The 107,514-nt window shown below is 40.6% G+C and carries 82 protein-coding genes, 1 tRNA gene, 1 other RNA gene and 1 pseudogene; 62 read left to right on the top strand and 23 right to left on the bottom strand.

The features are described from left to right. Positions 1 to 587: 587 nt before the first annotated feature. Positions 588 to 1,577 (bottom strand): biotin synthase BioB, encoded by a 990-nt coding sequence (gene bioB / locus NFR29_RS04780; protein ID WP_251424053.1) that lies wholly within the window; start codon positions 1,575 to 1,577, stop codon positions 588 to 590. Between the two features lie 272 nt (positions 1,578 to 1,849). Between bioB and NFR29_RS04775 the strand changes: the two genes are divergently transcribed. From NFR29_RS04775 to vapC, 18 genes are all read left to right on the top strand, one after another. Next, positions 1,850 to 3,124, top strand: coding sequence for a metallophosphoesterase family protein (locus NFR29_RS04775; protein ID WP_251424046.1), 1,275 nt, complete (start codon positions 1,850 to 1,852; stop codon positions 3,122 to 3,124). After that, positions 3,105 to 6,044 (top strand): ATP-binding protein, encoded by a 2,940-nt coding sequence (locus tag NFR29_RS04770; RefSeq protein ID WP_251424044.1) that lies wholly within the window; start codon positions 3,105 to 3,107, stop codon positions 6,042 to 6,044. The genes NFR29_RS04775 and NFR29_RS04770 overlap by 20 nt, the downstream gene beginning before the upstream one ends. 34 nt (positions 6,045 to 6,078) lie before the next feature. After that, positions 6,079 to 7,119 (top strand): uroporphyrinogen decarboxylase, encoded by a 1,041-nt coding sequence (gene hemE / locus NFR29_RS04765; RefSeq protein WP_251424042.1) that lies wholly within the window; start codon positions 6,079 to 6,081, stop codon positions 7,117 to 7,119. Between the two features lie 6 nt (positions 7,120 to 7,125). Further along, positions 7,126 to 8,094, top strand: coding sequence for a ferrochelatase (gene hemH / locus NFR29_RS04760; protein ID WP_251424040.1), 969 nt, complete (start codon positions 7,126 to 7,128; stop codon positions 8,092 to 8,094). Further along, the gene (gene hemG / locus NFR29_RS04755; protein ID WP_251424038.1) at positions 8,091 to 9,647 is read left to right on the top strand and encodes a protoporphyrinogen oxidase; all 1,557 of its coding nucleotides are present in this window, start codon (positions 8,091 to 8,093) and stop codon (positions 9,645 to 9,647) included. The genes hemH and hemG overlap by 4 nt, the downstream gene beginning before the upstream one ends. Before the next feature lie 73 nt (positions 9,648 to 9,720). After that, positions 9,721 to 10,452, top strand: coding sequence for a hydrogen peroxide-dependent heme synthase (hemQ, locus tag NFR29_RS04750; RefSeq protein WP_251424037.1), 732 nt, complete (start codon positions 9,721 to 9,723; stop codon positions 10,450 to 10,452). A 284-nt stretch (positions 10,453 to 10,736) separates the two neighbouring features. Then, positions 10,737 to 11,186 carry a hypothetical protein gene (locus NFR29_RS04745; protein ID WP_251424035.1) on the top strand — a complete coding sequence of 150 codons (450 nt, stop codon included), beginning with the start codon at positions 10,737 to 10,739 and terminating at the stop codon, positions 11,184 to 11,186. A 399-nt stretch (positions 11,187 to 11,585) separates the two neighbouring features. Then, on the top strand, positions 11,586 to 16,169 hold the full coding sequence (gltB, locus tag NFR29_RS04740; protein WP_251424032.1) for a glutamate synthase large subunit: 4,584 nt from the start codon (positions 11,586 to 11,588) through the stop codon (positions 16,167 to 16,169). A gap of 102 nt (positions 16,170 to 16,271) precedes the next feature. Further along, an RNA gene (gene ffs / locus NFR29_RS04735) (signal recognition particle sRNA small type) lies at positions 16,272 to 16,371 on the top strand. A 379-nt stretch (positions 16,372 to 16,750) separates the two neighbouring features. Continuing rightward, a complete protein-coding gene (dnaX, locus tag NFR29_RS04730) occupies positions 16,751 to 19,342 on the top strand; it encodes a DNA polymerase III subunit gamma/tau (RefSeq protein ID WP_251424031.1) in 2,592 nt (863 codons plus the stop codon). Positions 19,343 to 19,442: 100 nt separating this feature from the next. After that, entirely contained in the window at positions 19,443 to 19,772 is a 330-nt protein-coding gene (locus NFR29_RS04725) for a YbaB/EbfC family nucleoid-associated protein (RefSeq protein ID WP_251424029.1), read from the top strand. Next, a complete protein-coding gene (recR, locus tag NFR29_RS04720) occupies positions 19,773 to 20,369 on the top strand; it encodes a recombination mediator RecR (RefSeq protein WP_251424026.1) in 597 nt (198 codons plus the stop codon). A 1-nt stretch (position 20,370) separates the two neighbouring features. Then, complete coding sequence (locus NFR29_RS04715; protein ID WP_251424021.1) at positions 20,371 to 20,619, top strand: hypothetical protein; 249 nt, start codon at positions 20,371 to 20,373, stop codon at positions 20,617 to 20,619. Between the two features lie 17 nt (positions 20,620 to 20,636). After that, entirely contained in the window at positions 20,637 to 23,222 is a 2,586-nt protein-coding gene (locus NFR29_RS04710) for a 3'-5' exonuclease (protein ID WP_251424018.1), read from the top strand. Positions 23,223 to 23,290: 68 nt separating this feature from the next. Further along, positions 23,291 to 24,415: an RluA family pseudouridine synthase gene (locus NFR29_RS04705; RefSeq protein ID WP_251423987.1), complete on the top strand. Its 1,125-nt coding sequence runs from the start codon at positions 23,291 to 23,293 to the stop codon at positions 24,413 to 24,415. Positions 24,416 to 24,539: 124 nt separating this feature from the next. Next, positions 24,540 to 25,664, top strand: a complete 1,125-nt coding sequence (locus tag NFR29_RS04700; RefSeq protein WP_251423984.1) for a cation diffusion facilitator family transporter — start codon at positions 24,540 to 24,542, stop codon at positions 25,662 to 25,664. 160 nt (positions 25,665 to 25,824) lie between these two features. Then, positions 25,825 to 26,055, top strand: coding sequence for a type II toxin-antitoxin system antitoxin VapB (vapB, locus tag NFR29_RS04695; RefSeq protein ID WP_251423981.1), 231 nt, complete (start codon positions 25,825 to 25,827; stop codon positions 26,053 to 26,055). 5 nt (positions 26,056 to 26,060) lie between these two features. After that, positions 26,061 to 26,456, top strand: a complete 396-nt coding sequence (gene vapC, locus NFR29_RS04690; protein ID WP_277612505.1) for a type II toxin-antitoxin system tRNA(fMet)-specific endonuclease VapC — start codon at positions 26,061 to 26,063, stop codon at positions 26,454 to 26,456. A gap of 55 nt (positions 26,457 to 26,511) precedes the next feature. Here the strand turns inward: vapC and NFR29_RS04685 are convergent, their stop codons facing one another. Together NFR29_RS04685 and NFR29_RS04680 are read right to left on the bottom strand one after the other, a co-directional pair. After that, entirely contained in the window at positions 26,512 to 27,954 is a 1,443-nt protein-coding gene (locus NFR29_RS04685) for an amino acid permease (protein WP_251423976.1), read from the bottom strand. A 298-nt stretch (positions 27,955 to 28,252) separates the two neighbouring features. Then, the gene (locus tag NFR29_RS04680; protein ID WP_251423973.1) at positions 28,253 to 29,620 is read right to left on the bottom strand and encodes an NCS2 family permease; all 1,368 of its coding nucleotides are present in this window, start codon (positions 29,618 to 29,620) and stop codon (positions 28,253 to 28,255) included. Positions 29,621 to 29,756: 136 nt separating this feature from the next. On the opposite strand from NFR29_RS04680, the gene NFR29_RS04675 reads away from it, so the two are divergent. The 4 genes from NFR29_RS04675 to pta all read left to right on the top strand — a co-directional run bounded on the left by NFR29_RS04675 (position 29,757) and on the right by pta (position 33,244). After that, positions 29,757 to 30,167 (top strand): RrF2 family transcriptional regulator, encoded by a 411-nt coding sequence (locus tag NFR29_RS04675; protein WP_251424051.1) that lies wholly within the window; start codon positions 29,757 to 29,759, stop codon positions 30,165 to 30,167. Then, entirely contained in the window at positions 30,164 to 31,525 is a 1,362-nt protein-coding gene (locus NFR29_RS04670; RefSeq protein WP_251423970.1) for an MFS transporter, read from the top strand. The genes NFR29_RS04675 and NFR29_RS04670 overlap by 4 nt, the downstream gene beginning before the upstream one ends. A 348-nt stretch (positions 31,526 to 31,873) precedes the next feature. Further along, positions 31,874 to 32,173 carry a helix-turn-helix domain-containing protein gene (locus tag NFR29_RS04665; protein ID WP_251423967.1) on the top strand — a complete coding sequence of 100 codons (300 nt, stop codon included), beginning with the start codon at positions 31,874 to 31,876 and terminating at the stop codon, positions 32,171 to 32,173. A gap of 72 nt (positions 32,174 to 32,245) precedes the next feature. After that, positions 32,246 to 33,244: a phosphate acetyltransferase gene (pta, locus tag NFR29_RS04660; protein WP_251423965.1), complete on the top strand. Its 999-nt coding sequence runs from the start codon at positions 32,246 to 32,248 to the stop codon at positions 33,242 to 33,244. 74 nt (positions 33,245 to 33,318) lie between these two features. On the opposite strand, the gene NFR29_RS04655 is transcribed toward pta, so the two are convergent. After that, on the bottom strand, positions 33,319 to 33,951 hold the full coding sequence (locus NFR29_RS04655; protein ID WP_251423962.1) for an NAD(P)-dependent oxidoreductase: 633 nt from the start codon (positions 33,949 to 33,951) through the stop codon (positions 33,319 to 33,321). Between the two features lie 357 nt (positions 33,952 to 34,308). Here NFR29_RS04655 and NFR29_RS04650 point away from each other — a divergent pair, with 357 nt between their 5' ends. Further along, the gene (locus NFR29_RS04650) at positions 34,309 to 34,665 is read left to right on the top strand and encodes a winged helix-turn-helix transcriptional regulator (protein ID WP_251423959.1); all 357 of its coding nucleotides are present in this window, start codon (positions 34,309 to 34,311) and stop codon (positions 34,663 to 34,665) included. Positions 34,666 to 34,784: 119 nt separating this feature from the next. Here the strand turns inward: NFR29_RS04650 and NFR29_RS04645 are convergent, their stop codons facing one another. Further along, positions 34,785 to 35,273 carry a DUF308 domain-containing protein gene (locus tag NFR29_RS04645; protein ID WP_251423956.1) on the bottom strand — a complete coding sequence of 163 codons (489 nt, stop codon included), beginning with the start codon at positions 35,271 to 35,273 and terminating at the stop codon, positions 34,785 to 34,787. A gap of 181 nt (positions 35,274 to 35,454) precedes the next feature. On the opposite strand from NFR29_RS04645, the pseudogene NFR29_RS04640 reads away from it, so the two are divergent. The 3 genes and pseudogenes from NFR29_RS04640 (at position 35,455) to NFR29_RS04630 (ending at position 38,835) form a co-directional block, all read left to right on the top strand. After that, positions 35,455 to 36,158 (top strand): annotated as a pseudogene (locus NFR29_RS04640) (MBL fold metallo-hydrolase). A gap of 110 nt (positions 36,159 to 36,268) precedes the next feature. Further along, on the top strand, positions 36,269 to 37,504 hold the full coding sequence (locus NFR29_RS04635; RefSeq protein ID WP_251423953.1) for a DUF445 family protein: 1,236 nt from the start codon (positions 36,269 to 36,271) through the stop codon (positions 37,502 to 37,504). Then, positions 37,501 to 38,835 (top strand): DUF445 domain-containing protein, encoded by a 1,335-nt coding sequence (locus NFR29_RS04630; RefSeq protein ID WP_251423951.1) that lies wholly within the window; start codon positions 37,501 to 37,503, stop codon positions 38,833 to 38,835. The genes NFR29_RS04635 and NFR29_RS04630 overlap by 4 nt, the downstream gene beginning before the upstream one ends. 89 nt (positions 38,836 to 38,924) lie before the next feature. Here the strand turns inward: NFR29_RS04630 and NFR29_RS04625 are convergent, their stop codons facing one another. Next, a complete protein-coding gene (locus tag NFR29_RS04625) occupies positions 38,925 to 40,346 on the bottom strand; it encodes a sensor histidine kinase (protein WP_251423948.1) in 1,422 nt (473 codons plus the stop codon). Beyond that, on the bottom strand, positions 40,324 to 40,998 hold the full coding sequence (locus NFR29_RS04620) for a response regulator transcription factor (protein WP_251423945.1): 675 nt from the start codon (positions 40,996 to 40,998) through the stop codon (positions 40,324 to 40,326). The genes NFR29_RS04625 and NFR29_RS04620 overlap by 23 nt, the downstream gene beginning before the upstream one ends. A gap of 874 nt (positions 40,999 to 41,872) precedes the next feature. Between NFR29_RS04620 and NFR29_RS04615 the strand changes: the two genes are divergently transcribed. The 8 genes from NFR29_RS04615 (at position 41,873) to aroD (ending at position 50,364) form a co-directional block, all read left to right on the top strand. Next, positions 41,873 to 43,591, top strand: a complete 1,719-nt coding sequence (locus NFR29_RS04615) for an FAD-binding protein (protein WP_251423942.1) — start codon at positions 41,873 to 41,875, stop codon at positions 43,589 to 43,591. A 1-nt stretch (position 43,592) separates the two neighbouring features. Continuing rightward, positions 43,593 to 44,555: a succinate dehydrogenase/fumarate reductase iron-sulfur subunit gene (locus NFR29_RS04610; protein WP_251423939.1), complete on the top strand. Its 963-nt coding sequence runs from the start codon at positions 43,593 to 43,595 to the stop codon at positions 44,553 to 44,555. Continuing rightward, a complete protein-coding gene (locus NFR29_RS04605; protein ID WP_251423937.1) occupies positions 44,555 to 45,430 on the top strand; it encodes a CoB--CoM heterodisulfide reductase iron-sulfur subunit B family protein in 876 nt (291 codons plus the stop codon). Before NFR29_RS04610 ends, NFR29_RS04605 begins: the two co-directional genes overlap by 1 nt. 244 nt (positions 45,431 to 45,674) lie before the next feature. After that, positions 45,675 to 46,268: a DedA family protein gene (locus NFR29_RS04600; RefSeq protein ID WP_251423934.1), complete on the top strand. Its 594-nt coding sequence runs from the start codon at positions 45,675 to 45,677 to the stop codon at positions 46,266 to 46,268. Positions 46,269 to 46,277: 9 nt separating this feature from the next. Next, entirely contained in the window at positions 46,278 to 47,882 is a 1,605-nt protein-coding gene (locus NFR29_RS04595) for an ArnT family glycosyltransferase (protein WP_251423932.1), read from the top strand. A 191-nt stretch (positions 47,883 to 48,073) separates the two neighbouring features. Beyond that, positions 48,074 to 48,162, top strand: a tRNA-Ser gene (locus NFR29_RS04590). Positions 48,163 to 48,285: 123 nt separating this feature from the next. Then, entirely contained in the window at positions 48,286 to 49,509 is a 1,224-nt protein-coding gene (locus NFR29_RS04585) for an MFS transporter (RefSeq protein ID WP_251423929.1), read from the top strand. A 60-nt stretch (positions 49,510 to 49,569) separates the two neighbouring features. Further along, positions 49,570 to 50,364 carry a type I 3-dehydroquinate dehydratase gene (gene aroD, locus NFR29_RS04580; RefSeq protein WP_251423926.1) on the top strand — a complete coding sequence of 265 codons (795 nt, stop codon included), beginning with the start codon at positions 49,570 to 49,572 and terminating at the stop codon, positions 50,362 to 50,364. 122 nt (positions 50,365 to 50,486) lie between these two features. Here the strand turns inward: aroD and NFR29_RS04575 are convergent, their stop codons facing one another. The 6 genes from NFR29_RS04575 to aroF all read right to left on the bottom strand — a co-directional run bounded on the left by NFR29_RS04575 (position 50,487) and on the right by aroF (position 57,448). Next, the gene (locus tag NFR29_RS04575) at positions 50,487 to 51,722 is read right to left on the bottom strand and encodes a shikimate kinase (protein ID WP_251423923.1); all 1,236 of its coding nucleotides are present in this window, start codon (positions 51,720 to 51,722) and stop codon (positions 50,487 to 50,489) included. 9 nt (positions 51,723 to 51,731) lie between these two features. Continuing rightward, a complete protein-coding gene (locus tag NFR29_RS04570; RefSeq protein WP_251423920.1) occupies positions 51,732 to 52,871 on the bottom strand; it encodes a bifunctional chorismate mutase/prephenate dehydratase in 1,140 nt (379 codons plus the stop codon). Then, positions 52,858 to 53,952 (bottom strand): chorismate synthase, encoded by a 1,095-nt coding sequence (gene aroC, locus NFR29_RS04565; protein WP_251423917.1) that lies wholly within the window; start codon positions 53,950 to 53,952, stop codon positions 52,858 to 52,860. Before aroC ends, NFR29_RS04570 begins: the two co-directional genes overlap by 14 nt. Further along, positions 53,942 to 55,267 carry a 3-phosphoshikimate 1-carboxyvinyltransferase gene (locus NFR29_RS04560; RefSeq protein WP_251423914.1) on the bottom strand — a complete coding sequence of 442 codons (1,326 nt, stop codon included), beginning with the start codon at positions 55,265 to 55,267 and terminating at the stop codon, positions 53,942 to 53,944. The genes aroC and NFR29_RS04560 overlap by 11 nt, the downstream gene beginning before the upstream one ends. A 44-nt stretch (positions 55,268 to 55,311) precedes the next feature. Continuing rightward, entirely contained in the window at positions 55,312 to 56,364 is a 1,053-nt protein-coding gene (aroB, locus tag NFR29_RS04555; protein WP_251423911.1) for a 3-dehydroquinate synthase, read from the bottom strand. A gap of 70 nt (positions 56,365 to 56,434) precedes the next feature. Further along, positions 56,435 to 57,448: a 3-deoxy-7-phosphoheptulonate synthase gene (gene aroF / locus NFR29_RS04550; protein ID WP_251423908.1), complete on the bottom strand. Its 1,014-nt coding sequence runs from the start codon at positions 57,446 to 57,448 to the stop codon at positions 56,435 to 56,437. 449 nt (positions 57,449 to 57,897) lie between these two features. Between aroF and NFR29_RS04545 the strand changes: the two genes are divergently transcribed. Continuing rightward, positions 57,898 to 58,314: a GNAT family N-acetyltransferase gene (locus NFR29_RS04545; protein ID WP_251423905.1), complete on the top strand. Its 417-nt coding sequence runs from the start codon at positions 57,898 to 57,900 to the stop codon at positions 58,312 to 58,314. A 200-nt stretch (positions 58,315 to 58,514) separates the two neighbouring features. Beyond that, positions 58,515 to 59,156, top strand: coding sequence for a rubredoxin-like domain-containing protein (locus NFR29_RS04540; RefSeq protein ID WP_251423902.1), 642 nt, complete (start codon positions 58,515 to 58,517; stop codon positions 59,154 to 59,156). 500 nt (positions 59,157 to 59,656) lie between these two features. Here NFR29_RS04540 and NFR29_RS04535 read toward each other — a convergent pair whose 3' ends face one another. Both NFR29_RS04535 and NFR29_RS04530 read right to left on the bottom strand, forming a co-directional pair. After that, positions 59,657 to 60,685, bottom strand: coding sequence for a ribonucleotide-diphosphate reductase subunit beta (locus NFR29_RS04535; RefSeq protein ID WP_251423899.1), 1,029 nt, complete (start codon positions 60,683 to 60,685; stop codon positions 59,657 to 59,659). A 72-nt stretch (positions 60,686 to 60,757) separates the two neighbouring features. After that, positions 60,758 to 63,040: a ribonucleoside-diphosphate reductase subunit alpha gene (locus NFR29_RS04530; RefSeq protein ID WP_251423896.1), complete on the bottom strand. Its 2,283-nt coding sequence runs from the start codon at positions 63,038 to 63,040 to the stop codon at positions 60,758 to 60,760. A gap of 357 nt (positions 63,041 to 63,397) precedes the next feature. On the opposite strand from NFR29_RS04530, the gene NFR29_RS04525 reads away from it, so the two are divergent. The 3 genes from NFR29_RS04525 (at position 63,398) to NFR29_RS04515 (ending at position 70,527) form a co-directional block, all read left to right on the top strand. Further along, a complete protein-coding gene (locus NFR29_RS04525) occupies positions 63,398 to 64,711 on the top strand; it encodes a dicarboxylate/amino acid:cation symporter (protein ID WP_251423894.1) in 1,314 nt (437 codons plus the stop codon). Positions 64,712 to 64,850: 139 nt separating this feature from the next. Then, complete coding sequence (locus tag NFR29_RS04520; protein WP_251423891.1) at positions 64,851 to 65,879, top strand: nicotinate-nucleotide--dimethylbenzimidazole phosphoribosyltransferase; 1,029 nt, start codon at positions 64,851 to 64,853, stop codon at positions 65,877 to 65,879. A 394-nt stretch (positions 65,880 to 66,273) separates the two neighbouring features. Beyond that, on the top strand, positions 66,274 to 70,527 hold the full coding sequence (locus NFR29_RS04515; protein ID WP_251423889.1) for a 2-hydroxyacyl-CoA dehydratase: 4,254 nt from the start codon (positions 66,274 to 66,276) through the stop codon (positions 70,525 to 70,527). A gap of 175 nt (positions 70,528 to 70,702) precedes the next feature. On the opposite strand, the gene NFR29_RS04510 is transcribed toward NFR29_RS04515, so the two are convergent. Then, positions 70,703 to 71,887 (bottom strand): multidrug effflux MFS transporter, encoded by a 1,185-nt coding sequence (locus NFR29_RS04510; protein WP_251423886.1) that lies wholly within the window; start codon positions 71,885 to 71,887, stop codon positions 70,703 to 70,705. Positions 71,888 to 72,134: 247 nt separating this feature from the next. Between NFR29_RS04510 and NFR29_RS04505 the strand changes: the two genes are divergently transcribed. Together NFR29_RS04505 and NFR29_RS04500 are read left to right on the top strand one after the other, a co-directional pair. Further along, entirely contained in the window at positions 72,135 to 72,416 is a 282-nt protein-coding gene (locus NFR29_RS04505) for a PepSY domain-containing protein (protein WP_251423883.1), read from the top strand. A gap of 158 nt (positions 72,417 to 72,574) precedes the next feature. Continuing rightward, positions 72,575 to 73,414: an SDR family oxidoreductase gene (locus NFR29_RS04500; RefSeq protein WP_251423880.1), complete on the top strand. Its 840-nt coding sequence runs from the start codon at positions 72,575 to 72,577 to the stop codon at positions 73,412 to 73,414. 62 nt (positions 73,415 to 73,476) lie between these two features. On the opposite strand, the gene NFR29_RS04495 is transcribed toward NFR29_RS04500, so the two are convergent. Next, entirely contained in the window at positions 73,477 to 75,111 is a 1,635-nt protein-coding gene (locus NFR29_RS04495) for an L-lactate permease (RefSeq protein ID WP_251423877.1), read from the bottom strand. A gap of 286 nt (positions 75,112 to 75,397) precedes the next feature. After that, positions 75,398 to 76,537 carry an Ldh family oxidoreductase gene (locus tag NFR29_RS04490; protein ID WP_251423874.1) on the bottom strand — a complete coding sequence of 380 codons (1,140 nt, stop codon included), beginning with the start codon at positions 76,535 to 76,537 and terminating at the stop codon, positions 75,398 to 75,400. Between the two features lie 561 nt (positions 76,538 to 77,098). On the opposite strand from NFR29_RS04490, the gene NFR29_RS04485 reads away from it, so the two are divergent. From NFR29_RS04485 to NFR29_RS04415, 15 genes are all read left to right on the top strand, one after another. Beyond that, positions 77,099 to 79,135 carry a molybdopterin-containing oxidoreductase family protein gene (locus NFR29_RS04485; RefSeq protein ID WP_251423873.1) on the top strand — a complete coding sequence of 679 codons (2,037 nt, stop codon included), beginning with the start codon at positions 77,099 to 77,101 and terminating at the stop codon, positions 79,133 to 79,135. A gap of 167 nt (positions 79,136 to 79,302) precedes the next feature. After that, positions 79,303 to 80,637 carry a branched-chain amino acid transport system II carrier protein gene (gene brnQ, locus NFR29_RS04480; protein WP_251423870.1) on the top strand — a complete coding sequence of 445 codons (1,335 nt, stop codon included), beginning with the start codon at positions 79,303 to 79,305 and terminating at the stop codon, positions 80,635 to 80,637. A 159-nt stretch (positions 80,638 to 80,796) separates the two neighbouring features. Further along, positions 80,797 to 81,069, top strand: coding sequence for a DUF1653 domain-containing protein (locus tag NFR29_RS04475; protein ID WP_251423867.1), 273 nt, complete (start codon positions 80,797 to 80,799; stop codon positions 81,067 to 81,069). 106 nt (positions 81,070 to 81,175) lie between these two features. Then, positions 81,176 to 81,946, top strand: coding sequence for an HAD-IIB family hydrolase (locus tag NFR29_RS04470; protein WP_251423864.1), 771 nt, complete (start codon positions 81,176 to 81,178; stop codon positions 81,944 to 81,946). Between the two features lie 218 nt (positions 81,947 to 82,164). Further along, positions 82,165 to 82,797, top strand: a complete 633-nt coding sequence (locus NFR29_RS04465) for a hypothetical protein (protein ID WP_251423861.1) — start codon at positions 82,165 to 82,167, stop codon at positions 82,795 to 82,797. Between the two features lie 29 nt (positions 82,798 to 82,826). Beyond that, a complete protein-coding gene (locus NFR29_RS04460) occupies positions 82,827 to 83,540 on the top strand; it encodes a hypothetical protein (RefSeq protein ID WP_251423858.1) in 714 nt (237 codons plus the stop codon). Positions 83,541 to 83,720: 180 nt separating this feature from the next. Further along, positions 83,721 to 84,365 (top strand): peptidylprolyl isomerase, encoded by a 645-nt coding sequence (locus NFR29_RS04455; RefSeq protein ID WP_277612504.1) that lies wholly within the window; start codon positions 83,721 to 83,723, stop codon positions 84,363 to 84,365. 22 nt (positions 84,366 to 84,387) lie between these two features. Beyond that, the gene (locus tag NFR29_RS04450) at positions 84,388 to 84,681 is read left to right on the top strand and encodes a GIY-YIG nuclease family protein (RefSeq protein ID WP_251423855.1); all 294 of its coding nucleotides are present in this window, start codon (positions 84,388 to 84,390) and stop codon (positions 84,679 to 84,681) included. A 76-nt stretch (positions 84,682 to 84,757) separates the two neighbouring features. Further along, positions 84,758 to 85,216, top strand: a complete 459-nt coding sequence (locus NFR29_RS04445) for a YwiB family protein (RefSeq protein WP_251423852.1) — start codon at positions 84,758 to 84,760, stop codon at positions 85,214 to 85,216. Then, positions 85,182 to 86,915, top strand: coding sequence for an arginine--tRNA ligase (gene argS / locus NFR29_RS04440; protein ID WP_251423849.1), 1,734 nt, complete (start codon positions 85,182 to 85,184; stop codon positions 86,913 to 86,915). Before NFR29_RS04445 ends, argS begins: the two co-directional genes overlap by 35 nt. A gap of 15 nt (positions 86,916 to 86,930) precedes the next feature. Beyond that, positions 86,931 to 88,541, top strand: coding sequence for a CTP synthase (locus NFR29_RS04435; protein ID WP_251423846.1), 1,611 nt, complete (start codon positions 86,931 to 86,933; stop codon positions 88,539 to 88,541). A gap of 222 nt (positions 88,542 to 88,763) precedes the next feature. Continuing rightward, a complete protein-coding gene (ahpC, locus tag NFR29_RS04430) occupies positions 88,764 to 89,327 on the top strand; it encodes an alkyl hydroperoxide reductase subunit C (RefSeq protein ID WP_251423843.1) in 564 nt (187 codons plus the stop codon). Between the two features lie 253 nt (positions 89,328 to 89,580). After that, positions 89,581 to 90,030, top strand: coding sequence for an RrF2 family transcriptional regulator (locus NFR29_RS04425; RefSeq protein ID WP_251423841.1), 450 nt, complete (start codon positions 89,581 to 89,583; stop codon positions 90,028 to 90,030). A gap of 39 nt (positions 90,031 to 90,069) precedes the next feature. Next, on the top strand, positions 90,070 to 91,005 hold the full coding sequence (gene cysK, locus NFR29_RS04420; RefSeq protein ID WP_251423838.1) for a cysteine synthase A: 936 nt from the start codon (positions 90,070 to 90,072) through the stop codon (positions 91,003 to 91,005). 261 nt (positions 91,006 to 91,266) lie between these two features. Then, a complete protein-coding gene (locus NFR29_RS04415; protein WP_277612503.1) occupies positions 91,267 to 93,426 on the top strand; it encodes an ATP-dependent Clp protease ATP-binding subunit in 2,160 nt (719 codons plus the stop codon). 187 nt (positions 93,427 to 93,613) lie between these two features. Here the strand turns inward: NFR29_RS04415 and NFR29_RS04410 are convergent, their stop codons facing one another. The 4 genes from NFR29_RS04410 to dapF all read right to left on the bottom strand — a co-directional run bounded on the left by NFR29_RS04410 (position 93,614) and on the right by dapF (position 98,929). Beyond that, positions 93,614 to 95,617, bottom strand: coding sequence for a PTS fructose transporter subunit IIABC (locus NFR29_RS04410; RefSeq protein WP_251423836.1), 2,004 nt, complete (start codon positions 95,615 to 95,617; stop codon positions 93,614 to 93,616). Positions 95,618 to 95,742: 125 nt separating this feature from the next. After that, on the bottom strand, positions 95,743 to 96,651 hold the full coding sequence (gene pfkB, locus NFR29_RS04405) for a 1-phosphofructokinase (RefSeq protein WP_251423833.1): 909 nt from the start codon (positions 96,649 to 96,651) through the stop codon (positions 95,743 to 95,745). After that, complete coding sequence (locus NFR29_RS04400) at positions 96,648 to 98,036, bottom strand: Na+/H+ antiporter NhaC family protein (protein WP_251423831.1); 1,389 nt, start codon at positions 98,034 to 98,036, stop codon at positions 96,648 to 96,650. Before NFR29_RS04400 ends, pfkB begins: the two co-directional genes overlap by 4 nt. 59 nt (positions 98,037 to 98,095) lie before the next feature. Next, positions 98,096 to 98,929, bottom strand: coding sequence for a diaminopimelate epimerase (gene dapF / locus NFR29_RS04395; protein ID WP_251423828.1), 834 nt, complete (start codon positions 98,927 to 98,929; stop codon positions 98,096 to 98,098). Positions 98,930 to 99,139: 210 nt separating this feature from the next. Between dapF and ptsP the strand changes: the two genes are divergently transcribed. Together ptsP and NFR29_RS04385 are read left to right on the top strand one after the other, a co-directional pair. Continuing rightward, on the top strand, positions 99,140 to 100,867 hold the full coding sequence (gene ptsP, locus NFR29_RS04390; RefSeq protein ID WP_251423825.1) for a phosphoenolpyruvate--protein phosphotransferase: 1,728 nt from the start codon (positions 99,140 to 99,142) through the stop codon (positions 100,865 to 100,867). Positions 100,868 to 101,011: 144 nt separating this feature from the next. After that, positions 101,012 to 101,272, top strand: coding sequence for an HPr family phosphocarrier protein (locus NFR29_RS04385; protein WP_251423822.1), 261 nt, complete (start codon positions 101,012 to 101,014; stop codon positions 101,270 to 101,272). Between the two features lie 158 nt (positions 101,273 to 101,430). Here NFR29_RS04385 and NFR29_RS04380 read toward each other — a convergent pair whose 3' ends face one another. Continuing rightward, entirely contained in the window at positions 101,431 to 101,709 is a 279-nt protein-coding gene (locus NFR29_RS04380) for a metal-sensing transcriptional repressor (RefSeq protein WP_251423820.1), read from the bottom strand. 196 nt (positions 101,710 to 101,905) lie between these two features. Here NFR29_RS04380 and NFR29_RS04375 point away from each other — a divergent pair, with 196 nt between their 5' ends. The 4 genes from NFR29_RS04375 (at position 101,906) to potE (ending at position 107,389) form a co-directional block, all read left to right on the top strand. Then, entirely contained in the window at positions 101,906 to 102,712 is an 807-nt protein-coding gene (locus tag NFR29_RS04375; protein WP_338146903.1) for a transglycosylase domain-containing protein, read from the top strand. A 219-nt stretch (positions 102,713 to 102,931) separates the two neighbouring features. Next, positions 102,932 to 104,143, top strand: a complete 1,212-nt coding sequence (locus NFR29_RS04370) for an argininosuccinate synthase (RefSeq protein ID WP_251423814.1) — start codon at positions 102,932 to 102,934, stop codon at positions 104,141 to 104,143. Further along, on the top strand, positions 104,143 to 105,570 hold the full coding sequence (gene argH, locus NFR29_RS04365; RefSeq protein WP_251423812.1) for an argininosuccinate lyase: 1,428 nt from the start codon (positions 104,143 to 104,145) through the stop codon (positions 105,568 to 105,570). Before NFR29_RS04370 ends, argH begins: the two co-directional genes overlap by 1 nt. 487 nt (positions 105,571 to 106,057) lie before the next feature. After that, positions 106,058 to 107,389, top strand: coding sequence for a putrescine-ornithine antiporter (potE, locus tag NFR29_RS04360; RefSeq protein WP_251423809.1), 1,332 nt, complete (start codon positions 106,058 to 106,060; stop codon positions 107,387 to 107,389). Positions 107,390 to 107,514 lie beyond the last annotated feature (125 nt).

Below are 107,514 nucleotides of genomic sequence, written 5' to 3'. Positions count from 1 at the left end.
AAATGGCACCAACCACATAAGTGATTGGTGCCAAACAAATGATTAGGGATAAGCACCCCAACATTTGACAGAGAGCCCGAAAAAAGGACTCCATAGGAGTCCTTTTTTCATGTAAGGGGAGTGTTAGTATTAACATCAAATGAGCAATGCATTTAAACAAGCTATACATTTTGGGGTTGATACAACTTGTCGGGAGATAAATGCATTTGGTAATCAGGGAATGTTACCAATACTCATCATTTGATGAACTTATTATATGCATAAAATGTGAAATTAAAGTGAAAATATTCGATAAATAATATCCATTTATCTGAATAAATAATGAAAATGAGATTTTTATGTAAGAAAATGTAAAAATCTATCAACAAAGATATATTCTGATAAATGGTGTTTATTAATAATTATTATCCAGAGGTAGTTGATTTTCATTATCTTTTCATCGAAGGTAACCAGAGCGTTATAAATATACGCAGTTTTATGATGATTTATTCCGTTTGAACAAGACGCGACCTATCTAGGAGGATCTAGATAGGTCGTTTCTTATTTATATGTGTAAATTATATGTAAACCTAAATAGGCTACAGCCGTTATAAAGCAGCCCGTTTGAGGGCTAAGTCGTCAATCATTTGCAAGTCGTCTAGTGGAGAGCGACCTCCTGTGGTGAGGTAGCCACCTACCATGATGCCGTTCAAGCCACCAGATAAGGCGTAAGCTTGTAAATCTCGCAAGTTCACTTCTCGGCCGCCAGCAGTACGAATGAGCGCTGTAGGGAGAATAAATCGGAAGACTGCAAAAGTTCGCAAAATATCTAATGGATGTAAGGCTTCGTTGTTTTCAAAAGGCGTGCCAGGAATGGGATTTAAAATATTGAGCGGTACAGAGTCAACATGGAGGCGTTTTAATTCAAAGGCCATTTCCACTCGTTGTTCTAACGTTTCGTTGAGGCCCAATATGCCGCCAGAGCAAACGCGAATACCTGCCTTTTGGGCATTTTCGATGGTGCTCATTTTATCTTCGTAAGAATGGGTGGAACAAATGGATGGGAAGTGGCTTGGAGCCGTTTCAATATTTGAATGGTACCGCGTTACTCCTACTTCTTTCAGGCGGAGCGCTTGTTCGTAAGTGAGAAGTCCCAAGGAACAGCAAATTTCAACGCCTACTTCTTCGCGAATCCGCGTTAGAACCTGTAAGATCTGTTCGAATTCATTAGGATTTGACGTGTTTCGGCCACTTGTTACGATGGAAAAGCGAATAGCGCCCGCCTCTTTTGCTTTTCGTGCTGCCGCCACGATAGAGTCCTCATCCATAAAAGGATATTCTTCGACACCTGTATCGTGATGTGCCGATTGGGCACAGAACTTACAGTTTTCTGGACATTTTCCAGAACGAGCATTGATGATAGCGCACAGGTCGACTTCATTTTCACTAAAGCGCTGTTTAATCTTATCCGCCATGGCTAACAAAAACATGGTGTCTTCGTCAGGAGTGTGAATTAACTGAATAGCTTCTTCTTTTGTAATTTCATGACCATCTAAGACGCGTTGTCCTATGGCTAAGATCGTTTCATAAGCGCTCATCATCGGTTCCTCGTAGTTTTCATAGATTGTAAACTGATACAAATAGTTCTAGTAGATTGTAAAGGAATACAAGCAATTTCCATCAATTGTAATTAGTACAAGTGATTTTTGCGGATTGTAAACTAGTAGAAAATATATAATTGACAATTTTATTATAGACTTTGTGTTTGCAGAATGTCAACCTAAATGGTAATCAGGTTAACAAATGGAATATATATATCGATTTATAGTATAATTAAGTATTGGAATTTTATGGTACGAAAGGAGACATAATGCAGCCTTTTCGTTTTATACATTGTGGAGACCTTCATTTAGGGGCTCCTTTCAAATATGCTCGGACTATGAGTTCCGCTGTGGAACGGACCGTAGCAGACGCTACATATGTAGCTTTTGAGCGAATCATCGATACTGCCATCAATGAATCAGTGCAAGCTTTCATCATTAGTGGCGATATTTATAATAGTGAGGATCATAATTTAGAGGCTCAAGTTCGTTTTGTAGGGGCTATGCAGCGATTGGCGGAGGCGCACATTCCAGTGTACATGGTGCAAGGGAATCACGACCCTGCTGAAAGCTGGCGCGCCCAGCTCACTATGCCTAACAATGTGCATATATTTTCGGACACCCAAGTACAGCGATTTCCCTTGATGGTGAACAATGTAGAAATTGGCGGAATTTACGGCATTAGCTGTGGTCATGGCAATGAATATATGAATTTTGCCACCCAATATAAAGCACTTGAGAGAGATGAGTTTTCTATTGCCGTCATGCATGGCACTGTAGGATCTAGTAAGAATAGCGAGGCGCACGATGTCGTAGGTCCTTGTAGTCTCTCCGATTTAGTGCAAGGTGCTATGGATTATTGGGCTTTAGGGCATATTCATAAATCGCAAATTCTCCATAGCGACCCGATGGTGGTCTATCCCGGCAATCCGCAAGGCTTGCACCGTAAAGAGACGGGGCCAAAAGGATGTTACTTAGTGAAAGTATCTCATAATGGTCACTGTGATTTGGCGTTTATCGATACCGCAGCTCTTCGCTTTGAAGAGATTAAACTAGATATTTCCGGCGTGCAACAAGAGTCGGAATTGATGGAATTATTGCGCATCAAAAAGGCGTCTTTACATAAGCAATATAAAAAGCCCATCCTCTTATCCGTCCAACTCGTAGGGGCCGGCCCGATGCACACATTAGCAATGGATGAAGGGGTTCGCCAACATTGGCTCAAAGACAGTCAACGAGAAGAAGTGAGTAAAACTGGTTTCGTCATGCCTTATAAATTGATGGATCGTACGAGACCGTCTGTGAACCTAGGGGAACGGCGCATGCTGAATGATATGGTAGGGGACTATTTGCGCGCCTACGATAGAACAATTACAGATGTGGCTAGTGTGAAACAAATTCTGTTAGATCGGCCAGAAGCGAAGCGCTTAGGGGCGTATGCAGAATTGCTTTCACCAGAACTATTGCAGCGCGTCATGGAACGCAGCGAAATTGAAGGCGTTACGATGTTGATGGGGGCGAACAATGAAGATACAGAACATTAAAATCGATTCATTTGGGCCTTACCGTAACTGGCAATTTTCTGCCGCTCCTAGTGGAGTGCAACTTATTTATGGACCTAATGAAAGCGGTAAAACATCTTTGTTAGAAGGCTTGCGGACGCTCCTATTTGGGGGTAAACATAAAAAGTACGGTTATTTTGAAGGCTCTGCAGATCTTGAAAAAGATGGCAAAGTCTACTATTTAGGGCGCCACCAAAAGCAACTCGATTTCTATACTTATGGCGAGCCGTCTATGCAAGAAGAACCAAGCCAAGTGTGGTGGCATGGGCTCGATAAAAAGACCTATAATCGCATCTTTGCCGTAACCTTAGAGGATTTGCAAGGCCTTGATATCCTTCAAGAAGTAGATGTACGAGCTCGATTCTTCGGTGCCGAAGGGGGAGAGCAATTAGGAAGCGCCGTGAAAGGCGTAGAAAAGAACATTACAGATTTGCTAGTGGCTTCTACGTCCGGCAAGAAACGGATCAATGTTCTCTTAGAACAGTTGGCAGAAAATAAACAGCGCCTAGCAGATCTATCGAAACAGGAAGCACAATACGTGGAATTGCAGCAGGCTTATCGCAATTCGGAACAAACAGAAGCAGAAATTCAGCATCAAATCCGAGAGTGGCAAGACTACCGAGAAGGCATCGACATGGTATTGCGCGCTTGGGATACGTATGGGCGGAGCGAAGAAGCGAAGCAACATATGCACCGTTTTATGCCTGATGAATCGATTGACAAAGAAGCTTTCATGCGCATCGACGAAGGTTTGAAAGAAGCACAGCATCATATGCAGTTGTGGACCGATAAAGAAGATGCTTTGAAGCCTGGCAATTTTGATCCACAAGGGCCTTTTGCTTTGTATGGTCAAGATGTAGAAGACTTAGTGCAACAAAGTGCTAAGTGGGAACAATTGCGCCGCGAATGCGATGAAGGGGCATCGTATATCAACAAAGTGAAAGACCAATTGGCTTTTTCGCGTTCTTTGCATTCGGCGTGGCACACAGAAGGCGAACTCGAGGATGATATCAACTGGTTCGAAGGGGAACGCTTGTCGAAACGATTGAGATCTGCTAAAGAACAGTTGTACTATTGGGAGGAACGAAATCCAGAACAATCTGTTCATGCTGATAGAGCTCCATGGACTGAGCTAGGAGTTTCTAACATAGCTGCTAGTGAATCAGATGTTTTAGCAGTCGTTACAGGAGAAAATGGAACAACTGAGGAGTCTATAACAGGGGCTACAACAACTGCAGAGGGTACAACCTTCCGAGCATGGCTAGAAGAGGAAATCAATACTGTTGTAACCGATATGGAAGCGCTCCGTCTTTCCCTCCATGATCGAGGTGCGACGTCGAGTCTCCCTGTGTGGTTGCAACGCATCGGCGGTTTAGGTGCCGTTGTAGGGGCTGTTATGGCATTAGTGGGGATCGTCGTGTTCGAAGCACCTCAGTACACCCTTATTGGCACTGTGTTGCTCGTATTGGGCGTTATTTTGTTCTGGTACGCTTGGCGCTTGCGCCATCAGGCCAGTGTCGACGATAGCAAATTGCGCGAATTAGAACGCTTGGAAAAACGCCATGAACAATTACTTTCACAGTTGGAACGAGAAGCCCAATCGGGTGATAGCGCATCCCTCGATTTCGAGGCCTCTGCTAGGGCCCAGTCATACCGCGAAGAAGGTAAGATTTTGCAAGCCAATTATGATATGGCCTTAGCAGAATGGCAAGCGTGGTTGCCACAAGGGGCTGTAAAAAGCTTGAGTGACGATGATTTCTTTAGCATGAAGCAAGAGTATGACCAATACCATGAGCAATTGCGCGTTATTGAAGGCTATGAAAAGCGCTTAACAGAACATGAAGAGGCCCTGAATTTAATTGAGGAACAAGCATCTACTTTATGGTATAATCTAGGAATAGACACATCGGTGACACCGACAGAGTTGAAACGCATATACAACCAGTATAAGAATTTTCAGCAGCAAATGATTCGGTGGGAACAGAAAGAATCGCAGCGCAAAGCCTACCGCTTGGAATATGACAATTGGCATCGCAAAGAAAAAGCTCTTCTCTTAGAACAAAAAGCATTGCTCGAAAAGACGGGAATTGAAGGTGCGAATGAGTACCGTCAACGCCTCATTGATGAAAATCAGTATAAGCAATGGAAAATGATTTATAAACAAAGCCAAGTACAGCTCGATTTGTTGACGCCAGCAGGGGAAAATAAAGACTTATTTTATCGACGTCTGCGGGAAGGTAATAAAGAGCATTGGTTAGAAGAAGAGGCTCATAGCGATGGCGAAATTGCGAAACTACAAGAGTCCTTAGCCAACGTATATGAAAAACGCGGACAAATTGTGGAAGCTATGCGCGCCCTTGGTTCTGATGGGGCTCAACGAGAAGCCTTGCAGGAGCGAAGTGAATTAGAACGAGAATTAGAATCTGCTTTAGAAGATTGGGCAACACAAGTTGTCATCGCCCATTGCATGGATGGAGCACAACAATCTTATGAAGAAGAGTCGCAACCTAAAATGTTGACTCTTGCATCAAACTATATCGAACGCCTCACTAATGGTACTTACACGCTGGATATGTGGGGATTGGAAGCAGGCTTAGCGTTGTTAGATAAGAACGGAAAACGATTAGAGGTATCCTATTGGTCTAGTGGGTTAGGGGACCAAGTATATCTTGCACTACGATTAGCATTAGCTAAGGTCTTTTCCTATCAAGTTGATGCATTGCCTATCATTTTAGACGATATTCTCGTACGTTTTGATGAAGATCGTCAGCAAAGCGCATTACAGCTCTTAGCTGAGCTCGGTGAAGAACAACAAATATGGATATTTACATGTCAGCAACAAGTGTACAACATGGCAGGCGCCATCGATGGCATTGAGCGACATAAGTTAGAACGATTATAACGATACATATATAAGTCTGTAGAAAGGGGGAACAATGAATACAGCTTATTTAGATATGATTCAGGGTAAGAATCCTGGCGTAACGCCTGTGTGGTATATGCGGCAAGCTGGCCGCAGTCAGGCGGCGTATCGCAAAATTAAGGAGAAATACACATTATTTGAAATTACGAAAATTCCAGAGCTTTGTGCGCAAGTTACAGAGCTACCGGTCAAAGAATATGGTGTTGATGCGGCGATTCTCTATAAAGATATTATGAGTCCTATGGTTGCTATCGGCATCAATGTAGATATTAAGCCTGGCATAGGGCCTGTCTTTGAAACACCTATAGCGAGAATCGAAGATGTAGAACGATTACAACCATTTGATCCATCCAAAGTAGACTACATTGCTAAAACGATTTCTCTTTTGACTACAGAAGTATTAGATGTGCCGCTCATAGGTTTTTGTGGAGCTCCTTTTACTATTGCGTCCTATTTAGTAGAAGGGGGACCGACAAAAAACTACAATAAAACGCGGGGCCTCATGGTCGGTCAAAGCGATGTATGGCATACATTGATGGAAAAATTAGCTACTATGTCCATTGACTATCTATCTATGCAAGCTGAAGCAGGTGCTAATGCGTTGCAGATTTTCGATTCTTGGGTAGGTGCGGTCAATGAGGAGCAATATAAGCAATATATTTTCCCTCACATGGAACGCATCATTAGTACTGTAAAAGAGCGATTCCCAAGCTTACCGCTGGCTATGAATGGGGTTGGTACGAGCCATCTCGTGTCGACTTGGGCGCAACTGCCATTAGATGTAGTAGCCCTTGATTGGCGTAGTTCCATTGGGGACGCAAAAACGAATGGCATTACCCAAACGGTACAAGGTAATTTAGATCCAGCTTATTTATTGGCAGATACATCAGTAATTGCCCAAGAGGTGGACCGCATCTTAGAAGAAGGGGTACAACATGGCAAGCACGTATTTAACTTAGGCCATGGTGTATTTCCTGAAGCAGATCCAGAGAAATTAAAGTGGTTGACTCATTATATACATGAAAAGAGCCGTCAACTATGGGGGAACAAGTAGTAGAAGATGAATAATACAGCAATTTTATTACTTTCTTTTGGTACCCCTAGTTCGGTAGAAGACTTAGGCCCTTATGTGACCAGCATTCGCCGCGGCCATGCGCCAAGTGATGCGGAACTAGCTATGCTAGCAGAACGGTATACGTCCATTGGACAATGGAACAATCAAGCTTTGCAAGACATGGCTTTACGACAAGGTCGGGTGCTGCAAGAACAGTTACAAGATAAATGGGAACAAGATATTCCTGTTTATGTAAGCTATTTGCATGTACCTTCCGAAACGAGTTCTTTTAGTATGAAAGAAACCGTAGCACGTATGGTGAAAGACGGTTATTCGCGTATCGTCGCTATTGTGACGACTCCTTTCTATTCATCAGCAGGTACAGGCGATTACGAACGTAAATTGCAGGTCATCACTGACGAGTACCCTAGTTTACAAGTAGAGTTTATCCAGTCTTGGTGGTTACAACCGTCCTTTGCCTATTATTGGATGAAAGCTATCGATGCATATATTACGAATACGGAAGATAGTCAATGGCAACCTAGCGATAGTCATGAAGATATCCCATATAGTACAAAGGATACGCATTTCATTTTTTCTGCTCACAGCGTGCCAGAAGAGACGGCAGGCGATTATAAAGACAATATCGAAAGGGCAGCTACTTTCATTGCTCAGCGCAGTGGTATGGCAAACTATAGAGTAGCATTTCAAAGTGCGCCTCCTCGTCCTGGTTGGTTAGGACCATCCATCGAAACTGCTATCGAAGAGGTTCTCAAAGAAGGAGCAAAACGCATTGTTTTCATTCCTTTTGGATTTGTCAGTGACCACGTAGAGATATTGCACGATAATGATGTGGCCTGTCGCCATCTCGTTGAGGCTGGAAATGCCATATATGGGCGGGTTATGATGCCTAATGATAATTCCTTATTTATAGAAGCTATGGCCAGTGCCATTATGGAAAGGATTAAGAAGTGAACATAACAATTGTAGGCGGTGGCCTCACAGGTCTTACTGCAGCGTACTATTTAGGTCACGCCAAACCAGACTGGCACATACAGGTTTATGAACAAAGCTCTCGCCTAGGCGGTAAAATTCAAACAGAACGAGTAGGTGACTTTGTCGTCGAATTAGGTCCGGACTCTTATTTGGGGCGTAAAACAGAAATGACGGACCTCGTAGTAGACCTCGGGTTAGGCCATACCTTAGTATCCAATGCGACAGGTCAGGCTTATGTATACGATCGAGGTACAACGCATCCTATTCCTGGAGGATCCATTATGGGTGTTCCGACAGAAATGATGCCCTTTGTGAAAGCATCCCTTATTTCTTGGACGGGTAAATTGCGCGCCGGGTTAGACTTTTTTAAAAAACCATACCCTTTAGATAAAGATGGAGACGTGTCCATTGGTCATTTCTTTAAATACCATTTAGGCCAAGAAATGATGGATAAACTCATTGAACCTTTATTAGCTGGTATTTACGGCGGTGACATTTATAAAATTAGCCTCTTATCCACCTTTCCTCATTTTATTCAAGTAGAACAAAAATATGGGAATATGGTGAAAGGCATGATGGCTGCTAAAATGGGACATAAAAAAGCAAATGTATCGAAAGCCGCTCAAGGTGAAGCTCACGTTGGTGACGTACCGAGAGCTGGTAAAGATACGATGAAAGATAAGGACTTTGATGAAAAAGAAAAGTCCTTGCCTACACAACAAGGCAATCCTTTAACACATAAGCAACCACCAGCACCGCAACACAATGCAGCAAAAGGCACAGCTTCGCAATCGGGCATGTTCCGGCAATTGACGGGCGGCCTTGAAAGCGTTATTCAGGCTATCGTTGAGCAAATGCCTAGCAATGTAACCATAACGACACATACAGAAGTGAGCAATATTAATCGTCAAGGCGATGGTTATATACTAGCGCTGGGTGCTGATGAAACAAGCGTTTATACAGATGCCCTCATCATTGCTACACCGCCCGCTTCGTACCGTCAATGGTTCCGCCATGATGAGGTATTTGATGCGGTGCGTAACATGGAACAATCTAGTTGTGCTATTGCCATTATGGCTTTTAAAAAAGAAGATTTTGACGGTGAATTAAACGGTTCAGGCCTCTTAATTACTCGTCATACTGATACACCGTTGACGGCGTGTACCATATTGAATCAAAAATGGCCACAAACGACGGGCGATGATACAATCGTATTGCGCGTATTTATTGGTAAACCTGGTAATGATGCGATAGAACGATATAAAGATGAAGAATTGGCGCAGCTAGCCGTGAGAGAAATCCAAAGGATTATGAACTTCTCGGCTGAACCGGAATGGGTGAAAATGAATCGCCTTGTGCGCAGCATGCCGCAATATAATGTAGGTCATCGTGCTGCAGTCAATATGGTTAATGCTCATGTTAAGGAGCATTACCCAAATCTCTATCTCATCGGAACGCCTTTTGATGGCATCGGTATTCCTGATGGTGTAAAACAAGCTAAAGAACTAGTAAATCAACTAGTTGAACACTAATAGTTATACATTTATAGTTTATACATGTTACATACTAGTTATATATTACATACTTTGATAAGGAGTGATGATAATGGGAAAAGCAATTCCTACAGTAGAAGGCTGGCATAGCCAACATATGGTATTCTCCATGGACTTTAGTGCATGGAACTGTTTTAGCGATGCTGAAAAAGAAGCAGCACGTAACGAGTTAAAAGCATACTTAGCAGAATTAGAAGCCATGCATCAAGCAAAAGAAGGCAGCTATGCGTTCTATGATGTGAATGGCTATAAAGGTGACTTGCTCTTATGGATTTTAGCGCCATCCTTAGAAGCGTTGGCACAATGGGAACGTAAATTCCGTCGTCTAGCTATTGCATCTGTACTAGTACAAACTTACTCTTACACATCAGTGACAGAAGTAAGTGCTTATGTAAAAGCAAAATTAGATACGCCAGAAGTAGAAGCAAAATTATATCCAACAGTACCAAAAGACAAATACATTTGCTTCTATAATATGAGCAAAAAACGAGAAGCACAAGATAACTGGTTTATGTTATCTCAAGAAGAACGCGGTGCCTTTATGCGTGCACACGGCATGACTGGCCGCCCATATTTAGAAGTATTATCTGAATACACCACTGGCGGCGTCGGCTTAGACGATTGGGAATGGGGCATTACCATCTTCAGTAATGACGACATTCAATTCAAAAAAATCGTTTACGATATGCGCTTTGAAGAAGCCAGCGCACGATTCGGCATTTTCAGCGACTTCTATGTAGGCACTATCATTGATGACGCTTTGTTGGCGGAGATTTTTGCGTAAGATAATCGGCATGTGTTAATTAACATGTTATATATTGCATAGTTTGAAAGGACTACCATATTAGAGAGAGATCTCTGAATGTGGTAGTCTTTTTTGTATGTAGATGCGGGTTATCTTATACTGATACATGAGATATGATATACTGAAAGAGATATGAAAAAACATGAAAGACAAATTTTAGAATGACGATTATTCTGTAAAAGTCAGAAATTTACCTAATTCACTTGCTTATAGAAGGATAGTTTTGATGTGAAATAAAGGTTGTGAGGTTTAAGAGGTAGTAGATGAAATCCATAATTTGGTCATATATAAAAAAACTATATAGTATTCTTTGGTGGAGTTTTTTATCTATTATCATACTCTGGGCTATTATAGGTACTAGTTATAAGTTTTGGGGACAGGATTTGATTCAAAAGGATAGGATTGAATTGACACAGGCATTACAAGAGTATTTTCCTCATGATCGCTATCATATAGAGGGAATGCCCTATGATTCAGTTCGCCGAAATTTAATATCAAAAGCAGTTGCCATTAATATAGTAAGAGATGAACAGCACTCAGATATTTCAACCATTGTTCCAGTGCAAGGTGAGTGGACATTGCAACGGAAATATTGGAATTATCGCACATATGAAAGTGAGCAGTATATAATCTATATTTATCTCTATGGCGATGAAAGCTTTTATAAAGTGTCTATAGCCAAAAACAATTGGTTAGAATATTTAGCCTTTTAAGTGCTGGGTACACTTAGCCGTACATAGAGTATTCCAAAGCTATAACAGAATCAAAATTCTGACTTTATGCAGGCCGTTAGGCTGTCAGCATATTGGAAGAATTTTGAACTGTTATGGTGTATACAAAAAACATAAATGCAAAAACCGCAATTATCTATGAGTCTATATCATAATTAATTGCGGTTTTTATATTATCTTTTTACGATGGACTTTGGTATACTCTGTATAGACAAAATATTCTATAGAATTTAAATATCTGTAGGATTGATATGGTCTACTTTCATAGAAGGTATGGGCTATTTACTTTCATAGAAAGTATTGTGGTAGGTTACTTTCACAAATGGTACTCATAGATGGGCTAATTGTGGAATATCAAGTGATATGAGAAGGAGCATATATATGGAGAGAATGGATAGCCTTATTGAACAGCAGCACTTAGAGCAAGCTGTGTTAGAAGCAAATGGCATGTATAGTAGCCAGTTTGAAAAAGATGCGTGTGGCATGGGTTTTGTGGTAAATATTAAAGGTCGTAAGTCACATGATATTATTGACGATGGTTTGCGTATTTTAGAGCGCTTAGAGCACCGTGGTGGCGCTGGTGCCGATAAAGATACTGGTGATGGTGCTGGTATTTTGGTGCAAATTCCTCATGAGTTTTTCAAACGGGAATGCGAAGTGTTAGGCATTCATTTGCCGCCTGCTGGTGAATATGGCGTAGGTATGATCTTTGCGCACAAGTATGAAACGCTTCGCAATGAGCAAAAGCGTATTTTTGAAGACGTTGTTCGCGAAGAAGGCCAAGTTGTTCTCGGTTGGCGTGAAGTGCCAGTAGATGGTACAAAAGTTGGTAAAGAAGCGGCCGCCATTCGTCCGTGGATGATTCAAATTCTCATCGGTAAAGGTCCTGATGTAACAAATAATAGAGAATTTGAGCGAAAATTATATATCATTCGCAAGGTAGCAGAAAAGCGGATTATTCCGTTAAGTAAAGAATTATCTAGTGATTTCTATATTGCTTCCTTATCGTCTAAAACGATTGTTTATAAAGGGATGTTAACGCCAGGGCAGTTACGCGATTTCTATCTTGATTTAAGCGATCTTGATTTCACATCTGCCTTAGCCATGGTGCATTCTCGTTTTAGTACAAATACATTCCCAAGCTGGGCGAGAGCTCATCCGAACCGTTTCCTCGTGCACAATGGTGAAATTAATACTATTCGAGGCAATGTGAATTGGATTAATGCTCGAGAAGGGAAAGCGGAATCGCCATTGTTCCCAGATATTAAAAAGGTATTCCCTGTTGTTGATGACAGCGGTTCTGACTCGGCAATGTTTGATAATACCTTGGAATTTTTGCATATGACAGGTCGTTCTTTACCACATGCCATTATGATGATGATTCCGGAGCCTTGGGAACGAAATCCATTGATGAGCCAAGAGAAACATGATTTTTATGAGTTCAACAGCTTTATGATGGAACCGTGGGATGGTCCTGCTGCTATGGGCTTTACTGATGGTACTGTTATCGGTGGTGTGCTCGATCGCAATGGCTTGCGCCCTGCTCGTTACTATGTAACAACGGATGATCGCGTGATTATGGCTTCCGAAGTAGGTGTCGTGGATGAGGTGGCTGAGCATATTCGTGCCAAAGGTCGTTTGGAACCAGGTAAAATGTTACTCATCGACACAGAAGAAGGTCGCATCATTTCTGACGAAGAAATTAAACAACGAGTTGCTACTGAGTTGCCATATTCTGAATGGGTGAAAGAACACGTTATTCACTTGTCCGAAATTACACAAGCCGATGAAAGCATGATTCCTACTATTGAGGATCTATTTAAGGAACAACAAGCCTTTGGGTATACCCAAGAAGACTTAGTACGTATGATTATCCCCATGGCGAAAGATGGCAAAGACCCTGTGGGCGCTATGGGTGCCGATGCGCCACTAGCGATTTTGTCGGATAAACCGCAATTATTATATAACTACTTTAAGCAAATGTTTGCACAAGTGACGAATCCGCCTATTGATTCCATTCGAGAAGAAATGGTTACATCCACTCGTGTGATGCTCGGTAATTCCGGTAATTTAACAGAGCCAAATAAGGCGGGTACTTATGCCTTGTCTATGCGGACGCCGATTTTGACGAATCAAGAATTAGCCTCTATTAAAGCGCTCGATTGTCGTCGTATGAAATCAGTAACATTGCCGATTTTATTCGACCCAACAAAGGGTCCTGAAGGTTTGCGCGATGCCTTGGAGGAGCTTTGCGAAAAGGCGGAAGAAGCAGCTCGTACAGAACAAAATGTATTGATTTTATCTGACCGCGGTGTGGATGAGAACCATGCTCCTATCCCTGCTTTACTGGCAGTAGCAGCAGTGCATAACCATTTGATTCGCAAAGTATTGCGCACAGAAATCGGTTTAATTCTCGAGTCCGGTGAGCCGAGAGAAGTACATCATTTCTGTACATTGATCGGTTATGGTGTAACTGCTATTAACCCATATTTAGCATTAGAAACCGTGAAAGATTTACATGAACGGAAACGCTTAGGTGATATTTCCTTAGAAACAGCAGAAGAAAATTACATTAAGGCGTCCGTGAGCGGCATTATGAAAGTTATGTCTAAAATGGGCATTTCTACAGTCCGTTCTTACCATGGTGCACAAATCTTTGAAGCCTTAGGATTAAATACGAACTTCATTAATAAATTCTTTGTTAATACGCCTACACGTATCGGCGGTATCGGTTTAGGTGGCGTTGCACAAGAAGCATTGGCGAGATTTAATCGAGCTTTCAACAGTGATGAAACAGTTCTTGAACCAGGCGGCTGGTATGGTCCTGTTAAAGATGGGGAAGAGCATCTATTTAATCCAAAAACCATTGATCTCTTGCAAGAGTCCTTGATTACAGGGGATTACGCAAAATACAAAGAATATTCTAAAGCCATCCGCAATGATTATCATGTTACATTGCGTTCGTTGATGGAATTGAATTATCCTGTTGGCGGTGGCATTCCTATTGAAGAAGTAGAAGATGAAATGTCCATTGTTAAACGATTCAAAGCGGGCGCTATGAGCTATGGGGCTATCAGTAAAGAAGCGCATGAGACGATTGCCATTGCTATGAATCGCTTAGGCACTACGTCGAACTCCGGTGAAGGGGGCGAAGACGTGGCGCGCTTTACGCCATTGCCTAATGGGGATAGCATGAATTCAGAGGTTAAGCAAATCGCATCTGGTCGTTTTGGGGTGACAGCAAATTATCTCGTGAATGCAAAAGAGCTGCAAATTAAATGCGCGCAAGGTGCTAAACCTGGTGAAGGTGGACAATTGCCAGGTAAAAAAGTGTATCCAGACATCGCAAAAGCTCGTCATTCTACGCCTGGTGTAGAACTTGTATCGCCACCACCACATCACGATATTTATTCTATCGAAGATTTGGCGGAGCTTATTTACGATTTAAAATGCGTTAATAAAGACGCTCGCATTTCTGTTAAATTGACTTCCGAAGCTGGCGTAGGAACCATTGCTGCTGGCGTAGTAAAAGCGAAAGCAGATAATATCTTAATTTCTGGTTATGATGGTGGTACTGGTGCCGCTGGTCGTACATCTGTAAGACATGCTGGTGTACCATGGGAATTAGGTTTGTCCGAAACACACCAAACATTGATGCTCAATCGCTTACGTGATCGCGTTCAATTAGAGGTAGATTCTAAATTGATGACTGGTTTTGATGTAGCTATTGCGGCTATGCTAGGGGCTGAGTTATTTGGATTTGGTACATTACCGCTCGTGGCGGTAGGCTGTAAAATGGCTCGTGTATGTCATTTAAATACATGCCCTTACGGTGTGGCTACACAAGATGAAGCATTGCGTGCTCGTTTCGCTGGCAAACCAGAATATGTAGAAAATCTGATGCTTTTCATTGCTCGTGAGTTGCGTGAAATTATGGCTCGTTTAGGTATTCGTTCTGTTCGCGAATTAGTAGGTCGTATTGATTTAGTACGACAAAAATCACAAGACGATAATTTTAAATTATCTCGCGTCGACTTAAAACGAGTGCTATTCCATCCATATGTAGATGCGTCGGTAGGCCATATGCATGAACATGACCAAGATCATGAATTAGAACGTACATTGGATATGTCTAAATTGCTTCGCATGTGTCGTCCTGCCATTGAAGAGCAAAAACCGATTCGTGCAAAATTAGCCATTACGAATATTAACCGTGTGGTAGGCACTTTAGTAGGGTCTGAAGTAACTCGTAAATATGGTGAAAGCGGCCTTCCAGAGAATACGATTAAACTCAATTTTGAAGGTTCTGCCGGACAGTCTTTTGGTGCTTTCATCCCTAAAGGTATGACCCTTGAACTAGAAGGGGATGCTAATGATTACCTCGGTAAAGGTTTGTCTGGTGGTACGATTACCGTATATCCACCGCGTCAATCTATTTTTGAGGCGGACGAAAATATCCTTATTGGTAATGTGGCGTTCTATGGAGCTACCTCCGGTAAGTCTTATATTAACGGCGTTGCAGGTGAGCGTTTTGCCGTTCGTAATAGCGGTATTACTGCCGTTGTAGAAGGTGTTGGCGATCACGGCTGTGAATATATGACTGGTGGTGAAGTGCTTGTATTAGGCAGAATCGGTCGTAACTTTGGGGCTGGTATGTCCGGTGGTTATGCATATATCCTCGATTGCGATGAACGATATGTCAATGCTGGTCTTGTAGAATTGCGTAGCGCCAACGATGATGATTTGAAACGCATTAAAGAACTAGTAGAGCAACACGTATTGCATACCAACTCTCCTAAAGGTCGTCATATCCTTGAGAACTGGAATAATTTTACTCACCGATTTACAAAAGTTGTGCCTGTAGCTTATGAAGATATGCACAATGCTATTGAGCGATTCATGAATGACGGATTGTCATTGGAAGATGCACAGTTAGCAGCATTTAAAGAAAAATATGCTAATTAACAACATATAAACGTGTGATGACTTTTATGAAAGCCTCTGCAGCTTTGACTGTAGAGGCTTTTTCATGTATAATATGAGTATTGCAATATTGGATCATGGCAGTCCTCGGGCCTGTGCAATGGAGGCCTGTGAATCGTGTCAGGACTGAGAGGTAGCAGCACTAAGCGGTAACCTTCATGTGCCACGGGGAACCCGGGGGCTGTCGTGATCGAGTATTGTAAGTATCAAATATAGCACCCTTAGGGGTGCTTTTTGTGTATATAGTTAATGAGGCATAATGAAGTGTTCTGCTACACTAAAATTGCTACATATATATCTACTCTTTATATCCTAGATACTTGCTTAATACCATTGACTTAAAATCTCTATATAACTTTCAAAATTCTTTTATTTCGACCACAAGAAGGAAGCTCGTCGATTTGATGAACTTCCTTCTTTTTGTTTATAAATAGTTTATTCATACATAGAAAGGGAAGGGGAAAGAAAAACTCCCCTCCGTGCAATGAATCGTCATTTAGTGTTATAATAATTATTATTAGTTTTTCGTGGTAAATATTGCGATTTGCAAAGGAGGTGTTCACATGGCATATATCGCGTTGTATCGGAAGTACCGTCCTCAAACTTTCACAGATGTGGTCGGTCAAGATCAGGTTAGTCATACGTTGATGCGCGCTATTCGAGATGACAAAGTGGCGCATGCCTATTTGTTTGCTGGTCCTCGCGGCACTGGTAAAACGAGTATGGCTAAGATTTTTGCTCGTGCTATCAATTGTGAACACGGTCCCACAGACCATCCGTGTAATGAATGTGCTGCGTGTAAATCGATTTTGAGCGGTCAATCTATGGATGTGCTCGAAATTGACGCCGCATCGAATCGTGGTATTGATGAGATTCGTTCTCTCCGTGAAAGCGTTCGCTTTATGCCTGTAGAGGGGCGAAAAAAGGTGTTCATCATCGACGAAGCCCATATGCTTACTAATGAGGCTTGGAATGCTTTATTAAAGACTATTGAAGAGCCGCCAGATCATGTGATGTTTATCTTTGCTACTACGGAAATTGAAAAATTGCCAGTAACGATTATTTCTCGGTGTCAGCGGTATACATTCCGTCGTATTACTTCTGACGATATAGCGAAACGATTGCAATACGTAGCTCATGAAGAAGGTTTCGTATTAGATGAAAATGCAGCTCGCCTTATTGCCGTTCATGCTGACGGTGGTTTGCGGGATGCGTTGAGTATATTAGACCAATGTGTTGGCATGGCAACTGGTGATATTACGCCAGCTGTAGTAGAAGAGTTAATTGGTCTTGTTAGCAAAGATTGGATTATTCAATTTTTAGAGGCTATCCATAGTGGGGACGGAGCAGAAGTGTTACGGTGCTTGCAGCAAGCCCTTAGCGAAGGTCGTGATGGGGCTCAAATTATGGAGGCTTTGATTCAACATTTGCGCATGCTTCTCATTGCGAAAGTGGCGCCAGATGCAGACGAGTTGAAAGTATATGATTCGTTCCGTGACGAATTTTCAACTCAAGCAGAGCGTATTGATTTTACAGAGATTAATCAGTATATCAAAAGTTTGCAGAACATTAGTAACGATGCGAAACAAGTCGATAATCCGCGTACGATTATTGAAATGGGATTGCTCGTTTTGGCTGCCGGCACTAGTAGGGTTGAGACGGATATTGATGAGCGCTTACATGCACTGGAACTGGCAGAGCGCAAAGAACGAGAAGCAGTGCTCAATCGATTGACGAAATTAGAAAGCCAAGGACCTGCTATGGGGGCTTTTCCACCAGGTGGGTATACAGTTCCCTCACCTTCTGTAATGAACACCAATATGGCTCAGCTACCAATGAATGGGGGGGCTATAGGGACAACATCCATGCATAGTGGCGTTACAGGTATAACACCACCATCTCTGAATAGAGGAGTGGGTATGACACCTCCACCTATGAACAGTGGCATGGGCATGATGCCACCACCGATGAATGGTGGAACAGGTATGATACCGCCCCCTATGAGTAGAGGCGAAGCGTCAACGACGCAAAATAGAACTTCATCGGCTAGAGGTCGAGGGAAGAAGTCAGGCATCTCTCAGGTGGCAACGATTAGCGATACCATGGTCAGCGCTGGCGAATATAGAAACATGCAAGGCAATGTGATAAAATATTTGCGTGATAGCAATCAATCTATGCATTCCTCCGTGTTAGGGCAAGGCCAACTAATTTATGTGGATCGAGAGAAAGCTGTTATGGCTTTCAAAAATAAGTTGCACCTCAATTTATTAGCGAAAGATGAGAATCGACATATTGTGGCCTTAGCATTCCAATATGCTTTAGGATATCCTGTGTATGTGGAAATCGTAGATGCATTGACGCCTATTTATAAAGAATATAAACAAGCAAGCGGTGCTAAAAATAATCGAGCAGTACCACCAAAACAAGCTGCACCGCAGCCAGTGGTACAAGAAGGTCCGCCGCCAGAGTCGACGAATTTATTGGAAGACTCTCCAACAGCTGTCAATGAAGGTCGTTCTGTAGCGCCTACAGATAATAACAGCAATACTGTCCGTGGGGGCATTGACAGCGAAGCCCGTGTTTCTGCTAAGAATGCAGCGTTAGCCGCCTTAGCAGCAAGGGGGATTACACCACCCACAACAGAGGACGTGCCTATTACGGGATTTGATGGTAGCCCTGTGAGCGCCCCTGCATTGAGTGAAGCTGTTCATGATTCTGTCAATGATTCTAGCGTTGGTGGAGCTAAGCCTCAACCTGATTTGGATGAGGGGGACGGTGGAGAGTATGTATTTGATGATAGTGACGAATTTCCAGTAGAAAGTTTAAGTACCATCGAAGTCGTTACTGACGATGGAGAAGTCGTAAGCCGTCCTATGGATAGCGGTATGACGGTAGAGGTAGAATCTGTCCCAAAGTCGAATGACGCAGATGCCAATGATAGAGGCGGGAATGTTGCAGCACATAATGATATAACTGCAAATGAAACCGATGAAATCGTTACTGTTGAACCTATTGATTCGGTGACAGTGAAACGAGAGTACGCTTGGGATCCTGCGAATTTGAGTGAAGAGGAGAAAAATAATCCCCTCTTAGCCACTACATTAGAGAAGCTTTCAGAAGACCACGATATTATTGTAGAGGTCATCGAAGAATAAGATGTAGCATTGCACTATAGCGTGTATATTTGCATGATAAAGTGTAAAATAAAAGTATATAGTTAAACGAATAGTTATGATGTAAATAAAGGAGACAACGATGTTTGGTAATAAAGGTATGGGCAATATGGCAGGCATGATGAAAAAAGTTCAAAAAATGCAGGCTGATATGCAAAAAATGCAAGAAGAATTAAAACAACGCACTGTAGAGGCTTCCGTTGGAGGTGGCGCTGTAACAGTGGTGATGAATGGTGAAAAAGTATTAGAGTCATTGAAATTAAATCCTTCTGCCGTGGATCCAGAGGATGTAGAAATGTTAGAAGATTTAATCATGGCTGCTGTTAATGAAGCAAGTAAAAAAGTAGATGACTTGTTAGCGCAAGAAATGGGCAAAGTAACGGGTGGTCTTAACTTGCCAGGTTTATTCTAAATGACAAATGCATTAGAACGGCTCGTAGAACAATTACGACGATTACCGGGGATTGGATCTAAATCGGCACGACGTTTGGCGTATCATTTAGTGGAAATGCCTCAAGAAGAGGTAGACCGCTTAGTAGAAACCATTGTGGAAGCAAAAGGGGCTACTCGCCATTGTTCTATTTGCTTTAATTTATCCGCCCAAGATCCTTGTGAATTTTGTAGTAATCCAAATCGCGATAAGACGACCATCATGGTTGTAGAAACGTCGCGCGATGTTATTGCTCTCGAACGAAGCGGTGACTATAAGGGGTTGTATCACGTCTTAGAAGGGGCGTTGTCTCCCTTAGAAGGTATTGGCGTAGAAGATATTCGCATAAAAGAGCTCATTAGTCGCCTTCGCGATGGCAGTGTAGAGGAAGTCATCCTCGCTACCGATCCTGATGTGGAAGGAGAAGCGACCGCTCTTTATTTGGCTCGTTTATTAGGGCCTAGTGGCATTAAAGTAACACGTATTGCACGAGGTGTACCTGTTGGTGGGGATATTGAATATGCCGATGAACTCACCTTAGGTGGCGCCGTTGTGAATCGTCAAGAAATGAAGGGATAATATGGAAGTCTTATTAGCATCACCTATCGTATCAACTGTCATTGCCATTGTAGTGGCTATTGTAGCTTTCAAAATGACATTTTTTACATTGAAAAAAGTCTTTTGGAACTTAGTAACTGGCTTTGCTACGTATTGGATTTGTGTGAATATTCTCAATATTCCTATGGATATTGGCCTCGGTATTTGGTCCTTAACAGTTCTCTTTGGCCCAATTCCGATGATCTTAGCCGCTATATATTACTGGCTCTAATCTAAGAGGAGGATAGTATGGTTATTAATAGTCAACAACAGCTCGTTATCGATGAATTAGACCGCAATATCCTCTTGTTGGCGTCCGCAGGGACGGGAAAAACGAATACATTAGCGCACCGGGTGGCCCATATTATTGATAGTGGCCGCAGTGAGGCCCATGAAATTTTGTGCATGACCTTTACTAATAAGGCGGCCAATGAAATGAAAGGGCGTATTCAATCTTTGGTGGGGAACGCTGGGAAAGCTGTGGAGATTAGTACGTTCCACAGCTTTTGTTTTTACGTGTTACAACAAGAGGGTAAACGAGACGAATCACTTTATACAGATGTGACTATTTTTGATGAAGAAGATTGTAAAGAGCTTTATATGCCTTTTAAACCGAACCAAATGCGGGACATTAACTTTGCCAATCTCATTGCCCTTGTGAAAGAATACAGATCTCTTTATAGTTATTATTCAGATCGCAGCAGTGATGATTATAAACGGACTATTGAACGCCTTCGCCAGGAAGAGGCTAAAGCGGTAGAGAAATTGTTCCAACATTTCAATCATACCTTGGTGGAGGCTCTCAACAATTTCTGGCAAGTGGGGTATCAGTGGATTGCCAGTTATGATGAAAGCTTGCAATCTGTTCACGGCGTAGACTTTACGGATCTCATTTGCGGTGTACATCGCCTTTTTCAAGATGAAACAGTGCGAGAGCGTTGGCGCAGTCGCTATAAGTATATTGCGGTGGACGAAATGCAAGATACTGGCGTTTTGGAATACAAAGTAATGGAAATGCTTTGGGAAGGCAATTACGTGTTGCTCTGTGGCGATTATTTCCAGACCATTTACGAATGGCGCGGATCAGATCCGTTCCGTTTACTGGCCGATTTCGCTCGCGATTTCGACCCTGTGAAAGTCATCTTCTATGAGAACTATCGGTCCAATCGAACCCTCTTTACGACCGCTTTTAAAACGTTGCAGAACATGTTCCCTGAGCTCGTTAATTCCGTGTACCATGAATTGCCACGGGCGCACGCAGAGAACAGTGGAAATCCTGTCCTTGTAAGGGGGTGCCGTAATGAATACGTAGAGGCTAACTATATTTACGATTCCATTTGTGCTTTGCCTCGTGATGCGTCCATTGCGGTCCTCGTTCGAGATAATCGAAAAGCCCAGCGATTAAGCGAGTTATTTGCTCGTTATAATGCCGATAAAGGGCCCGAACAAGGGCGCGAGTTTATGATTATTGACGAGTATAAATTTTTCCGCTGTCAAGAAATCAAAGATATTATGGCCTATTTTAAATTGTTGATGAATCCGAACGACTCAGTTAGTGCGAAGCGAATCATTAAACGTTACGTTGCCGGTATTGGTGAAGCCCGTATTCGGGATATTGAAAGCCCACGCATCCGTAAAGTAGGCTTGAAGTTGACGGATTTTATGGATATGCCTATTTTTGAAGCGGAGCCCTATGCAAAACTAGTAGAAGGCCTCGATGGCGATGTAATTGTGTTTGATGTAGAAAGTACGGGCACTGATACGACAGAAGATCGAATCATTCAAATGGCAGCAATCCGTATCGACAAAGATGGAAACGTTGTTGATAGCTTTGAGCGTTTCATTAATCCTGGTCGCCCTGTAGGGGATTCTGCATTAGTTCATCATTTCACGGATGAATATTTGCAAGCATACGGAGAAAATCCATCAACAGTACTTCGAGATTTTAAAGAGTTCGCACATAATCATATTATTGTAGGGCATAATGTAAATTATGATATTAGCATCTTAAATCATGAATTAGCACGTCATAATTTAGGAGAACTGCAATGTAAGGCTGTATATGATACATTAGATATATTTAGACGATTCTATCCTAATTTGGAAAATCATAAGTTAGGATTTTTAGCTAATCATTTTCCGATTCATCATGAACCGACGCATAATGCTATGGATGATATTTTGGCGACAGCCCAATTGTTGATTTACGCTGTGCGAGAAAATATCATTCCTACTACGACGGATCGCATGGTTGCCATTAATCAATATAAAGCAGCTTTTACCACTATTGCGTCGCAAATGGCGACCTTGCGGGGGAAAATGCATCGGGAAAATCCGACGCAATTGTTAGCCTATATTATGAATCAAATGGGTGTTCTGGAGTACTATAAATCCCACGGCGAAATGGCTAAGGTTCAATATATTCGCCAATTGTACCGAATTATGGAAAGTCTCGATAAGGAATACCAAGGAACTACTGGTTTGGCTCGGTTGAACCATATTTTACAATTGGCTGCTTTAACTGCAGGGGAACCACAGCAACAGCTGAAAGGCGATAACCGCATACCGATTATTACAGTTCATCAATCGAAAGGTAGCGAGTTTGACCACGTCTTTTTGGCAGGCATGAACCAAGGTGTATTCCCTAGCTTTATGGCCTTAAAAGAAGGCAATGAAGAGGAAGAAAAACGATTGTTCTATGTAGCTATTACGCGGCCAAAAGAAGAACTAGTTATTACCTATACTCGTGAGTCCCAGCGCGGACAAGGGACAGAGGCGAGCGCATTCCTTAACTACTTGCCTCGAGATCCACAGTTAGTGGAACGTATATATTAAATAATGAGTTAATGGAACGTATTTATTAAACGATAGTTAGTAAACGATGTATAGAAAAGGAGCCTCTAATGGCACGAAAAACACAGAGACCAGATGATATAGTGTGGACTGTTACAGAAGCGCATATAGAACGTGTGCAGAGCGATGCAAAAGAAGCTTCTCAATATGAAACCCCTACTGTGCTATTAGGGGCTCTATTAGACACATTGTATCCTCGTAAAGCGATGGTGAAGCTCTTTGATGAGAAATTAATCCATGTGGATGGACACAAGGCAACACCGAAAACAGAGGTTGCTATAGGCAGCGAAGTATGGATTGCGATGGCGAAAGAAAAAATTGACTATGAACCGGTGGCGATGGATCTACAGATTGTCTATGAAGATGATGATTTGCTTATCCTTGATAAACCAGCAGGTGTGACGGTAAATTCGCCAAACCAAGTGTCGTTGGCTAATGGTGTAGCTCATTATTTTCGAGAACATGGTATTAAACGAAAAGTACGTTTTTTAAATCGTTTAGATCGAGATACAACAGGTTGTATCGTCATCGCTAAAAGTGGGTTAGCCCAAAGTTTATACCAGCAACAGATGGATGATGATCGCTTTGAGAAGTGGTATACAGCCATTGTAGAAGGAATTATACCTAGTACAGACGGTTTATTATCGACAGAAGGAGGCTTATTAGAACTTCCTATGCGTCGTAGCGCTGATGGTATTCATTACGAAGTACACGAGTCGGGGGTTATGACGCGTACTGAATACAGAGTTATCAAAAAAAATGATAAGCGAAAGAGTGGGATTGTGCACGGTGAAGATACACCTATGGAACTAGCTGTGGATAACTTTGTGGACAATGATGGTGCAGATGTGGATAATGTGGATAAGTCGGTGGATAACTTTACAAGTGCTGTGGGTAATACCTATAGACGCCATAAAAATGACGATATCGACTCGACGTTACAAGGTTTAGAAATACAGATAAATACTAGTGTTTCTGGTTGTACAAAAGTGGAAATCCGCTTGTGGACTGGCAAAACACATCAAATTCGCGTTGCTTTCAGTCACTGTGGACATCCTCTCGTTGGGGATAGCTTATACGGTGGACAAATGACAGAAAATTCATTCCAATTGCGTGCAACAAAGGTCGTTTTTGACCACATACGCACAGGGGATCGGATGATTGTAGAGGTTTAGTTATTAGAAATTTTTATTATATATAGATTCTATGAACTATATCATTAAAATCACTACATAGATATGGAAATATATGCTAAGATGTCTATATTAATCTATAAAGGGACTATGTAAGAGGTGCATTATGATTTTAGAAGAACGTAGTGTGGAACGTCATCGAGCCATAACTATGACTAGTGTTAAAGGGATATTAGGGAATGCAGTGCTGGTAGGCTTTAAAATATTTGTAGGCTTTGCATCTAATTCCATTGCTATTATCCTTGATGCGGTAAACAATTTAACAGATGTTTTATCATCGGTACTGACTATTATTGGTACGAAGTTAGCTTCGAAACGGGCTGATAAGGAACATCCTTTCGGTCATGGGCGCACTGAATATATGACGACCATGGCCATTGCTTTCATCATTTTGACGGCAGGGTTCATGTCACTTAAGGAGTCAATTGATAAAATTCTCAACCCTGAACCATCTGTTTTTGATATTCCTGGACTAGTCATCATTGCAGCAGCCATCATTGTGAAAGTCATCATGGGGCGCTATACGAAGGCACAAGGTGAAAAATACAGATCTGATGCGCTCGTTGCATCTGGTGTAGATGCTTTATTTGATGCAGTCATTACCTTTGCTACGTTAGTATCCGCAGGCCTCGTATATTTTCTAAATATTGATATACAAGGCTATGTGGGGGCTATTATCTCTTTCTTTATTTTGAAAACGGCCTTTGAAATCCTCCGTGAGATGTACAATAAATTGTTGGGTATTCGGGCGGATGATAATTTAGTGCGAGAAATTAAAGAAACCATCGCTATGCACCCGCAAGTAGGAGGTGTATACGATTTAATTTTAAATAGCTATGGCCCTGGTGAGACCGTCGGATCTGTTCATGTTTCTGTACCAGAACATTTAACGGCTGGTGAAATTCACCCACTCTTGAAAGGCATTGCCGTTCATTTATATAAAAAATTTGGCATCGCTATGACCGTTGGCATATATGCAGAAAATGAAATTAGCGTTGAAGTATCTGCCATTCGCCAAGCTTTAGACCAAGTATTGAGCTTATATACAAATGTTGTTCAAGTCCATGCTTTTTATGTAAAACTTAAAGAAAAAGTTATTTACTATGACATTATTTTTAACTTTGACGAAGAAGATCCATATGGTACATTGGAACTCATTAAAGCGGCTATGAAAGAACGATACCCAGACTATACACAATTTGCCATTGTGGATGTGGATTTTAGTAATTAGTGACAGAATTAATTAGAAACAATAAAATAGTTACATAAATAAGACGGTTATATTAAGCCGTCTTATTTATGTTTATATGAGATCCTGCTGTATCAATTTTAATATCTTCTTGTAGTGATATATACTTTGATATATACTGATGATAAGGAGGTGATTTCTTATGTTGACTGCTAAATTATTTGAAAATGGACGAAGTCAAGCTGTACGATTGCCAAAAGAGTTCCGATTTGATGGGGATGAAGTGATTATCAATAAAGTAGGAAATATTGTAATGCTCGTTCCTAAAAATGATGAGTGGGGAGGATTTATTGCAGGGCTCTCCATGTTTACAGATGATTTTATGAATGATGGGCGAGTAGGGAATGATCGACAGGAGCGTGATTCTCTGTGAAATATATGCTCGATACAAATATATGTATTTTTGCAATAAAACAGAAACCTATGGAAGTAATTGAAGCCTTTAGAAAACATAAACCTAGTGATATTTGTATTTCCTCTATAACGTATGCAGAATTAATTCATGGTGTTGAAAAGAGTACCTACAAAGATAAAAATAGACTGGCATTATCTTTGTTATTATCATCTATTCAAATTCTTGATTTTAATGGTATTGCAGCAGAGGAGTATGGAAAAATACGTGCAGAATTAGAACTTGCTGGAACTGTCATAGGCATTATGGATATGCTAATTGCAGGACATGCTAGAGCTAATGACTTAATTCTTGTAACCAATAATAGTCGAGAATTTGCGAGAGTCAGTCAGCTACAGATTGAAGATTGGACAAAAGGATAATGATAGAATTTTTACATTAAAATGCCCTACATAAGAAGTATGTAGGGCATTTTTTTTAAATCGTATAATTATCGTGATCTTCTGCTTGTTGTTTTTTATAATGTTCTTTCACACCAGCCATGTCGATAATTTCTTCGCTTAAAGCGTCTGTATCGTCTGTATTTAACATGGAGTAGAAGGCCCATAAAATGATGAACCAAATTGGTGTAAATAATAAAGCAATGCGAGTATCTTCGTTTAATGCCAAAATAACGAGAATGAATACAAAGAAAGCAAGGATGATGTAGTTCATCACTGGGTATAGTGGCATTTTAAATGTTGATTGTGCAGCTAGTTCAGGATTTTGCTTTCTATATTTCATATGGCAAATGACCATCATGGCCCAAATGAAGATGAAACAGAATGTAGAGATAGATGTAATCATAACGAACACGGCTTCTGGCATAACGTAGTTTAGAACTACTGTAATGAGCAGTACCGCAGCAGAGAAGATAATCGCTTGATATGGAACACTGCTGTGGGTAAGGCGGCGCATCGATTGCGGTGCATGGCCTCGTTTGGCTAGGGCGTAAATCATACGGCCTGTACTAAAAATACCAGAGTTTGTAGCCGATGCAGCAGATGTGAGAACAACGAAGTTTACAATACCTGCTGCTGCCGTAATACCTACAGCTGCAAAGATAGCTACAAATGGACTGGCTGCTGGGTTAACAGCTGTCCACGGGTAAATACTCATAATAATGGCTAAGGAGCCAATGTAGAATAAAATAATGCGCAATGGAATGTTATTAATAGCCATAGGAATTACTTTTTCCGGATTTTCTGTTTCTCCTGCTGTGAGGCCTACTAGCTCAATACCTGTGAAAGCAAATACGACCATTTGGAAGGATAAGATAAATCCCATAGTCCCGTTAGGGAACCATCCTCCGTAATTCCATAAATTGCTAAATGCCGCAGCTCCTACGTCGGTGGTGAAGCCTGTGAAAATCATAATAAGGCCGATAATAATGAGAGATACGATGGCGACGACTTTGATCATAGCGAACCAAAATTCCATTTCGCCGAAATGCTTTACTGCCGTTAAGTTCATCAGCAATAAAGCGATTAAGACTAGCAAGGCTGGCACCCATTGCGGGAGCCACGGTATCCAGTACTGCATATAAAGGCCTACTGCTGTCAAATCTGCCATGGCTAGTGAAAGCCAGCAAAACCAGTATGTCCAGCCTGTAATAAAGGCTGCTCGATCGCCTAAATACTCTTCTACGAAGTCGATAAAGGAATGATGATTTAAATTAGATAATAGTAATTCCCCTAAAGCTCGCATAATAAAGAAACAAATAATGCCGGTAATTAAATAGGCAAAGAGTATGGATGGACCGGCTAAGTGAATGGCTCGGCCAGAGCCCAAGAATAGACCTGTTCCGATGGCACCGCCGATGGCGAGCAACTGAACGTGTCTGTTCTTGAGGCCCCGTTTCAACTGGTTATGTGTCGACATAGTAGAACCTCTTTTCTAACAATACTTACAACTAACACTGCTTAGCAATGAAACGACAAAAAGCTATGGGTATCCATAGCTTTTCGTGTCTTACTAGGCTAAAAAATATGTTTTATTCTATAATATCTATTACTAAATGTCAAATGTATTTTTACAGTGGACAATTAATAGGGGATACAAGTGAATGAATGTATATAATTGCCGTAAACATCAGGAGGGTAAAATAATAATCCCCGTACAGCCTAACACTAAGCTGTACGGGGATTAATTAGAGCGTTTACAAATGAACCGATTCTGGTTAGAAGAAAATATAACGAATCGCTACTAGAATAGCGAGTACATACATAATCCAATTTACTTCCTTCGGTCGACCCGCTACGATTTTAAGTAGTGGGTAAGCGATTAAACCAGCAGAGATACCATTCGCAATGCTGTAAGTAAAGGGCATTAATGTAATCACTAAGAACGCTGGAAAACCTTCAGTCCAATCGTCAAAGTTGATTTCTTTAATAGCGCCAAGCATTAATGCACCTACTAAGATAAGGATAGGAGAGGTAGCCGCTGTTGGCACTAATAGTACAAGCGGTGCTACGAATAAACAGATTAAGAATAATACTCCTGTCGTCACTGCTGTTAAGCCTGTACGACCACCAGCGCCTACGCCAGCGGCGCTTTCAATGAAAGCCGTAATAGTAGATGTACCTAACAGTGCACCAGCGCTTACACCGAGGGCGTCTACGGTCATAGCTTTACCAAGGCCTGGGAAAGATCCTGTTTTAGGATTTGCAATATTCGCCTTCGTAGCTGTACCGATAAGGGTACCCATGGAGTCAAAGAGTTCCACGAAAGTGAAGGAGAAAATGATTGTAATGAGGCCTAAATGTAAGGCGCCAGGAATGTCCAGTTCAAAGAACGCTGCTTTAGAAAAATCTGGCACAGCGAAGACTTGGAAATTGTCAGGCAATGTAGATAAGCCTGTCATATAGGAAATAATAGTAGTCACAATAACGCCGATCAATAAAGAACCTTGCACATTGCGAGCCATCAAAAGAGATGTAAAAATTAAGCTAAATAAAGCTAATAATGTGTTACCATCTTGCAAATTACCTAGTGTTAGTAATGTTTCGGATGCTGGTGGCACCATATTGCCATGGGTTTGTACAACTTGACCTAAAGAGTTAGGAGACAAACTAATGGAAATAGCCATAAGGCCAGATAATTTAAGGCCAATAATAGCAATGAATAAGCCAATGCCAACGGTGATGGCTACTTTCATAGAGGACGGAATGCCTTCTACGATCATTTGCCGCACCGATGTCAATGTAAGGACGAGGAATACAAGGCCTGAAATAAATACGGCGCCCAATGCTGTTTGCCAAGCGATGCCCATACCGAGTACAACGGTGAAGGCGTAAAAGGCTAGAAGGCCAACGCCTGGCGCTAACGCGATAGGATAATTAACGAAAAGGCCCATAGCAATCGTTACAAGGCCCGCCCCTAAAGCAGTAGCAATGAGAACAGCATCTTTATCCATGCCTGCAAGGCTTAAGATATTTGGTGCTAAAAATAGAATGTACGCCATTGTGATGAACGTTGTAATGCCAGCTAAAATCTCTGTTTTTACCGTCGTATTACGTTCACGGAGCGCAAATAACTTATCTAACATTAGATAATCCTCCTATGAAATTAAAAAGAACAAAACAATCATGGGATACTTTCTAGTGTACCATATTTCATCACATTTTTTGTATGAATTTATGATATACTAATAATATATTGAAAATTATAGTAGAAGGTGTATGATGAAAATTTCCACAAAAGGGCGTTACGCCTTGCGTATCCTGGCGGATATTGCAGAACATGGAACAGAAAAAAATGTGCCTATCCGTGAAATTGCAGAACGCCAAGGATTTTCAGATAAATATTTAGAAGGTATTGTAGCTCGCTTGTCTGCAGCAGGTCTTGTTAAGAGTGGACGGGGTAAATACGGCGGTTATCGGCTGGTGAAGAGTCCTGCGGAATATAATGTATATGAAATTTTATATGCTGCCGAAGATTCCATCGCTCTCGTATCTTGTTTAGAAGACGATGTAGAACCATGTCCAATGTTTAATGATTGCTTGACGGCACCACTATGGAAACATTTACAAAATGAATTCCGCCATGTGATGGAACGCGTGTCGCTACAAGATGTAATGGATCAAACATTATGAGTCGACCTATAGATGATAGTAATCGCGTCCTTATGGACGATAACAGTCGCGGCGGTATGCGCAATGTGTGGATCATTACGATCAGTATGACGGTCCTCGCCATTTGCTACACCATGATCGTTCCATTTTTACCCATCTATTTATTGGAATTGGGTGTGAACCATGATGAAGTAGCGCTGTGGTCGGGGCTTGTCTTTGGCATTACGTTCCTCATTGCGGGCATTATGGCTCCTATTTGGGGGAAGATTGCCGATAATCGAGGCAAAAAAATGATGGCTATCCGAGCAGGGGTGGCCATCGCTTTATCGTATATTATGATTGCTTTTGTAACGGATCAGTGGCAGTTGTTAATTGCCCGAGCCTTTCAAGGGTTTGCTAATGGCTTTTATCCGGCGGCTATGACGATGGTATCCCTTAGTGTAGAGGAGAAACGAGTGGGACAGGCACTCGGTATTTTCCAAATCGGTCTTGTCCTGGGCAATGTAGTAGGTCCTTTTCTAGGAGGAGCTACTGAAAGTCTCGTTGGCATGCGGCCTGTGTTTTTTATCGCTGGTGCCGCGGTGTTCTTAGCTACATTGGCAGTATGGATTTTTGTGAAAGAACCACAAATGACCATCACCGAAGGGGTGGATCGGACAAAGTCTTATACGAAAGATTTACCAGCTAATGCGAACCATCAAACGGCGTCAAAACACGTGAAACACGTAGTCCCTACAGATGATGAAAAAGAAGTCCTTAAAGAAGATACAGGGCGAACATCGATATGGGATGATTTTAAACTAGTTAAGAATAATCCTGTGCTAGTGCGATTGTTATGGATTTATTTCTTTATGCAATGCGCTATGCTCATGGTACAACCGATTTTGGCGCTCTATATTGGATCTATGCAAGGCACTATGGACGAGGCGGCTATCGTATCTGGTACAATACTTAGTATTGGCGGTATTGCGGGCGCTTTGACGACAAATGTTTGGGTTCGTGTAGGTGAGAAAAAAGGTTATTTTAAAACTATCTCCTATTGCATGATGGGCAGTGGTATTGTGTTGCTACTTCAAAGTATGCCTTTAGGAGTATGGTGGTTCGGCATATTACAAGTTATTATTGGCTGTTTCATTGTTGGTATTAACCCATCTTTAAGTGCAGCCATTACTATTAATACGGACCCTAGCTTTAGAGGGCGCATGTTCGGTATGACTACGACGGCACAACAATTTGGATCTATGGTAGGGCCTGTATTTGCCAGCGTCGTATCTACTTGGCTAGGCTATCCCTTTGTATTTGGATTGTCTGCCTTATTGCTGCTCTACTTGGGAGCGAAAGCGCTTAAGTTATCGAACGCCTATGACCATAAAGGGTAATATTCGATTGATTGTATTCCGAGTAACCAAAAGGTTGCTCGGAATTTTTGCTTGTAAGGTTCTATTTTGAGAGATGTGGGAAGGCATAAGACACTAAATCTACATTGAGTCCCTGATTATCTCCGACTATTTCCGCTTATAACCATCTCTTTTTGTAATATACCAATGGATAAGCCTTACAAATCGTTAATCTTGCTTATAACATAGCCGTTAATATTAGGGCTTGTCGATGTAGACAGTGACGATTTTTCCATAGCCATATACATCTTCAAAATGTACTCAACTTATAGAGAAAACGACGTATACTAATCTATAGATAGGCTGTTTGGTGTAATTAGAGGAGGTACTATGGACTTGATGCAAACGAAGTTAGATCATTTAGGAATATTGCTCCTTATTTGGCGTAGGCACTTAAATTTGACGCAAAAAGAACTAGCCCGTACTACAGGATTCATGCAACCTTACGTTAGTGGCCTAGAAAAGGGGACTATCGACCCTCGGTTTACTACGCTCTGTCGCATGACAGAAGGACTTCATATACCGTTATCTCTATTTTTTGAAGGGCCTAATGGGTATTGGGCCTATCCATCGCATTGTAAGGCCGTAACATTAGTATCGGACGACGCGGATCGTATTAATTTACTATAGAATTGATTCTTTGAATTTGTTATAATAAGACTATTGATAAAGCTGTAATGGCAGTGTTAAGGAGGCAAAATCGTGGATTTAATTCAAAATTTAAAAGACCAAGTAAAACCGTTAGGTAAAAAAATCGTGTTGCCTGAATACCATGATGATCGTGTATTGTTTGCAACTGAAATTATTTTGAAAGAAGGGTTCTGCACACCTGTATTAGTGGGTAATCCTGCAGATATCGAAGCGGCGGCAAAAGCAGCAGGTGCTTCCATAGAAGGGGCTGAAATTATCGACCCTAATCATTATGACCGTTTCCAAGAAATGGTAGATACTTTTGTAGAATTGCGTGCTAAAAAAGGCATGACTCCTGAAAAAGCAGAAGAAACAATGAAAAAAGATGAATTGTTCTTTGGCGCTATGCTTGTTCGCCTTGGTGTTGTTCATGGCATGGTAGCTGGTTCTGCAAGCCCTACTGCTAATGTATTGCGTGCTGCCTTACAAGTGGTAGGTACAACACCAGGTCTTAAAACTGTATCCTCTTCCATGATTATGTTTACAGATAAAAAAGAATATGGTGATGAGGGCATGTTAATTTTCTCTGACTGCGGTGTGTTGCCTAACCCAACATCTGAACAATTAGCAGATATTGCAGAATCCACCGTTGAAAAAGCTCGCCGAGTAGCTGGCATGGCTGATCCTCGTGTATCTATGTTGTCTTTCTCTACTAAAGGTTCTGCATCTACACCAGAAGTAGACAAAGTAGTAGAAGCTGTTAACATTTTGAAAGAACGTAATGTAGACTTCAAATTTGATGGTGAATTACAATTAGATGCATCCATCGTTCCTTCTGTAGCAGAGCGTAAGGCTCCTGGCTCTCACGTAGCAGGTAAAGCTAATATTTTAATCTTCCCTGATCTTCAAGCGGCAAATATTGGCTATAAATTAGTACAACGTTTTGCTGATGCAACAGCTATTGGCCCATTGATTCAAGGTTTGGCACAACCTATCCATGACCTTTCTCGTGGCTGCTCCGTACAAGATATCGTAGAAGTATCTGCTATCGCTGCTGCTGAAAGTAACTAATAATAGAAAATCAATATAATAAAAAGGTGATGAACCCGTAGAATGGTTCATCACCTTTTTGTTATGTTAGGGTACTACCCATTTTGTACTGCGGTAAAGCGTTGGCGACCAAAAGCGTGGTTTTTGATTTCATCCACTAAGATTGATGCATATGTGTCATAAGAGATGTAAGATTGGCCTTTATTATTTACGATAAAGTTTTCTGCACCTAATGTGTAGTCACTAGTTTCTGGGCCTTCTGCGTCGAATTTAGCAGCAGGGGAGAAGAATGTCCAATCTACTGTGGAGAAGCGACGTAAAATGTCGATAGCATTGCCTTGTGCTTTCGCAAGACCGAGGTATTCTTCGGGAAACTCTGGTGTATCGTATAATTGCACTGTGTGATCTTCGTCTACGTACAAGCTGCCAGCACCGCCTACAACGATAAGGCGAGTCTTTGTATTAGCCAATGCTTTTACCAATAATAATGTTAAGTCCGTTTGTAAATGATAGGTTTCTGGAGCAAATGCACTCGTTGCGTTAACTACAACATCGAATTGTGTTAATTCTTCTTTTGTTAAAGCTAGTGCATCTTTTACGATAGTAGGGATGCCTTCGATAGCACCTTCGCGGCGTACGACGCCTGTTACTTGATGACCTGCTGCAAGAGCTTTATTTACAATGCGACGACCTGCATTACCATTAGCACCGATAAGTAAAATATTCATGATTCATGTCCTCCTCGTGAAAGCCTTCCATACGATATAGCTTTCTGTAAAACTTTTTTCTCAATTGTAACCTGTTCAGTGTATAGGCTCTGTTGTGTTAGTGTTTTCAGAAGGCCTATACGTCGTGGTTACCTGATGAGTTTATTATAGATAGGTGCCTATACTTTGTATAGTAGAATTATTTTAGATAGGTACTATCAAATATGATAGAAATAGGACACATAGAGGCTAAAAATTTTTCGAAATTTTTAAAATAATTTGTACCTATAAAAAAGATACTATAAAATGCTTGCATAATGAAAAATATGTGGTATCATTTGTACAAACTAAAATCATAGATAAAGGAGCGATATAGATATGGCAGAACAGTTAGTGAATATCCACGATTTAGTGGGCAGGTGTCCCTTTGCAACGAGTCAAAAGTTATTGAGCGGTAAATGGGCGCTCCTTATTATGCATGAATTATCAGAAGGACCGGTTCGTTTTCGCGAGCTAGAACGGCGATTACATCCTATTACGCAGGCTACTTTAACAAGAGCGTTGCGACAATTAGAAGATGATGGCTTAGTACACCGTGAAGTGTACGGCACCATTCCACCTAAAGTAGAATATAGTTTGACCTCAGTAGGTGGAGAGTTTAAAGAAGTTCTTATATCCTTAGGATCATGGGGTAATAAATATATTGATTTTATGAAAGAAACGGGACGTATATAAATATCTTGTATAAACATATATATCTATTCTATATAGACATATGTAAAAACATCCGATTTACAAACATTATGTAAATCGGATGTTTCTTTCTTTATTTCATTACTATATGATTTTATCTATTAGCCTTTGAATGCATTATATAAGCTAGAAATACCAGAAAGGATAAAACCAGCGCCAATTACATACATAGTAGCGATACCAAATGCAAGTGGATTGATGATGAGGAATAAACCGAAAAGGAAGAGTAAAATAGAAAGTAATACGATAGACGTAGTACGCATGGATCCGGATTTGATAAATAGTAGAATGCCGTCAATGATGAGCCAAATACCAAGTGTAATAGGGATTACGAGCGGTAAAATAGCAAAGCCCCCAGATACTAAGAAGAAAGCAAACAAGGCACTAATGAAGGCGCTTAATAAGTACCAACCGCTGCGGAATTCTTTAGGGAGTGCGAAGTAACGTACGAAGTTAGCAATGGCATTAAACAATAAGAAAATAGACATTACCCAAGCAAAGGCTAACAGATTTTCTACAGGGTTAGCTAATAAATAAGCGCCAATGATGATATTTAATAGCGCTAATAGAATGACTAAAACTTTTTTCATTATCTAATACCTCCTAAACCTGATAATGAGAAGAGCTACAATAAAGCTCTAATAGAAGAGATTATAGCATAATGTGTAATGCATTATCAACAATGCTTCTATTTAATACTATGACAAGAAATATGGTATAATTAAGAATACAGATGATATAAATTCTCAAATATATAGAGGTATTGATAATATGTTGCATGTAACGTTTTTAGCTCACAGTGGGTTTCTCGTAGACGATGGCACGCGTTGCTACGTCTTTGATTATTACAAAGATCCCCAAAATATAGTATGGCAATTGGCTAAGAGAGGGCGTGAATTATGGTTTTTCGTGAGCCATAATCATAGTGATCATTATAATCCATCTATTACAGAATTTGATGGTCCTACGACGCGATATATTTGTCACCAAGACGTACCCCTTGATGGGAAGGTGAGAAAATGCGTCACTTGCGTCCTGGTCAAGATGCGTTAGTTGGAGACGTATCCATTCATATGTACGGCAGTACTGATGAAGGCGGCTCCTTCTATGTCAAAACGGATACGTCTGTCTTCGATTCGCCATCTCTATTTCATGCAGGCGATTTAAATTGGTGGCACTGGCTCGGCGATACAGCGGAGAATAATAGAGAGGCGAAACAAATGGCGTGGCGTGAATTTAAAGAGTTGACAGGTCTCACTGTAGATGTAGCGATGTTCCCAGTGGACAACCGCTTAGAAGCCGCCCAAGAATGGGGTGTTATTGAATTTCTCCGTCATGTGAAAGTCAACAAAGCGCTGATTCCAATGCATCTTAATGGCCCATTGTGGCATCCATCGGTCTATTTTAAAGCGCTCTATGAAGATGTGCCGATTTGGCAACCTCAAAAAGATGGTGATGATTGTACCATCGACTAATTCAATTAACGTTTAGATAGATAATATTCTCTTGGCATTGGTGATAGCAGACACTGCATAAATCAGTGATATCTTAGATCAATCAAGTGATGAGTAATTAGGACTAATTAATGATAAAAACAAAACCAATGGCTACGCTATTACTTGTAGTGATGACTATTATATTTTTAATTGCATATCCGCAGCGACACGATGCTTTTTGGGCCTTCGTCATGCATGTATCAGGAGCTGCTATGATTGGTGGTCTTGCTGACTGGTATGCAGTGACGGCGTTGTTTACAAAGCCATTAGGGATTCCTTTCAAAACGGCTATTTTACCGCGTAGTAAAGAGCGGCTCATTCAAATGGGACGGACTATGCTCAGTGAAGAACTCTTACGAGTGCCGCAAATGTATTATGCGGTCAAAAAAGAGCGTGTCATGGTGCGTATCATTGAATATGCTATGAGTGCAAAGGGACAAAATCAAATTCGGGGCTTGTTACATGGCCTCGGTAATGAAGTGTTATCCCATATGGATATCGAACCTATGCGGAAGGAAATTAACAAAGCTATTTACAATGGTGTGTCTAATTGGAATGCTACGCCTCTTGTGATTCTTTTTGGTCGTTGTATGCTAGATCGAAAAACAGCCACTATATTTTGGCTCTATTTTAACCGTACTTGTCAGCGCGTCCTTGCATCGAATCAAGTATATCCCTATTTGTACCGGGTTATGCTAGATATTATAAAAAGCTATACGAAGGACTCCTTCTTCCGGGAATTAGCCATCGCCTTTGGTGGTGACGGGCTTTCACCAGAGCGATTGGTAGACATGGTACAACGTAAATCGGTGGCATTTCTGAAAGAAAACGAAGATCTTGATTCCCCTTTAGGTCGCTATGTGTGGGGACAGGCTATCAAGTTTTTTAACAATTTAGAAACGAATCGGGAGTGGCAACAATTCATTGAAGAACATAAAAACCTATGGATTAAAGCCATCTTAGAAGAGTGGGAAGACAAGTTAATTGACGGCAATACTGTGGACTGGTCGCGCATCATGGATATGGCTATGGAACGGATGCATCGTTTTGGTACAGATGTTCTATTAAATCCAGATAAACAAGCGCCGTTTGAACGATTTTTCTTGCTGCGGTCCATTATGTGGCTTCAAAAATTAAATCCTCTCATCGACCGCGTGGTGGCTTCCGAGTTATCTAACTACTCACCAGAAGAGATTACTCGTATTGTACGAGGTAAAATGTATTATGATTTGCAAATGGTTCGTATTAATGGTTCCCTCGTTGGTGCCGTATTGGGCGGCCTCTTCTATGGTCTTACAGAACTTGTGAAGGGGGTATTAGTATGAATAGATTTACTCATAATCCATTGATGAAAACCTTTCGTCGGATGACCTTGAAAGAGCGGGCCAACGCGATTTTAGCGATTACAGCTATCCTTTATGTATGTGTTTTTGTGGGCCAATTTGTGTACGGCCATGAAAGTTGGTATCAACCGCTATATTGGGCTGTTCAATCTGCCCTTATCGGAGGCGTAGCGGACTGGTTTGCGGTGACTGCCCTCTTTAGAAAGCCATTAGGATTTCCCTATCATACGGCGCTCATTCCTCGCAATAAAGATCGCCTTATCAACGGGGTCATTCAATTAGTACAAACGAAAATGCTCACTAAACAGCGATGTCGCGTGTTATTGGGGCGAGTTGAGTTTGTGCCAATTATTGAGAAATTTATGCTTTCACCAGAAGGACAGCGATCTGTACGATTGGTCATCCATCAAGGGTTACAACTGTTGTGGCAATCCCAAAATGCCACTGAATGGGGTCAATGGGGGGCGAAGCGAATTCGAGAATTGCTTAGCAAACAATCCCTCGTGCCTGTACTGAAGCACGTGTTGTTAGATTTGTGCAAATACAATAAGTACGAGCCGATGGTGGTGCAAGTCCTTAATGTGGTACAATCCCGTATTAATCATCCCGCTATGGTGACGTGGCTTACTGCAGTCGTAGCAGAAGAAGCGCATAAGAAAAAGAGAAAAAGCTTTCTCTCCGATTTTCTCATTACCTTCTCGGAAGCTACAGATGTCATAAATTATGAAGAATTAGCCCAAGCCATCGTGAAGGAAGCGTATGCTATGTTAGAAAACTGGAAGCGTCCTAACAGTCCAGAACGGACGGCCTGGTTACGCCAATGGATTGAACCGATTAGCAATATAGAAGACAATCGAGAAGTGTGCATAGCCCTTGATGCGGCATGGCAACGATGGATTGTTGAGCAAGATTGGGAAGCGGTTATTGAAAACCACATTTACCCATATATCGATGAGCTCCTTATCGTCGGCGATGAAAGGGGCGAAACACCAGCTCAAATTCTTTTGAATATAGCGTTAGAATTATGGACTGTGTATGGCAAAGACGACGATTTAAGAATGCGTATCGAACAAGCCTTACACGGAATTGGTCAATACGTATTAGAACAAGGATATGACCTTATTGAAACTGTCATTCGCCAAGTGCTTGGTAGTCTTAGTACGGAAAAATTCATTTACTTTATCGAGTCTAAAGTAGAAGATGATTTAAGTTGGATTCGTATTAATGGCGCTATCGTTGGTGCTGTGGCAGGCTTGATGACGTGGACCTTCTTAGAATATGTGTATACTCCTCTGTTGGCGATGTTTATGTAATAGTATAAATCTAATATATAACAATAAAAATAAGGGACTGTCCCTAGAGTGCGACTGTATCGCATTCTAGGGGCAGTCCCTTTTACGTTTTATAATAAGTCTATACTATCTCGTTCTGGTACGTCTTGTAGTGGTAAGGTAATGGTAAACGTCGTAAATACATTAGGTTTACTATTAGCTACAATTGTGCCGTGATGTAAATGTACAACTTTGTCTACAAAGTAGAGCCCTAAGCCGATGCCATGGTTCGATTTTTTGTTACGAGATTGTTCCGTTTGATACATACGGTTGAAGATTTGTTTTAAATGTTCTTCTTCGATGCCAATGCCATCGTCTGTAATTTCGATAACTAAATAGAAATTATTTTGTTTTGCCGTAATCTCAATGGTAGAGTGTGTAAATTTAACGGCATTATCAATCAAGTTTGATACCGCTCGACGGAGTGAGATTTCGTGACCTAATATAGTTAGATTATCGCTAATAGATGATTTAATAGTTATGTTTTTATCGGCACAGAGGCGTCGATAGTGATGGACCATGTTATTTAACAATGATGTAACGTCTACTGGTGCAATATCTAATTCGTAACTATTTTCTAATCGAGCTACATCGAGTAATTGAGACACGAGGGAAGACATAAATTTTGCTTGTTCAAAGATATGGGTCATACCTTCGCGCATTTCCTCTGGTGTTTTCGCGTATTTTAGGCCGTATTCGCTTTCTGCTTGGATGATCGATATAGGCGTTCTAAGCTCGTGTGATACGTCTGAGTTAAATTGTTTTTCTCGGTTCGATGAATTTTCTAAGCCCGACAACATGCGGTTGAAGGTGGTCGTCAATTCGTAGACTTCGTCTTTTGCGATATCTGGCAATTCAATGCGTCGGCTCAAGTCGTTATTGCGAGCGATGATTCTTGCCGTTTGCGTTAGTTTTCGTAAAGGTTTTAAGCCTTGTTTTACGAATAAGTAGCCCCCTACGGATGATATGAGGAGGGCGATGACGCTAACTAGAACGAGGGCGTAAATCGTATTGGCCCGTTTGTCCGTTACTTTTTGGCTCGTAATAGCCCGTAAGAAACCTTTGTAGTCTGCAGTGCTAATAGGAACGTCATAGTAATAGAAAGTGACACCATTGGCTTCGAGTTCACTTACTTGTCCTAACGATAAATTCGATTGGTTTGGGAAGCTATCTGGAATATATCCTTTTAGGATTACGCCATCTTGGGTATAGACGAGAAAAAATGTCCCTTCTTGGTAAGGCGTAAATTTTCGCATGTTTGTAGACATGACTAATGTTTGTTGCTGTAAGCGATTTCTAATTTCTGCTGCATCAGAAGAGTTGATGTAATTGTAATAGAATACGGACATAGAAATGATGAGTACTCCCAAAAACAGGGAGTACCACAACATAATTTTAAAAGTTAAAGGGATGCGGTTCCACAAATGGGCTAAGGCATCAGACATGGAATTTAAATCATGATGAGATGAATTATTCTTCTGTTCTGAGGACATATCCTACTCCGCGAACGGTTTGAATCAACTTAACATGTTTATCAGTATCGACTTTTTTACGAAGCTCTTTAATATATACATCAATTAAGTTGGAATAGCTTTCATAGTCATATTCCCATACATGGTCTAAAATTTGTTGACGAGACAACACGATGTTTTCATTGCTTGCTAAATAATAAAGCAAGTCGAATTCTTTCGCTGTTAAGGAAAGCGTTTCACCATCGCGTTTTACGGTGCGTTGTGGCACGTTAATTGTAAGAGGACCTACTTTGATATCGTTTTGTGCATGGCGCGTATTGCGGCGCGCCAATGCATAAATGCGAGCTGTCAATTCCTCTAAGTCGAAAGGCTTCACTAAATAGTCATCAGCACCTGTATTTAGACCTGTTACTTTATCATCTAAGGAATCTTTCGCCGTCAGTAGTAGGATTGGTGTTGTATTGCCTTCGTTGCGGATTTGCTCTAATGCGGTTAAACCGTCTACGACAGGCATCATAATATCCATGACAATCACATCATAGCTCGATGTGTTAGCATACTCAATGGTTTGTTGGCCATTGAAGCATGTGTCCACTGTCATGTTTTCGGCTCTTAAATATTTTGCCGTAATGCCATTCAGCATTTCTTCGTCTTCTACTAATAGTACTTTCATATGTAAAATCTCCTTACTTGCTGTGATTGCTTTGTACGCTCGTACGGTTCGTAATCGTACAACTTAATGAGTATATAAGTGTATTTAATTTTACTTTTAATATAACGGAATTATAAAAATCATGTTTATAGCATATGTTACACTCTATTTTACCACAAATAATCACTATATATCTGCAAAGAGATGAAAATAATTGAAAAAATCTTTAAAATAAACCGAAAAAGTATAAAAAAGACATAAAAAACTATATCGAAGATTGCCGTATACGCATAGATGAGGGGTATTTTGTTAATTTTGAAAGATTGAACTTCTTTTTTTATAAAAATATTTGAAAATAATTATCATTTGATAAAGGAGACGATATATCGATAGGTATTGATATAAAATGCAACTATTAATTCATAGTGAAGTATATGGGAATTAAAAAATATGGAAAGAAATCCATTTAAATTTGAAGAACAATCGGACTTACTGGATGAGTTGGTTACTGGGCTGTTAAGCTCATATATAATTTTATTCTACTACTTGAAAATCTTGAAAATGGGAGGGGTAAAGAAAAATATGAATTATACAAAAAGATAAGTAAATTTACAAAAAATATGAATTTTATTGTTTGCAATGGAATGGCAAAAACAGAAACTGATAAAAAATATCAATTGCAATCATTAAAATTAATTATGCATAATAAGATTTAGACAGACGGCAATTTGGCATCTATAATTATAGGTAAAGCTATAGAAAAATCGCATGTGTTTGAGATTTTTCTTTAAGGAAAAATGATTAGGTTATCAAAAATTTTTATGAGCTTCGAGTGAGCTTGAATGACGATAGTCTAATAAGTTTTCTTTTTATAGGTAGTTATGAGGAGGTCAATATGGAACAGTTTGATGTTCTAGTAGTAGGTAGCGGTGGCGCTGGTATGCGTGCGGCTTTAGAAGTAGGTCGTCGCAATGGCTTAAGTGTAGCTCTTATTACTAAAATTTTTCCAACCCGTTCAGCAACAGCAATGGCGCAAGGTGGTGTCAATGCATGCTTGAACAATGTAGCAGCAGAAGATACTGTAGAAACACATACTTTCGATACTGTAAAAGGTTCTGACTATCTTGGTGACCAAGATGCTATCGAATTCTTCTGTTCTCGTTGTCCAGAAGGGGTACTTGAAATGGACCACATGGGTGCTCCATTCTCCCGTACGCAAGAAAATAAAATTGCACAACGTAATTTCGGTGGTCAAACTTACCCACGTACTTGCTATTCTGCAGACAAAACTGGTCACGTTATTTTGCACACTACTTACGAGCAATGTTTGAAAGAAGGCGTGAAATTCTTGCAAGAGTGGTACCTTCTTGACCTTGTAAAAGATGCAAATGGTCGCATTGGCGGTGCGGTAGTATGGAATATGAAAGCCGGCAAAGTAGAACAAATCAAAGCAAAAGCTGTGATTCTTTCCACTGGTGGTGCTGGTCGTGTATTCTGGACTCGTACAACGAACCCATTCCTTTCCACTGGCGACGGCATGGCAGTTGCATTCCGTGCAGGTACTGCTTTGAAAGATATGGAAATGATCCAATTCCATCCAACTGGTCTTGGTCGTACTGGTATCTTGATGTCTGAAGCGGTTCGTGGTGAAGGTGGTTATCTTCTTAATGCTGAAGGCGAACGCTTCATGAAAAAATATGCGCCTAACAAAATGGAATTGGCATCCCGTGACGTTGTAGCAAAAGCAATTGAAGATGAAATTGCTGCAGGCCGTGGTTTCGGTTCCGGTCTTAATGCATACGTAGTAGCTGACCTTCGTCACTTAGGTCCTGAAGTTATTATCGAAAAACTTCATGGTATCCGCGACTTAGCATTGAGCTTCGAACATTGCGATCCATTGGTAGAACCAGTACCTATTCGTCCTACATGTCACTACATCATGGGTGGTATCGACGTAGTAGATTTCAGAACATGTGCTACTGAAATCCCTGGTTTGTTCTCCTCTGGTGAAGCATCTTGTATCTCTATCCACGGTGCGAACCGTTTGGGTGGTAACTCCCTTGCTGACGGCGTAGTATTCGGTAAAGTATCTGGTGCAGGTGCTGCTGATTACGCTGAAGCTAATGAACAACCTAATGTTGATGCAGAAATCGCTGCAGCAGCTAAACATTGGGAAGAAAAATTCACAGAAGTAACGACTCGCGAAGGCGGTCGTCCAGTAGTCGAAATCCGCGATGCATTGGCTAATGTAATGTGGAATAAAGTAGGCATTTTCCGTAATGAAGATGGTATTACTGAAGCACTTAATGAAATTGATAAATTAACGAAAGAATACGAAACTTGCTATGTAGGTGACCCTGATCGTACTTACAACATGGCATTCGTAAACTATTGTGAAATCGGCTCCATGCTGACAGTAGCAAAAGCTATTGCAATGGGCGCTTTACACCGCCGCGAATCCCGTGGTGCTCACGTTCGTGAAGATTTCCCTACGCGTAATGATGAAAGATACTTAAAACACTCTTTAATCAAATTGGGCGCTAATGGCGAATATGAGTTATCCGAACGCGACGTAGTGTTCACTAAATACGAACCACAAGAAAGGAAGTACTAAGATGAGACAAATCACCTATCATATTCACCGTTACCAACAAGGTCGCGCGTTTGTACAGACTTTCAAATTCGACTATGAAGCAGACCGTACAATTCTTTGGGGCCTTCAAAAAATTAAAGATACAATCGATCCATCTTTAACATTCGTAGCAGCTTGTCGTTCCGCAGTTTGTGGCGCTTGCTCCATCCGTGTAAACGGCGAAGCAATGCTCGGTTGCGAAGCTAAAATTGACGAATTAACTGCTCGTTATGGTACAGATGAATTGACTATCGCTCCAATTGGTAACTTCAACGTTATTCGTGACTTAGTAGTAGATTGGGAAGCAAAAGTTGATCGCCTCAAAACTGTGGCACCTTGGATCTTCTTGAAAGCTGAGTTCAACGAAGGGGACAAAATCGTTCGTCAAACTCCAGCAGATTTCAAAAAATTCGTTGCTGGTACAGAATGTATCCTTTGCGGTTGCTGTGCATCTGAATGTAACAAATTGACTGCAAAACAAGACGACTTCTTAGAGCCATATGTATTTACTAAAGCGAACCGTTTCGTTTTAGATAGCCGTGATGATGCACCTATGGCGCACATTGCACCAGCTTATGAAAATGGCCTTTGGAAATGCGTTCATTGTATGAACTGTATCTCCCGTTGTCCTAAACATTTAAAACCTGCTCAAGATATTTCCAACTTGCGTAAAGAAGCGTCCAAAGCTGGTCTTACTAACAACAAAGGCTTCCGTCATGCACAAGCTTTCAAAGACGATCTTTACAAAACTGGTCGCTTAAACGAAGTGTCTATGAGTTTGAAATCCGATGGTGTTGTTGATTCTGCAAAACAAGCATTCTATGCATTACGTTTGTGGAAACACAACAAAATCAATCCATTTGAACTCATCGTACCTCACAAACCAGTAAATGGTATCGACGGTGTTCGTCGCCTTATGAAAGCAGCTGAGGAGGTAAACAAATAATGAAATATGCATTTTTCCCTGGCTGTGTGCTTGAAGCTGCAGCAAAAGAAGACTACTTAGCAACTGTTGCAGTAGCTAAAAAATTGGGTATCGAATTAGAAGAACTTGATGGTTGGACTTGCTGTGGTGCGTCCCACGTTCAAGATATCTCCCCTGAAGTTGCTTTAGCTACTAACGCTCGTAATATTGCCTTAGCAGAAGAAAAAGGGTTAAACCTTTTAACTGTATGTAACACTTGTACTTTAATGCTTCGCGAAGCTAAAAATGAATTAGATAAAAGCGAAAAAGAAAAAGAAGAAGTGAACAAAAAATTAGCTCAAATCGGTAAACAATACCGCGGTAATATTGATATCACTCATTTCTTATGGGTATTGATTCGCGACTACGGTTTGGACAAATTGAAAGAAAAAATCGTAAAACCATTAACTGGTTTACGTGTAGCTGAATATTATGGTTGTCATATTCTTCGCCCTCAAGAAGAAATGGGCTTCGAAGATTATCAAATGCCTACATCTTTAGCTGATTTGATTACTGCTATCGGTGCTACACCAATCGACTTCTCTCGTAAACTCGATTGCTGCGGTTTCCATGCTGTATACCCTGCACATGATTCCGTAATGCAAATGACTGGCTCCATCAATAAAGATGCAGCTACAGAAGGTGCTGATTGCGTAGTAACTCCTTGCCCACTTTGCCAAATGCAATTGGATATGTTCCAAAAAGAAGCAAAAGCAGTAGTAGGTGCAGACACTGATATGCCAATCTTACATATGTCTCAATTAGTTGGCTTAGCATTAGGTATTTCCCCAGAAGAAATGGGTATGCCTAAACGCCACTTAACTGATACTGCAGCAGTAACTAAATTCGTAGGTTAATTCCTAAGAATACAATATTATACTTAGTTCTCCCTTATAACTAATATAATGCAGAAGGGGCTGTAACAGAACGCTAATTATAGATGTTCTCGTTACAGCCTCTTTTGTATTTCTGCGGTGGTGAGGGTCTTTTCTTTATGGTAGAATAGAAAGTATATAGCTACTATAGTAGTTAGTTAGTAGCGCCTATACTTTCAGAAAAGAGAAGGCGCTGAGTTAGTATATAGAAGTTGAGGTAAATCAAGTGGACTATATTATTGCCTTTATGGAAACCTACGGGTATACAGCTATGTTTATTGCTATGGTGCTAGAAAATGCCAATGTACCGATTCCTAGTGAAATTATATTAGGCTTTGCAGGCTATTTGGTGGCCCAAGGAGTATTCGAAATGAATACGACCATTGTGGTCGGTACTTTAGCAGGTATTGTGGGATCGGTATTGTCCTATTGGATGGGGGAATACGGTGGTCGCCCATTATTGTTAAAATACGGTAAATACGTGTTCTTTAATGAGCATAAATTTGAACTAGCAGAAAAATTATTCAACAAACACGGTGGGACAGCTGTATTTGTAGGCCGTTTATTGCCAGGTATTCGTACATTTATTTCCTTTCCTGCAGGTATGGCGCGCTATCCAATGTGGCACTTCATCATTTGGACTATTCTTGGGACCATACCATGGACAATTTTGCTCGTCTATCTTGGCAAAGTGTTAGGTGATAATTGGCAAGATTTGATTGAATATAATCATGAATTATTAATTGTTATGGTAGTTGTATTCGTTATTATTGCTGCATTCTTTGGCTTTAAATACTATCGCAACCGACGTAAATCGTAAGGAGTTTTTATGAAACTATTTCGTTTAACGCCTGTATTATTTATTGTTTGGCTTTTGTGTTTTGTCGTAGGGAACCACATTTTACCCGTAACAGATCCTGTTGAATCAAATTATGCTTTAACGGCGAAAGAAATGGTCTTATCCGGTGATTGGTTGTCCCCACAAATTTATGGTACCTATTGGTTTGATAAGCCTATTATGATTTATTGGCTCATTGCGTTGTGCTATAAAATTTTTGGTTTCGCTGATTGGGTGCCGCGCTTGCCAAGTGCTATATTTGGTGCGTTATCAGTAGCTACTATGTTCCAAGCGGTTCGCTATATTAGTGGTCGCTGGTTAATAGGTTTGTTAGCCTCATCCATTTTAGGCACATCTCTGATGTTTTGGGCAGTGGCTCATGGTATCATTACCGATATGGTACTGCTCTATACGACGATTATGGTTATGGCCTATGCTTATATCGGTTTAACTGAAAACTCGCCGAGAGCCATGGTCATTGCGTATATCTTTTCTGGATTAGGCGTTCTTACAAAGGGCCCTGTAGCCCTCGTATTACCTGGGGCAATACTATTTGTTTTTGCTCTTATGAAGCGTTCAAAGCATATCTTTGCGCGCCTCTTTGATTGGCGTGGCATTTTGGCTTTCCTCATCGTTGTATTGCCGTGGTATGGTTATATGTATAGTACGCATGGTCAAGACTTTATCGATGGGTTCTTAGGTTTACATAATGTGACGCGTGCCACTCAGTCAGAACATCCAGAAGATAATGTATGGTGGTATTACTTACCTATCTTCTTGGGTGCCTCTTTACCGTGGACAGGTGCCGTTATTTACGGTATGATAGTAGGATTTAAAGAAAAACAACCGTACTATGTGTACAATATGTGTTGGGGCGTGGGCACAGTCTTGTTTTACACCTTGATGGCTACGAAATATCCTTTGTATACGTTCATTAGTGTGGTTCCTTTCAGTGTTATGGCTACCATAGGCGTTGTGAAAGCTATTTCACCAGAGCGGCCCCGTTATGTATGGTGGATTGTTATGGGGCCTACATTGCTCTTATGGGTTGCTTTCGTAGGAGCTACTTTTGTAGCGCCATGGGGCTATTACGGATTGCTTTATGTTTTTGCTTCTATGGCTGTTATTGCTTTGTTATGGTTCTGGTGGCAACGAAAAGCCTATTCCTTATTGGCTACCATCGTTATTGGCTCTATCTTTATTTCCTCTGTAGTCGTTGTAGAAGGATTATCTAGTTTAGTGCGTCAACGCAGTTCAGTAGAAATTTTGCCTATCATTGAAAGCTTTAACGGTGATATTTATTACTTTAATGGGTATAGTGCATCTGCGGTGTACTACACAGGTAAAGATATTGTTAAAATTAATGGTAATGAAAAAGACGATAAAAAACGAAGCGAAGAGTGGGATAAAAAATATCTTATGGAGCAAATCGGAGAGGATGATTTTGTAAAAGTCTTGTCGCAAGGTCCGGCGAAGATGATTATCGTTCCTAAAGGAGAATTAACTCGTTTTAACAACTCCTCTATTGCACCGTACGCTACGATGTATAGCACCGTAGGACGTAGCACTATTTATGTGTTACATGGTGCACAGTAAGATGACAGTTATCCTATAAAAATTTCTGTTATAGGAAAAGCCATAGACTTATTTTAGAGCTAAGTCTATGGCTTTTATTTTGCTTATATGTTGGAATATCGCATATTTTTAAAAGGAACAAAGTCTTATGAACGATATAGGTGATTTATTATTGCCACATATATGAAATATCTGCTATAATGGTACATCATGGAGAGGTGTCCGAGTGGTTTAAGGAGCTGGTCTTGAAAACCAGTGACTCCGCAAGGGGCCGTGGGTTCGAATCCCACCCTCTCCGCCATTAAATTAATATCATATACTATTTATTTACCTCTATTAGTGTAACTAGTAGGGGTATTTTTATTTACATTATGGCAAGTAATTCATATAATAATAAATAATTGATATATTGAAAGGAGTTAGTATGGGGAGACTTAATTTTTCTAGAACGCAATTGTTAATTTTAATCAGTGTATGGCTTACGTTTTTGATTAGTTTCGTAGTCCGGTTGTCTTGGTCTTCGGTGATGCCTATCGTTAATGAAGCGCTGAACTTTACGCCGCAAATGGGGACGTCGTATTTATCGGCCTTCTATTTGGGGTACGCATTGGCGGTACTACCAGGCGGTATATTGGCGGATCGCATCGGTTATCGGAAGACGATTTTATTCAGCTTACTTAGCATGTCTATTGTAACGGCCCTTATGAGTACCATCGATAGTTATACATACGGATGGGTATTGCGCTTCTTGCTTGGCATTGCATCTGGTCCTGTACAAGCATCTTGCTTAAGTGCATTAGGGGATCATTTTGGACCGAACCAACGTGGTGCAGCGGTAGGGATTTTCATGAGTTGCACCTCTTTTGGTATTACGACGGTTAACTTATACGCACCTGTTGTGGCCACTTATTACGGTTGGCAAATGGCTTTCCTTGTGACAGCGGCATTACCTCTATTAGTGTTATTATTGAGTTACTTTACAGTACGCAAACCGAGTGCTGAAGTTTTGGCGCAACGTGCACTAGAAGATGGTGGTGTAGACCTGACAGAGAAACCATCTTTGAAAGATAACTTGCGTCATATCCTCCAGAATCGAAATATTAAATTCCTTGCTATTGCAGGGTTCTTCGCTACTGGTACGACGTGGGGCGTAACGCAATGGGCCAATTTATATATGGTAAAACAGCTTGGTGTAACGGCAATTTACGCAGGCCAAGTGATGAGTGCTTTCGGTACAGCAGCTTTGATTGCAAAACCGACAATCGGTATTTTATCGGATTTATTGCCTATTAAGAAAAACCACTTAGCAGCTCTCGTTATGTTCTTATTTGCACCGGCGTTGATTCTTTTTGCGAGTACTACCAATGTAGATATGCTCTTCATTGTAGGGCCTATTTTGGGGGTAGGGGCTTTTATGCATAGCGCCCTTACCAATGCTCTTGTGGTGCAATCTGCAGAACCGCGTTTGCGCGGTACGACAGCAGGTTTTGTTAATTTATTTAACCAAATCGGCGTAATGTTAGCGCCTATGTTGTTGAGCCAAGTGTTGACTTTCACAGGGAACTATCAATATGCGCTCATGTCCATCGCTGTAGCCCCTGTACTAGGCGCTATTGCGTTGTTCTTCGTTCGTTTGCGGAAAGACTAGGAAACTATCAGTATATCATGTAAGGCATTTTGCTCTTTCAGGGCAGAAAGGAGGCAACCTATGGTTCGTATCGGTCAAGCTGTACTCGGCGAAAAAGGTACTAAAATTTGTATCCCTATCGTGGGAGTGACAGAAAAAGAAATCTTAGATGCTATTGATGTAGCTTGTAATTTAGCATGCCACATCGTAGAGCTACGCATAGATTATTTTGAGCGGGCTCGTTCTATGGACGCGATCATTCAATTGTTAATGCTCATTAAACCGAAGTTGAAGGGTCGTGGGTTGCTCTTTACATGGCGTACAAAAGGGGAAGGTGGGGAAAAGACGATTTCCACAGAGGAGTATTTCACTATGTTGGAACGTCTGATTCCGACAGGCCTCGTAGACGCTATTGATATTGAATTGTTCTTTGAACAAGAGCGGATGGTGCGGACTATTGAGTTTGCTAAGATGCACAATGTTACTGTTGTTATGAGTAATCATGACTTTAACGGCACGCCTGAAAGGGAAGTCATTGTAGGACGTTTATTGAAGATGAAAGAATTCCATGCCGATATCCCTAAAATTGCTGTTATGGCGCGCACTAGCGGTGATGTGCTCAATCTATTAGCAGCAACGGCAGAAGTAAAGTCCCTCTATCCTAATGATCCACTCATTACGATTGCTATGGGGCCATTAGGAGCCGTTACGCGGGCTTGTGGCAGTGTTTTTGGCAATGCTATGACCTTTGCCTCTGCCGGTAAAAGCTCCGCTCCAGGACAAATCGAAGTTCACACATTGAAGAAAATCCTCGATGCTATCGATGTAGATGGTATTTTTGATGAAACACAACATAGAAGTAAACGCATTCATTAGCAAGATGTTTCTGTGCTATCCATTATATTGAGATAGTACGCCATATTTTGAAAAACTAAAAAGGAGCTGTAACCGATGTGGTTAACCCACATGTTAGTTACAGCTCCTTTTATACTGCTTTGCTATCTAGTATGAGTAGAAAACTCCTCTACAATGGTAGCCACTGTTTCGTCTAAATTGCGATCGTAATCGACGATGACTTGTGCAAAGGCTTCGTACATCGGAGTGCGAATGGCTTCGATTTCTCGCAGTTTTTCTACACCTCCTGTAGAGAGAACGCGGCCTTCTGTTTCTAGATTTTCTACGGCTGTTTTCAGCTGGTAAATGCGGCCATTTTGTCGTAAGTGAACAAAGTTCTTTGGCACCGTCACGCAGCCGCCTCCCGTAGAAATGATATGACCAGATTCTTTGGCCACTTTAGCGATCATATCTGTTTCCTTGAGACGGAATGCTTCCTCGCCGTGTTCTACGATATACGCAGAAATATGGCCAATTTCTTTTTCTAGTTCATGGTCGATATCTACCCAAGGGCGATTCATAACATCACTTAAGGCTTTACCTATTGTCGATTTACCGACTCCAGGCATGCCGATGAGAATAATGTTTTCTGTTTCTTTTCGGATATCCTCTAAGATTGATTGAATCTCTTGGGCGCCGAAGCTTTCACCTTGGAAATGATTGGCAGCCACTACGCCTTGAGCAACGAGGAATGGGAGACCGTCAGAGTAAGGGATGCCCATCATATCTGCTTGTAACAAGAGCACTGTACGAGTCGGATTATAGATGAGGTCTACTACGCCTTCTACTTTCGTGAATTCCGTCAAGTCAATTAAGTTCGATGGCCCATGGGGATACATGCCCACTGGCGTGCAGTTGATGATGACTTCTGCGGTGTTGTAAAAGCGTTCTGCATCGCTATAGAGTGGTTCCATATGACGAGATAGATGAATAATCTCACGGGCTCCTAAATCCTCTAAAGCAACGTGTACTGTTTGAGATGAAGCGCCATCTCCTAAGATGAGGCATTGTTTGTCTTTCACAGAAATGCCTGCATGTTCTAAGGTATAGACAAAGCCATCATAATCTGTATTGTACCCGTACCACTCATCATTGGTGCGCACCATTGTATTGACGCAGCCGATGCGTTTGGCTCGGTCATCGATGTGAGCACAGTAATCCATGGCTTGAATCTTGTAAGGAATAGTAATATTAATCCCTTGCAATGTAGGATCGTTAAAGAAGTTCGCCAATTCGCTCGGTTCTTTTTCGAACAATTGGTAGTCGTTGTTCCCTAAGGCTTTGTGAATGCGAGGAGAATAGCTATGGCCCAATTTGCGGCCTAGTAAACCAAATGTCATAGCGCCTCCTTATTGTTCTGGATAGTTGCCGAGCAAGCGGAACTTATCTTGTGTAGCATGTAATTCGGCGAGAACCGATAATAATTTGGGATCTGCTAAGGAGCCTTCTACATCGAGGTAGAAGAGGAATTCAAAATTGTGACCTACAATAGGGCGCGATTCTAGTTTTGTTAAATTGGCACCAATGTTGGCGAATTTTGTAAGCAATGCTCCTAATCCACCAGGGGCATGTGTGGCAGTAGTGACAACAGAGATTTTGTTAGCGCCTGGATAGACATCAAAGTTTTTACTAATGCAAATGAAGCGAGTGTAGTTGTTATCGCTATTTTGAATATTCCGTTGTAATGGGGACAGATTATATAATTCTGCACATTGTGGCGCTGCAATAGCGGCTACCCCTGGATCATCGCTAGCAGCTACCAATTGAGCTGCTCGAGCAGTATTGTCGAAAGAACGCAATGTCACACCTTCTAAGCCTTCGAGGAAATGGCTACATTGGCCGAGGGCTTGCGGATGAGAAATGATGGTGTGAATATCGCTTAATTGCGTACCTTTTTTGACCAATAAATCGTGAGAAATCCACATTCTCGTACCTCGCACGATGTAGCATTTGCGCTCTTCCAATAAGTCATATACTTCTTTGACGGAACCGTTGGAGCTATTTTCGATAGGCAATACACCAAATTCGCATTCGCCGGACTCGACAGCATCAAAGACGGCACGGAAGCCCGTTACATAATGGATTTGGCTAAGCGGTAATAAGCGGTCGCAAGCCATTTGTGCATTGCTGCCAAATACGCCGGCACAAGCGACGCGGCCGCGTTGCGGTGGAAGCTGCGGCGACTCTTCAATGGCTTTTTTCATTTTGCGCGTAAACTCTGTATCTTGGAATAATTGCTCCGCTTGGTAAGTACGGCTCAAACTGAATAGAGATTCAAAGAATCGGCGCGCATATAAGTCCATATCTGGACCCGCTTTGACAGTTACTTCGTCGAGAATATCGCGTTCGCGTTTTGGATCGTACACAGGCTTGTTCATTTCTTTTTTTGCCATTGCTACGTCTTTGGAGAGGGCCATACGCTCTTTGAACAAGTCTAGCATTTGGTCGTTGATGGTATTTATTTTAAGGCGTACTTCATCTAAGTTCATGGTCAATATCTCCTAAGAAATCAAGAATGACGAGGGCCGTAACAGCTTCTATAACAGGAACGGCGCGAAGGGCTACGCAAGGGTCGTGACGACCTTTGATGACGAGCATCGTATCTTCTTGTTGGGACAAGGATACGGAATGTTGTTCTTTATAAATAGACGGCGTTGGCTTAATGCCTACTTGCATAATGAGCGGTAGGCCGTTTGTAATGCCACCTTGAATACCGCCACTATAATTGGTTGTGGTTGTAATGCGGCCATTATCCATGGTGAAAGCATCATTTACATCAGAACCGAAAGCGGAACACATATCGAAACCGCCACCGAAGGATATCCCTTTAATGGCAGGTACGCCAAAGATGACGCGAGCCAATCGGTTTTCGATGCCGTCGAAGTTCGGGTTACCAAGACCAATAGGAAGGCCAGTAGCTACCACTTCTACGATGCCGCCTGTAGAATTGCCATCTTTCTTGAGATTCATGACGAGCGCTTCTACGGCTTGTCGTTGTTCGCTATCGATCATAGCGATAGGTTCTTCTGCAATGGCAGCGAGTGCTTTCATATCAGGATTGACCATATCGATGGGAGCATCTGTAATAGGTCCTACTTGTTTTAAATGGCCGTGAATATGGATGCCCTTTTCTCGTAAAAGTTGGAGTGCAATGCCACCGGCTACGCATAGTGGGGCTGTAAGGCGAGCCGAGAAATGACCGCCACCGCGCATATCGACTTTGTCACCGTACCGCATACGGGCCGTAAAATCCGCATGAGATGGGCGAGGGATATCGCGTAAGTTATTATAATCGCTGGAATGTTGCGATGTGTTGCGAATCATAAAGGCCAGTGGAGAACCGCTCAACATGCCGTCTACAAGGCCTGACAGAAATTCCGGAACATCTGCTTCTTTGCGTTGTGTTTGTAATTGATTTTGCCCTGGTGCACGGCGCTTTAAGAATCGTTGCAATTCTTCTATATCGATAGTATGGCCGCAAGGCAATCCATCTACGACGCCACCGATAGCATAGCCGTGAGAGGCGCCAAAGGTAGAGACTTGTATTGTTTTGCCAAAGCTAGATGACATGAGCATTTCCTCCTAACATATTCCAATCGTCGAAAAAGTGAGGGTACGATTTAGTAATGGCTTCGCTATCTTTGAGCGTTACAGGGCTTTCACTAATAAGAGCCATCAATGTGCCAGCCATGACGAGGCGATGGTCGTTAACACAATCTCCCATACCACCTCGCAATGTGCCGGAACCTATAATATATAAATCGTCTCCTTTTTCGCGAACGGAGCCACCTAAATCACGCACTAAATTAGCTACCGCAACGAGTCGGTCCGATTCTTTTAAACGAAGGCGAGCGCCGTTGATGAAAGCGCTTTCACCCTTAATGGAGCAAGCCAAGGCAGCCATAACAGGAAGCATGTCTGGCATTTGTTCGAGGTCAGCCTGGATCGGCGTCGTAGCACGGCCGGAAACGGTAATATTCATGCTCTCCCAATGGACCTGACAGCCCACATCTTCTATAACCTTTGCAATGCGGCGATCCGCTTGGATAGATTCTTTATTCATGCCGGTAACCGTAATAGGCTGACCAGTCATAGCCGCAGCGACCATCCAAATGGCCGTATTGGACCAATCGCCTTCGATATGATAGCTCTCACGCCCTGTGAAAACAGAGCCACTAGGGACGATGAATTGTTCTACTGTATTGTTAATACTATCTTTGGAAGGTTTAATATTCTTGTTCGCCTGTGTCTGCAAATTGTCGATGGTTGTCGTTGAGTATTCAACATGAACCCCGAAATCCTTCATCGTTTCTGTAGTTAATCGTACATAGTCTCGCGATTGTAACGGTGTAGTGCAAGTAATGGTAGATCCATTGAGCTGTGGTGCCGCTAAGAGTAATCCTGAGAAAAATTGACTACTTACGTCCCCAACCATAGCAAAATTGCCGCCTTGCAAGCGTCCTGTCATCGTGAAAGGGGGCGCCTCTTTGGAAAAGCTAACGCCATGGGATTTCATTTCTCCTAACATAGGCTCTAAAGGGCGCTCTGGCAGGCGGCCTTTTGCATCTACTTCTACTGTGTCACAGATAGATGCCGCTACAGGGAGTAATAGGCGCAAGGTAGTACCCGATTCGTGGGGGCGAATTTGTCCTGCCGCCGGTACTGGCCCAGGTGTGACGGTGACGATTTGATTATCATATACGATGTGAGCGCCTAAGCCACGGAGTGAATCAATAGTGGCATCAATATCCTTTGATGATTTGCTGAGCACAATCGTCGAAGGCGACGTAGCTAAGGCAGCACAGATTAAAGCGCGATGAGCATGGGCTTTGGCTGGGATAGATGAAACCGTACCACTAGGAATGGCATTTGTAACGGTATGCATAGGAAACTCCTTATATAAGATTACATAATTGATATTAGTATATATTAAACTAAATAATTTGCTAATTCTTCGTGGGTTACAGTTTTCAATTGACTAGAACCGTAACTGGTAGGAACGACGATGGTAATCGTTGCACCTTGGCTTTTTTTGTCATGTTTAGCAGCGGCTAATAACGCGTCTTTAGTAATGGAAGTAGATGTTGGTAATTGATGAGCTTCTAAGAGAGCTTTCAAAGCATCTACGACGGTTGGATTGAGGCCGTTTTCTTTGACCGCACCTTGAGCCATTAACATCATGCCTATAGCGACAGCATAGCCGTGGTGAATTTCAAAATTGCTCGCTATTTCGATGCCGTGGCCAAAGGTGTGACCGAAGTTAAGCAAGGCGCGCACACCAGACTCGCGTTCGTCTTGTTCTACAATATCTGCTTTGGCTTGTACGCAACGAGCAATGATTTGGCCCACATTATGGCGATGGTCAAGAAGCGGTTTATTTTCCAAGTGTGTCAATAAGTCTGGTACGTCGAGGAAACCGTATTTAATAATTTCACCACACCCATTGATCCATTCTGTATCAGGCAATGTGTTTAGCGTATCTGGATCGCAGAGAACGAGGATGGGTTGCTTGAAAGCGCCCCATAAGTTTTTGCCTGCTTTCAAATTAACCGCTGTTTTTCCACCTACTGAGGAGTCTACAGCAGATAATAATGTAGTAGGAATTTGGACATAGTCGATGCCCCGTAAATAGGTAGCTGCGGCAAAGCCCGCCATATCGCCTACCACGCCACCGCCGAGAGCGACTAATAGATCTTTTCTAGTTAGCGATTGGGCTGCCATATATTCGATTAAATCTATCAATTGGGCTGCATTTTTTGAGGCTTCTCCGTGAGGGAAGACATAGTCAAATACAGTGTAACCAGCCTTCTCAAATTGGTCTTTCACAGCGGATAAGTAATGAGCTGCCACATTATCATCAGTGACGATGATTACTTGGCATTTTGTCTTGAGGGGCTGAATGTAATCGATGATACGCCCAATAGCGCCGGATTCGATGATTACGTCATATGGTTCAGATGCGTTAATATGGATGCGGGTCATAGGATTGTCCTTTCCTAACAAAATAAGCTAGTATCTATTGTATCAGATACTAGCTTATTTGTGTTCTCTCTTATTTTGTAGCTTCTACAAGAGCAGTGCGTAATGCGTTAATTTCTTTCATAAGGCTAGTAAATTGATCTGGACGTAATGCTTGTGGGCCATCGCACAATGCTTTTGCAGGGTCGTTGTGGACTTCAATCATAAGGCCATCAGCACCGCCACCTACAGATGCGAGGGACAATGGACGAACCATACGGCTCATACCTGCTGCGTGGCTAGGGTCCATGATGATTGGCAAATGTGAAAGTTCGTGCATCATTGGGATAGCAGTTACGTCTAAAGTATTGCGAGTTTTTGGTTCGAATGTGCGGATACCGCGTTCGCAAAGGACGATTTGTTCGTTACCTTCAGACATAATGTATTCTGCCGCCATTAACCATTCTTCGTAAGTTGCAGATAAACCGCGTTTTAATAGCACGGGTTTGTTCAATTTACCTACTTCTTTTAATAAATTGAAGTTTTGCATATTGCGAGCGCCAATTTGTAACATGTCCACATTATCGAAGTATTGTAATTGGGAAATATCCATTACTTCGGATACGATAGGAAGACCTGTTTCTTTTTTTGCCAATTCTAATAATTCTAGACCTTCAGGGCCCATGCCTTGGAAAGAGTATGGAGACGTACGAGGTTTGAAAGCACCGCCGCGAAGGATAGTAGCACCAGCTGCTTTACAAGCTTTCGCCGTTTCTAATACTTGCTCAGGTGTTTCTACGGAGCAAGGGCCTGCCATGACTGCGAAATGACCGCCACCGATCAATACACCACCTACATTGACTACGGTATCATCAGGGTGGAATTTGCGATTTGCTTTTTTGAAAGGCTCTTGAATACGAGTCACTTTGGATACGGAATTGAGGGACTCAATTTGGCGTAAATCCACAGACGATGTATCGCCAATGAGACCTAAGATATGGTAATGCGTACCTTGGGAAGGGTGAATAGTAAGGCCCTGTGCCTCTAATTTGCTACGTAAATCATTAATTTCTTGTTCTGTTGCTGTTGATTTTAATGTGATAATCATAATAACTCTCCTCTTAAATAACATCCTGAATAGTAGAGCTAGCCCAACAGGTAGCAAATAAAAAGGGCTACCCGTATGTGCTATACGGGTAGCCCTTTCACTATTCTAAGCCGCCATTGACTCCTAAATTAGCGCAGCCCAAATAGTTCCTTACCCGTACGTTGGATAAAGAACCAATAAAAATATAATGCTGCTGCTGTACTAATTTGGTTAGTCATCATGGTTGCTCCTTTCTAAAATTTATGAATACAGTATAAACCCAATATAAAGATTTATGCAAGTACTTTTTTCAAAATTTCTATAGAATTATTTAGTGTATTGTATGAAAGAATAAAAAATATTGCATTATAGCTAGCTATATAAGGATTACATATATACATGTAGCGTTTACAATTTTAGTGATATAATTGTTGATATGGGTATTGCTATAGTTAACATGAGGTGAATTTATGGTTATTCAAATTTTAGATCATATTAATGATGACATTAAACAGATTCGTACCGATGTATTTATAGAAGAACAAGGCTTCGAAGTAGAATTTGACGATATTGATGATATAGCTAAATTTGTACTTTTATCCATAGATGGTAAAGGTATTGGTACTTGTCGATTCTTTCCAGGTGAGGAAGAAGGCGACGCCCACATTGGGCGCATGGCAGTGCGAAAAGAGTACCGAGGTCAACATCTAGGTGCCAAAATCATGATAGCTGCTGAAGCAGCCATTCGAAAAGAGGGATATAAATCTTGCTCCTTATCAGCACAAGCACAAGCACGCCCTTTTTATGAAACGTTAGGCTATGCTGCAGAAGGGGAAGAATATCTTGATGAAGGATGCCCGCATATTTTTATGATAAAAGTGTTTTAATCAATTCATAAAGAAACCGCATATGTATTACGTTATATAAAGGGCGAAAGTAAAGACACCTCTATTGCCTCCAATTCGCGGACAGACTAAAAGCTACTATGTATTGGAGGTATTCTGGATGTGTTTTCTTTGTAGATATGGTATACTAATAAATAATGATTTTAAATAAATGTAAGGTATGAGTAATAAGGAGTAATCAAATGACAGCAGAGAAACAAGCCGCAGCGGCAGCAACGACGTCTAACCCAGCGAAACCGATGAATAAAGAGCAAGCTACAAAATGGGTAATTTGTCGTGTATGTGGTTATATTGAAGAAGCGACAAAGCGTGATGAAGCATGTCCAGCATGTGGTTATCCAGCGACGGTATGGATGGACTATACACCACGGCGTATTGATCCAAAACGGGATAAGTTGTTAGACTTACATTTACATCCAATTGCGGTACATTTCCCAATCGTAGCTACAACAGGTACTTTTTTAGTTCCTATTATTGCATTGTTAATTCCATCTATTGCTACTACATTGTTTCATGCTGTTACATTGGCAGCTATGATTTTACCAATCTTAGCTATCATTGGTGGTATTTCCGGTTATATTGGTAGTAAACTACGCTATAAAACAGCAACAGCCAAGATACCTAAATTAAAAATTTACTTAACCATCGCTTATTTTATCCTTTCTTGCATCCAATCCTATGTGGCTTTCACACAAGGTGTTAATACAGAAAACGCTTGGGTTATGATTGTCCTTGGTGTAATTGGTTCTGTTATGGCTGGTAGACTTGGGAAAATGGGTTCTTACCTATTCGCTGGTCGATTCAGCCCGTACACAGCCGGATAATAGTTACGTTAACTCAATAAAAGGCACACTTACTATTTTTTAGTACTAATTGTTTGTTTTCTAACGTGATAGTTAAATAAAACACCCCTATTATCTCCAATACGCGAGGGCCTATTGGGCCTGCTCAAAGTCGATAATAAGGGTGTATTTTATTTTATTTTATTCTTTATAACGTATTTATAAAAATTTCTTTGTATGTAATATAGGCGTGCCTTTTATTTCTCTTATCTAAGCTCTTTTCGGCTAGTGCAGAGCTAAAACGACCAGTGAAAAGAGCGGGGGGAGGAAATGCGACTATTATCGACTTTGAGCAGAACCTCCCCACCGAAATGTTAGAGAGAAAATAAAACACCCTGCCAGTATTGACTTTAAGAAGGCCAATGGCCTAAGAAGATTGCATGAATAAAAAGAAATACCCCTCTATTATCGACTTTGAGCAGGCCGTAGGCCGTCCGCGAATTGGAGATAATAGAGGGGGGGTTCTTTTATATACGGAATTCTTACACTAAATCATCAAAATCAAAAGCCGCCGCTTTTGTATAGTTTGTTACTTTAGCTTCGAAGAAGTCTGTTTTAGTGCTATTTAAGTTGGAGAAGCCTTCAATCCATTCCATAGGGTTGTCTTTAATGTCTGGATAGAGGTGTGGTAAACCGATGGCTTCTAAGCGAATGTTCGCTAAGTATTTGATGTAGCGTTCGATGAGAACGTTGTTGAGGCCGAGGATTTTGTCGTCTGTAATGTATTGACCCCAAGCGATTTCGTTTTCTGCACCTTGGCGAATCATGTCTGTAATTTTCGCTTCTAGTTCCGGTGTGAATAGGTCAGGACGTTCATGACGTAATTCACGGATAATGTTTTGGAACAATACGAGGTGAGTTACTTCGTCGCGGTTGATGTATTTGAAGATAGTAGAGGTAGCTGTCATTTTACCTTGGCGTGCTAATGTGTAGAAGAAGCTAAAGCCAGAGTAGAAGTAGATACCTTCTAAAATATAGTTCGCAATGATTGTGTGGATCAAGTTCGCTTCGCTAGGATCATCGGAGAATCGTTGATATGCATCAGCGATGAAGCGGTTACGAGCAAGTAGGTTTTTGTCAGTGCGCCATTCGTCATAAATTTTGTCCCGCGTAATTGGGTTTGTTACAGTGTCCAAAATATAGGAATAACTTTGGGCGTGGATTTCTTCTTGGAATGCTTGAATATTTAACAAAGATGCCACTTCAGGAGCCGTTACATAACGGCTCAAGTTTGGCAAGTTTTCCGATTGAATTGAGTCCAAGAAGTTTAAGAAAGAAATGATTTTGTCGAATGCACGACGCTCATTATCTGTTAAGTAAGGGAACTGTTTTACATCTTCGCTTAACGAAATTTCTTCAGGAATCCAGAAGTTGTTGAGCATAGTACGATACATTTGGTTTGCCCAATCGTATTTGATGCGGTTCCATTCGCGAAGGTTTGTCGTATTGCCGCCGATCATGGCTTGCGTGCCACGGTCGCCGTTTTCGTTAAATATGAGTTTCTTTTCCATTGAGGGACTCCTTTGTAAAAGGGATAGTATTTAGACCATTATACAGCAACTACTAATTAAGATGCGTATTTATTAAGAAGAACAACTAGTACATTCGTCCATTTCGAGGGACTGGTTGCGAATGTAGTAAATCGTTTTAATACCTTGTTTGTACGCTTCCACATAGAGGTCGAGAATTTCTTTTGCTTTCATTTGTGGCGTAATGTACAAGTTAAACGATTGTGCTTGATCAATATGGCGCTGGCGGATGCCGCAAGCCTTGATAGACCATTGTTGATCGATAGTGTGCGCTTCTTTATATAACCAGAATGTTTCGTTGTTCAAATCAGGTGCCGTTTTCGGTGTGAAAGAACCTTTTTTCTCTTCAATGAAGAATTTTTTGAAAATAGGGTCGATACCAGCCGTAGTATTTGCAATGTTGGAGGTAGAACCAGTTGGAGCGATAGCCATAAGGTAACCATTGCGGATACCGTATTTTGCTACGTCAGCAGCCAATTGTTTCCAACGGTCAGATGTATAGCCACGGCGTGTGAAATATTCGCCTGTTTCCCATTCGGAACCTTTGAAAGCTGGATAAGCCCCTTTTTCTTTGGCTAATTCCATAGACGCTTTAATAGCGTAGTAAGCGATATTTTCGAATAATTCATCGGCTACTTTTAAATGTTCTTCCGATTCCCATTGGATATTATGGTTTACCAAGTAATGATGGTAACCAGAGGTACCGAGGCCGACAGCGCGGTATTTATCAGATGTCATGCGAGATTCTGGTACTGGCGCTTGATTAATAGAAATAACATTATCTAACATGCGGATTTGAAGGGCAATATTAGCTTCTAATTCGTCATCTGTAATGCGGCCTAAGCTGATAGAGTTAAGGTTACATGTTACCATGTCGCCTGTTTTTGTTGTAGTTGTAATGGAGCCATCTTCGTTGATGATTTCTTTGTCTAAGTTTGTAAAACCAACATTTTGAGCGATTTCGTGACATAAGTTAGATGCGTAAATCATACCTTCGTGTTTGTTTGGATTAGCTTGATTAACGGTGTCACGGAAGAAAATGAAAGGCGTACCTGTTTCTACTGCACTACGCATGATTTTTTTCATCATGTCCAAGGCTGGCACTTCGATGCCGTGGATATTAGGGTCTTGCTCGCATTCGAGATAACGTTTTGTAAACTCTTGACTTTCATCGGTGTCGAAATAATCTTCTAAGGAATAGCCTTTGACAGCTTGAATTTCATGAGGGTCGAAGAGGGTGAAGTTTTCGCGAGCCATCATGCGTTCCATGAAGATGTTTGGTACGGACACAGCAGGGAAGATATCGTGTGCTTTACGGCGATCGTCACCGTTGTTTGTGCGCAATTCTACGAATTCGTAGAAGTCTTTGTGCCAAATGTCGAGCGTTACGGTAGCACCGCCTTTTCGTTTGCCTAATTGGTCAACAGCTACAGCTGTATCATTATACAAGCGAATCCAAGGAATAACGCCGCCAGAGGAGTTTTTAAAGCCTCGAATATCAGAGTTTAAGGCACGTACTTTACCAAGGTAGATACCGAGGGCTCCACCGTGTTTAGATACGCGAGAGAATTTGCTGTTTACGTCGTAAATAGACCATAAATTATCATCTACACCAGAAATGAAGCAAGAAGATAATTGATGGAACGGAGTGCCTGCGTTAGCTAATGTAGGCGTAGCAGTAGTCATTTTTAATTGACTCATTAAATCGTAGAATTTTTTTGCATATTCTACTTTTTTATCTCCTTCCACGAGAGCTAAGTGCATAGCGATAGCCATGAATCGCTCTTGTGGTAGTTCGTAAATCTCTTTGTTGAAACCTTTTACAAGATAACGATCAGATAATAGTTTTAAACCTTCATAGTTAAATAAATAGTCTCGCTTTGGTTTAATATAATCGCCTAATTCCTGTAATTCTTCTGGTGTATATTCAGTCAGGAAAAAGTCAGCATATTTTTTTTCGGCCACTAACATTTCTACTAAGTTTGGGAAATTGCCATAACCGAATGCTTTGTAACGACGAGTGATAGCCGCTTCTTTATATAAATCAAATAAATAGAGTCGAGCTGCTACGAATTGCCAGTCTTGGTTCATTTTATTAACTTGATTGCCAAAACCATCGTCTTTTTTGGAAATTACTTTTTCAATGGCTGTTTGTACTAATGTTTTTTGAATTTCTTTAGTTGTCATGCCATCAACGAATTGTAATTTTGCATCCATTTCAAGTTCTAATGGATCACAAGAATCCAAACCTAAACATGCGAAAGCAATCATACGTTTCGTTTTTTCAACGGATAATGGTTCGACATGACCATCCCGTTTTTTAATCATAATTTCCATTTTAATCCCCTTTATATAATAAATAATCTATAAATTCGTATGCGAACAGAAAAATAAGAAAACTACAATATATTGTAGTTTTCTTTCACATTGCATACAGTATGTTTACATTATACCAAAAAAATCGATGTATTCAAGACTTGACTTTTCGAAAATTTTAAATATTTCTGTTACTATATTTTCTCAATTCTAGAAAGAACTAGTTTAAGGATAATTTTGTTATTTCTATATGTGAAAATTAAATTTCTGTTTGACAATTTTAAAACATACTTATATAATAGGTTTTAATAAATGTAAAGTATGAAACTACTCTTAGTTTCATAGGTAGGTTAATTTGTAGAATGGAGAGGTGTTACTATGTCGGAAAATAATAAAAATGTCGACAAACTAGCCAAAGAGATTACGCTCCAAAGTCGTGGTCAAGGAAAGCTGCGCCAATTTATTTTGTGGATGGGCGCTCTTATCATTGGGGCTATTTTAGGATGGCAAAACATTCCTGTATTAAATGAATTATTTGATTTTATTGCCACTGTCTTTACTCGGCTATTCCAATTTATCGCTATTCCAACAGTATCGTTAGCAGTTATTACTACTTTATCTGCATTGGGAGGCAAAAAAGATACAGGTCGTATTTTTGGTCACGCTTTAGCGTACACCTTGTTAACTACCATTGCGGCATCTGCAGTGGCATTAGGTTTATACCTCTACATTGCACCAGGTAATTTACCATTAGACGTAATCGGTGCTGGTGTGGCAGATGTGCCAGAAAAACTTGGCTCTGTTACATATTACGATCATATTTTATCTGCCATTCCTAATAATGTATTGCAACCATACCTACAAGGCAATGTATTATCTGTTATGTTTATTTCCGCTTCTGTAGGTCTTGCCTTTGCATTTATGCCTAAAACAGAAGGTCGCGAAGCGGTATTAAAGGTATTGTTTGGTTTACAAGAATTATTGTTCACCTTAATCAAAGCTATCTTGTATGTATTGCCAATTGGGATTCTTGCTTTCGCAGGTCAATTGGCGGCTCAAATCGAAGCTGGTGTTATCGTTGGTGCTCTTGGTAAATACACAGGTGTAATCATCGGTGGTAACTTGATTCAATTCTTCATTGTATTACCGTTGTTCTTATTATTCCGCGGTTTGAACCCAATTTCCGTGTTCCGTAAAATGTCTCCAGCCGTAGCTGTTGCTTTGTTTACTAAATCTTCTGCTGCTACACTACCTGTTACATTAGCTTCTGCAGAATCTAATTTGAAAGCTCACCCTGCAGTAGCACGTTTCGTATTGCCAATTTGTACAACCATCAATATGAACGGTTGTGCTGCTTTCATCCTTGTAACATCCTTATTTGTCATGCAAAATGCAGGCATCGAATTGACAATGGGCACTATGATTGCTTGGTTGTTCATTTCGGTTCTCGCTGCTGTTGGTAATGCAGGTGTTCCAATGGGGTGCTATTTCTTGACATTATCCTTGATGAGCTCCATCGGCGCACCAATAGGCTTGCTTGGCGTTATCTTGCCAATCTACACAATTATCGACATGATTGAAACAGCTGAAAACGTATGGTCTGACTCTGCTGTATGTGCTATGGTTGATCACGACCTAGAAGGTACACTTGGCGATGACGATGGTGAAAGTTCAGCGTTGCAAGGTGCGTAAATTAGACAGATTCATAGTAGATGAAAGATATTTTATATAAAGGCCTTATCGAAAGATAAGGTCTTTTATTGTTTTCTGTGATATACTTTTACGAAGAGTTTCAATATACAAACGTTAGATAATATAGAAAGATAGAATCATGAGTAATACTGTATTGGTTCCTCGTGAAGTTTTAGAAGAGGACATAACTAAATTTATCCAGAGCAAGTGTTTAATTCCTGGAGGATTAGGCTTGTGGGAGTTATATTTTCGGAAAATTTGCCATGCCTGGGGGCGTATTGATGGCATCATTAAACCGCAGCATATTATATTTGCCGCTGATAATGGTTGTAATATGGAAGGCTATGTAGGCTACAACTACGAAGTGACACAAAAGCAGTCGCGCAACATGGTATTAGGCCATACGGCAGCTACTCATTTTTGTGAGTTTAATGGCATTCCCTATGAAGTTGTAGATGTGGGCATTGCTAGTCATGATGGTATTGGCGTAGATCGTAAAACTGCGAAAGGGACTCGTAATATTATGAATCAGGCAGCTATGACTATAGATGAATTTGATAAGGCCTTTACAGCAGGCAAAGAACGAGTTCAATATTATGTAAACAAAGGTGTGAATTTGATTTCCTTTGGGGAAATGGGCCTTGGTAATACAACTACATCAGCAGCGGTGTTATCAGCGTTAACAGGTCGTTCAGTAGAGGAAACAGTAGGTCCTGGTTCGTGGCCTGATAAAGAAGATTTGATGACGAGAAAACGTGGGGTTGTGCAACAGGCATTGGATCTTCATAAAGAGTCGTTGCAAACGGTGCCATCCATTATTGCCCATGTAGGGGGATTTGATATAGCGGCTATGACTGGGGCTATGGTGCGTTGTGCAGAGTTAAGGATTCCTTTTGTTATTGATGGATTTATTTCTGCTGTTGCGGCTGCTTGTGCTTTCCATTTAGATAAAAGAGTTGAACAAGTTGCTATTCCTTCTCATGTATCTCGGGAAAAGGGGATGCTCATTGCCTTACAGGAAATTGATATTGAAAGAGTGGACGTACCGATTCAAGCTAATATGGCTATGGGGGAAGGAACAGGTGCTATTTTAATGGTACAAATGCTGAAAACGACACAATATATGTTTGTTAATGTAGGTACCTTTGCTGATATGATGAAGTTATAGAGAATTATTAAAATAATTTGAAAATTAAATGTATATAAATATAAGATAATTACTGGGTTATAAATACATAATTAAATTTTATAAATAAGTTTTTGCTAAAATTTATAAATTATATTATAATAAATACACCGAATAGGTATGGATGAATAGTAATTATAATTCATCCATTACACACCCCGAGAAGAGTTACAATGAATTGGCAAGTTGTTCATTGTAGCTCTTTTTTGCATATGTAACATACACTATCGATATATATCATTCATAAAATAATAAATCTTGATGTTGTATAATATAAGTATAAGAGTTTCTATATTATATAAGAATCATTACAAATAACTAATATATTTATTAGTAAGATATGATTTATAGTAAGTTCAGTAAGAGAGAGGTTCGTATGAAGCCTATATTGCGTATGGGTATTGATGTTGGTTCTACAACGGTAAAAGTTGTTTTGATGAACGAGCATAATCAATATTTGTACAAACAATATATTCGACATTATGCAAATATTTTAGACACTGTACATACATTGCTCAAAGAGGCCCAAGTGGGACGTGAAGATGCTATGGTTCAGGTAGCTATTACCGGCTCTGGTGGCATGGCGATGGCTGAGAAGGTCCATATTCCTTTTGTCCAAGAAGTGATTGCCGAGACGAAGGCCATCAAAGCGCTATATCCTCAAACAGATGTGATCATTGAGCTGGGAGGAGAAGATGCGAAGGTAACCTATTTAGGACAAACCGCAGAGCATCGTATGAACGGCTCTTGTGCTGGCGGTACGGGTGCCTTTATCGACCAAATGGCGACTTTATTACAAACTGACGCATCTGGATTGAATGCGTTGGCTAATAATGCTGATGCTATCTATCCTATAGCGGCTCGTTGTGGTGTGTTTGCTAAAACAGATGTACAAGCTCTCTTAAATCAAGGGGCATCTCACGAAAATATTGCAAAATCCGTATTCCAAGCCATCGTTAATCAAACGATAGCAGGTCTTGCATGTGGGCATAAAATAGAAGGTAATGTAGCGTTCCTCGGCGGTCCATTGACGTTTTTGCCACAACTACGCCAATGTTTCTGTGATACGTTAGAACTAGATGAAGCACATCGCATCATTCCGGACAATGGGGAATTGTTTATCGCTATAGGTGCTGCCTTCATGAGCGGATCTTGTCGAGATATTACGATGGGTGAATTAACCGCTGAAATTGGGGACTTATTAGGGTTGCCGATGGAAGCGACAGACCGTATTGAGCCACTATTTAACAGCGAAGAGGAATTAACAGAATTCCGTGCCCGTCACAACCTGGCGGTTACACCTAAAGCGCCTATTGAAGAAACGGTAGGACCTTGTTATTTAGGCATTGATGCAGGGTCTACGACATTGAAAGTAGTCCTTATTAATAGCAAAGGGGAAATCATTTTTTCCCACTATGGTCCAAATCACGGAAAGCCGTTAGAAAAATCGAAAGAATTAATTGAACATATTTATTCCCTATTGCCGAAAGAGGCCTACATTGCTCATTCTGGTGTGACTGGGTACGGTGAAGCCTTCTTGAAGCGCGCCCTTGGCATCGATATTGGGGAAGTAGAGACTATCGCTCACTATCGAGCAGCCCAATTCTTCTGTCCTGATGTGTCTTTTATTTTGGACATCGGCGGTCAAGATATGAAATGTACAAAAGTGCGAGATGGTTATATTGAAGACATCGGCCTCAATGAAGCTTGCTCTTCTGGATGTGGCTCGTTTATTGATACCTTTGCTACGTCCTTGCGCTTGCCTATCGATCAATTCGCCAAAGAAGGCTTGTTAGCGCCTATGCCTATTGATTTAGGGTCTCGTTGTACTGTATTTATGAACTCTAAAGTAAAACAGGCGCAAAAAGAAGGCGCTACAGTGCCAGACATTGCAGCTGGCTTAGCGTATTCCGTTATTAAAAATGCTTTATATAAAGTGTTAAAAGTAAAAGACCCTAAAGAGTTAGGGGAACACGTTGTTGTACAAGGTGGTACCTTCTACAATGAATCGGTATTGAGAGCCTTCGAAAAACTGATGGGTATCGAAGTGATTCGCCCTGACATAGCTGGTTTGATGGGTGCTTATGGAATGGCTTTATTAGCCTCTGAAGCAGCGGAAGAAGCTACTGCAGTGAGCGGTCTTTTAGATCTTGAAGGGTTACGTTCTTTGCACGTATCTACTTCGATGCGCAATTGTGGACTGTGCCCTAATAATTGTATGCTCACTATTAATGCCTTCTCTGACGGCCGCACTTATGTAACAGGCAACCGTTGTGACCGCGGTGCTGGTGATATGATTCAAGAAAAACGCAAGCCCGTACCAAATATGGTGGATGCTAAATTGCGCCGCTATTTCGATTACTATATGAAACAAAACTTACCAGAATTTTCCGGTAAGTTGCGTATAGGTATTCCGCGCGTCCTCAATATGTACGAAGATTTCCCGTTCTGGTTTACCTTCTTCCACACCTTGGGTTGCGAAGTTATTCTGTCAGAAGCGACTACAAAAGATCAATATAATAAGGCTATCGACACTATCCCGTCGGATACGGCGTGCTACCCAGCAAAGGCCGTACATGGACATATTCGGGACTTAGCTAAGGAGCAAATTGACTTAGTGTGGTATCCTTGCGTACAGCACGGCCCGAAAGAGTTCAGTCGAGACAATAACTACCATTGTCCGATGGTCATTTCCTATCCGGAGCTCATCAAAAATAATATGAAAGACGTGCTCCAAGAAATTCCTATTTACACACCATTCTTGCCATTGGCAGATAAAAAATCTCTTGTGCCAGCCTTGGTAAAAGTCCTCAAAGATTTGGATTTCTCTAAAAAAGATATTACTAACGCTGTAGAAGTGGCATGGGCAGAGCAAGAACAGTGCAAGGCGGACTATCGGGAGCAAACGAAGAAGGTCGTGTCTCGCCTCGTAGCAGAACAAGTACCGACTATCGTCTTGGCAGGTCGTCCATACCATTTGGACTCTGGTATTAATCACGGTATTCCAGAACTTATTACATCCCTTGGCATGGCGGTACTTACGGAAGACGGTGTAGCTCCATTAGGAGAAGACATCAAACATCTCCGCGTCGTAGATCAATGGTCCTACCACAGCCGATTATATAGAGCTGCTGAATTTGTAAGCCGTACAGAAGGGTTCCAAATTGTAGAACTCAATTCCTTTGGTTGCGGTCTCGATTCCATCGTAGCGGATCAAGTGAAAGATATTTTGTCGGCAAAACATAAAATTCATACGCTTCTCAAAATTGATGAAGGTACGAATTTAGGTGCCGTTACTATCCGCTTGCGTTCCTTACAATCCGTAATGGAACGGAGTATGCGTCGCCATCATAATCCAGAGGCGCCAGAAATACCTGTCGTTGACGACACACCTGCTTACGATTATGAGCGCGTAGTCTTTACGAAAGATATGGCAAAGTCTTACAAAATCTTAGTGCCACAAATGTCGCCGCTCCATTTCAGCCTGTTAGAGCCAGTGCTGAAAGCAGAAGGGTACGATTTTGAAATGTTGCCAGCTCCTACGCGGGAAGATATCGAAATTGGTCTTAAATATATTAACAATGATGCTTGTTATCCAGCCATCATCGTTGTTGGCCAATTGATGAGCGCTCTGTTATCTGGTAAATACGATGTTAATAAAACGGCGGTTATCATCTCTCAAACAGGGGGTGGTTGCCGTGCAACGAACTACATCGGCTATCTCCGGAAAGCATTGATTGATGCAGGTATTAAACAAGTGCCTATTTTATCTCTCAATGCGAGCAATATGGAAAAACAACCAGGCTTTACATTGACGAAGACCTTCTTGCATCGGATGATTCAAGCCGTTGTATACGGCGATGCTTTAATGCAATGTGTATTGGCTACGAGACCATATGAAACAAATCCGGGATCTGCCAATGCTTTATGTGACTATTGGATTGAGAAGTTGCGGAAAAATATTACTACCGCTAGTCTCCGTCAATACAATAAGTACATTAAAGACATCATTAACGACTTTGATCAATTACCAATCCGTAAAGATACACCAAAACCACGGGTTGGTGTAGTAGGGGAGATTTATGTAAAATTTCATCCTAGTGCGAATAACCATATCAATGAGTTAATTGAAAAAGAAGGGGGCGAAGTCGTTACATCTGGCTTGCTAGATTTCTTCTTGTATTGCGCTATGGATAGCACGTATCGGGCTAAGCATTTAGATGGCACATGGTTATCGGGCTTCTTCGGTACATTGGCACGGGAATTGCTAGAGCTCTATCGATTGCCATATGCTAAAGCCGTAGCAGCATCGAAACACTTTGATCCATTGCAACGCATGACTGAAGTGGCAAAAGAAGCAGCTCAGTTTATCGACCTTGGCAACCAATGCGGTGAAGGCTGGTTCCTCACTGGCGATATGATCGACCTTATCGAAAAAGGAGCGAAACAAATCGTTTGTCTGCAACCATTTGGCTGTTTACCGAACCATGTTACTGGTAAAGGCATGGTTAAAACCTTGTCAGAAGCATACCCAGACGTTCGCATTGCAGCTATCGACTATGACCCTGGTTCCAGTGCCGTAAATCAAGCTAATCGTTTAAAACTCTTGTTAGCTACTATGTTTGAGTAATATATATAAAAGCTGTCATTCACAATATATGTTATGAATGACAGCTTTTATTTTGTTTCAATTGTTCTTAGAACTTAACCGTCCTTAGAATCTAGTTATCTCTAAACGCTAATCGTTTTTAAAAGTTAGTCACTTTAACGTTTAGCCATCTTTACAATTAAATCGTTCTTAGCAGCTAATCGTTATTGGCGATAAATATGTAGTAACAAATCAGGGCTAACGCGGCACAGGCGACCATGACGATACCCATAGGAACACCAGTGTTTTCGCCGCCAATGCCGACTAAAGGAGCTACAAATCCGGCTGAGAACATGCCAGAAAAGCCGAGAATGGCAGAGGTTGTGCCAGCGAGGTGGCCATATTTCGCCATAGCCATGGAAAAACCAGAAGAGCCAAAGAGGGATACGGTGCATACCGTAAAGAAGAGGATTAAAGAGGTAGCAATAAAGGACCAATCAAAGATCATGGCTAGTAAGAATAGGGTAGAACCGATGGTTAATTGCCATAGACTGAAGTGTAAAATCGTTTTGACTTTTACAAAGGAACTAATTTTAGAGGTAATGAAACTAGCTAAAATGAGGCCGCAACTGTTGATGCCGAACATGTAGCTGAACTCTTGAGGGCTTAAATGGAAAATGTTTTGGTACACAAAAGAGGAGCCCGTAATATAAGCGAAGAAGGCAGCAAAAGCAAAGAGTTGCACTAAGGTTTGCCCCATAAAGCTTTTGTCTTTCAGCAATATACTATAACTAGAAAAGGCGCTTGCTAGCGTACCTTGAAGCCGTTTTTCTGGAGGTAGGCTTTCAGTAAAGAGAAGGGAGCCTATGAAGAGGAGCGCTGAGAAAATGGACAGAATAACGAAAATAAAACGCCATGTAGAAAAGAGTAACAATTGACCACCAATAAGGGGCGCGATAACGGGAGCTAAGCCGTTGACGAGCATAAGGAGTGACATGAGGCGCACTAACTCTTGGCCAGAGGCGTAGTCTCGAGCGATTGCTTTGGCAATAACGACGCCCATAGATCCTGTAAAGCCTTGGAAGAAACGGGCAATGAGGAGAATTTCGATGGAAGGTGCGTAAGCACAAGCGATACTGGCAATGACACATAGCAAATTACCGATAATGAGAGGTATTTTTCTACCAAATTTATCACTTAATGGACCACCCAATAATTGACCAAAGGCAATCCCAAAGGTCATAATACCGATAGTCATTTGAATGAGCGATGTCGTCGTTTGTAACTCGCTCGGCATAATTGGCAAGGCTGGTAAATATAAATCTGTTGCTAGTGGTGTTATAGCCGTCAATAAGCCGAGAAATATAACGAGGTATAAAGGGACGGTTTTTTTTATTGTCATAGGGTACTCCTACATCGAGGTGACTTGACCAGAATGGCAATTACTCGATATATTATCTAGTTTTATAGAAATAATAGTTATTGTAGTATTGTAGCATGATGAAAAGATGGTTACAAGTTTAGGGAATAAATGAATTTGACAAAACCAATCTATATCGATTATAATAAATATAGATTGGTTTTAGTTTATGTATTGAATTAATTGGAATGGCAATTAATGATGATGTACATATAGATAGGAGATACTTATGAAACATATTATGAAAACCTTTGTATTAGGTGCTGTAATGGCGATTGGTGCTACATCTGTAGTTAGTGCGTATACATCTAATGAACAAGTTGCTCTTGATGCGGCGTTAGCTCGTGTGCCAGGTGCAACATATGCACATGTAACTGAATTCGAACGTGACTATGAAAATGGTCGTCTTCAATATGAAGGTGAAATTCGATACAACGGTTATGAATATGATTTCGAAATTGATGCAGAAAACGTAATGTTTGTAAAATGGAGCGTTGAACGCGATAACTAATTAAACAATAAAAAGGGTTCCCTGTCATATGACATGGTACCCTTTTTATAATTAATAGTATATAATATTTTATAATTCTCAAAATATATTATTTTATAATTATATAAGGCATATTATGTAGGCTTTATAAGACCTATATTGTATATAAAGGAGTTTGTATGGATAAAAAAGTGTTAATCGTTACAGGTGCTTCAAAAGGCATGGGATTTCAAATTGTTCTTAAAGCATTGCAAGCTGGATATGCTGTAGTAGGAACAAGTCGTAGCGCAGAAAAATTGGAAGCACAAGTAAAGGATGCTATGGGTTCTACAAATTATGAGTTTACAGCCTTATCGATGGCTTTTACAGAAGAAAGCATTAAAGCGGCTATTGATGCGGTTATGAAAAAATACAGCCGTATTGATGTACTCGTAAACAATGCGGGATATGCTATTCTTGGCGCTGTAGAAGAAATGTCTATGAATGAAGTGCGTGCTAATTTTGATGTAAATGTATTTGGCTTATTAGCTATTACACAAGCAGTATTGCCACATATGCGATCTCAACAATCAGGACATATTATTAATTTAGCATCCATTTCTGGCTCTGTAACAGGAGCTGCACAAGGTATTTATTCAGCTTCAAAAGCAGCTGTTATTATGATTGGCGAAGCGCTTAGTGAAGAAGTGGCGCCATTTAATATTCAAGTTACATCTATCTGTCCTGGCGGTGTACGTACTGATTTCTTAGATAATTCCTCTATGAAACGTCCAGAAAAGCAAATTGCAGAATATCATGTTGCGGCACAAACTATGCGCTCTTTGGATCGATTAAACCATAATCAATCTGGAGACCCTGCATTAGTAGCGGATGTTATTTTAGAAGTAGCATCCATGAAGCAGCCTCCAACTCGTTTATATCTTGGTGGAAGCGCTTTGGCTGCATTACAATATAAAGTAAATAGCATTATTGCTGATGCAAATCGCTATGTAGCGTTAAGTGAAAGTATTGATAATTAAAAATGTATATAAAAATAGGAGCATAGATATATCTATGCTCCTATTTTTAATTATTTTTCCTTTTAGAAGAAAATTCTGTGAATGTCATGAATGTAAGCTTGACCAAAGTAAGCAATAGCACCATGCATGATAATGAAGATTAAGAAGTATTTGAATGCGCTTGTCATAATAACATTGGCTTCAATTTCACCTTCTAATTTTTTCATTTCTTCAGCTGGAATGTCTTTGTTTGTTTCAAAGTATGCTTTTAAAGCAGGACCTACGGCACCGATGGAAATCGCAATGGATTGTGGAGATAACATTTTACCAATACCAGCTGCACCAGAGTTGACAGCTGCTAACCAGAAGCCAAGATCTTGCCAGTTTGTAGGATCTAAGCTTTGTGCAGAAGCGATTTGTAATGGTCCGAATAATACGTTGGCATTTGTACCAGAACCTGTTAAGAAGGCACCTAACGCACCTACTAGAGGGGAGAATGCTGGGTACAGAGTGCCAGTTGCGGCTACTAAAGCATTAGCAATTTCGATAGTCATACCGGAATATGTCATTAATTTAGCAGTCATAACAACAGTAATAATCGTTAGGTATGTGAATTTTAAGTTTTTCACTGTATTACCTAATGTACCGAAGATTTCACCGAGGCTTGCTTTTTGTGTTAAGCCACCAAAGATACCAGCGATGAAAATCATAATGCCTGGTGTAGCAATCCAAACGAAAGTATATGGTTTAGCACCTTCGCCTTGGTAAATTGGCACAGATGTTTTAATAGATGCCAAAGGACCATTAATAGCTGGGAATAATTTAGAAGTTAATAGCAATAAGATGAAAATCAAGATGAATGGCATTGCTGCAACCACACCTTCACCAGCGGATACTTTAGGTGCTTCTGCTTGTTGGATTTCGTAAGTAGCATCGTTTGTAGGCAATAGTTTTGCACAAATAACGATTACTGCCATAATTACGATGGAAGCAGAAATTACAGACAATTCAGGACCAACAAACTTGTTGATCAATACTTCTGGTACTGCAAGAGCAAGACCGGATAATAGTGTTACAAGGAATACACCTTTTAAAGCTTTAAAACCGCCGCCAATGATCATAACTACGAAGAACGGTGCGATTACGTTTAATAAGAACAATTGAACAGAAATGAATGTACCAAGGTGAACTGGGTCGAGGCCAGTTAAGGATGCTAGCGTTGTAGCAGGAATACCGATGGAACCGAATGTAGTAGGAACGGAGTTTGCTACTAAGCAGGCTATAATAGATTTTAATGGGTTAAAACCAACGGCTACCATCATTGCTGCCGGTATGGCAACAGCAGTACCGAAACCAGCCATACCTTCCATGAAAGCACCAAAGCCCCATGCAAGTAATAATGCAAGTACGCGCATATCGCTAGTTACAGAAGATAACATGGTTTTGATTGTTTCCATAGCTTTCGTATGAACCACAAGGTTGTATACGAAGATAGCTGCAGTAATAACCAAAAGAATTGGCCAAATTGCTAGAGCCGCACCTTCAAGGGCACCAGATACCATAATCATTGGATCCGCTTGGAAATAGGTAATGGCAATAATAAAAGAGCCAATTGCTGCTACGGAAGTAGCCTTCCATGCAGGTAGTTTTAAAATTGCTAGAGCCACAATAAGCCAGATGATTGGCGCAAGGGCTAAAAGTACTGTTAAGGCACTCATTTGAGGAATCATCCTTTCGTTAAATATAAACTTTTATATAGCGCCTAGGACGAGGCAGCTCCCCAATCAACAGTTTTGATGAGTTTATTGCTATTTTATGAAATTGAAAAGTTAAATAATACAACATTTAAATAAAAATAACATATAGACATATCATACATGTGATAATGGAAGTCGATGTTTTTTACATCGAGGATAAAAGCAAGAAAAGGGACATAAACCCAGTTTATGTCCTTTCCTTTGCTAACTACATGTCCTAGTTAAGCCATTTTTATGATGGCAGGTATTAGTAGTTACCTTTGAACATGTTAGCTGGTGCTTCAGGTCTGTAATCGCCGAAGTAAGAGGAGAAGTCTAATCCTAACGCTTCGCAAAGCTCAAGAACTTCTACCATTGTACCGTTAAGTACAGGGATACCTTCTGCTTTAACTTTTGCAACAGATTCAAATTCTTTTTCACCGTGAGTATAGATACGGTCTTGACCTTCAGCTTTTGGAGCTTCACGTAATTCTTTTAAGAATTGAGAGAAGTGAGCTTTGATAGCAGCTGGGTCACCGAAAGCAGCTGGGTCGATAGCCATGAAACCATGACAGATGTTAGAACGACCACCAACCATACATTTGTTGGAAGTGCCACCTTGAGACAAGATGGAGGAGAATAACTCAGCGATCATGCCGTTACCGTAACCTTTGTGGCCGCCAAGAACTTCTGTAGCACCACCTAAAGGAAGGATACCGCCACCTTCATGACGAGAGATATTGCCAAGAACTTCTGCTGCATCTGTAGAAGGAACGCCGTCTTTGTTTACAGCCCAGCCATCTGGAGTAGCTTTAGCCATTTTGTTGTACATTTCCAATTTACCACGAGTTACTACTGTAGTGGAGCAATCGAAGAAGAAATCTACAGGATCAGCAGGTACTGTCCAAGCGATTGGGTTGGAACCAAGCATAGCTTGACGAGCATATGTAGGAACCATGATTGCTTCGGAGTTTGTACAAGAGAAGCCGATTAAACCTTGGTCGGAAGCCATTTTTGCGTAGTAGCCAGCGATACCGTAGTGGTTGGAGTTACGCACAGATACGATACCAACGCCAGTTTTTTTAGCTTTTTCGATAGCCATTTCCATAGCTTGGTAGCCTAGTACTTGGCCCATGCCGTCGTTACCTTCGATAACAGCGGATACTGGAGTTTCATGTACAATTTCTGGTTTTGCATCGATTTTAATCAAGCCATTTTCGATACCTTTATGGTAACGAACCATACGTTGCATACCATGGCTTTGAATACCGAATAAGTCGGAAGTCAAAAGCACGTCTTGGATGATGTCTGCTTCTTTTTCGGAGAAACCGAATTTTTGGAATGCGTCCATGCAAAGTTTTTTTAGTGTTTCATAAGGGAATAGCACTGTGTTTTTTGCTTCTGCCATTGTTAAAACCTCTTTTCAGAAAAAATGTACTAGATATAGCCACTCCATATCCATCGCATAAGGAGTTCTATACCTCTCAAATGACACTGTCAGTATAGCATAGAATATAGAAATATTGAATAGTTTTACATAATGAAATACATTACTTAATATGCATAACTATATATAGGGAAGGGTGATTAAATTATAAAAAAGTGGTGAAACTGTAGAAAATATCTAAAAATTAATCATTATGCATTTATGTAATGCATGCATAGCATTTTTGGAAAATAAGGTGAATTTTTGATTGCTTATTATAAAAATTGACCCATAAAGAATACAGATAAGTACCGAAATCTATCGATATTATTGGCACATTTAAAGAGTATATATTCAAAAAAGTGATAACAGATGAAAAACAAATTTATAAAAGTTATAACAAATGAATTGATATACAAATAAGCCTTAACATTTATTCAATATATTGTCTCATAGAAATGTAGAGATACATTGGCGGAGTAGACAAAAAAGTATATGATAGACATAGAAGAGGTAGTTCTAAATAGAGAGGATGGTGTGTGTATGGCAGAACATAATAGTGTATGTCCCTACGATTGCCCCGACGCTTGTGGGCTTATCGTTAGGGTAGAAAATAATAAAGTCATCAGTGTGAGAGGGAATAAAAAGCATGCTTTTACAAGGGGCACATTGTGTCCCAAAATGGCACACTATGAGCGAACGATCCACTCGCCAGAGCGGTTGACGACGCCGTTGAAGCGGGTTGGCAAAAAAGGCATTGGTCCTAGTGAGTTCGTGCCGATTTCTTGGGACGAAGCTCTTGATGCTGTGGCTCAAAATTTTAAGAAAACTCTTGCCAATTATGGTGGAGAAAGCATCCTGCGGTATTCCTTTGCAGGTACCATGGGAAATGTACAAGGTGCAGCAGGAGACTATTTTTTCCGCTGTCTTGGCGCTACTGATCAAGATGGCGGCATTTGTGCGACTGCTAAACAGGCGGCTTTCAAATCTGTATACGGTTCCACAATCGCTATGAAGCCGCAAGAAGCGCAGCACAGTGATTTTATTATCCTTTGGGGCATCAATGCGACGGCTACCAATGTCCACATATTGCACGACATTAATAAGGCAAAGAAAAATGGAGCCCAAGTTTGGATTATAGATACTCATAAAACTTATACTTTTGACCAAGCTCATCATCACATGTACGTAAAACCAGGTACAGATGGGGCCTTAGCATTAGGCTTGATGCATATTATCCATCGAGAAAGTCTTCATGATAGAGCTTTTATTGATCAATATGTACAAGGTTACGACGAATTAGTGGAGCAAGTCTTACCTCAATTTCCACCGGAACGAGTGGCTCATATTTGTGGCGTTCCTGTTGAGCAGCTGAGAGAATTGGCAATTGCTTACGGTACAGCGAAGGCGCCTTTTATTCGTCTTGGCAGTGGATTGTCGCGATATGGTAATGGGTCGATGAACTGTAGATGTATTAATAGCTTGCCTGCTGTTGTAGGGGCTTGGCAACATCTCGGTGGAGGACTCCAATCGAGTGCTAGAACAGGAGAGTTTATTCATAAAGAACATATGCAAAATCCTGACAATCCTGTACCGGCGCCGCGTGTGATGCCTATGATTTTATTGGGGGATCTTTTAACGAATCCTAATGCATTATATGAACATGGATTAGAAACGGCTCCTAATGCAACGCCTATCCACAGTATCTATATTTATTCCACCAATCCTGCCATTACAGCACCTAACCAAAATTTAGTACGTCAAGGGTTGATGCGAGATGATCTCTTTGTTACAGTCCATGAACGCTTCTTTACGGACACTTGTAACTACGCCGATATTATTTTGCCCGCTACTTCGTCGGTAGAGCATAATGATATATATAATCCTTATGGACATTATTCGCTAGGCGTTGCTTATCAGCTCATAGATCCTATAGGGGAATCGAAATCGAATTGGCATGTTATAGCCGCTTTGGCTGAAAGAATGGGTTTAGATGATCCATTTTTTAAGATGTCAGAAGTAGACCATATTCAGGCTATCGTCAAGGATGCTCCAGGACTTTCAAAAGAGGAAGAGGACCTATTGCTAGCAGGGGAACCAGTAGAAATTAGATTGCCAGAGAATCATAAATTGGAATTTAAAACGCCGTCTGGGAAAATCGAAATTTTCAATCCAAGAGAGCGCATCCCTTTAATTAACTATCTAGAACCTTATGGTGATGATGCGCCGTTCTGGCTCATTAATGGCAATGATATTCGCATATTAGATTCTAGTTTTTGTGAACTGGAATATGATGATCCAGAACCGATGAAATTGCAAATCAATCCGTTAGATGCAGACCAATGCGGCATCAATGATGGCGATTTAGTAGAAATTTATAATGAGCGAGGCACAGTTCAAATTAGAGCTTATAGAGATGAAGCGGTTCGGCGTGGAACTATAGTCTCCCTCGGTTTGTGGTGGCAACGGCAAAGTAGCGATCCTCATGTGGCTATCAACGCCCTCACTGCGAGCCGTCCTACTGATGAAGGATGGGGCAGTACGTTCTATGATGTGCAAGTCCATATTCGACGACTATAACTAGAGATAAATGTATATAATCATATAATTTTATAGAATAGATAGAGAGATAAAATATTAAAAAGTTTCGATATTTTATCTCTCTTTTAGTTGTACCTTATGTCTATATTAGTTATAATATAAAATATTGTGTCTTAACTATATTAATAATAAAGGGGGATAACCTTATGGATGGACATCAAAATCTATCTAAGCGTGCGTATTTAGCGATAGGTATGATGTTGTTTGCCCTGTTCTTTGGTGCAGGGAATCTTATTTTCCCAGCTGCATTAGGTCAACAAGCAGGCTCTAATGTGGGATGGGCTTTAGCTGGTTTTGTTATTACTGGTGTAGGATTACCGTTATTAGGCGTTATGGCGATGGGCTATTCTGGTACGAAAGACGTCGAAGAATTAGCTGGTCGAGTGCATCCTATTTACGGTCTTATTTATACAGTGGCATTATATTTGAGTATTGGTCCTATGTTTGCCACACCTCGTACAGGGACAGTAGCTTATGAAATTGCTATTAAGCCTTTTACTGATGGTGTTGTTATGGATCTACAACCGCTCTTTTTAGTGATTTTTTTTGGTATTTCACTGTGGCTCTCTATTAGTCCTCACAAACTGGTAAATCGCATTGGCAATGTTTTAACACCAGCCTTGTTATTAGTCATTTTATTGTTAATTGTGAAGTCTTTTATTACACCTCTTGGTGGATATGCGGCGCCACAAGAAACATATGCTACGCCGAGTGCGGCAATGCTTCAGGGATTTCTTGATGGCTATAATACGATGGATGCATTGGCTTCAGTAGTATTTGCTATTTTGGTTATTGACTTCGTTCGCCTCAGTGGTGCCACATCTCGTGCAGTTGTAACGAAAACTGTTATGGAAGTTGGCGCTATTGCAGTCGCACTTCTTGGTATTGTATATGTGTTTATTGCCAATATTGGTGCTACTAGTGTAGAGCGTTTTGGTTTGTTTGATACAGGTGCTCCTGTACTGACTGCTAGTGCAGAATATCTCTTTGGAGCTGCAGGTCAAGTAATTTTGGCTGTTATTGTATTGCTAGCATGTTTGAGTACAAGCATCGGTCTTATTACATCTTGTAGTACGTATTTCCATAAACTCTATAGCAAAATTAGTTACAAAGGATATGTGGTGATTTTCTCATTAGCAGCCTTTGGTGTTGCTATGTTTGGTTTAAAAACGATTATTAGTGCTGCAATTCCAGTATTGATGCTCTTGTATCCATTAACAATTGTTATCATTTTATTGGCTTTGAGCGATTCCTTATTTGGCGGTCATCGTGCTGTGTACGCTTGGACTATTGCATTCACTATGATTTCTGCATTAATGAGCGGTTTAGAAGCAGCTGGTTTGGAACCGACATTCTTGGAAACTCTTTTTGTTCGCTATATTCCGTTCCAAATGATTGGTATGGGTTGGGTAAGCTTTGCCATTCTTGGTTTTATTGTAGGCTTAATTCATAAAAGTCTCGTAAGAACTTCTAAAAATTAATCATAACAGTATAACTGTGAAAGTCGTCACCTTGTGATTACGAGGTGACGGCTTTTTTATATTCTTTGTTAAGTTGAAAGGAGTTTGCTAATGTGGCATATATCATCTAGTCTATCATGGTATATAATAGAATAGACATGAAGTGAAAGGCGGAGGATTATGGAAATAATTAATGATAGAGAAATAAATAACGACACCATTGTAAAAGGAGGGCTCTATCGTCACTTTAAAGGAATGTACTATTATGTATTAGACGTAGCCACTCATTCTGAAACGGGAGAACAACTTGTTGTATATCAAAAACTATATGATAACCGCGATATGTATGTACGGCCTTTAGTGATGTTTTTGAGCGATGTAGATCGAGAGAAATACCCTGATGTGAAGCAGGTGAAGCGATTTCAATTGATGTCAGGACGAGATGCGGGGTGAGTGAGATAGGCTGTGTAATTGCTCACCATATTGTTATCTAGTGCAGTACATGGTATATCGTTATATAGTGCAGTAGATGGTGTCATAGATTGTATAAGGAGGTCTTGTGGAACAGAAATTTTTCTTTTTTGATATAGATAATACCTTAGCTGTTTGGCCTGATGGTATAATTCCAGATAGTGCGCAATACTGTTTAGAAGAGTTAAAAAAGCAAGGCCATCGATTGGCGTTAGCGACGGGGCGCATTCAAGTGGATGCAAAGCGCTTTGCTGATCGAGCAGGACTTGTGGACTTTGTTGCTGATGGCGGTTATAGCGTGACCATTGATAACGAATTGAAAGTGATGAACGGTATGGACCGAGCTATGTGTATCCAATATTTAGAACATTTAGAGACAAATGGCATACCGTGGGCTGTAACTGATAAAAATCACTTAGGTCGAATTACGCCGTACGAAGAAATTTTAGAATGGCATCCTGACTGGGACGTATTTAAAACGACGGTAGATAAGAATTTTGACTTTCACGAAGTAGAAGATTTCTATAAAATGTATGTATTTTTCAAAAATGAAGAGGAAGAGCGACGGCTCGGACATATGACGGAAGATTTGATTCGGTACGGTGATGGATGCATCCTTTATGAACCGATGGATAAGGCACGGGGCATTTATGATATGATTGAACATTTCCAGATGAATCCGAGCCAAGTCGTTGTTTTCGGCGATGGGTACAATGATTTGTCTATGTTCAAACCAGAATGGCTTAGCATTGCTATGGGGAATGCTCGTGATGAACTGAAGGCAAAAGCCGATTATATAACCACTGATTGTGACAAAGACGGGATCTATAATGCTTGCAAATACTTTGGATGGGTGTAAGGTGGTCGCACTGTATGATTAAGGTAGCAGTTTTACATTCCTTTGAGAAAACTGGTGCATATGGCGTGGCTTAACAAGTGCATAAAAGGGCTTGTGAAATTAGCATAGATGCTATTCATTGCGTTATTGACATAATAATGATAACAATAATACAATGGTGAAGAATCTAGCTATTGCCTGTGTGTAAGGCTATATAGTGTGTTAAATAGGGAGGCGCTATGAGAATAGGGTTTAAATTGACGGCTATTGCCATGCTAATGGTAACCGTTGTTGTTACAGCCGGTTGTGGCCGTTTTGACAAGGTGAAATATCTCTTCGAGTCCTTTTATTACAAAGGAACGACATACGCTGATAATCCTACGGATGGGGCTATTACATTTACTTTAGATGGTAAGTCTTATACTCTAGCTGCTCATAGTATGGAAACGCTTGATCTTGATCCAGGAGAACATGTGTTGGTGACGCCGAGCGGGGAAGAGCGACGCTTTCAGGTGACAGACCATGATATGAAATCGATTTTGAATCCAACGGAATCGGTGTATGCTATTTGGTATGTTCAATACGGTGAAGGGACCGTTAAAAATATCCGCTATGGAGAAGTAACGACATCTATTGGTAACGATGTATATACTGGTCCTATGAAGACGCATTCGGAAGTGTATATTCAAAGACAAGGGAATTATCCATTTAGATTCGGCTTAGATGAAGCATTCCCTGATGTTGTTTATGTCAATGAAGATGACCCTAATGAACGAGGTAATCCAGACGCCTTAATATTTGGCAAAATTTATAGAGCCGCAGATTTCAAAGCTGCCTACCCGGCTTTACATAAAGAATATATGGGTGAATAATGCGTTGTGTGTTGTTGAAGGAGAAAGTTATGAAAAAACAAATCTTATCTCGTCTATTATTATCTGGTTTATTAGCTACAACTTTATTCGTTGTGGCTGGTTGTGGTGAAACGCCAGAAGAAAAACAAGCAAAACTTGAGCAAGCCGTGCAAGAAGTGGCGCAACAAGAAGAGAAAGCTAAAATAGCGTTAGCCGATAAACTATCTAAAGCTGATACTTGGACTAAAGCTATTAGTAAATTAAAAGAAAAAGGTGAACTTAAATCGGCACCTGTACAAATTTCAGGTACTATAAACTATTTGGGTAGGAATAAGTCCTTAGAAGTAGATGTTGTGAAACCAGGAACGACAGAATTGTTACGGTATCGTTATGATTTAAATAATGATACTTGGGGCGATGGTGAACCAGTACAAGTTATAGGGGATGGAAAAAAACAAATTGCTCAAACCTTCTATCCTATTGATAATTTAAATGTGGATATGATAATCACTGTTCTTAATAAATTTAAACAAGAAGGGGAAACAAACCCAGCTATTAAAGAGTCCTATCGTGGTTATTTCGATAAAGCTAAGATGGGGTGGGATCCGAATCAAGGGGTGCATTACGAAGTAGCGCAAGAGGGCACAGGTCGCGTTACTTTTATTGATGATACATCTATTGACGCTGTCTATGACGAAGCAGGTAATCTTGTGAAATTGAGAGTGAAAGCGAAAGGCTCTCAAAGCATCCAAACTCTTATGTAATGGACCTGACAAAGGGCATAAAAAATTCTTGCAAAATATGATATAATAAAAAAGAGCCGCTCATGGTTTGAGCGGCTCTTCTTTATTGAACTAGGACATGACAGATGACTCGCCTTTGTGAAGGTGGTCATAGTATCTATCATGCCTTATTGTATATAAAATTGTATGACGAGGTGTACCATGAATATAAAAAAAATAACTTGTTTAGTCATTGCTGGCTGTGCGTTAGTAGGTGTAGGTGCACTTGGTTTTAATAAGGCAGAGCAAGTGCCTCCAACGGTACAAAACACAACATCAACAACGGCGACGAAAATGCCTAATTTTACAAATGCTCCTATTGTTGATGAGTATGCTGTATTACATACGAATTATGGTCAAATCAAAATTCGTTTATACGGTTCCAAAACGCCTATTACAGTAAAAAACTTTGATCATTTAGCGAAAGAAGGCTATTACGATGGTGTTACATTTCATCGCGTTATCGATGGTTTCATGATTCAAGGTGGCGACCCTAGTGGTACGGGTGCAGGTGGACCAGGTTATGAAATTCCTGATGAATTCGCCAAAGATTTAACATTTAATCGTATGGGTATTGTAGCGATGGCGAATCGCGGCCCAAATACAGGGGGCTCTCAGTTCTTCATTACGCTTGGCCCTACGCCACATTTAGATAATAAACATACTATTTTCGGTGTCGTTGTACAAGGTATGGACGTAGTAGAGAAAATTGGTAAAGTGAAAACAGATAATCGAGATAAACCGGTTGAACCAGTAATTATCAACTCTATTTCTATTGAGCCGATTACAGATGACGCTACGAAATAATCGTCCCTATTAGATGATCACAATGAGTACAAAGGAAACAGTGTATTACACATATATATTGAAATGCGCCGATGAAACCTTGTATTGTGGGTGGACTAACGATTTAGATCACCGCCTAGATGCCCATAATGGTGTCGTCAAAGGAGGCGCTAAATATACGCGAGGTCGTCGCCCTGTTACGTTGGTATATTATGAAAGCTTTCATCAAAAACAAGAGGCGCAAGCTCGGGAACATGCCATCAAAGGTCTTACAAAAGCTAATAAATTAAAGCTCATTAAAGGGCCTAATAATCCTGTAACTGTAGAGTCCGTATAAGGCAATGATTTATTCAAAATAAAGTAGCTATATGATATAATATAGTGATATTGTTACGTACCATGGAGGGTGATGTATGAAACGGGTTCTAGTGTCCGTTAAAAGTGTGCAACGAGATGTTGATGGCAAGGATACTGTTGTAGAATTAATCTCTCCAGGAACTTGGCATGAAAAAAACGGCACCCAATATATACGCTATGAAGAGTCTAGTGTGACAGGGATGGAAGGGGTTAAAACGACCATCAAAATTCAAGAAGACTCTATTGTATTACTACGAACAGGAACTGTTAATATGAGACACCAATATGTTCGTGGTGAAGAGCGTGAGTCCGTTTATGAAACACCGTTTGGGGAATTCCTTATGGTTGTAAAAACTCATGAATTGACAGTAGGTGTTCAAGAAGGCGTTGGACACGTTCATTTAGGTTATGACATCTCCATTGAAGGAGATTGGCAATTTTATAATCAGTTAGATATACATGTGCAGGAGGATGCAGAAGATGGACATGAAGGAAATCCTGAAAGCGGGGATTGAACAAGCATTACAAGAAACGATTAATAGCGGCGCATTGCCTGCTGGGGAATATCCTGACATCGTTCTCGAAGTGCCACCGCAAAAAGAATTCGGCGATTTTTCAACAAATATTGCTATGCAGTCTGCTCGCGTAGCACGTCAAAATCCTCGCGCTATTGCAGATGCTTTGGTGAATCACATGAATTTCGATTGGTTAGAACGGGCAGAAGTAGCCGGAGCAGGTTTTATCAATTTCTTCTTGAAATCTGATATGGTTTATGACACGTTGAAAGCCATACTACAAGCTGGCGATGCTTATGGCAAAGCCGAACTTCGTCCACAAGATACGATCCAAGTGGAATATGTGAGTGCTAATCCAACCGGTCCTCTTCACGTAGGTCACGGTCGCGGTGCTGCTTACGGCAGTGCGTTAGTGAATTTGTTGCGCGCTGCAGGTTTTAATGTACAATCGGAATATTATATTAATGATGCAGGCAATCAAATCGATAATATGGCGTTGTCTATTGAGTATCGTTTTCAAGAATTGCAAGGGACGCCATTAGTATTCCCACCGAAACGCAATGATGATGGGACGATGCCTGAATTTGAGGTGCCAGAAGGGGCCTTAGTGTTCCCTGAAAATGGGTACCGCGGTGTAGACATTATTGAAACGGCGAAGGCCATCGTTGCAGAAGTCGGCAATGATACGTTACTGGCTATGCCAGAAGTGGAGCGTATCGCTCTCTTTAAAGAAGCTGGTTTGAAAGAAAAGTTAGCTCGCTTAGAAGAAACCTTGCGCAATTTCCGCGTAACTTTTGACAATTGGTTCTCCGAACGGACTGTACACGAAACAGACGAAATTAAATATGCCGTAGATGAGTTGAAAAACCTTGGTGCTGTTTATGAACAAGACGGTGCATTGTGGTTGAAATCCACAGATTACGGTGATGATAAAGACCGTGTTGTCATTCGTGATAACGGCGTTCCTACTTATTTAGCCGCTGATATTGCGTATCATCGGAATAAATATGAACGAGGCTTTAAAGAAATGATCGATATTTGGGGGGCTGATCACCACGGTTATGTATGTCGTGTGAAAGCAGCTATGGCGGCTTTCGGCTTTGATCCAGATAAATTGTCGATTTTGTTGCTACAAATGGTAGCCTTGTTCCGCGATGGGGAACTCGTTAAACTATCGAAACGAAGTGGTGACACATTAACATTAGATGAACTCATCGAAGAAGTAGGTGTTGATGCATCTCGTTACTTCTTCTTAATGCGTTCTCTTGATAGTCAACTCGATTTTGATATTAACTTAGCTAAATCACGAAGTAATGAAAACCCTGTGTATTATATTCAATATGCACATGCCCGCATTCATAGCATTTACAATCAAGTGCGAGAAGCGAACATTGATATTGGTGATGTTAGCAATGCTGATTTCACTACACTCACTAGTGAAATGGAATTAGAATTGATTAAGAAGTTAGCTGAATATCCTGAAGAAGTATTGCAAGCTGCAGAACATAGAGCGCCGCATCGCATTGCTCGTTACCTCTATGATTTAGCAGGTATGTTCCATTCTTTCTACCGTCAAGGTCGAATTATGGGCGTAGAACCAGCATTGCAGCAAGCTCGATTGGGTTTAGTTAGCGCTATCGCTCTTGTCCTTCGTCAAGGGCTTGGTATTTTAGGTATTTCCGCTCCGGAAAAAATGTAATAGATGGGAGGCATCATGGCAACTAAGTATATTTTTGTAACAGGTGGCGTTGTTTCTTCTCTTGGTAAAGGGATTACGGCAGCATCGTTAGGCCGTTTGTTGAAAAACCGTGGTTTTAATGTAACAATTCAAAAATTTGACCCATATATTAACATTGACCCAGGTACGATGAGCCCTTATCAACATGGGGAAGTATTCGTAACCGACGATGGTGCTGAAACAGACCTCGATTTAGGTCACTATGAGCGCTTCATCGACATTAATTTGAGCAAACGTTCTAATATTACAGCAGGTAAAGTGTATTGGTCTGTTATTAATAAAGAACGTAAAGGTGATTACTTAGGGAGTACTGTTCAAGTTATTCCTCACATTACGAATGAAATCAAAGAAAATGTATATCGCGTAGGTAAAGAGGATAACGCAGATGTAGTCATTACTGAAATCGGCGGTACCGTTGGTGATATTGAAAGCTTGCCTTTTATGGAAGCTATCCGCCAAGTGAAAAAAGAAGTAGGTCGCAACGACGTACTTTACATTCACGTAACATTGGTGCCATATATTAATGCTGCAGGGGAATTGAAAACGAAACCGACCCAACATAGCGTAAAAGAATTGCGTAGTATCGGTATTCAGCCAGATATCCTCGTATGTCGCAGTGAAAAACATATTTCCGATGAAATGAAAGAAAAATTAGCCTTATTCTGTGACGTAGAACCAGATGCGGTTATTGAAAATCAAACTTGCGACTCTATCTATGAAGTGCCATTGATGATGCAAGAGCAAGGTCTTGATGACATTGTGATTCGCAAATTGGAATTAGAAAACCGTCCATGCAATATGGAAGCGTGGAAAGAGATGGTTAATAAAATCTTAAATCCTACACAAGAAATTACAGTAGCTATCGTTGGTAAATACGTAGCATTGCACGATGCTTACTTATCTGTTGTAGAAGCATTGGGGCATGCCGGTATTGAACGAGGTACAAAAGTGAATATTCGCTGGATTGATTCTGAAGAATTAGATGATATATCTGTTAACCCCGCAGAGGTATTTGCTGGCGTAGAAGGTATCGTTGTACCAGGCGGCTTTGGTAGTCGTGGAGTAGAAGGTAAAATCCGTACTATTCAATACGCTCGTGAAAACAATATTCCTTACCTTGGCTTGTGTTTAGGTATGCAATCTGCTGTTATGGAATTTGCCCGCAATGTATGCGGGTTAGAAGGCGCTACATCTAGCGAATTCGATGAAAATGCACGTTATAAAGTCATCGATTTAATGTTAGATCAAGTAGATGTAGATAAAAAAGGCGGTACTATGCGCTTAGGTATCTATCCATGTAAAGTGGAGGCAGGTACTAAAACCCATGAAGCTTATGGGGAAGACCTTATTTACGAACGTCACCGTCACCGTTACGAATTCAATAATGAATACCGTCAACAATTGACAGATGCAGGTCTCGTTATTTCTGGTACATCTCCAGATGGTCGTCTTGTAGAATCTATTGAAATCAAAGATCATCCATTCTTTGTAGGTACACAAGCCCATCCAGAACTTAAATCTCGCCCAAACAATGCGCACCCATTATTCCGTGGCTTTGTAGGCGCTGTATTAGATTTAAAAGCATAAACACATAAGCAAGACTAAAAAGGAGTCCCTAAGGGACTCCTTTTTCTTAGTTGAATTAACTTATCGAAAATTTTCGGAAAAATATATCGAGAAATTTAAAAATAATGCTTGCAATTCAGAATGATTCGTGATAATATATAGACAAAGATGAATATAGAAAGCGATGTAAGTACATCAACATTAGTAATACGATAGTATATAAGTTGAGACAAGGAGGACATAATGTCTATTATTGGTCAAAAACTTCCTGAGTTTACATTAGACGCTTTTAGAAAACCTGACCTAGTTAAGGTTAGTACTGCAGATGTATTGGGTAAATGGTCTGTCTTTGTATTTTATCCAGCAGATTTCACATTTGTGTGCCCAACAGAATTAGAAGATGTACAAGACTCTTATGCAGAATTGAAAGAATTAGGTGTAGAAGTATATTCCGTATCGACTGACTCCGAATTCGTTCACAAAGCATGGTCTGATGCATCTCCTAGCATCAATAAAATCGAGTACTTCATGTTAGCTGATAAAAAACATGAATTGTCTGATTTCTTTGATGTATTCGATCCAGAATCTGCTATGGCCTATCGAGGCACGTTCGTAGTCGATCCGGAAGGTATCGTACGAACTGCAGAAATCCATGATATGGGGATTGGCCGTTCCGCAGAAGAGTTAGTTCGCAAAGTACAAGCAGCACAATTTGTTGCTAAACATGGTGACCAAGTATGTCCAGCACGTTGGAAACCAGGTAAAGATGCGATGAAACCGACTTTAGATATGGTAGGTAAAATTTAATTACCTACAACACCTCCTCAAATGACATAAACGGGCACAGGTCGTACCCGACGACACTGGTAAGTCCCATTACACGGTGAAACCCTCTCCAATTCACCGGAGTAAACCTCATATAACAAACTACAAACTATACGCAAAAAGGCCAGCCGCGAGGCTGGTCTTTTTGTATGCATTTAAACTTGCATTTTCGTAAGGCATATTTTATAATGTAATTAATTCCTATCGTCGTACAAGGTTATAAAAGGAGGGACACATGAGAATTTCCACAAAAGGGAGATATGCATTGATGGTTCTCATAGATTTGGCTGAACAAGGCAAAGAGAAACCTGTATCCCTACGATCCGTGGCAGAACGACAACATATATCAGAAAAATATTTAGAAGGTATTGTAGCTCGCTTAGTAGCAGCTAAATTAGTAGATAGTATTCGCGGTAAATACGGCGGCTATCGTTTAGCAAAAGATCCAAAAGACTATAGTATTATTGAAATTTTGCTGGCCACAGAAGAATCGATGGCTATTATTTCTACCCTTGATGAAGGTGTTTCTACAGATGCCGTCATTAATGAGCGGACCGTTGGCTTTTGGGCGGGTTTGCAAAACTACATTCATGATTACTTAGGTGGCGTTTCTTTACAAGATGTCATTGACGGTACTTATGCAAAATTAGATGCTAAATACGATAATTGGGATGGATCAATCTAATAGACACTGTGTCTAGTGATAACAGAAGGAGTGAACATTATGTCTAACATCGCAAAATCTTTTATTGAATTAATCGGTAAAACACCTTTGTTGGCAGCTACTCGCTTTGGTGAAAGTCAAGGTGCAGAGGCTAATATTTTAGCTAAATTAGAATACTTTAATCCTGGCGGTTCTGTAAAAGACCGTATCGCTGCAGCTATCATTCAAGCAGCTGTTGAATCTGGTCAATTACAACCAGGAGGTACTATTGTAGAAGCTACCTCTGGCAACACTGGTATTGGTTTATCTGCCGTAGGTGCTGCATTAGGCTATAAGGTTGTTATCGTAATGCCTGAAACGATGTCTATTGAACGTCGTAAATTGATGCTCGGCTACGGTGCTCAATTAGTGTTAACTGATGGTGCATTAGGAATGAAAGGGGCTATTGCGAAAGCGAAAGAAATCGTGACGGCTACAGCTGGAGCTATTGAAGCGGGACAATTTGTAAATCAAGCGAACCCAGCGATTCATTATAAAACAACAGGCCCAGAAATCTGGCAAGACACTGATGGTACAGTAGATATTTTAGTATCTGGAGTAGGTACTGGTGGTACATTGACTGGTACAGGTACATATTTAAAAGAACAAAATCCAGATGTAAAAGTGGTGGCTGTAGAGCCAGCTGATTCTCCTGTATTGTCTAAGGGCAAACCAGGGCCGCATAAAATTCAAGGTATCGGTGCTGGCTTTGTGCCAGATACATTGAATACAGATGTGTACGATGAAATTATCCAAGTTACTAATGATGATGCGTTCAAAACATCTCAACAATTTGGTCGTACAGAAGGTGTATTAGTAGGTATTTCTGCTGGTGCAGCTCTTTGGGCTGCTGCAGAATTAGCAAAACGCCCTGAAAATAAAGGTAAAAATATTGTCGTAATCTTACCGGATACAGGTGAACGTTACTTATCTACTGCCTTATTCCCAGAAGCATAGACTACATTATAAATGGAATGTCTCGATCGATTTATTAGATGACTTGTCATGATATGAGTGATGAAAGACCTATAGTTTTGGCTATAGGTCTTTTTTCTTTGTCTTTTAAAAATACAGATATTTATTGATTTTTCTTAGAGTTTAAGTCTTGCTAAAATAAAAAGTCAAAAAAAGACTAAAAAAATATTTGACTTTTTGACCTTATGGTTGTATGATAAATACATAAATTAAAGTCAAAAGGTCAAAAGAGAGGTAATATATATGAAAAATAATAACTTTGGTAATGAATTTGCAAGTATGAATGATTTATTTAATCACTTAATGGGTAATATGGGTGGTTATTCTACAGAACGACGATTGTATAAAATTAATGGTCGTGAAGTAACACCAGAAGAATTTGCCTACTACCGTCAAACTGGTCAATTGCCTAATGGTGAAGATTTACAAGGTCACAAACAAGGTGCTATGAAACAAGATGGCATTTTAGCAAAATTAGGTACAAACTTAACAGAACAAGCTCGTAATGGGAAATTAGATCCTGTTATTGGTAGAAATAAAGAAATCCAAGAGACGGCAGAGATTTTAGCGCGTCGTACGAAAAACAATCCAGTTTTAGTCGGTGATGCCGGTGTTGGTAAAACAGCTGTTGTAGAAGGCTTAGCACAAGCTATTGTCAATGGCGATGTGCCAGCGGCTATTAAAAATAAAGAAATTATTTCTATTGATATTTCTGGTTTAGAAGCAGGCACTCAATATCGAGGTTCTTTTGAAGAAAATATTCAAAACCTAATTAAAGAAGTCAAAGCAGCCGGTAATATTATATTGTTCTTTGATGAAATTCATCAAATCTTAGGTGCTGGGTCTACTGGTGATGGTCAAGGCTCTAAAGGGTTGGCAGATATTTTGAAACCTGCATTGTCTCGTGGTGAATTAACTGTCATCGGTGCTACTACACAAGATGAATATCGCAATACAATTATGAAAAATGCTGCTTTAGCGCGTCGTTTTAATGAAGTCAAAGTCAATGCGCCATCCCCAGAAGATACTTTCAAAATTTTACAAGGTCTTCGTCCATTATATGAGGCTCATCACAATATTGAATTGCCAGATAGCGTATTGAAAGCGGCTGTTGATTATTCTGTACAATATATTCCGCAACGGAGCTTACCAGATAAAGCCATTGATTTAATCGATGTAACAGCCGCTCACTTGGCATCACAACATCCAGTGACTGATATTAAAACGTTAGAAGCAGAAATGACAGCGGCAAAAGAGAAACAAGAAGAATATGCTCGCAAAGAAGATTACGAATCTGCTATTAACGAAAAAATGCGCATTCAGAAATTACAAGAAGAAATCGATAACCATACGGAAAACCAAAAAGTTGTCGCTTCTGTTAATGATGTAGCAGAGTCGGTAGAACGGATGACAGGTATTCCTGTATCTCAAATGGGAGCATCTGATATTGAACGATTAAAAGGCATGAAAGAACGCTTAGAGGCACATGTGATTGGTCAAGATAAAGCAGTAGAAGCTGTATCGAGAGCCATTCGTCGTAATCGGGCAGGCTTTGATGAAGGCAATCGCCCAATTGGTAGTTTCCTATTTGTAGGACCTACTGGGGTGGGTAAAACTGAATTGGCAAAACAATTGGCCTTCGATATGTTTGGTACAAAAGATGCTATCATTCGTTTAGATATGTCTGAATACAGTGATCGTACAGCGGTATCTAAATTGATTGGCGCTACTGCAGGGTATATAGGGTATGATGATAACTCCAATACCTTGACAGAGCGTGTTCGTCGCAATCCGTATTCTATTGTTTTATTCGATGAAATCGAAAAAGCAGACCCACAAGTCATTACTTTGTTGCTCCAAGTTTTGGATGACGGTCATTTAACAGACGGCCAAGGAAATACGGTAAACTTTAAAAATACAGTCATTATCGCCACATCGAATGCAGGTTTTGGTTATGGCTCTAGTAGCGATGATGATAGCGAAGCTGATATTATGAAACGCATTGCACCATATTTCCGCCCAGAATTCTTGAACCGATTTAATGGGGTTATTGAGTTTAATCATTTAACTAAAGACGATTTAAAACAAATCGTAGACTTAATGATCAATCAAGTAAACGTTACATTGGCGAAAAAAGGTATTACATTAGATGTTACAGAAGCAGCGAAAGAATTATTAATGGAACAAGGTTACGACAAAGACATGGGTGCTCGTCCGTTGCGTCGCGTTATGGAAACAGAAATTCGTGATAATGTAACAGACTTCTATTTAGATCACCTTGATGTGAAACAATTAGTAGCAGATGTAGAAGATGGGCATATTGTTATTAAAGAAACTATAGATCGTGCAGATGCAGTAGCTGATACTGATAAAGAAACAGAAACAGATGCAACTGATAAATAATCTAGTTGTAAAAGGAATAACAACTCATATATAAGCATATGTTAAAACAATAGTAGAATATAATAAAAAGGACCATAATAGAATGTAGGCTTACATTCTATTATGGTCCTTTCTTTATTAGTGGCCTTTATCTAGGTCTCCGTGGTTAAAGGTGGTTTCTACATACTTAGGAGTATTTAATTATTGATTATACTTTCTTTTTTGCCACTGCTAAAATGAGGCATGCCAAGATGGCACCAATTGCAATAGATGCGAGGTATAATAGTGGATTACCGATAGTTGGTACTACGAAGATACCGCCATGTGGTGCACGCAATGTGCATTCAAAGAACATGGACAATGCACCGGCTGTACCAGCACCGATAATACAAGCTGGTAATACGCGAATTGGATCAGCTGCAGCAAATGGGATAGCGCCTTCTGTAATAAAGGACAATCCCATAATATAGTTAGTTACGCCAGATTTGCGTTCTGCTTCTGTGAAACGGCTAGGGAAGAATGTAGTACAAAGGGCGATTGCCAAAGGTGGCACCATGCCGCCAGCCATAACGGCTGCCATAATACCATATTCACCAGTAGCAAGAGCACCTGTGCCGATAACATAGGCTGCTTTGTTCACAGGGCCGCCCATGTCAACAGACATCATGGCGCCGAAAATAAGGCCTAATAATACGCGGCTTGTTGTGCCCATCGTTTGTAAGGATGTCATGAGCCATTCGTTTAAGGCAGATACAGGTGGGTTGATGATGAATGTAATGGCGATGCCGATGAATAATACACCGAGAACTGGATAGAAGAGGACTGGTTTAGTACCTTCTAATGACTCAGGTAAGCCAGAAACCAGCTTCTTCACAAGTAATACTAGGTAACCAGCTGCGAAACCAGCAATTAAAGCACCTAAGAAGCCAGAACCCCCTTGGTTAGCCAATAAACCGCCTACGAAACCAGCTGCAAGGCCAGGGCGATCAGCAATACTCATAGCAATATAGCCAGCCAATACAGGTAACATAAATCCGAAGGAAGCGCCCCCAATTTGCATTAAGAAAGCAGACAGCGCTGTGCCAGAACCAAAGTTAGATGGATTTGCAGGATCGAATGTATCGAATAAGAAAGCGAGTGCAATCAAAATACCGCCACCAATAACGAATGGTAACATATGGGATACGCCGTTCATTAAGTGCTTGTAGATTTGACGGCCGAAACTATCTGTTGCATCTGCTCTAGTAGCTGTTTCTTCTTCGGCACTAGCTGTGTAGATTGGCGCTGTGCCAGACATCGCTTGCGTTAATAATTCTTCTGCTTTGTTGATGCCATTAGCTACTTTTGTTTGAATCATTGGCTTGCCGTTAAAGCGTGCCATCTCTACTTGTCGATCGGAAGCGACGATAATTGCTTTAGCATGAGCGATTTCTTCTGTTGTGAGGGCATCTTTCACACCAGAAGCACCATTTTTTTCGACTTTCAAAGAAATGCCTAATTCTTTTGCTTTTCGTTCTAATGATTCTGCAGCCATATAAGTATGAGCAATACCCGTAGGGCAGCCAGTAACAGCTAATACATCGTAATACGGGTGGTCTACAGTAATTGTAGACGTGTTAGTGGCTACTGTACTAGTCTCTGCTACAGCACTAGTATCGTCTGTAGAGGTGCTGTTATCAGTAGTATTGCTAGTAGAAGTGGAACTATTGTTATTTGTAGAGTTTACAATATATCCCTCTACGGACGGATCAAAAGTACCATTTTCTTTTGCGTCGATTAAGGCTAAGAAGGTATCTACATCTTTCGCGGCAATGAGGGCTTCTTTGAAGTCTGTATCAATAATCATCATTGCTAATTGACTGAGCACTTCTACATGTGTATCAGCGGCTCCTTCTGGGGCGGCAATCATGAAGAAAAGGCGAGATGGTTGGCCATCGAGGGCTTCAAACTCGACCCCATTAGGTACGACCATAGCGGCAAGGCCTGCTTCTTTGACACCACTTGATTTAGCATGAGGTGTAGCAATGCCTTCGCCAAGGCCCGTAGAGCCAGATTCTTCACGAGCGAATACGGCTTTAATATATTCGTCTTTGTTAGATAAATTGCCACTAGCCTCCATGAGGTCCCCTAAGATATGAATAGCATCTGCTTTATCTTTTGGTGTTGCGTTGAGTAAAATAGACTGACTTTTTAATAAATCTCTGATTTGCATATGTGTACTCCTTACTGCACATATTTAGAAATAGATAAAACTTGTTATATAATCTTTTGATGGCGCTTTTATTTAATCTTTAGTAATAGCGATTTTATTTAATTATAGACATTTATTTAGAATTTTTATTTAATTTCCTCTAATAGAGCCTCTACTTCTGGTAATGTGGCTAAATTTTCTGAATAAGCCGATGCGGAACCAGTAGCAATGCCCCAGTATAGGGCTTCTTGTAAATCCTTTGTTTTAAGATAACCTGTCATAAATCCAGCTACCATAGAATCTCCGGCACCTACGGAATTAATTAATTCTCCTTTAGGTGCTGGACTAGTATAAATCGTGCCATCTTCGGCTACTAGAATAGCACCATCACCAGCCATAGAAATGAGGACGTGACGGGCACCTTGTTGTTGTAATTCCTTAGCGGCTTGAATGAGATCTTCAGAGCAGGTTAAGGTTTTGCCAAATAATTCGCTCAATTCGTGATTGTTAGGCTTGATGAGGAACGGTTTATAAGATAACACGCGGGTCAATAAATCTTTCGTAGCATCTACTACGATAGGAATATGTTTGTTTGCGAGACGTTGCATGATACACTCATACATATCGCTTGGCAAGCTAGATGGAATACTACCTGCCAGGATGAGGATGTCATCTGCTGTTAATCTATCCAATTGATCATATAAAGCTTGTAGTTCTTCGTCTGAAACGATAGGACCGCGACCGTTGATTTCTGTTTCTTCTGTAGAGGCTTTTACTTTCACATTGATGCGAGTAAGACCTTCTTTGAGGCGAATGAAATTTTCAGAAACACCAAATTCATTGAGCTGTCGGACGATTTCATTTCCTGTAAAGCCGGCAATAAAGCCTAATGCAGTTGTGGGCATTCCTAAATTATTAAGTACGATAGATACGTTAATACCTTTGCCGCCACCTAGGATATATTCTTCTTTGGTACGGTTAATTGTGCCCGTATCTAAGTGGTCTAAACGGACGATATAATCCAATGCAGGATTAAAGGTTATTGTGTAAATCATAAACTCTCCTTGCGTTTAAGTCGATACCAATACATCAGCGGTGCTACGTAAAGGAAGAAAGCAAATGGAATATAACCTGTTGATGATACGTCCATCATAACGATAGGCACGAAGGCAGCAATATTCCAAGGTAATAATGGGGAAATTAAAATGCCACTGTTTTCAAAATCAAGCATTACATCTTCATCTTTAATCCCTTCTTTTGCATAAGTGGTGCGCATAATGGAATGAGTCATAATAACGGAAATTGCTTGGCTACAGCCAAGTGCTCCGGTGATAAATGCTAATATAACATTGGCACCATACAATTGAGATCGTCCTCGTAAATTAGTTAAGAGGCGTCGCAGATCAGTCCAAACTCCAGTATTATCTAACATGCCTGCAATAGAGCAAGCCATAAAAATGACTAATATAGGCATAGCCATCGATAGAAGGCCACCACCTTTAATAATTTCTGCAAGAGGATTAAAATGAGGCAGCTGAAAGCCAAATAGAGAAAACTGTGCAATCTGGTTAATACTGTAATGTTGATGAATCATTGCTAATATAGCAGCCGCTACAGCGCTCATGGCGATAGGCCAATGAATGGATAATCTAGTAGGCAATAAAGCAATAATGAGAGCTACTGGAATCCATAAGGACCAATGGAGATGGAACAAGAAGTGAATTGTATCGGGTAAGTAACTGCTTTCATAACTTAAAGGATAAAAGGTAGATAATAAAAGATATATAACAGCACTTACAGCTAAAGCTGGAATGCTGTCTTTTAACATGCGAAGCACATTGCTGTTTACTGTAGTGTGCGTTAAACTGGCTACTAAGGCGGCACTTGATGAAATGGGAGAGTTACGGTCGCCTACATATGCGCCTGCCATGATGGCACCAGCTGCCATACCCAGTGGAATACCGCCAGCTTTTGCAATGGTTATGAGTACTACGCCGATGGTCGCCACTGTACCAAAAGAGGTACCAATGAGCAAACTCACCATAGAAGTGAGTAGAAAGGCGCTAATAATAAAATATTGGGGATGTAATAACTCCATGGACGTAGCAAGAATCATAGGAGTTGTTCCCGATGCTTGCCACATCGCCGTAAGCCAACCGATGAGGAGGAGAATTCGTATGACAACTACTGATGTTTTCCCTCGCTCCCAAGACATGCGTAATAAGTCCTTAATAGCAAAGCCTTGACGGTAGAGGGCGTATGTAAATATGCCCCATACGGCGACTAAGGCGAGGCCTATGGATAGGCCAATCCATAAGGATATGAGGATGACTGCTATAGACAGGATGAGGGCTAGCAAAAGTCCTGTGTTGGTAGGTAATACAGCTCGTCCTTGTCGGTATAATAACCAGGCTTGTAATAATCGTTGTATCCATTTCATAGTTGAAGACCTTTCATAGTCGTTAATGGATGATGTATTAGATAATAATTTCTTTTAAACTATTTAATAGGAAGGTTCGTTTCAAATACTTCTTCTGCAGGGCCTGTCATGAGGACTGTGCCATCTTCTAAATAGCTAATATGTAATGTGCCGAGATAAAGCTCTACATCTACTTCTCTACCTGTTAAACCTTTTTCAAAGGCCATTACAGCAGATGCACAAGAGCCTGTACCGCATGCTAGTGTAGCACCAGCGCCGCGTTCCCAAGTACGCACTTTAATATGATGATCATTCACTACTTCTACGTAGTTTACGTTTGTATTGCGCGGGAAGGCTTCGTGTTTTTCCAATATAGGGCCTTGTGTTGTGAGGGGCACTGTTTCGATATTATCAACAAAAATTTCTGTATGAGGAACGCCTAATAAGACAGAGCTTACCGTTACAGTTTCGCCTGCCACATCGAGGTCTACGTCGATGACTTTATCCATCGTTACATTCATAGGGATATCTGAACTTTTGAAGAATGGTTTTCCCATGTCTACTGTAACGAGTGTGACTTTACCGTTTTCTACGGTTAAAGTCGGTTTCATAATGCCCGCCAATGTTTCGATAGTGAAAGATTCTGTATTGATTTCCCCGTGTTCGTAAGCGTATTTGGCAAAGCAACGAATACCATTACCGCACATTTCAGCTTCTGAACCGTCGGAGTTGATGATGCGCATGCGTACGTCGGCTACATTGGAAGGCACTACTACACAGAGGCCATCGGCACCGATACCAGTGCGGCGATCGCAGAGGCGAATCGCTAATTCTGTGTAATCTTTAGAAGCTCCTTGTGGGTCGCTAAAGAGAATAAAATCATTGCCTAAACCATGCATTTTTGTTAGTTTCATGATGTCTCCTTCATATAATCAATTTTATGTTTTTTATAGTTTTATTTTTACTCTTTAATATATAATTTAGTATTATTTTAATATTCTATATTATATAGCATTATATCACAAGATAAAGGCTCTGTAGCGGTTTATATATCTTTATTGTTTTACCTAGAAATGTTACAATAAAAAATACAGTAATTTATCAGTATAGAAAGAGGAATGTAGATGCGAATTGAGGGTATTTCTGGATCTCGTGGCGTTGCAGTAGGCAATGTGTACAAATATATACAAGAAGAAATTATCATACCTGACAATACAGTAGCAGATAGCGAAGTAGAAAACGAAATTGGAAAGTTTGCTACTGCTATGGCGGCGACGTTAAAACAATTAGATACGATTCGTCAAAAAGCATTAATCGATATGGGGCCAGAAGAGGCGGCTATTTTTGAAGCGCATATGCAAATTGCACAAGACCCATCATTATCGGATGGCATTAAATCGCTTATTGAATCTACTGGTACTAATGTAGTATCAGCGACGGCTCAAACGATAGATACTTTTGCAGGTATATTCCTTAGCATGGATGATCCGTACATGCGAGAACGAGGCGCAGATATTAAAGATATTGGAGACCGTTTGATGCGGAATATGCTCGGCATGAACCCACGCGGATTATCTCATATTTCGGGAGAGGTTATTTTGGTAGCTCCTGATTTGACTCCGTCTGATACGGCATCTCTCGATAAAAACGTAGTGAAAGGTATTATTACTGCTGCTGGAGGACCTACATCACATGCTGCCATTATGGCTCGCACTTTAGAAATTCCTGCCGTTATGGGCGTTGGTGATATTGAAAGCTTCGTTGACGGTGCTCGCGCTGTCGTTCTTGGTACCGACGGGGTAGCTTTGATGAACCCTAGCGATGAAGAATGGACAGACTATAGTGCGCAAGCGGAGGCTTTCCAAGAAGAATTGAAACGATTAAAAGACTCTGCTAATTTAGACGCCGTTACTACAGATGGTCACCGCGTAGATTTGTTTGGCAATATTGGTAAAGCAAAAGATGCGGATAACGCGGTTACTATGGGGGCTCGAGGTATCGGTCTATATCGGACAGAGTTCCTCTATATGGAAAATGATGACCTTCCTGCAGAAGATGTACAATTTGAAGAATATAAAGCAGTTGCGGAAAAGCTACAAGGACAACCTGTCATTATCCGTACTATGGATATCGGTGGGGATAAAGAATTAAAATGCTTAGACTTGTCAGAAGAAATGAATCCGTTCCTCGGTTATCGAGCAATCCGAATTTCTTTAAATCGTCCTGACATCTTCAAAGTTCAACTGCGTGCTTTGTTGCGGGCTAGTGCTTTTGGGGATATTCATATTATGTACCCTATGATTGCTTCTGTAGAGGAAGTGAAAGCCGCTAATGCTATGTTGGATACGTGTAAGAATGAGCTTCGTAGTGAAGGCATTGCTTTTGATGAAAACATCAAAGTTGGTATTATGATTGAAGTACCAGCGGCGGCAGTGATTGCTCCGACTTTAGCTAAGTATGTAGATTTCTTCAGCATTGGTACGAATGACCTTTGTCAATATACATTAGCTGTAGATCGCATGAATGAAGCTATTGGTCATTTATACCAACCACTACATCCTGGCGTATTGCGCCTTATTAAAGGTGTTATCGATGCAAGCCACGAGCAAGGTAAGTTTACTGGTATGTGTGGTGAACTCGCAGGAGATCCAATGGCAACGATGATTCTCTTAGGTTTAGGGCTCGATGAGTTTTCTATGACGGCTTCATCCATACCGCTTATTAAAAATATCCTTCGCTCTGTATCAAAAGAAGAATGCGAAGCTGTGGCGGCTCATGTATTAACATTAGATACAGCAGAAGAGATTACGGCGTATGCTAAATCGGTATTGGAAGAAAAAGGATTAGTCTAGGTTCTTTATCATGCTTTTACTAGTCATATAGAATCGATACCTATAGGCAGGGATTAGGGAATTTATATCTTGAACTCAAATGATATAACTTGATACAATACATATAGTGAATTACACCATATATGGAAGAAAAAGAGGTAGAACATGAAAGAAGTAACAGTAGAAATTACAAATGAATCTGGTTTACATGCTCGTCCAGCGACGGCTTTCACACAATTAGCAGCTAAGTTCGCATCTAAAGTAACAATTGCAGCGAATGGTAAAACAGCAGACGCAAAATCTATTTTGACAGTCTTAACATTAGGCGCTACAAAAGGTACATCCGTAGTATTGACTGCAGATGGCGGTGATGAAGACGAAGCAGTAGCAGCATTGAGTGAATTCTTAACAACAAATCACGACTAGTAGATTTAAAGAAGAAGTAATATTGATAGCATAAAAATCCCCCTTACAGACAGTTAAATGCTGTCTGTAAGGGGGATTTTTGGTGATGTCAGATTCTCTTAGTTTTTAGGTTATTAGGCTATTAACATGAGTTGAGTATTCGGCATTAATATGGTAATTTATTTGCCCATATTAGCAAACCGTTCTACTGCTGTAGTAAAATCGCTAATCGTTTTGTCTACATCGCCATGAGCAATACCGTCTCGTACGCAGTGGTTAATATGACCTTCTAGTACGATTTGACCGACTCTGTGCAACGCCGATTTAGCTGCGTTAATTTGGCTTAGTATGTCTTCGCATGGGATGTCTTCATCAACCATGCGATCGATAGCTTGAACTTGGCCTAAAATTTTACGCAATCGACGATGTAAATTGTCTGAATCCATACATTGTTTCATAATATCCTCCCACTGGGCATGTTTTATCATCTGTTTCATTATACGTCATTATATAGTTGGAATACAATACATAGATATAGATGGACTGTGATTTAGCTAGAATGAGTAATGTTATATAGTTTATGAAGAATCTGTGGTACAATACAATCAATATAGATTGCATTACAAGGGGAAATATATAATTCGGGTATAATATATGATAATTCTTCGCTATGTAAAACGATTAATAATAAGTTTTATGATTATTTTAGCAGCCTTATATATGTACGACTGGTATAACAGTTATCAAGGTACAAATCGTGTAAGTGGTGCTCATACATCGATAGAGCAAAGCATTGAACAAAATGAAGATACCTTGAGCCGTGGTGATCGAATTTACCGAGTCTTTACATTTAAAGAACATGTTTCGGAGGCTTTGGAGAGACGCGTGCCACCAGAAAAATGGGTGAAATCTGACTCTATTCCAGAAAATGCAAAACGAGCTCTTGTTGCTATTGAAGACAAGCGGTATTATCGTCATGGTGCTATTGATGTGCTCGGTGTGATTCGTGCTTTCTACGTTAATACAGTGGCAGGCGAAACATTAGAAGGAGGCAGCACCATTACACAACAATTGGTGAAAAATCTATTCTTATCGTCGAAACGGATTATGAGCCGTAAAATAGAAGAAGCTATATTAGCTATTGAAATGGAATATTACTACGACAAAGACGAAATCATTACCATGTATTTAAACACGGTTTACTATGGGCATAATTATTATGGTCTGAGAGAAGCGGCTGAAGGATATTTTGGGACGAGTCCAGGGCGTTTAACGTTGGCACAGTCTGCTATGTTGGCAGCTTTGCCGAATGCTCCCACCTATTTAGATCCTCATGTTAATTATGAGGCAGTGAAAAAACGTCAAAAATTAGTGCTTCAAGAAATGGTTGCTCAAGACATGATTACCCAAGCGGAAGCGGACTATGCTTATGAACAAGACTTGGGATTGCGAGAGGAATAGTGATGGTTACAGAAGTACTTGGCAGTAGTTGAGAAGTTGATGAAATTCAGATGCATAAATTTTCACGACTTGCATAAAAATAAGTATTGATTTTATAAATATACAATGATATACTAATTCATGTATTCTATAGAGATAGAAAATATACTTGCTTCTTAGTAGTATAATAATAACAGTGAGTTGTTCTTTGACTCGATATAAGTTGTGTGAGGTGTAATTATGAGTGCAGCAAATAAAGTTGTGTTAGCTTATTCTGGTGGGTTAGATACATCTGTTATCATTCCTTGGTTAAAAGAAAACTACGGTGCTGAAGTCATCGCCGTTTGTGTAGATTTAGGTCAACCTGAGGATTACGATGCAGTAGAGAAAAAAGCAATCGCTTCTGGCGCGTCTAAAGCATATATTGTAGATGCAAAAGAAGAATTTGTAAAAGATTATATTTGGCCCACTGTGAAAGCTGGCGCTATTTATGAAGGTAAATATTTACTTGGTACATCTTTTGCGAGACCGTTGATTGGTAAAATCCTTGTTGATATTGCTAAACAAGAAGGTGCTACGGCTATTGCTCACGGCGCTACAGGTAAAGGGAATGACCAAGTCCGTTTTGAGTTGGCTATTAAAGCATTGGCGCCAAATATGAAAATCATCGCTCCTTGGCGCGAATGGGAGTTGAAATCCCGTACAGACTGCATGGAGTACGCAGCGAAACACAATATTCCTGTAGTGGCGACTAAAAAACATCCATATTCTATGGACCAAAACGTATGGCACTTATCTCATGAAGGTGGAGATTTAGAAAATCCTGCTAATGCGCCAAAAGATGATGTATATCTTGTTACAAAAACACCTGAGCAAGCACCTGATGAAGCAGGCTACGTAACGATTGCTTTCAAAGAAGGCGTTCCAGTAGCTGTAGATGGCAAAGAAGGAACACCGTTGGAATTGTTAGAAATGCTCAATACCATTGGTGCTAAATACGGTGTAGGCGTTGTAGATATCGTAGAAAACCGATTGGTAGGCATGAAATCTCGTGGTGTTTATGAAAACCCAGGTGGTTCTATTATTATGTATGCTCATAGAGAATTGGAATACCTTTGTCTTGATAGAGCTACATACCATTATAAAGAACTAATTGCTAATAAATACGCTGAGCTTGTATACGATGGCATGTGGTTTGCTCCATTAATGTATGCATTACAAGCTTTTGTAGATAGTACACAACAAACTGTAACAGGGGAAGTAAAATTGAAATTGTACAAAGGTAATATTATCTCTGCCGGTAGTACATCTCCATATTCCTTATACAGTGAAGATTTTGTAACCTTCGAAGAAGATGACGTATACGATCAATCTGATGCGGAAGGATTTATCAATCTCTTTGGTTTACCGTTAAAAATTAATGCATTAATGAAAGAAAAGGCAGGTTTATAATGGCTAAATTGTGGGGCGGGCGTTTCACAAAAGGCACAGATAAAGCGGTAGAGGACTTTACGTCTTCTATCGCTTTTGATGCGCGGATGTACGCCGAAGATATTGCAGGTAGTAAAGCACATGCTAAAATGCTAGCAAAACAACATATTATCTCGCAAGAAGACTGCGACGCTATTGTCGCAGGATTGACGAAAATTAAAGGACAAATCGATGCAGGAGAATTTCCTTTTTCTGTAGCCCTTGAAGATATTCACATGAATATTGAAAAGCGTTTAACCGATGATATTGGTGAAGCAGGCGGTCGTTTACATACTGGTCGTAGCCGTAATGATCAATGTGCGGTAGATTTGCATATGTATGTACGAAAAGCTGTTATTCAAATGGGCGAACTCATCGTAGATATGCAAAAAGCCCTCATCGAAACGGCTGAAAAATACAGTGATGTTATTATGCCTGGTTATACCCATTTGCAACGGGCGCAGCCAGTGCTTTTTGGTCATCATATGATGGCTTATTTCTCTATGCTAGAACGGGATTTTGATCGACTTCTTTTAGTGTTTAAACATGCCGATATTATGCCATTAGGGGCCGGTGCTTTGGCGGGGAGTACCTATGGTATCGATCAAAGCTATACGCAAGAATTGCTGGCGTTTTCTCGTATTTACGAAAATAGTATGGATGCCGTATCCGACCGAGATTACGTAGTCGATTTTTTAGCTTTTGCATCTACGGTGATGATGCACCTTAGCCGCCTTAGCGAAGAGCTTATTTTGTGGTCCACAAATGAATTTGGCTTTATCGAGTTAGACGATGCTCATTGTACAGGATCTAGCATTATGCCACAAAAGAAAAACCCTGATGTGTGCGAATTAGTGCGTGGCAAAACAGGCCGCACCTATGGACACTTGCTTGGATTGTTGACGACGTTAAAAGGTTTGCCGTTGACGTACAACAAAGATATGCAAGAAGACAAAGAAGGTATTTTTGATGCCATTGATACAGTGCAATTTGCTTTATCTATCAATGCTGCTATGATTCGTGGTATGAAAGTAAATGGCAGTCGTATGAAAGCCGTATTAGATGATGATTTCTCCAATGCTACAGATATGGCTGACTACTTAGCTAAAAAGGGTGTACCTTTCCGTGAAGCCCATGAGGTTGTTGGCAATGCGGTACATCACTGTATTGAAAAAGGCTGCGTTTTACTAGATTTAACAGTAGAAGATTTTAAAGCTATTTCCGAACACTTCGATGCCGATATTTTAGATGCTATCACTATCGAAGCCTGCGTGTCAGGGCGGAATAATTACTCTGGCACTGCTTATGAATGCGTAGAACGACAACGTAACAATGGTCGCGCTATTGTGGCTGAAGAAGAGGCACAAATCGCCGCTTGGAAAGCCATTGTGGAGCGAGTACAAGAATAATTGATTGCATGATTAATGGTTATCTTAATGGCTATTATATGATTAATCCGAGTGATCTCTGAGATTACTCGGATTTTTTGCATGTTTTAAATATATAATTTGCAGAAAAATGTCCGCATAGAATAGACTGTGAATGTTTTAAAGTATTCTAGTAGTACACGATAAACGGAATAGATCATGATTTTCTGCATTCTATAAAGAATTAAGAATGAGAAAACAGTAACCTTAATGTCAAAATGCTGAAAATATTCTTAAATTATATATACTTTTTATGGTTTTATTCAATTCGTGTAATAGAGTTTGTCCGCCAATAAAGTACTTTTCATTTAGCTTAGAGGGTGTTATTATTAATTCACAATATAAATAAAAACAGTACTTTCACATTCCCGCCCATTACAGCAGGAACTGATTGTACTTAGCGGTATTATTAGATAATTAAGTGAATTATGGACGAGAAAAAATTCACCTGTTGAAAGGGGATTGATACATGAAAACGACCGCTAAAAAAATGTCTGTTTTCCAGCTAACCACAATGGTAGCAGCCAATATGCTAGGAGCTGGGATCATTATGTTACCAACTAATTTGGCTCAAGTTGGTACTATTTCAGTTTTATCTTGGCTCGTGACAGCTGTGGGTGCGCTTTTATTAGCGTATATTTTTGCTCAAGCGGGTATGTTCTCCCAAAATAAAGGGGGCATGGGCGGTTATGCAGAACACCGTTTCGGTAAAACTGGACATTTTATGGCGAGCTATGCTTACAGCATATCTCTCATCATTGCTAATATAGCTATTGCGGTATCTGCCGTGGGCTATGGTGCAGCTTTCTTTGGTGTTGACCTTAATGCAACGCAAACTAGTCAAGTGACAATCGTGCTCTTGTGGTTTGCAGCTATTTTGAACTTCAGAGGCAATCGCTTCACTGGTCAACTCAGCAATATTACTATTTGGGGATCTATCGTTCCCGTTCTTGCTATCGGAACTATCGGATGGTTCTGGTTTAACCCTAGTACGTATATGGCGGCATGGAATCCGAATGACTTACCATTCTTCGATGCCTTTAAACAATCTATAGCGTTAACATTATGGGGCTTTCTCGGTTTTGAATCTGCTGCAGCTAATGCAGATGCCGTGGAAAATCCAAAGAAAAACGTACCAATTGCTACAGTAGCTGGTACATTAGCAGTGGCGGTGATTTACATCTTGTCCACAAACGTAATGGCAGGTATTGTGCCTAACGTTGATTTACTTAACTCTAATGCGCCATTTGGTTTAACTTTCATGTATATGTTCAATGATACAGTGGCTAATATTGTAATGGCAGCGATGGTTATTTCTTGTTGCGGCGCTTTATTATGCTGGCAATTCACTTTGTCCCGCGTATTTAAAAGTGCAGCAGAAGCAGGCTATTTCCCTAAAGTCTTTGCTCGTGTAAACAGCAAAGATGCACCGGTTCGTGGCGTACTTATTTTGCTCGCTATCGAAACAGTGTTGACATTATTCACAGCTGATGATTCATTACGTCAACAATTTGAAACATTAGTGAACTTAGCCGTTGTTACAAATGTAGTGCCTTATGTATTGTGCATCTTGGCAGTACCGACTATGATGCGTCAATCTGGTTTAGCAAAATCTCGTATTAAAAACTTTAACATTGTAGCAGCATTAGGCGTGATTTACTGCATTTATGCAATCTACGCATGTGGGGTAGAAGCAATGGAAGGCAGTGCCGTAGCTGTATCTATCGGTTTGATCATCTACATGGTTCGTAAGTTGGTGACTGCTCGTAGAGCACATAATTTACAACAAAGCATGGATTAATCGGATATAACTCGTCCTTAAGCAGGAACTTCGGTTCCTGCTTTTTTGGGTTCTATAATAAATGTTGGGGTGTCACCATCAAGGTGGCACAACCAACATTATTTTTTTGCAAAAAAAATAAGCAT

Origin of the sequence: Veillonella agrestimuris (genome assembly GCF_943193065.1) — a bacterium.
GTDB classification, from domain to species: domain Bacteria; phylum Bacillota; class Negativicutes; order Veillonellales; family Veillonellaceae; genus Veillonella; species Veillonella agrestimuris.
This window is presented reverse-complemented; position numbering and strand designations above follow the sequence as displayed.

Coding starts and splice junctions, on each gene's coding strand:
- NFR29_RS04650 (WP_251423959.1), top strand. CDS start 34,309: ATGGCAGAACAGTTAGTGAATATCCACGATTTAGTGGGCAGGTGTCCC.
- NFR29_RS04615 (WP_251423942.1), top strand. CDS start 41,873: ATGGAACAGTTTGATGTTCTAGTAGTAGGTAGCGGTGGCGCTGGTATG.
- NFR29_RS04460 (WP_251423858.1), top strand. CDS start 82,827: ATGAAAAAACAAATCTTATCTCGTCTATTATTATCTGGTTTATTAGCT.
- aroD (WP_251423926.1), top strand. CDS start 49,570: ATGGTTCGTATCGGTCAAGCTGTACTCGGCGAAAAAGGTACTAAAATT.
- NFR29_RS04415 (WP_277612503.1), top strand. CDS start 91,267: ATGAAAAATAATAACTTTGGTAATGAATTTGCAAGTATGAATGATTTA.
- NFR29_RS04425 (WP_251423841.1), top strand. CDS start 89,581: ATGAGAATTTCCACAAAAGGGAGATATGCATTGATGGTTCTCATAGAT.
- aroB (WP_251423911.1), bottom strand. CDS start 56,364: ATGACCCGCATCCATATTAACGCATCTGAACCATATGACGTAATCATC.
- cysK (WP_251423838.1), top strand. CDS start 90,070: ATGTCTAACATCGCAAAATCTTTTATTGAATTAATCGGTAAAACACCT.
- hemH (WP_251424040.1), top strand. CDS start 7,126: ATGAATAATACAGCAATTTTATTACTTTCTTTTGGTACCCCTAGTTCG.
- NFR29_RS04775 (WP_251424046.1), top strand. CDS start 1,850: ATGCAGCCTTTTCGTTTTATACATTGTGGAGACCTTCATTTAGGGGCT.
- NFR29_RS04385 (WP_251423822.1), top strand. CDS start 101,012: ATGAAAGAAGTAACAGTAGAAATTACAAATGAATCTGGTTTACATGCT.
- NFR29_RS04630 (WP_251423951.1), top strand. CDS start 37,501: ATGAATAGATTTACTCATAATCCATTGATGAAAACCTTTCGTCGGATG.
- aroC (WP_251423917.1), bottom strand. CDS start 53,952: ATGTCATCTAGCTTTGGCAAAACAATACAAGTCTCTACCTTTGGCGCC.
- NFR29_RS04510 (WP_251423886.1), bottom strand. CDS start 71,887: ATGACAATAAAAAAAACCGTCCCTTTATACCTCGTTATATTTCTCGGC.
- potE (WP_251423809.1), top strand. CDS start 106,058: ATGAAAACGACCGCTAAAAAAATGTCTGTTTTCCAGCTAACCACAATG.
- NFR29_RS04495 (WP_251423877.1), bottom strand. CDS start 75,111: ATGAGTGCCTTAACAGTACTTTTAGCCCTTGCGCCAATCATCTGGCTT.
- NFR29_RS04505 (WP_251423883.1), top strand. CDS start 72,135: ATGAAACATATTATGAAAACCTTTGTATTAGGTGCTGTAATGGCGATT.
- NFR29_RS04585 (WP_251423929.1), top strand. CDS start 48,286: ATGGGGAGACTTAATTTTTCTAGAACGCAATTGTTAATTTTAATCAGT.
- vapC (WP_277612505.1), top strand. CDS start 26,061: ATGCTCGATACAAATATATGTATTTTTGCAATAAAACAGAAACCTATG.
- NFR29_RS04670 (WP_251423970.1), top strand. CDS start 30,164: ATGAGTCGACCTATAGATGATAGTAATCGCGTCCTTATGGACGATAAC.
- NFR29_RS04380 (WP_251423820.1), bottom strand. CDS start 101,709: ATGAAACAATGTATGGATTCAGACAATTTACATCGTCGATTGCGTAAA.
- NFR29_RS04770 (WP_251424044.1), top strand. CDS start 3,105: ATGAAGATACAGAACATTAAAATCGATTCATTTGGGCCTTACCGTAAC.
- NFR29_RS04545 (WP_251423905.1), top strand. CDS start 57,898: ATGGTTATTCAAATTTTAGATCATATTAATGATGACATTAAACAGATT.
- NFR29_RS04540 (WP_251423902.1), top strand. CDS start 58,515: ATGACAGCAGAGAAACAAGCCGCAGCGGCAGCAACGACGTCTAACCCA.
- NFR29_RS04475 (WP_251423867.1), top strand. CDS start 80,797: ATGGAAATAATTAATGATAGAGAAATAAATAACGACACCATTGTAAAA.
- NFR29_RS04455 (WP_277612504.1), top strand. CDS start 83,721: ATGAATATAAAAAAAATAACTTGTTTAGTCATTGCTGGCTGTGCGTTA.
- NFR29_RS04485 (WP_251423873.1), top strand. CDS start 77,099: ATGGCAGAACATAATAGTGTATGTCCCTACGATTGCCCCGACGCTTGT.
- NFR29_RS04610 (WP_251423939.1), top strand. CDS start 43,593: ATGAGACAAATCACCTATCATATTCACCGTTACCAACAAGGTCGCGCG.
- NFR29_RS04530 (WP_251423896.1), bottom strand. CDS start 63,040: ATGGAAATTATGATTAAAAAACGGGATGGTCATGTCGAACCATTATCC.
- NFR29_RS04515 (WP_251423889.1), top strand. CDS start 66,274: ATGAAGCCTATATTGCGTATGGGTATTGATGTTGGTTCTACAACGGTA.
- aroF (WP_251423908.1), bottom strand. CDS start 57,448: ATGATTATCACATTAAAATCAACAGCAACAGAACAAGAAATTAATGAT.
- NFR29_RS04570 (WP_251423920.1), bottom strand. CDS start 52,871: ATGAACTTAGATGAAGTACGCCTTAAAATAAATACCATCAACGACCAA.
- NFR29_RS04490 (WP_251423874.1), bottom strand. CDS start 76,537: ATGGCAGAAGCAAAAAACACAGTGCTATTCCCTTATGAAACACTAAAA.
- NFR29_RS04675 (WP_251424051.1), top strand. CDS start 29,757: ATGAAAATTTCCACAAAAGGGCGTTACGCCTTGCGTATCCTGGCGGAT.
- dnaX (WP_251424031.1), top strand. CDS start 16,751: ATGGCATATATCGCGTTGTATCGGAAGTACCGTCCTCAAACTTTCACA.
- NFR29_RS04525 (WP_251423894.1), top strand. CDS start 63,398: ATGTCGGAAAATAATAAAAATGTCGACAAACTAGCCAAAGAGATTACG.
- brnQ (WP_251423870.1), top strand. CDS start 79,303: ATGGATGGACATCAAAATCTATCTAAGCGTGCGTATTTAGCGATAGGT.
- vapB (WP_251423981.1), top strand. CDS start 25,825: ATGTTGACTGCTAAATTATTTGAAAATGGACGAAGTCAAGCTGTACGA.
- recR (WP_251424026.1), top strand. CDS start 19,773: ATGACAAATGCATTAGAACGGCTCGTAGAACAATTACGACGATTACCG.
- ahpC (WP_251423843.1), top strand. CDS start 88,764: ATGTCTATTATTGGTCAAAAACTTCCTGAGTTTACATTAGACGCTTTT.
- NFR29_RS04435 (WP_251423846.1), top strand. CDS start 86,931: ATGGCAACTAAGTATATTTTTGTAACAGGTGGCGTTGTTTCTTCTCTT.
- hemQ (WP_251424037.1), top strand. CDS start 9,721: ATGGGAAAAGCAATTCCTACAGTAGAAGGCTGGCATAGCCAACATATG.
- NFR29_RS04700 (WP_251423984.1), top strand. CDS start 24,540: ATGATTTTAGAAGAACGTAGTGTGGAACGTCATCGAGCCATAACTATG.
- NFR29_RS04400 (WP_251423831.1), bottom strand. CDS start 98,036: ATGAAATGGATACAACGATTATTACAAGCCTGGTTATTATACCGACAA.
- NFR29_RS04560 (WP_251423914.1), bottom strand. CDS start 55,267: ATGCATACCGTTACAAATGCCATTCCTAGTGGTACGGTTTCATCTATC.
- NFR29_RS04620 (WP_251423945.1), bottom strand. CDS start 40,998: ATGAAAGTACTATTAGTAGAAGACGAAGAAATGCTGAATGGCATTACG.
- NFR29_RS04645 (WP_251423956.1), bottom strand. CDS start 35,273: ATGAAAAAAGTTTTAGTCATTCTATTAGCGCTATTAAATATCATCATT.
- NFR29_RS04450 (WP_251423855.1), top strand. CDS start 84,388: ATGAGTACAAAGGAAACAGTGTATTACACATATATATTGAAATGCGCC.
- argH (WP_251423812.1), top strand. CDS start 104,143: ATGGCTAAATTGTGGGGCGGGCGTTTCACAAAAGGCACAGATAAAGCG.
- NFR29_RS04745 (WP_251424035.1), top strand. CDS start 10,737: ATGAAATCCATAATTTGGTCATATATAAAAAAACTATATAGTATTCTT.
- NFR29_RS04575 (WP_251423923.1), bottom strand. CDS start 51,722: ATGACATTTGGTTTACTAGGCCGCAAATTGGGCCATAGCTATTCTCCT.
- ptsP (WP_251423825.1), top strand. CDS start 99,140: ATGCGAATTGAGGGTATTTCTGGATCTCGTGGCGTTGCAGTAGGCAAT.
- NFR29_RS04375 (WP_338146903.1), top strand. CDS start 101,906: ATGATAATTCTTCGCTATGTAAAACGATTAATAATAAGTTTTATGATT.
- NFR29_RS04445 (WP_251423852.1), top strand. CDS start 84,758: ATGAAACGGGTTCTAGTGTCCGTTAAAAGTGTGCAACGAGATGTTGAT.
- NFR29_RS04655 (WP_251423962.1), bottom strand. CDS start 33,951: ATGAATATTTTACTTATCGGTGCTAATGGTAATGCAGGTCGTCGCATT.
- dapF (WP_251423828.1), bottom strand. CDS start 98,929: ATGAAACTAACAAAAATGCATGGTTTAGGCAATGATTTTATTCTCTTT.
- NFR29_RS04370 (WP_251423814.1), top strand. CDS start 102,932: ATGAGTGCAGCAAATAAAGTTGTGTTAGCTTATTCTGGTGGGTTAGAT.
- pfkB (WP_251423833.1), bottom strand. CDS start 96,651: ATGATTTACACAATAACCTTTAATCCTGCATTGGATTATATCGTCCGT.
- NFR29_RS04465 (WP_251423861.1), top strand. CDS start 82,165: ATGAGAATAGGGTTTAAATTGACGGCTATTGCCATGCTAATGGTAACC.
- NFR29_RS04410 (WP_251423836.1), bottom strand. CDS start 95,617: ATGCAAATCAGAGATTTATTAAAAAGTCAGTCTATTTTACTCAACGCA.
- NFR29_RS04605 (WP_251423937.1), top strand. CDS start 44,555: ATGAAATATGCATTTTTCCCTGGCTGTGTGCTTGAAGCTGCAGCAAAA.
- NFR29_RS04635 (WP_251423953.1), top strand. CDS start 36,269: ATGATAAAAACAAAACCAATGGCTACGCTATTACTTGTAGTGATGACT.
- NFR29_RS04520 (WP_251423891.1), top strand. CDS start 64,851: ATGAGTAATACTGTATTGGTTCCTCGTGAAGTTTTAGAAGAGGACATA.
- gltB (WP_251424032.1), top strand. CDS start 11,586: ATGGAGAGAATGGATAGCCTTATTGAACAGCAGCACTTAGAGCAAGCT.
- NFR29_RS04725 (WP_251424029.1), top strand. CDS start 19,443: ATGTTTGGTAATAAAGGTATGGGCAATATGGCAGGCATGATGAAAAAA.
- argS (WP_251423849.1), top strand. CDS start 85,182: ATGGACATGAAGGAAATCCTGAAAGCGGGGATTGAACAAGCATTACAA.
- NFR29_RS04595 (WP_251423932.1), top strand. CDS start 46,278: ATGAAACTATTTCGTTTAACGCCTGTATTATTTATTGTTTGGCTTTTG.
- NFR29_RS04625 (WP_251423948.1), bottom strand. CDS start 40,346: ATGTCCTCAGAACAGAAGAATAATTCATCTCATCATGATTTAAATTCC.
- NFR29_RS04535 (WP_251423899.1), bottom strand. CDS start 60,685: ATGGAAAAGAAACTCATATTTAACGAAAACGGCGACCGTGGCACGCAA.
- hemE (WP_251424042.1), top strand. CDS start 6,079: ATGAATACAGCTTATTTAGATATGATTCAGGGTAAGAATCCTGGCGTA.
- NFR29_RS04715 (WP_251424021.1), top strand. CDS start 20,371: ATGGAAGTCTTATTAGCATCACCTATCGTATCAACTGTCATTGCCATT.
- NFR29_RS04710 (WP_251424018.1), top strand. CDS start 20,637: ATGGTTATTAATAGTCAACAACAGCTCGTTATCGATGAATTAGACCGC.
- NFR29_RS04705 (WP_251423987.1), top strand. CDS start 23,291: ATGGCACGAAAAACACAGAGACCAGATGATATAGTGTGGACTGTTACA.
- NFR29_RS04685 (WP_251423976.1), bottom strand. CDS start 27,954: ATGTCGACACATAACCAGTTGAAACGGGGCCTCAAGAACAGACACGTT.
- bioB (WP_251424053.1), bottom strand. CDS start 1,577: ATGAGCGCTTATGAAACGATCTTAGCCATAGGACAACGCGTCTTAGAT.
- NFR29_RS04665 (WP_251423967.1), top strand. CDS start 31,874: ATGGACTTGATGCAAACGAAGTTAGATCATTTAGGAATATTGCTCCTT.
- NFR29_RS04500 (WP_251423880.1), top strand. CDS start 72,575: ATGGATAAAAAAGTGTTAATCGTTACAGGTGCTTCAAAAGGCATGGGA.
- NFR29_RS04680 (WP_251423973.1), bottom strand. CDS start 29,620: ATGTTAGATAAGTTATTTGCGCTCCGTGAACGTAATACGACGGTAAAA.